This is a genomic window from Vibrio sp. J383, assembly GCF_023503985.1.
Classification (GTDB): domain Bacteria; phylum Pseudomonadota; class Gammaproteobacteria; order Enterobacterales; family Vibrionaceae; genus Vibrio; species Vibrio splendidus.
In genome coordinates this window covers 1,092,355-1,207,697 of sequence record NZ_CP097294.1, presented here as the reverse complement: position 1 = coordinate 1,207,697, position 115,343 = coordinate 1,092,355, and the positions used below count along the sequence as shown (strand labels likewise).

Sequence of the window (115,343 nt, the reverse complement as noted above, 5' to 3'; positions counted from 1 at the left end):
ATTCTGATAGTAAAGATTGAAGTTAATAAGTGTTCTATCAGATACCTGCCAATCTAGCGATGGAGCAATCACATAACGCTCTTCTTCAGCGTTATCAACTTGGCTGTCTTGTTTACGAGCGAGTGCAACTAAACGATATGAAAAGTCACTGTCACCTAACTGACCTGAAGTATCAATTGACGCTTCCATCAAGTTTCTTGAGCCTGTAGATACACCCACTTTTGTCGACCCGTCTTCTTGCGGTGCCTTCGCGATCATGTTGACCATACCACCCGGCGGCATCGATCCATACAACACAGACGTAGGGCCTTTAAACACTTCAACTTGCTGAATCGCAATAGGGTCGATCTGAGGTTGCAGGTTCCATCCAGTCAGGAACGGCAGAATCAAGCCATCGTAGTAACTCTGATTGTTACTAAACCCACGAATCGAGAACGTATCGTACATGGTTACTGATGCGCCCTTTTGCTCAGTCACAACACCCGGCGCGTATCTAAGCGCTTGGTTAAGAGACTTTACACCTCGTTGCTCTAACTGTTCTTCATCAATGACTGTAATACCTTGAGGTGTTTCTTCTGGCTCAAGTGCCGATTTAGTTGCTGTATTACGATAGGCTTTACCCATAATAGTGACAGTTTCTACATTCGAATCTGCCGCAGTAACGGTTTCTTCCGCCAATGCTTGCGCTGAGAACGCAGTCAGCAACGCTACTGCCAATGATGAATACTTAAAACGAGTGTGAGTGGTCATAATTCCCTCGGTACCAATGCTTAATATAAATAATAATAAATCTCATTTGCATTGTATGTATCTAGAGGTGGGATAATTAACAATTTGGTGCAAATTCAAAAAGAACTTGACCTATTTTTAGTAGAAAACGGTCAATTGCTGATTAAAAAGACAATTGACCCTATTGAGAGGAAGGCTTTGCTAGAAGAGAGTGAGCGGGAATATGACTACGATTTAATAATAGGAACCCAGTACTCCATTTCAGCGTCAGAGGCATGTGCTTGATAGGCAAACGGGTACACTTCAAGCTCATATCCATCGACACCACGATAACCTGAACTTGGCATCCAATTCAGCACAAACCAACTCAAGGTGTGTCGTAAATTCTCAATTGGACCACAGTGCTTCACTACAGCATAAGTTTGCTTAGGAACCGTCAGTACCTCTAACCTTTCAGAGATAATACTCGGTAATTGCGGGATTGAAATTCCTTCCTGAAGCTCTACCCCTGCCCAATAGTGAATATTCGTCCCGTCAAAGCAAGACTGAGTCAGGTCAACCACGCCAATGAACTGGAGCACGTTGTCGTCAGGGATCTCAACTTCACCCTCTAAACGTGACCATAGCTGAGGGACTTTCTGAGCGAAGTCTTGCGTGAGTGAAAACAAACCACTGATTTCTGATGTTATGCCTTTCACTAGGAAAGACTCTCTTTCATCAATGCGCACTTCCACAAAGCTTAACGCCCCTTTTTCAGAAGTACTCGCTGTTTCAGATACTTGTATCGGCTTTCTTAGCCCGACTCTTTTTCCTGCTTTTCTATACTGACTTGGGCTAGACCCAAACATCTGCTTAAACGAGCGGCTAAAGCTTATTTCTGAATTGAACCCGAGCCCAAGAGCAATATCTATCACGCGCTCTTTTCCATCAAGCAGGTGTTCTGCAGCTTGGCTTAACTTTAGCTCTCTCACATAGTTAGCCACAGTAAGCCCTGTTTCGGCTTGAAACACTCTTTGAAGCTGCCAACGAGACCAACAGCTTTGTGTCGCAATATCTTCTAACGATAGCGAGGAGCTAAGGTTCGAATGGATATAGGTCAAAACGCGACTGATACGACCAAATGCAGGTGTGTTCATATTTAAGCTTTCATATTCTCTATAGTTGGCAGCGACATATTCGATTCACCAATACTTTTATCATTTAAAACGGCTTTTATCACTCAAAAAAAGAAGCACTCATGTGTGTTCTATAAAATGACCAAAAGACAGAGGCACCGAGTAGATGCTCCATTTTGTATGGTTATCCTCGATTATGTCCGTTATGATAACGCTACTGATTCTCATTTAATGGTTTATGATGCTTTCCCAGCTGCACAATATTATCACTCGTCGGAGAGCCCCGTCTCTACATCAGAAAATCTTCGCTCACTCAAAACAAGTGACACCTTATTTAAGTGGAAGCTTTGGTATTCTGCATAGCAAGAGCATTGCAATAACGAATGATGATAGCCATAAAGAAATCAAACGAGTTTACGATGGCCTTGCGCAGAGCCACCCTGAAGCAGGCAAAGCCTATTGGTTAACCCGAACGTGGGATCTGGTTTGCTGGCAACCAATCTACGTGACCTTTATATCTATCTACGGCCTTCACTCACTGCCTGATATTAAGAACATCGGCCAGTTTAGGTACAAAGAATTTGTCACAGGCTACCGTTTCTTTAATGGTGATCATCAACACGGTTCACCAGAAGAACTGATTCCACAAGCAGGCGAAGCTATTCTTGCACTCACAGAGTTTTATCGTAGCCAGATTAGTGAGTGGACACGTATTCGTCCGGGGTTTACCAATCATCTACTTGCTGATCTATTACTAGGCAGCTTGATAAAACTACAGCAGCACGAACCGAGCCTAACCAACGATTATATCATTGAACAAGCTAAGCTTTGGTTAGAAGCATGCCAGTTACCTGAAAATCATTTAGACAGCCTTAAAATAGACGCTGATTCGGGGATGCTAAAACTGATCAGAATCAGCTGCTGCTTAGTTTATAAGTGCGACTCTAGAAAGTATTGCGACGATTGCCCAAGACACCCCGACAACAAAAAAGCAGCTCAATAACACCCACTATTTTTAAAAACCAATAAAGCTCGTTTGATTTCACTGAATCGTTTTATTGGTCTAGGCACAGGACTGACATGTTTCAGCTTTCAAACATCAAAATTGTTCGTGATGAACGAACCATTCTCTCAATCGAAAACCTCACGATTCCGACCAACGAACTGACCGTCGTTCTTGGCCATAACGGTTCAGGTAAATCTACACTCGTTAATTTACTCTCAGGGCAGATGTCACCGGAACATGGCAGCGTGGAACTAGACGGCGCTTCCCTCTCTTCATTCAAAAGCAAAGACTTAGCCAAGCAGATTGCTTATTTACCGCAAAAGCTCCCGGCCTCTGCTGGCTTAACAGTCGAAGAGCTGGTTCGTTTAGGACGCTTCCCATGGCGAGGCGCACTAGGTCGTTGGAATTCAGAAGACAAATCGATTATCCAACAAGCGATGGAAAGAACCGGTGTCACTGAATTCTCACAAGCTTTGGCGGATGATCTATCTGGAGGAGAACGTCAACGAGCATGGGTCTCTATGTTACTAGCTCAGCAGTCACCGGTATTGATCCTTGATGAACCGACCTCTGCATTGGATGTTCATCATCAGTTTCAGCTAATGGGCTTACTGTCTGAACTCAACAAAAAAGAAAGTGTTGGGGTGATAGTTATTTTGCACGATTTGAACCTAGCGCTTCGTTACGCGACGCACATTGTCGCCCTGAAAAAAGGTCAGATTGCGTTCGAAGGGAGCGCGGATAAGTTACTCGATGAAGAGGCTTTGTCAGCACTGTATGAGTCCCCTATCCGACTGATCGATCATCCAGTTCCAGCCAATACTGCAGCAAGTGAGAAGGTTGCAGTCGTCTGTGAATAGTTCGGGCATTTTAGTTTAAATCTAAGCACTAAGCTCTAAGCTCTAAGCTCTAAGCTCTAAGCTCTAAGCTCTAAGCTCTAAGCATAATAAAGGCCATTGAAATCATAAACTTCAATGGCCTTTTCGTTTTTCACTCACTAGCTAGCTAGCTAAATACTAAATAACCAAATAACCAAATAACCAAATAACTAAATAACTAAATAACTAAATAACTAGCTAAGCTGGGACTCTCTCGCTTCTTGGCTACTGAAACCACGTAAAATATTAAATAGGGTAATCAGGGTGAACAACATGATGACAAGCGATAGATGCCACGCTTCTCCTAGTCCTAACTGAACCAGCCCCATACTCACCATTGAAGACACCACCATCTGCCCTCCGCCAGACATCGCAGCAGCCGCGCCAGCGTTCTTCTTATAAGGCAACATCACCAAGGCCTGAGCACAAGGTAAAGCAATACCATTGCCAAGAATCATCAAGAACTGGCCAAGCATGAGATACAAAGGCTCAAGTGGACAAAAGAAAAGCCACAACGCTGCAGCAACATGTAATACAGGTGTGCATAACAGAGTTTTCTTGTTACCCAGCATAGGGCGAATACGGTTACATAAGCTTGTTCCGCCCAGCATACCTAATGCAGGAATCACCGCCCACATCGCGTATTCATCTGACGTCATGCCAATCTGATTTTGCATGATAAATGGCATCACTGATACGGTGGTGATCATCAAGCTAAAGTTAAGCCAGCCAATACTCGCAAAGCTCATAAAATAACGAGACGTAAGTAACTCTTTATATTGAGAAACCATTTTCTTCGGGGAAGGGATAGCCGAAACCTGAGTAACGGTTTCCTTAAACTTGAACGCCAATACCACCCAAGCCAGTGAGACATAGCCAAGTAGTGAGATAAACACCATACTCCAGCCAAAGTGGAAGTTAATAAACCCACCGATAACAGGCGCGATCAAAGGTGTTATAGAGGCAACCATCGCAATATAAGACATCGCCAAAGGCAAGTCTGCGCCGTTGAATCTATCGCGCGTCGAGGCACGAGCAAGTACAGCGCAACAGCCAGTTCCTAGGCCTTGCAGAAATCGCCCCATCACCATATTGGTAAACGAGTGGCTGAAGAAAATGATCATCAATAGTCCCAGCATGGCGATTAATAATCCGCTCAGCAGTACTTTCTTGCGCCCGAGAGCATCGGAAATAGGGCCATAAATAAACTGGGAAGGCCCAAAACCTAATAGGTACACGCTTACCAATAGCTGGGCTTGCTCTAGTGATACATCGAAGTCTTTGGCGATCCAAGGTAGTGATGGAAACACCAGTCCCATACTGAGTTGGCCGATACTGATGACCAAACACGCAAGTAAGATAGATTTAAAATCAAATCGACGACTCATCGTTTAATACGTCCGTTCGAAGAAAAAACGTGCGTATCTAACTCACAACATAAAAACTGAGAAAATAGCGAAAATGCTGCTGGCGAGTTGTTCATAATGCTCCGACGGGATCAAATAGAGAAAAGCACAGTAAACATACGTGAGCTTGTATAATCATACAATAGGCGTTCAACTAAATATGTGAATAGTCACTTTTCAGCAACCTCAGCTTTCCGCCTGCCCACGACAAGCGCTAGACTAACACTAGACGCTCATAATCAAGGGACTTCAATGAACACTCATCACCGTATTTTTTCATGTGCTTTGGCGCTGCTTGCTCTTGCTCCTATAACGTCAGCCTTTGCGTGGCAGGCAGAGAAGATCACCGACGGACTCGTGATCCCTTGGGGGTTGGCTTATATCAACGACAACTCCATGCTAGTAACAGAAAAATCAGGTGTCATTAAACACATTGATTTAAAGACCGGTGATCAAAACACATTGTTCAGGCTGCCAAATGTTTGGGCGAAAGGCCAAGGTGGATTATTGGATATCGCACTCTCCCCTTTTGAAAACGGAAGGTTCTACGTCACTTATAGTAAAGACGTCGATGGTGAAGGTGTAACGACACTGGCTTCTGCTAATTACAGTAATAATGAAATCACTAATTGGACAGACGTGTTTGTGTCGAAATCCAGAACGGACACAGGGCGTCACTTTGGTAGCCGTATCACCTTTGATGATAGCCACCTGTATTTTTCAATCGGCGATCGTGGTGACAGGGACAGCGGCCAAGACACCATGACTCATTCAGGCTCAATATTGCGATTAAATGCCGATGGAAGCACACCAAGCGATAACCCATTCACTGATAACAACAAAGTACTCAATGAGATTTGGAGCTATGGCCATCGTAATCCACAAGGGTTGTTCTATGATGCCCCGACTCAAAAACTTTGGTCGATTGAACACGGCCCGCGCGGTGGTGATGAAATCAACCTAATAAAAGCAGGCGCCAACTATGGATGGCCAGTCACATCACACGGAAAAGAGTATTGGGGCCCAATTAACGTTGGCGAGTCTAAAACCAAAGATGGTATTGAAGCGCCTAAAAAAGTCTACGTTCCTTCAATCGCTCCGGGGAGCTTGATTGTTTACCAAGGCGATAAATACCCAGAGTTAAAAGGAAAGTTGCTGGCTGGCGCACTTAAGCTTACTCACATTAATATTGTGACAGTCAATGAACAAGGTGAGGCAATCAAGGAAGAACGTATTTTAGAAGACTTAGGCGAAAGGATAAGAGACATCGAAAATTCACCAAGCGGCGACATTTTTTTCAGTACCGATAATGGCAACCTGTACCGCTTGAAAAAGTAGTCTAGTTCTCGTTCAAGTAAAGACATTTCCCTTACAACGACAGTTATAAATATAAGCCGTTAAAAGTGGGCTCAGCACCCAGTTAGCGGCTTCTAATTTGCAAAAATAAATGCGCTAAAACAGTGCATTCACTCCAAATTCGTCATCAATTTCGACCACTATTTTCACAAAAACGACAACAAATCACCATACAACTGTAACTCCATGATATTTAAGGAATGCAAAGTTTGACTACCCCCAAGTTTCTGCAACCTTTCACTATGGATTCGATTGACTATCCCCTGATTTGATTTAGACTTCATCTCGGCTAGAAAGAAAGTTCTTTGTATATAAACATTTCGTTGGATTACTAGTAACCCCGTTGTGTTGTACGCAATAGCAATAAACTTTTCCGCGCTATCAGTGCCACAATTGGCTCATAATAAAAATTTAATTTTAGGATATCATCATGTCTAACACAGTTACTGGTAAAGTAAAATGGTTCAACGAAACTAAAGGCTTCGGCTTCATCGAGCAAGAAAACGGCCCAGACGTATTCGCACATTTTTCTGCAATCACAGGCGACGGTTTCAAAACTCTTGCTGAAGGCCAACAAGTTGAGTTCACTGTATCTCAAGGTCAAAAAGGCCCTCAAGCTGACAGCATCAAAGTACTTTAATTTAGTATTTTAAAGCTTTCTAAAAATAGCCAGCCTCTGCTGGCTATTTTTTTACCCGCTATTCAGAGATTTAAGGTAATATTCCCCCTCACTATTTCTACCTAAGACACCCTATCAATGGCTCTTAAACCGACAATCTATAAGTTTCATTAAAATACGCCAATCCCTGTCCCACCTAGCATTAGCCACATACACCATTATTTTCAAACACTTAATGTAAATAACAACCTAGAAGAACTTTGATAAACTGCTATAATCTTTGAACCTTGGTACACCTTTTGTACCCCTCAAATCACCCTTTTGGTACACCTCAGAGGCACACGTTCATGGCATCTTATAGTATTGAAAAGCGAACTCTAGCGAGCGGTGAATCTCGCTACAAAGCCACCGTTACCGTGAAACATCGAAGCAAAATTGCTCAACGTTTTTCCAAAACTCATAAGAAGAAAACGCTCGCTACTGCCTGGGCAAAAAATGAAGTCCGAAAGATAGACGAAGGTGAAACTCAAGACCGTTCTGTACCCATTGGCCAGCTGCTAGACATGTTCATTGAAAACAAAAACCTCTGGGACAATACTGGCCGATCTAAACAAACCGTATTAAAAATGCTCCGCGATTGTGACATAGCAAAAATCTATTCCGATGAGCTAACCACTAAAGACTTGATTGAGCACTGCCAAGATAGATGCAGTACAGGAACCAAGCCTTCTACCGTCTATTCCGACATCTATTATTTACGTTCGGTATTCAAACGAGCTAAGCCTGTATTCAACGTTGCCGCGAACGTGAATACATTCTTAGAAGCAACACCTATCCTGTATGAAATGAAACTCATCGGTAAATCAGAGAAACGAACAAGACGCCCTACTACCGATGAAATAGACCTGTTAAAAGAAGCACTAGAAGAACGTGAGCAACGCAGAGAAAACAAAATCCCCTACTCAATGCTTCTAGACTTCAGCATCCTGAGCTGTATGAGAGTAAGCGAAGTTTGTGGTATTCGGTGGGAAGACTTAAACGAAGAACTTAGAACAGTGATCGTACGTGACCGAAAAGACCCACGTAAGAAAGAAGGCAACCACATGGTCGTTCCTCTACTCGGTGAAGCATTCGATATTGTAATGAAGCAAGAGCGTAAAGGAGAGTTGATATTTCCTTACAACCCACGCTCAGTTGGACGAGGTTTTGTTGAAGTGTGTCAAAAGGTTGGAATTGATAACCTGCGCTATCATGACCTACGCCGTGAAGGTGCAAGCCGTTTGTTCGAGAAAGGCTTTTCCATTGAGGAAGTAGCTCAAGTAACTGGTCATAGAAACCTAAACACCTTGTGGCAGGTATATACCCAGCTGTTTCCACATAAATTACATGAACGTAAAATATAAAAAGCACGCGATTCTTAACACGTGCCTTTTCCTAGAAGGAAATTATTTGATACTTATAAACCTTGTTCTAAAAGCTTCTACATCAATAATTTGCTGCATGCACTCATCACCACTTTTAGTGCCAGTACGCCAATGTAGAGTCGTTTCTTCTGTCATTTGAGCAAGTAAATCTTCAATATCATTTACAACTTTAGTGATCACTCGCTTCTGCCTTATAAACACACGGTTTGGTCTATTTAAGTGCATACGTTCAATCATGTATTGTGCTGGGTTTTTAGGATGCGGTTGATCCATTGCTTTGACATAAATGCGTCCGTCAGCGCTAACTTTGACGAATTTATGAAGATCTTCACGAAATCGGTCTACATAGCCTTTACCTGAAGAATAGTTATAGCCATTTATTGTATTCTCACATCCATGCCAATCTTTACTCTTAAGTACATTACATTTTTGACAAGACAAATGTAGATTATATGGATGTTGAACTAGTATTCCGTTGAACTTATTAATGAATACATCTTTTGGCCTAAAATGATCAAGAGAGAAACGCTCACCACCACATTCTTTTTCTGTTGCATCACAATATACACACCGATGTAAGCAATCTTCCGACACCTTATCGTAATTGCTTTGATAATTAGAGGCCGCGTAAAAGCGACCATGAGCGCTGTAATAATGATTAATAGGCTGACGCTTCAGACAAGGGAAAAACAGTTCTCTATTCACTCGAATTACCACCTTTAAAGGCTTGAATTTCTTCATAAAGAGCTTGCAAGTCTCTCGATTGACGATCTAATTTCGCCAAGCTCTCATCAGAGATGACCGCTTCATCAACTAAGGTCTTACTACGCACAACATTCAATTCATCATATTCAACTTTTTCTTCTTCAGTCAAAGGCTCTACTAACGACTTCCCAAACAACTCATCGAATCGCTTAGCTTGTTCTGTTTTTATAGTCTTGAGAGTCTTAATATGTCGAAAGAATCGTTTGGCATACTGGTCCTTACTCTCATCCCAACTATTCTTGTCGATAGCAAATTCAATATTTCCAAGAGGCTCTTCAACCCTAGTAAGATCACTAGTCAATATGTAGATTGGGATTGAAGGGTCATTTACTCTGATTCTCTCTATAAGCTCACTTCCCATAAACTCGGCAATACCTTCATGCACTAAATCCTCATCAATGAAATATGTAACTTTGTCTTCAATTAGAGATAGAGTGTGGAGCATACTTTCAAGATCAGGGCTTAGCTCCGGGCATTCAATACTATACTCAGAACCAAATACACGACTTAGGCGTCTTTGATATGTTCGACGAACAGCGGCGCTGTCATCGATAAATACGATAGTTCCTGACATTTAATTATCCTGCATAACTTCTATATAAAAACCAGCTCCACCTAAAGGAGAAAACTGTTCTGCATAAATCCTACCTGCCATGTTGTCTTCAATTTGCCCTTTAATAATAGCCAACCCCATACCAGTTCCCTTCACGTTACCTTTTCGATCCGTTTTTGAACTTTGCATTGCTAGAAAAATAGACTCTTCTTGCCCAGACTCCAATCCACAACCAGAATCAAGAAAACCAACCCTAAGCTTAGTACCTCCAACGCGTTCAAATATTACATTTATCTTTCTTTGTTCTCTTGGCGTTTTGGACACAGCCCAAATAGAGTTAGTTATTAGATTTATGGCAATACTTTCCCAATCAATACGGAATGAACGGACATTAAAATCGCTTTCATTGATTTTTTCAAATTTACATTCAACATCTAATCCCATATTCTCAAATGTAGCACTCATAAGCTCAAAGATATATTTGAAGATCTCAGGTACATTATTTTTTGTTCGAGTTCGTTTATCAGGTTGAACATTATTAATAGCTAACTCAGAAAAACTATTTACATATCTTGTTCCATCAATGACATCGTTAGTAATCTCGGTTAGGTCATCATAGTTCAGTGGTATACTCCCAGATCGACTATCCTCAAAGACATCCAATAGCTCTCTAGCATTCTCTAATGCTACTGCAGAATGAGTTTTTATTTCATGACCAAAGCAAACTGTTAACACACCAATTGAAGCTAGATTTGTTAACGTATTCTTCTGCTCTTCAAGCTTTTCTCTATCTTTTTCTAATTGTTTATAGTAGGCATCGACCGCTCGCTCATGCGCTATTTTCGCCTTTTCAAGCTCTTTCACTCGCTGATAAACAGTGTGTGCCGCTGGCAGTTTTTTCTTCTTTTTCTTGCGCTTCTGACTAAATGTGTTCTTTAACTCTTCAATAACTTCCGTAAGCTCATCATCTGACTGCTGGAACATTTTCTTAAGTTCTTCAGCTAAATCTAAATCCTCATGATTTTGGGCATCTTTATGAGCTAGTAATTCGAAAGCACTAATCACTTTTAACGCGAACATGCGTAACTGCATGTAAGCGTCATTCTCAACAATACCTTCTCGATTTGCTTGATCATTAAGTATCGCGTTTTTAGTTTTTGATATACTAACAGCACCTATGATTTGATTTGGACCAATACGCCAGCCACCTTGTTTGATACCACCAGGACTAGAGGCTTTTCTTAGGCCAATATCAAGCCAATCCCCTTTACCATTAGGCTCACCATATGGTCGAACCCTAAAGTCATCACGATATATTCGAATACCTTGATTCAACTTCATAAATTCAGACCAATTGGTTCGACTCATTTTTACTTTTGACCAGAACTCTCGTTTAGAAACCATATAATGGAATTCAAACTGTAGAGGCCCAAATAATGGTTTATCACCTTGGTTCGATACCCAGTGTTTCCATGAGACAGGAGCCTGTACAATCGTTTCACCACTGGTGTTATTCTTGAAAGTAAGTTTTACCTGACCAACATTATCAACAGACGCTTTAATTTCCCAACTAGCTGCAGATAGTATCTCTTGTGAGTCAATAACTTCTTTAGTCGGTTTCTTGCCCTTCCTGAATTGACTAAGCTCAATACTAAAGTCATTCAGTGACCTGTATGGTGATATAAGAAGCCTTAATTCTTCTTTCAAATCACTTAAGAAAGCCTGATCCCAATTATCTCTCAATCCAATTAGAACCATATAGGTCCCTTTATTTTCGGTTGAGGTAAATATATCTCCATATTTATCAACAATTGGTAAGTCAAGCTCAAAAACTTCATGCTCTATATCGAAGATTGAAGCATTGCTACCTTCATACTTACGCCAGTCAACAACTAACTGTGTTGCTTTATCAGAGCCTTCCTCTTTCGTATAAAGAACCACTTTTTGACATAATCGATCTAATCCCAACCGACCAAGTCCTTTTGCTCCAGTCATCACACGCTTTTTTATAGTTGATCGTTCCACACCAAGCTTTGAATCAGTTCCTATCTTTAACCAATGGTTATACAGAGTCTCAAGCCCCATCCCGTTACCATCATCTTTTAAAATCATTGTTGATAACGCAGGGTCTTGACGCAAATAAAACTGCAACTGAACATCTTCAGCATCCGCATCAAACGCATTTTTGATGAGCTCCGATACAGCCACTGTCGAGCTCGAAATGCTCTCTCGCCCCAATTGCATTGGGACACGAGCTGACATATCAAAAGGTTTCTTTGCCAACAATCTACGAGCCATTATTTTTCCTCCACAAATGGGATATCTTTTATAACACCGACAGTTAAGTGTCGTAATCGAATGCGTTCATTTAAAAAGTCATTAGTTTTTTGAGTTTGGAGTACCTGCATAAGTTTCTTACAAGTTTTCAATTTCCCATCCTTAGGTTTAACAACAATCATATGATTCTCTATTGCTACCGGTTCACGAAGATTTATTAATGTCGCTGATGCGCGATTTCTATCCGATGGGCTAGATGTTCTTTTGATTACTACAAATGGAGGGGTTAGGACTTTACCCGTAAAGCGCCTTATCTCAACGGCTTCACGAACAACCCCCCATTGAGGGCATATTTTAGGGTAAAAGTATGGATACTCAGGCCCATCTTCTGGGTCACGATAGGCAACTAATGGGCCTGTCCGAACGTCAAAATAATCAGAAATGCATACGGAGTTCTGCTCAGCGTTATGCCATTTAATGAGATTGACTGCTGTCTTAATTTTTCCTGAAAGCAAGAAGACATCCACGTCTGTTTTACGGTTAAAACGCCCCCAAACTTCTACTGTTGCGCTCATTGATTGAGAAGTAAATGACCTAAAATCATCATACCTACTACCCGAGCGGAGAACATCTGGCAAAATCGCACTAATACTGCAGTCTTCTGGTAAAAGTCTAAGGTAATGATCAAATACAATACCAGCGGCATTGACCTTTCCCTCTTTCCAATAGTTTTCTTTAGGCGATGGCCAAATAGTAAAAGGAGGATTCATCAGTACATGACTTATTTTTTCAAGCTCTAGCTTCTCTACACTCAAAGCATCTTTAACGAGAATATTTGGGAGTAGCTCAAATGCCTCATCTAAGTCACAGTCTTGCTCAACACCACGATTTAAAGCTTCGACGACAATTCTAAGTTTAGTTGCTTCAATAAAGTGGGCGTGAAGATCAAAGCCCCAAAGGACTTTTCCCCAGGCTAACAAAGTTGTTGATAGTGTAGATTCAACACCAAGGGTCCTTGATGCTTCGATTAATAGATTGCCAGCACCACATGTTGGATCCAAGACAACAGAACGAGAAGTGATAACTGGTAGTAAAGCTACAGCTTTTGTAGCCAATTTTTGACCTGTAAAAAAGCTACCCGCCTCACGCATTTCTTCAATCGTCAGTAACTCTCTCAATACCAAATCAATATTATCTAAATCCACTAAGCTGCGGAACTGTTCTTTATCAGGAGAGAGGAGTAACTTACGCATCGCTGCGTTATGTGAAGTAAGGGCGTTCATTATAGTAATCTGCAGGAAATTTTAGCTATTGTATCATTAAAACTTAATTCTAAGGAAAATACATATCAGCATAAGCCATTGTTTTAATTGAATTTATAAACAATTTTAATTATCACACTTCTGCAGGCTACATTACATACAAAAAAGCACCCTTTCGGATGCCTTCATTTTCTAAATCACCGCCTTCATGACGGTGGTAACAACTTTCCCGATTACCGCGAACTCGTTGAGTTTCTCCTCATTCACTATAAACGAATCATATTCTTCTTTGTTGTCTGAGATGACGTTATAGCCCTCGGCCATAATGTCGTACTTCAGGCGCTTTATGTAAACGTGCTTACCAATGCGAACAACATAGACACCATGCTTTACTGGATGATCGAGTTCTCGGGTATCTACTAATACTTCATCGCCGTCACTCAAAGTGTCTTCCATTGAGTCACCATGGCAAATGATGATACGAGCATCTTCTTCTGTTAGGCCGAAACGTCTTAACCATAAGCAAGGTAGGAATTCGGTTCTGAGTTGGTATTCGGTATCGTTTTGAGAACCAAACCCACAAGAGGCATAAACGTTGTATACGGGTACAGCGCACATATCGCCTATTTGAGAAGTGGCTTTCACAGACTTAACATTCGAAATTTCTGTGACATTGTCATCGGTATTGCGAGAAGCTCGACTAGCAACTTCCTGGCTAATTTGGCTGCTACCAATATCAACTTGCCCTACAGACATATCTATTGGCTTCGAAATTTCGCTAGGTGCTGATGCAGTTAATAGATATTCCGCTTCATCAAGATCCGTGACGTATTTCTCAATCAGCTGTTTTTTTACATCTGGGTGAAAATTGGAAATATGGTACTCCAAAGCCCGAGTACCTTCCTTAGAACCTCGACTTAACCAATTGTTTCTCCTGGCTTTTTGAGCTACGCCTGAAGAAGAGTTAGCCATTCCATCTAACCCCACGAGTTCAGTACTCAGAAACCATTCCTTCATAAAACCACCAAAAGCACACATAAAAACACTAGACACACGAACGACAAGGCCGTAGCATAAGAACACATAAACACACTATAAACACAGTTTAAGTTCGATATTGTAAGAGATTAACGAAGATAAACTGCAACTAACTAACAACTATATCACGTCAGTGGTGTAGTGGAAATGAGGCTAACTCTATGAATACTCAATATGCGTTGCATGCTGTATTTGGCTCACCAGTAGTAAAACTTTCTGAGATCTCTGAACAATATTTTGGAATGAAGTACGCAACAGCCAAAGGCAAGGTCAGTGCTAATGAATTCCCTATCCCAACCTTTCGACTTCACGAAGAAACAGAAACGAACAAAGGTACTAAAGCTCCGCTGTTTGTTTCTATCGATGATTTGGCTTTCTACATTGACCGTAAGAAAGCTGAAGCTAAGCGCGAGTGGGAATCTGTCTACGGCAAATTTGGTCACCACTAATAGCCGCACCTTTTAATCTAACCACTTTTCTAATGTTTCATAGTGAGTATCAGACATGGAAGTGAACCAGACAATGTGCGTCTTTTTAGCGGATGTACAAGAACAGTACAACGAAGCATGCAGCTTGTTTCGAGCACGACACCGTAACGAGCTAACAGACATAGCCAAAGCTTGTGGCCTTCGTTCAAACATGTTGCGTAACAAGCTGAATATCGAGCAGCCGCACGTACTTTCTTTACCTGAAATGATGGCAATTTCTAAAGCTACGGATGACTACGTAATTTTAGAAGTTGTACTTCGTCAGTTAGGGCTAGTGACCGCTCATATTCCTGAAGGTGAAAGAGAAACGTTTATCAAACGTGCTTTAGACAACTCAGTGATTGCTGGAGAGATCTCTCAGCTTGCGTTAGACACTGCAGGCCAAAGAGTCCTGCCTCGCTCAACTCGAAACTCAATTGTCAAAACGGCACAAGCTGGCATTAGCAACTTGGTGCTGCTCATTAACGACCTAGAAGACCGCACAAGTGGTGCACACCCTTTCTTATGTATGGGTGTGGACTTCCTAGCCAACGGTGCGCCTTTACCCGGTCTTACTTAATTACGGGGTGTAATTATGAAAGCTCTACTCAAAACCATCACTTCAGGTGAATACAAGATTTATATCTACGAAGCTGGATATGTAGAAGGTGTGAAAGCTGCTCAAGCTTATTTAGCAGGCCCTGACGGATGGGGAGCTTCTATGTACTTCCCTTTGTATAAGGTCGAAGACTTCGCTCAAAACCAAACTCAAATTGCCAAGTTCCTTGAGCTTGCCAAAGAGAAACTCGGGATGGAGAAAGAGCCATGCAATACGTGCCTCACCCACAACTAATTTTTTAGGAGCAATCACGTCATGAGTAATCTCGAAAACCACCTCTTTGAACAATCATTTGAACTCATTGCACAGCGCTTTAGTTCAAGTAGCACAGAACAACAGCATGAATTGCTATGCCAATTAGATGCAATTGCTAAGAAGCAAACACCCATTGAAACACATCGTTCTCAAGCTGACGTATTAGCCGATATTAAAAAGGCAATGGATGGCGGACGTGCTCGTTTGTTTTTCGGGCATTCATTTCCTAGTTGGTATCGCAACGGTTCGATCGAACAAGTTTCACAGCTTCACCACTGGACGAGCTTAGATATGGGTAACCGCCACCTGTTTCTTGAAATGCTTGGTCTACGTGACCTAGGCCACTTTGATGATGAAGCGTTATATCAATTCGAACAGTTTTGTTTGTCAGCTGTGGGGACGAAGTGATGTTGAGTTATATAGCGATAACTTTGAACAGCGGTGGCGGCGTGGTTCGTCACGCTGAAACCAATGAGGTAATGAACCTTCACTTAGGCGAGTTTGAAACGCCAAAACTTGCTATTGAGTCAGCATGCGAGGCGTTGAACTGTGAACACGTTATGAATGGCGTGATCATAAAAGGCAATCACACTGGTGGTCACATGATTATGGACACACAGGAGTTTAGCGAATTATGAGTGATGTGACTTTTAGACCGGCTAAATCGACGGCTGATTTACCTATCACTTCTCCAATACATAAGCCCTGCCCTGATATGGCAGGAATGGAGAACCCAGATCCAAAGAAACGAGAGCGAGCGCGCTTTTTAGTGTCGAATTTGCGCGAAAAACACGGCATTAAAAAGCGTGTTAAGGGCAACTCTCAGCCAATGAATTATGTGTGTAGTGAAAACGGATGCGCTGAACCTTGGGGCTCGGTAAGTAATGCGAATCCAGGGGATGTGAAGCAATAAGCGATGAAGATTGAAACTCTGTACCATGTGGCCGGAGCCGTCCGGCCTATTGATGAAGTTAAAATTGCTAATGCCAGCTATGAAGCTGGTTTTTTAGGTTCCAAAATTCCTCACTACACAGAATACGAGCAGCAATTGCTCGATTCTGGTGTGATTAAATCTCTTCCCGTTTACGACCGTGTTTTTAATCAAAAATCAAAGCACGTAACAGATGTTAAGTTGGCAACTGAACATTTCAAAAGGCTAAATTCAAACTCCAAACCCGACCGCGAAGCGGCGGCCGAAAGGCCGGAGACACTAGGCTTGTCCAAGGGCGCAAAAGTCCGACACGAGAAAAAGCGCTTAAAGTTGGCTCGAATCAACAAGCGTGTGAAGGTTATTGGGCTACCCATTGGCACCAAGACAGAGCTTGATAGCCGAATGGGCCATGAAAGCTTTGATGCGCTATACGCAAGCACAGAGCGAAATACCGCGCGAGTTTTGCCACTGAAACATGAGAAAAGGCCCCCTTTCGAGAGGAAGCTCTCCCCTATCTCTCTTCAACTGCAAAAACGAGACTGGTCTGGGCAAATGCGCGCTCAAATTGTTACCCAGACGCCCGCAGGAAATGCACCCGAGGCTAATTCGGGTACTCGTTATACGGAAAAGCTAACACCAAAGAGCGTTTCTAACATGTTCGAGAGTGGTGCGTATGTCGCCCAATGTCATGAAGGGTTTACTACATTTCTGACTTTGACTTTTACACCGGCACAACGTCACGCCATTTTTGGCGCAATGGATGAAGGCATTGATGCTGACGGCCCATTTACTCCAATAGAGTTTGAACGAGATACCGGTGATCTTATTCCTGGCAAAGATGGCCTGTATACACGGCTACCAAAGCAACCATTCAAAATCATTAAACCACTCGATACCAGTATTGGGCGCGAAACTTCCCGCTTTCTCGATGGTAGCAAAAAGATGTTTCATCGAGGTTGGTACACCGAAGATGGTGACTACGTTCCTGGGCAGTTCAAAGCGAAACTTTCACCCTTTGGTCCTGATAGAGAGAAAGCTGATTTTCATTATATGTGGGTAGCCGAAAGCCCAATGAATGAAGATGGCGAACCCAACCCACACGTTCACCTGTTGTTGAAGTGGACGGTCGATAAAAAGCATTTCAAAGACTGGGCCAAACGTTTGGAGTCGCTATGGGGTCATGGCATGGCTCACATCGAAAGAATTAGACAGCCGAAAGCAGCCAGCACTTATCTCATCAAAGCGGTGGGCTACGCGGCCAAAGGTAATAACGCTGACCAAGGTTTAATTAAGGGGAATCGTTACAGCATAGCGAGAGTCTCACGCGCACCAAATTGGGAAACACTCGCCTCGTTTGAAGCCGACAATATCACAGCGGTTATCCGTGAATTGGGTTACAAGCTTGAGCAGTGGAAAAAGCCTTTGCTGCGAACTATCTCACGTATCAATAAGCAAAAAGCTCAAACCGTGAAAGCATCGAGTATCGCCAAGCAACAAGGCAAGCCTGAAGACCACCTGAAAAAACTGCAGTCGCGAATTATTCGCTTAGAACATGCGGCCAAGAAAACCACGCTAGAAATGAAGTCACGCCAAATGCATGCTTCTAGTGGTAACCGGTTCTCGATAACTTTTGACGGCGATGAAGCCAAAGAACGGATGGATAACTTCTTGATGTGGGCAGCTGGAGCTAGAGGTTGGTCGATGACTTGTCGTGATATCGATTGTAGCGATTTAAAGCAAAAAGCAGATGAAACTTATCAAGCGCAATATCACCACTTCTTAGAACGGCGGGCTTATTGGCGATCGGTTCTTGGCGAACCTTACATACTCGAAGAACCCGATGAGGATGAAGTGAGTTATTGGCAAAGTGCCAAAGCGGATTATTTAGAAGGGAGATTACAATAATGCTAGTGACATGCCCAAAATGTGAAAGCAAAACTCGTATTGCGACCTCGCGTTCCATCAGTTCAGAAACGCGAGAGCTGTATTGCCAATGTTTAAACCTAAATTGCGGAAAAGTATTTGTAGCGCATACGTCGTTCTCGCACTTCATTGAACCAACGGGTCAGAAGCCAAGCTCAGAACTACAGCCCGAGCTGTGCAAGGGTGATGTGAACCAGATGGATATTTTTGAAGCGGAACAACCAAGCGCTTAAAGCAGAAGTCTAGACTACGGATATTTTGAATAAATGAACGTTATTCCTAAAAAGCGCCTTGATGCTTTGCTTGAAGTGATCTCAAAAAGAGATATGCCAGAGCAAACTCGCAAAGCCGTAAAACTGGTATTCGAGTCTGGCTATTCTTACGAGCTGGCTTCACTAAGAACTGGCGTATCAAGCAAGCGCGTGTCATTGGCCGTGCGTAAGCTGAACCAAATGGATGAGATTTTACTGAAGGCTTATAGGGTGTGATGATGAATAGAAACTCAATGGATTTATACTTTGCTCAAGAAGCACTGAACGATGCTATGCAAACAAGCGAGAACCAGATTTTCTTATCCGCCTCGACCTCTGATAGCGAAAGAATCCGCAACCACGTTATTGATTTGGGGAACTCACAAGAGCTGAGTTTATCTGGTAATCCGTTAGTGCTACCGAATGGCGCGATGTTGACATTTCTACTTACTGATAGCCAAGTATCGTGTGGACACTCTGGCAATGCATATGTAATTAATTGCTTTGATGAAACGAATTATTCTTATATAAATGAGTTGGTTTCTTCATGGACACTGCTGAAAAAGCACAAGGCAGTCTTTTTCTCTGTCGACTGAAACCTATTAATACTCACTTATAAAGTTAGGTTTAACGATGGAACGCATTCAGCTTTTGAGAAAAGAAGCACTATCACTTCGCTATGCTATGGAGTTGTGCAGTAAAGGTCCTTCCATATATCCAACCCCAAACTTCCCAATAATGAACTGTAAGTTTGCGTCACTATTACTAACCTACCACTACTTTCAACTATTGGATGATGTTGAAATTACCATGGTCACTGGCTTAGGTGAAAAGATGGTCTCCCATGTCTGGCTAGAGATTGACGGTCATGTGTTTGATGTGACAGGTGACCAGTACAACCTCATTGAAGACGATCAACTCTACGCTAAAATAATTGAAAAAAGGCCCTACTCAAGCGTTCATATTAAAGAGTGTTCACAAAGCTACCTTTATCAAATCTTTGACCGCACTGAAAGAATGCCTCTAGAACGAGGCTTTTCAGCGTTCAAGCCTCGTTTTGTTAATCAGATGGAAGAGTCCTACGAATACTTAAAGCAAAGTATGGCGAGTTCCAGATTTCAGCCAAACCATTTCGAACGGTTCTAACAAGAAGAATACTATCGCTAGCCATTCGTAAGCTGAATCAATACGACGAAAGTTAAATGATAAAAGTTAAGAGGAAGCATCAAGTTAATGTAGTAAATTTCTTTATAATCAGCATCAAAGCTAAAAATGAAACTAGACGCTACCGGCGTACGGCGTATACAGGTTTAATAAGGTTCGAAATACAAATATGGATAATAAGCAAAAGGCTTCTCAGCAAAAATACAAAAAAGATTTTGGAATAGAGCCTCTCGATATGGACAAACTAGAGACTGCATTCTATCAGGTAGCGGATACCAGAAAATTCGAAATTGAAATGTACTGGAAAAGAGCAACTTATTTTTGGGCCTTGATTGCTGTTACCTTTGCTGGGTATTTCTCAGTTTTGGCTTCTACTGCAATGCCCCACAATAAATTTCTTTCCATGATTCTTGCGAGTATAGGATTAATTTTCACTTTTGGGTGGCATAGAGTCAACCGTGGGAGTAAATACTGGCAGGAAAACTGGGAGAACCATATGGACCTTTTAGAAGATGCAGTCACTGGTCCACTGTATAAGACTTTGTTAGAAAGACCCTACAAAAAAATGCCTTTTATCGAAAAGCATTTCACAGGCCCAAAATCCACTTCTGTTTCTAAAATTAATCAATGGATTAGTATTTGTGTTTTGGGCGTATGGTCTTTATTGATTATATTTTCTACATACACATCCTATGCTAGCTATGATAATACATCTAAGTGGTGGGTAGCTTTTAGCCATATAGTTGTAGCTTTACTGACGCTTGTCGGTCTTAATTTGATTAGGGGAAAATCTGACACTCACAAGAATACACACACACCAAACAGAAGGGACCGAAAAGTTTACATTAACGAAACCCTTGAGCCAGATTCGGACTTAGAATCGTCAGACTCTCGTAAAAAGTTGTACTCATGGTATGAATACTTAAATGAAATCATCAGTGTTCTCTGCTTTACTGCTGCAATTACAGCTCTTCAATTTGGTAAACATTCAGCTGAAATCGCGTCTATATCGGTTATATTTATATTGATATTGGGGAACTCTTTAAGTAGCCAACGTCAAATCTATAATCATGATCAGTCGGTATCTAGCGAACAGGGAGGGAGAGCTCTGTTTTTTGTTGGTCTTTCAAAAACCCCCTCATTTTGGTTAGGTATGGGCTGCCTTATCGCAGTAGCTCTGGGGGCAAATTTAACGATGTTAGAAGGCTTTTCATTTAAAGCCTATATATTCGATTAGACAAAAATTGCCACATTCGTCTGCCTTGATCATAAGGTCTAATAAAACGCACAAAAACGATCTCAGACGATCTCTAAATCCCCCATCTAAAACAGCCCTCGATGTAGATACATCGGGGGCTGTGTTCCAATACAACTACCGAAATGAAATGCGGTTCTAAGATCGCATAATTGCAGTGTGGAATTTTGGTGTGGAGGGGTGGGTGAGTCCGAACAGGGCCTGAACGTCCTACTCCATCACTAATTTTATTCTCGCTGCCTAATTCTGATTTTCTTCTGTAGTTGGTGGCTTTTTGATGTGGGAACGACAGTACGAGCACGCTAGATGGAATGGGCTTAAGCTCAACATTCTCTCGACCGCCTTTGATGGTGGTAAACGTTTGCAAGTGAGCGAAATCCCCTACTCTGACCTACCACACATCAAAGTCATGGGAACAAAAGCCCGTACCTACACAATCGAAGCAGTGTTCGTTGGCTCCAGTTCTCTGGCCGATGCCAATGCCCTCATTGAAAACCTAGAAGCAACACCAGCAGGCGAGCTAGAACATCCTTGGTTGGGTGAGCTGCCGCTTGTCTTTAAAGATGTATCCCAAAGCATCAGTATCAAAAAAGGCTTAGTCACGCTGAGCCTGAAGTTTGCTCGCGCTGGCTCTTCCCCATCAATCACTGCACCGACTTCCGTTCGTACAAAAACGCAGGCCAACATAGTCGAGAGCTTGTCGAAACGTTCTTTCGTAGAAGAAGTAAACGGCTTAGATGTATCGGACATTCACAGGGTTCAAAGTGATGTCACCAGCGCATTGAACGTGTTGGTCGACATCACCAACCGCTTAAAGCTTGAAGATGAAAGCCTTCAAGACATTAACCACGCCATCAACAAAGCGTTCTCTGCAGTGAGTAGCCTCAGCACCAACCCAACTGAGTTCGCTGATCTGTTTTCTGCGTCAGTGGATGCGGTGGCCGATGGTGTTCAAGCCGAGCCAAGCTCAGGTAATGAAGCGGTAGACAACTCGCGCAGTGCTCAAGCTTTACTACTAGGTGAAGTGAAACCGGACACGCCAACTCAGCACCACAATGTGCAGATGGTGACAGGCGCAGTGAAGATGAACAAAGACATCACACACCTAGAGAAAGGCGACCGCTTTGATATTACGCAGTCGGCTAAGCAGCCTGAAACCATCAAGAATGATCTATCTACTTTGATTGTCGGTATCGATGAGCGCATCAAAGACACCACCCAAGTATCGACGCTTGAAAGCATTGAACTGTTCGATGCAGTCACGACATTAAAAAGCAATGTGAAGGTTCAGAAAGATAAGGTGGTCAGCGGTACCGCGCCCCATAGAACGGTGCAGTCACCACGCTTTCAATCTGCGCTGGCGATTGCGCACGATGAGTTCACTCAAGAAAAAATCATCACCCAAATGAATGCACTGCAGCACCCACTCTTCATTCGTGGTGACATTGCCGTGAGGGATGTGTCATGAACACGCTAACGATGCACATTGATGGCAAGCTGCGTACCTTCTATCAAGCGAATCTCAATTACTCGATTGAACAACTGGCCCACACGTTCAGTTGTTCAATTGAGCCTATGAGTATTGAAAGCCCGTTGTTGGTTGAGTTCTTCCTTAACGACAAGTCCATTCTGATTGGTCAGATTGATGGTGTGGGTTCAAACACCGGTTCAAGCGCTCACGCTGTTTCCATTTCTGGCCGCTCAAAGAGTGCCAATATGATTGATTCACGCATCACGATGGATGCGCTTTATAACTTGAACGTGGAAGAGTTACTTCGCCATGTCGCCAAGCCATTTGGCTTAAAAGTGAAAAGCCTAGTGAAGAGTATGCCGGTCATTCCTGAGTTTCAGATAAATGCGGAATCCCCTGTAGAGAACGTGGCGCAACTCATTCGAGAGCAAGGTTTTATGTTGGTTGAGCGCAGTGGTGTGTTGACAATTGAAAACACCGCGCATGCAACTATCAGCAACATCGGTCTAGAAACGGGCAATAACATCGACAGCCTGAACATCAAGCGCACCTTCAATCAGCAATTTCACACCATTGATGTGCAAGGCCAGTGGGATGACGCAAGCGCACAGGTCATCAATCCAAACGTCGATAGCTCACGCACTATGGTGATCACCTGTGACCAATTGCAAAACCGTGAAGCTTGCCTGTCTCGTGCTAAATATGAGCGCAACCTCGCCATTGCTCAAAGCCTGACAGCATCAAGCTCGATTGCCGACATATTCCCTGAGTTGGCCATTGATGGATTAAACCGAGTGATTCGAGTCGCTGACCAAGAGCAAAGCTTCAGTGAGATGTTGGTGATCAAGTCGCTTGGCCTATCAGTGTCTGAAAGCTCTACAGAAACATCGGTTGAGCTGTTTAGGCCGTTTAAGGAGCAAAGCTATGTCTAGTGCTCTGCAGCAACAACAGCGATTAATGGCCAGAATCAAAAACGTGATTGGCACCGGCATTGTCACAGGGGCAACCACAGGCCGATTACAAATCAAAACCGCGACAGGCCGAACCAATGACAAGATAAAACGCGTGCACAACTACGGGTTTATGAGCCGCCCATTATCAGGGGCGAAAACTTACAACTTGTTCATTGGTGGAACCACATCTCGCGGCATCACCGTGAACGTAGAAGACGAACGTCACCAAATAGAGTTGCAGCCTGGTGAAGTCGCGATACTTGATGACAAAGGCAATCTTGTTCACTTCACGCAGCAAGGCATCAAGATAAACGCCTGCGCAAAGTTAGAAGTGATATCCGCGCAAGAAACCACGGTGAACGCAACGGCTGTGAACGTTACTGCACCTAAGTCCACGTTTTCCGGTGACGTAGAAATAGGTGGCAATTTGAAAGTCACGAAGAACGCTAATGTCACCGGTTCTGTGGGTGGCGCGTCTGGTACGTTCGGCGGTGTCAAAGTTGAAAAACATGACCACGACTACACCGACGATGGGGCGACAAGAACCACCAAGGGGCCAAATAAAGGATGAGTCATTTCAACTTAATCGCCCTGACAGTACCGCTCAGCTCTAAAGAGGGATTAACCCACGCCGTTCTGCAGAGTGTTTATAACTACGCTGAATCCACTCAAAACGATCGCGCCCGTATGGCAAGCAATGAGCGTGGCGGCACTTGGAGCAATGAGTTGATAAACGTGGTCGGCTCTCGTGACTGGACGCTCAAGCGATCAAAGCTCACAGATGAAACGCTCAGTTTAGCTAAACGGTTTTGTGAAGAGTCGCTCGCATGGCTCATCAATGACGGCCACGCCAAAGCTGTTGAAGTTTCAGTATGGCGAGAGAAGCCAAACCAAATGGGTCGCAATGTGATGATCACCTTAGCCGATGGCTCTCAGTTTGATGTTCCACTTTCAAAGGTTAACCAATGAGTACACAACGAAGCCTAGACAGTTTAATTGCTCGCGCAGAAGCCAATCTGGTATCTGAAACGGGGCAAAATAACCCTGCGACCAAAGCGATAGCCGCGGCCATTGCTGGCGTCAGCTATGGGCAATACGGTTATCAAGATTTGCTCTTTAGGCAGCTACATCCAGAGACTTGCTCTGAAGAGTGGTTATACCTACACGCCAATCGCCATAAAACCCCTCGATTACTGCCAACATTCGCAACAGGTCAAGTACAGTTCACTGAGCTTGGTGGCACGGTGGTGATCAAAAAAGGTACCCGTTTAACGCATGCCAATCACGAGTACGAAACCACCAAAGAACAATACAGCAACGTCCCCGTTGACGTCATTGCGCTTGAATCTGGCGTAGATAGTAATCTCCCCGAAGGTGCAGTGCTTACTTTAAGCGAAGGACTAAGCGGTATTGACCCAAACCATGTGCTTTCACTTAGCATTGGCGGAGGCGCCAATATTGAAGAGCTAGAACACTGGCGAGTGCGTGTCATCGTTGCCTTTGAAAAGAACGAGCTGATTGGCAAAGCGATGGATTATGAAGTGTGGGCAGTATCGGCACACTCAGATGTGGATTTTGCTTGGGCGCTTGATAACACCCCACAACGAGGCATGGTGGAAGTGTATATCGGTGCGCGAGAAAACAATCCAACGTTAAGCACCGAAGTGGTCAAGTTGGTGCAAAACACGTTTGAACAAAATCGGCTTGCAGGTTGCCACCCATTTGCTCACCTACCAGAGCAAGCGCCAATCAATATCGAGATCCAAGGTATTGAAGACCAAGAAGTACGGGACGATGTGGTCACTGCACTCGAAAACTTGGTGAAAGAGAAAATGGGCAACATCGAGCCGACAACCCAAAAGCCGGAGTCCATCACCAACACAGAAATTGTCTTAACTATCTCTACCGTGACCAACAACTTTATTGTTCGCTCTCCGGTTGGAGAAGTCGCCATTGATAACAATCAGATACATGTATTAGGAGGCGTGACGTGGACACCTCCGACTTAATTATTGAATACAGCGTCGGTGATTTTGAAGGCGCCTATCGTGGGCTATTACCCAAAGGCGAATATTGGCAAGACACCGAGAACCTAGAGCTTGTCAGCACCATTAAGGGCATTGCCAAAGACTTCAAGCAAACCCATGACGATATTGAACTGTCACTATTAACCGAGTTTGAAGAGCAACAATTTGGTTGGAAGATTTCAGACTATCAAAGACTCTTGATGACGATGGGTTCAAATGGTGTGGTTTATGACGAAGTGGCAAATCCAAACCTCATCAAGATAGACCTTTATAGCTACAGCAATGATGTGGCCTTTCAAGCACTAGAAGAAAAACGACTGCCTCACACCGAGTTTCATTGGATTTATCCTCTCGATGCAGAAACAAAGTTTGAACAGGTCACAGCCTTAACCATTAAGCCAGAATTTAGCTCTCAGCTTGAACTAGATACTGAAGCACCATTCCTGTGCTGCACCGCCATTACATGGCAACTTGAAATAGGAGACACCGTATGAGCGCACTGCAAGCCATCCCGACTCAGCACGGGATAGACGTTTTAAACAGTGAGTTGAAAAATACTGTCACCAAGTACCGACTCATTGGTTCGCTAACCCATGACGCACCAAGTGAAACACTGTATTCATTCTATGAAAACACCATTGAGACCAGTTACTACGATGACAATGGCGTTTTAACCTTCATCTTGAATTTGCCTATTGAGCAGCACTTTGATGAGTACCTACACCAAATCCATGTACTTGATAGCAATGACCAATCAGTGATCGAGTGCTCGACACCAAAAGTGGCACTCGCCAAAGGTATCGGCGGCATGGTGACATTGAAAGCGTCGATATCTGGTGAAGCTGGTGAGGTCATATTTAAACACGAGGAGTTTGTGACTGAGACTGAGCTATTAGAGGTCCATCTTGCACAATATATGAGAACGGAAGATTTCGTTGGCCTCATTTTCCCAGACTCAACAGTAGTCCCTATGCGAACTAAAGCTTTCCTAGCTGACGGCTCATCATACCTAGTTGATGACTATCCCAAGCTAATGAGCATTGTCAAAGAGACGTCAATCATGGTGCCACAATCACTCATTGATGAAAAGGCAGAGCAATATGCGGCGTGTTATGGTCTTAGCGATGATGGCTTAACTTTCACAGTTCCAAATTACACATTACGTCCTCACTTAGCAGCGGCAGGTCTATTCAGTGCGCCAGGTACAACGCTTGAAGACCAGATCCAGAATATTCAAGGTGATTTTTGGAGTAGAGTAAGTAATGTCGGTCATCGTCAAACATTTTATCCAAGTGGGGTTTTTGGCGGATATTACGCAGGTGGTAATGGCGATAATGGTGCCGGGTATGAGGATGTAAGCGGTTCCCCTTATAATCAAGGAACCGGTGAAGATTCAAAAAATTCTAGAGTCCAATTTGATGTAGCTCGTGTAGCTCGAACTGGTCTCTACACAGAAGTAAACTCTTCCTTTCTTAATTTCTACATCATTCACGGAGAGTCGGCATGAGTGAGTCACTAATCTTATATATCACATCGCATAAAAATGGTGAGTTGCTAGGTACTTGCAAAGCCCATCGAGACATCAAACAACCTGATCGTTTTGTGATCCCGCCTTATCACACACCGAATGCTTATCCTAGTGACACACTGGCAGGCACCGAGTATTGGGCACTATTAGATAGTAACGATAAGCCTGTCCGTGATTATCTAAACGGTGCATGGGTGAAAACTGAACGACAGCAAAAAGTCAGTGCTTACAATAAGCAAACCACGCAACCAAAAGAGTTTGATGATACATCTTTGGTTACTGAAGAATACACTTTAGAAAAACCGTCAACACAATGGGATGAATGGATTAACGATGCTTGGGTAACGAACGAAAGTGATAAATATATTGCTGAGTATGACCAAGTCGATAACGTTCGCCGTAGTCAATACGTTCAAGTGTGCGATCCCTTGTTTGCTGAAGCCAACATCAAACGCCTACAAGGTTTTGATGATGACGCACGAGCAATAGAGGCTCAAGCCCTAGCTGCTCGTGACAAAATCCAAACAAAGCACCCGTGGCCGACGCCGCCTACCAACTAATCCCAACCATATTAAAACCCAGCCATTGCTCTGGGTTTTCTACATTTTCCATCTAGAATTCGCCCCAATATCCGCCACTTAACCACCACGGTAAACTAGGCCTAGTTCATTATATTAGGTCGCCAGCATGGAAACATTAGCCACAGCACTTATTAAGAAACATGAAGGTCTTCGGCTTAAGCCGTATCGATGCAGTGTGGGAAAACTCACTATTGGCTATGGTCGAAACCTCAGTGACAACGGCATTACCCTAGAAGAAGCCGAACAGCTACTTCAACACAATATTGACGAAGTGATCCAACAGGCTCAAACCTTACCTTTCTTCAGTGCACTGAATGACGTTCGCCAGGCTGTGATTGTCGACATGATCTTCAATATGGGCTTACCACGCTTTCAGAAATTCAAAAAGACCATTGCTCTCATTGAACAGCAAGCTTGGCAGGCGGCCGCAAATGAAATGTTAAACAGTCGCTGGGCAAGACAGGTGGGTAACCGCTCTCAAACGCTCAGTGACATGATGCGTTATGGAACTGAACCAAAATAAAAGTAAGGAATGGTTATGAATTTTATTACCGGAATTTTAGGAAAAACACTCTGGGAAGTGGTGAAAGGCTTGGTCTTACAGGTCGCATGGAAAGTAATTTTAGAGCGCTTCGCCTCTCGCCTTGTGATTTGGGGACTAGAGAAGATTAAAACCCTCACAACGAACGATGTAACCCAAGAAACGGTCTCTGACATTATTTATTCACTGAAAGGTAAAAAGCTCAAAGAGGTCGAACAATGGGAATGACGTTAGATCCGAACTGGTTCAACGTGCTGATAGCATTTTGTACTTTTGTCACCCTTATCCTCAGTTTACTAATCGGTTATCTATTTCGACTATCGAAAGAACTGGGTGAGCACAAGACTCACGTAGCGGAAACCTACGCCACCAAAGATGATGTAAAAGAGCTAGGTGATAGAATAGAGCGCAGTATGGTGAAAGAGTTCGACCGCCTACACACCTTACTCCAAGGTAAGGAAGCTGTATAAAAAAATACCGCCTTACAATGGGCGGTATTTTTGTTTGTACTTGCGCTCACTTTAATTCCTGCTTGTTATTCCTAGCAAACCTAGAAAATTGTACTGAGAATACGAATATACAACGAACGTTATAAATGTGTGTTAAAGATCAAGTATTAGACATTCATTTTATAAATACTTCTTTATTCAATGCGCCCAATCTTGATATGCTACTTGATGATTATTTTAATAAAAACATCAATAAAATGAGTACATTAGTATGAAAAAAACAATATTTATCCTTTCTATTACCACTTTATTTTCAGTAGCCGCTGTTGCTTCAAATTCTCTATTGGGTGAGCCTAGGGAACTTTTGCCGAATGAAGATATTAAGAGTTTTTCAATGGTAGATCTTAACGGTGACAATGTTGATGAACTGGTTTTTGTTACTGAAAGTGGTCAACTAAAATATGCTCCGCTAACCGGCCTTGGACAGGGTCTAGTTGATTCAAGTGCTTATCAGCGCTTTAGAAACAACCGTGACAGCTATCTCATGAATATCTCAGTTAAAGGGGATGGAGCCACAAATACGAAGCTCGGGGTATTAAGTAACGGCAGTATTGGCATAGCTATCAATGGAGGGTATAGATGTGAGGCTAGGATGTCTTTACAAAATAACAAAGTAGTCGCTAGAGACAATTCATTCTATGATTCATTCTATGAGCTCACATATATTTCTGATGACTACGTAGTAGGCAAAATGAAATGTTCAGGTCCCAATGGCATGGAGCAAAATGAGGTAGTGTCATTTACGGCGACACGTCAATAATATTAGTTAACAATAACCTAGACGAACTATGAGACTGTTGCGACCTAAAATACAGTGTTTATAGACTGACCAAGAAGTGTCAATACCTTAAATGTTGACACTTCGTGTTTACTTATACTTCATCAATTCTTTTGTATGACTCAGGAGCGATCACCTCCTGCCCCACAAAATCATTCAGCTCTTGCATCATATCAATCAGTGGCAGCAGTTCGTTCTTGTGGAACAGCCAATCGACCTTGTTCAAATCGAGTGACGTAATGCTCTCGCGTCGAATGCTCATTAACTCGATTGGTACACGGTGAACCGAAAGCACCTCGTTCATAGTCTGGTTCTTCACATCGCGGTAAGAGTCTTTGGCTTCCACCTGACCAATGGGCTTGAGCTCAGGTGCTTTGGTGTCTTTACCTTTGGCGTTCACAAACAAGTTTTTAAACGCCATACCTTCTTGAGCTTGCAGCTGCTTCTTGATCGCCTTCTCTTGCTTCTCAGTCATCGAAGGTTCGTTCATATACAGCAAGTAACCTGCATGGTTACCGTTACGGTAATACTGACGACGAAACAAGGTAGCATCATCGTTCAGCCAAATAGAGGTCAAAGAGCTAATGTGACTCGGCAAACCATACAGTTCTTGAGCAACGTCATAATCACCCAAATAGAACACTTGGTTATGTTTGTAGTCGATACGGCCATCATCATCGTAAGCTCTTGGCTTATACGTCCAACCTAAGTCTTCACGCCTACGCATATACAAAGCTGGTATGTGTTTGAGCTTGATAGGCTCCCCCAATCCTCCATAGCCTCGAATGACCTGTAAGTAAGCATTGCCAAAGGTTAAGTAGTCTTGAATAAAGCGCTTTGCATCTTGGCGTGAAAGCAATCCACTCAGCGCAATGGCATGCATTAACGTATTGCGCTTAAACTCAATCGCACTCGAATGCATCGGGTTCGTGCGCAGTGCTTTGGCTAAGGTATCGAGCGCAATCGGTGGTTCGTATAAACCATCAACCAACGCCACTTCTAAATAGCTGAGAATGTCGCTGTTCATCACGCTCACGGGGTTAGAAAATTCAATCTCTATCACTTGGCCTCTCCAATAATTAGGCTAGAAGAACTCGACACTGGTGTTGGTGTCATTGTTTATATCAATCGGCTCCCAACGCATCACATGCATCGAAGCCCAGGCTAAATCGGCATGAGAGCCAATTTTGCTGCGGTTAGAAACAAAGGTAATTTGGTTACTCACCTTAGTGGTTTGCTGGCGAATCATTAAGAACGAGTGAACGAGATCATCCCATTCCGCTTCAAACTGTAAGCGGCCACTGTTAATGATTTCTCTCGACTTATAGGCCATCAGTCGTTTCACTTCGGGTGAGTAATCCAGCTCGACCAGAGCTGGGTAAAACTTACGAACCAGCTCAGCGGTAGCCGAGCCTACACCACTGGTGTCCATGGCCATGTACACCACATTGTATTTCTCAGTAATGCCGCGAATGGTGTCAGCCTGTTGCTCATAGCTGGAGCCTTTCAGGCGAACCCGCTCGATGAATCGGAAAATTCCACCTTTGCGCTTTGGCTTTAACGCCACCACTAAGCCGGCATCATCCGAGCTTTCACCCGTACCACCACCTCTTGGGTCATAACCGACCAAAACTTCTGCGTTACCCACTGGCCTTGCTTTCTCGTGGTCGACATCTTTCCAGAGTGACGAATCCGCTTTACAGGCCAGTAGTGCTTTCAGTGAGAAGAATGAAGCGCTGTCGTCCAAAAACTTACAACGCAATAGATTGTCGAAAATCTCTTTAACCGGATATTTACGCTTGAGCTTATCCATGTTGAAGAAGGTCGCGCCTTTCTTAATCGCATCATCTACCGTGATCATTTGACGGAAGATAAAATCAACACCCAAAGCGCCGGCTTTTAGTGCCTTGTGGCTTATATCAATGCCGTGCTCTTTCTTGCCTTGCCATTTTGGGTAGGCTTCATGGGCCATGGTGGAAGGTGTTGAAATGTAAGTGGTACGGAACTGCGATTGCATCGACATACCGCCCGCGTAATTATCCAAATCCGCAAAACCGGGGATCCAGAACACCTCATCCCAATACATATGGCCGTTAAAACCTTGAGAGGTCGCTACGTTGGTGGACATAAAACCAAGGTTCGCACCGTTGCTGAGCTCGATGTCGTCCTTACCTTTTAGGTCAACGTCGCCAATCTCTAGCGCAAACTTACGAATGTAGTTTTTGAAAATATAAGACTGCTTTTTCGACGCAGAGATAAACACCTGGTTGTCGCCAGTCAGCACCGCATCTTCAAACGCTTCAAAAGCAAAATAGAACGTAAGACCAATCTGGCGCGACTTAAGATAAAAGCGCACTTCATTGATCTCATCGTTTTGCTTATGGCCGTGAATGTCCTTTTGGTATTCGAAGAAGGTTTTCTCTCGATACTCGTCCAACATCTCTTTGGTGATGTGGGATACATCGTTCTTCGTCTTATTTGGCTTGCGACCACGCTTATTCTCGCCATCACTTCGGCCAGCTGGTCGGTTGCGCCTTTGCTCTGCTTCATCACGTTTGAATTGCTGTTCGAGCAACATCTTGAGCTCTCGCTCTTGGCTCTCAAGCTTTTGGTCAACCCACATCAAATAAGCAATGCGCTGTCTCATCATTAATTCGACGGGCGCGTCATCCCTCAGCGTTTTCCAATCGAACTGAGTGATCCATTTTTGAACCGTGCGAGTGGCTACGCTAACCGATTCTGCAATTTCAGCAGGCTTACGTTGGCGTAAAAACAGTCCCAAAGCTTTCGTTTGGTCGGCGGTATAGAGCGGTTCGCTAGCAACATTATTTTCCATGTTTGCATAGTGCTATAGCACCGGTGATTACTCAGCTTGAACGATTTCTATATCAAGTGTTTAGAACTAGGACAAATACAAAAAGGCAGAGGCATTGGGTAAATTGGAATCATCGAATTTAGGAGAGTTTAGGCATGTTCCAATCAGAGCTAATTTGTATTTTACAGGCAGGAGCAACCATTGATGGTCGAGTCATTGAGCAAAAAATCATTGATGAGATTGCAGAAACTTACAGCCCAGACGTTTATACAGCTCGAATTAATGCAGACCATTACCCATGGAGCAACAAGTATGGCTCAGTCTTATCGGTCGAAAAGAAAGAAGACAAGCTATTCGCCGTACTGAAACCAAACTCAATGCTTTTGCGTATGGCTGAGCAAGGTCAGCTTTTACATACCTCATGTGAGTTCTATGAAAAGTTTGCAGATACAGGGAAAGCCTATCTGACCGGATTGGCCCTGACTGATGAGCCTGCATCGTTAGGTACGACCCAGATTCAATTGTCGGCTAACAGCAAAGATAAAGCGTGTGTGCCAACGAACTTTCAAATTACCTCAGAACAACTCTCGAAAGACACCGAGGAAGAAGCCTCGATGTTCCATACATTTAAACGCTGGCTTAAGGGCGAAGGTGAACTTGAGCAGCTCTCACAACAACAGGAAGAAGACGACATGAGTAAAGAACTTGAAGAGCTACTCAAGCAAAGCATTGAGCAAGGCAAAGAGAATCAGCAGCAACTAAGCCAGTTAAGTGAGCAAGTTGAAAAGCTCAACACCAATGGTCAGCCGCAAGAACCTGAAGTCGAAGAAGGCACTGAAGTGACTGAGCTAGAAGACAAAGTCGAGAAGCTTTCATCTCAGTTAGAAAGCCTAACAGGTCAAATCGAAAAGCTCAGCAAGCTAACCGATGAAGAGCAGCGTCAGTTAGCCGGCGAAGGTAATGACGAAGAGCGCTACTTATAGGTTTCGACACGTCTTCAACCCTTAACGAATTGAATTAGGTAAGAACATGCAAAAGCAGACCAAAATAAAACTCAGCGCTTACGTGAAAGCGGTAGCCGCTCAAAACGATGTGGATGATGCAACCGAGAAGTTTAACGTGAGCCCGAATGGTACTCAGCGCATTATCGCAGCTATCCGTGAAAGCAGTTGGTTCCTTAACAAAATCAACATCATCTCAGTGAAAAACCAAAAAGGTGAATCCATTGGTCTTGGTGTAACAGGCATGATTGCCAGTCGTACCGATACGTCAGGCTCGGGCAAACGTACACCGAAAGATCATTCAAGCATGGGGGCAATGCCTTACATGTGCGAGCAAACGAACTTTGATACCGCGCTTCGTTACGCAAAACTGGACGCGTGGGCGCACCATAAGAACTTCAACGCCTTGATAAGTAAAGCAACCCGAGAGCAGATTGACGCCAATAAAATCACCATTGGTTGGTATGGCGTAAGTGTCGCTAAAAATACCGATGCGAGTGCCAACCCGAACGGTGAAGATGTTAATAAAGGTTGGTTCCAAGCCATGCGCGACCATAACGCAGAGCGCTTAATTACCACAGGGCAAAAAGCGGATGGTGAAATTCGTATCGGTGAAGGTGGTGACTTCATCAACCTAGACCTGGCCGTGCTTGAAACGAAAAACCTACTGCATGACGCCTGTGAAAATGATTCAAACCTTGTGGCCATCATCGGCTCTGACTTGCTTGCTTATGACAAAGCCAAGTTCTACGAAGCGCACGGTAATACGCCAAGCGAAAAAGGCAAAATTCAAGAGCTGCAAGTCATCGGTACTTATGGCGGTCTGCCTGCAGTGAAAGTACCAGGCTTCCCTTCGACGGGCATCATGGTGACCAGTTACGACAACTTATCCATCTACATTCAAGAAGGTTCAGTTCGCCGCTCTGCAGGGAAGAAGAACGATGAAAAAGACCAAATTGAAAACTTCGAGTCGATGAACATGGCTTACGTGCTCGAAGAAGTTGGTAAAGCCGCAGCCATTGAATTCAAAAACGTGAAGCTTTGGATTAACGGTGCTTGGCATTAAGCCAACCGCTAGAAACTAACACCCCCTCAATGCAGGCTCTATTGCTGTTTCAGGTGCGCTTTGGCGCCAACTGTTATTCGCGATTGTCGGCCTGCATTCCCTAACACTGTAAGGATACATCATGGAATTTGTCGGTGATAAAAACGAGCGCTATGAATCTGAGTTGCCAGCCTCGGGCAAATATCCAGCCCTGAAGATTTCAGAGTTTCAGTCTCTGTTCCATTTCCAAAGCAATGAAACAGAGGCAGGCATTCTGCACCACGCTACGGTGTCACGCATCAAAGTGCATTCTGAACTTAAAGACACCTTAACCCCCTTTGCTAGTTTGACGGAGTTATCTCAAGAGCGCTTTGGTGATGATGACACGGCCGAAACACTTTATAAGCAGGCCGTATTCGCACTGACCGCCGCTCAACTAATCAGTGTGCAAATGAGTGGTGACACCACCGCCGAAGCGGCAGACCGACAAGAAGCGCTCACCAGTAAGAAAGAAGAGTGCGAAGTGCAGTACCGCCAAGCCATAGACATGTTGATTCACGCAGAAGAAACCTACTGCTTTGAGAGGGTGTAATGAAAGCGCTGCAAAGCTTAACAGACCTATTCAAAAGCCATGTAACCGATGCAGCCAAAATGGATGTGTGGGCGGAGGATGGCGCCTTATTTTGTGGTCAGGGTGTAGATGTCGATGGGTTTGAAATTGAATATACCGCCATCGTTTTCTTGCAAAGCGCCAAGTTAGAGCCGCAAGTGTTGTTTATGCATTTAGTCAGCTGGCTCAACAAGTACGACCCAGAGCGAGCGGAAAAAGGCTTGCCCATGCCGACGTTCGCGCTAGAGCCTCTCGATAAAGGTGCGTTTGATCTCAAGTTGAAAATTGATATTCGTGAAGAGTTCAACCTTCAAGAAAACGAACAAGGCAATTGGAAGCAAGGTGATACCCGTTATGAATGTATCAGTGGATTCGAAGCGCGAGCCGATGAAGACCAACTCGGTGAATTGGTCTACTTTGTCGGCCACTTAGATGATTTGCCATGAGTGAGTTAACCCTCGCGACGCCTGAGCAATTGACTCAGGTTGTGGAAAGTTTAGTGCTAACGGCCAGTGATAAGTTTGAGCTGAATAAACGCATGGCAAACCGCGCAAGGCAGTTCTTTCGTCAGCAAATTCGCGCTCAGCGAGATATAGACAACAACCCGTACCAAAGCCGAACACGGCGAAAAACAACCCAACTATGGGATGGCACTCAAGCGCAGAACACCGTGAACAATAAAAACATGCTGCTTGGTTTTGGCAAGGCGTTAAGAACTCACGTTACAGACGATAGCTTTGAGGTTGGCCTAAAAGGCGTCGCAGGTCGCATTGGCCAAGAGCACAACCAAGGCGCTCAAGTGTCATTTACGACTCGCGTTAATGGTCACTACAACAGTAAAACAGGTCAATGGACAGGTGGCGTAAAAACCAAACGCAATTACCAAATGCCCAAGCGAACCTTCATTGGTTGGACGCCTGCTCTAGAGCGAGAGTTACTCGCCATGGCAGCAGAACACTTTGCACTAGAGGATGCAGCGTAATGGATAAACAACAAGTAGAGAAAACGGTGCTACCCACTTTCAAGATTAAGCCAGCGAAAACAAGTTTAATCGTGAAAGACCCAACAACCCGAGAGCCACTGAAAGCGGCAGGTGAAGATAAACCTCGTAACGCTTACTGGCTACGTCGACTCGCTGAAAAAAGTATCGTGCTCATCGATAAAACAGCCAAGCCCACAGCCCAAAAGGAAACTAAATAATGAGTATTGGTTTTGCTGAAGTACCCAGCACCGCTCGCGTTCCCGGTGTCTACATTGAAATTGATAATAGCCTGGCAAACAGTGCAGAAGACCTGCAAGTTATCTTGGCGATCGGTAATGCGGTCAGTGATGCAACGGTCGCGCCAAACAAAGTCACGCTTTGTATGGATGAGACGATTGCGGCAGCTTCGTTTGGTGCCAATAGCGACATAGTGGAAATGATCACCTATTTCCGTAAGCAAGATAAAACCATGCCTATCTTTGCGGTCAGTGTTGAAGATAGTGATACCGCAAGCGCCTTAGCCGCGTTGGGTGACGTTCAATATCACCACATCATGTGCTCATTGAATGACAGTACCACCATTCGTGAGTTAGGGACTTTTCTTGAAGAGCGATATGGCGCCTTAGAGCAAGTACCAGGCATCGCGTATCTACCCAAGAAAGGCACACACGCAGAGCTCATCACCTTTGCACCAACAAGCAACTGCGCGTTAATCAACTTTCTGCCCATCAATAACTTGGGTGACTCTGCAGAAGCGCCACTGTCAGACGCGGCCGCGATTGGCGCATGGGTTGGGCAAATCGCCCCATCATTGGCCATCGACCCTTGCAGGCCACTGCAAACGCTCAAGTTAAACGGTGTTTATTCACTGGCAGCACAAGAATGGGACTGGGCTGAACGTAACCTCTTTTTGTATGAAGGGTTAAGTACCTACACGGTGAACTCAGCGAATGAAGTGTTAGTCGAGCGCGCCGTTACCGCTTACACCGAAAACGCAGCTGGCGTAACGGACAACAGTTACCTCGATGTCATGACACCGGCAACCGCCATGTATTTTCGTCAGAAACAGCGTTCATTGATCTTAAGTGTCTACCCTCGCCACAAGGTAGCGAAAGACGGAACCAAGTTCGCCAAAGGTCAGCCGATTGTGACGCCGACTATGTTCAAAGCCAAGCTGTTGACCTTGTATCGAGATTTGGAATACCAGGGCATCGTGCAAGATTTCGATGGCTACAAAAAGTCGCTCATTGTCGAGCTCGATGAAACCAACAAGCAACGCGTTAACTACCAAGATTCACCGCAGTTCGTGAACGGTTTGATTATCGTTGCAGGCAAAATTCAATTTAGGAAGTAAGTCATGGGAACAAAAATCACTAGCCGTGCAGTCCTCAACGCCGGCTCATTAGGGCGCCTACCCATCAAAGAAGGGGCGGAATATGGCCTCGGCAACATGAAGCGCGAAACCATAATGGGAGACGATGGCCCTTTGGGTTTCTCGGAACAGTTCTCGGATGCGCCTTTCATCAAATGCACCATCATTCACGCTCAAGACACCGATGAGAAAGCCATTGCTGATTTTGTGGGTGAAGACATCACTTTAGAAACGAACACGAACCGCGCTTACACCTTGAAAGGCGCATGGACAGTCGACCCGCTTACGGTTGCGATAAAAGATGGTCAGCTTGAAGTGCTCTTCAACGGTGACGAACTCATCCCGCAGTAAGGAGAAATACCATGTTATCCATACTGATGAAACGAGAGGCTCAGAAGGCAAAGCCAGAACCGGTTGAAGCCTTTGAAGCTATCGACAGTGTTGACGCTATGAACGAGTCAACAGTAAGTCAAGCCGTTCGCACCGCTTTTGCTGATAAGCCCTGGGAAGAAACGCAACTCGTGTTTAAGCAAGACCAAAGCTACTTGCGCACCTTGTCTGGTTCGAAAGAGAAAGATCCGTACAAGCAAGAGCTCATTAACAAGTACCGACCATTGGTTGAAAAGCTACTGGACACTCACAAAGGCGACTACGGCAACCTCGATGTGATGTGGTGCTTTTATATGTGGCACTTTGACCTTGGCCAGTTTGAAGAGATCCACGATGACTTTCGAGCGGCCATCGATGGCGGATTAGAAACACCGGCTAATTTCAAAGTGAATGGTCAAACGGGGTTTTGTGATTACGTCTTTAAGTACACACACAAAGCGCACACCGAAAAGAAAGCGTACAAGCGTGAATACCTGCTCAGAGCTGTGAGTGATTTACTGGCTGGCGAACTTGCTACTAACGCCCCACTCAAAGTGAAAATGTTCCGCCTAGTCGGTGACTGGCACTTTGAAGCAGGCGACAAAGAAAAGGCGCACAATCTGTTTGAGCTAGTGATGAAGCTAGATCCACAAAAAGGCGGTGTGAAGAAAAAACTAGAAGCATTACAAAAGGAGCTTGGCTATGACCAACCCCATTAAAGACGAGTCACAAGTCAAGGTCGCGGAGTTGGCCTCGCCTATTGAAAAAGACGGCAAAGCGTTGACGCATATTGATATCAGCAAGCCACACTCTGGGCATTTGCGCGGATTAAGCTTGATAGACGTGTGCGGAATGAAGTTTGAAGCAGGACAAACGCTATTGCCTCGAATCTCTTGCTTGAATGAGCGTGACATTATCAATATGCCTCCAGAGAACTGGGCGCCATTGCTCACGACGCTTGCCTCTTTTTTCGTCGCGACGGAATAGTGATAGAGCGAGTTGAAGACTATTACGCAGATATCGCCCTTGTGTTCCATTGGCCGCCAAGCGAAATAGACAAACTCAGCTACGACGATCTATTACTGTTTCGAGAGCTTGCCCGAGAGAGGCACGAACAAACATCACAAGAGAGCGAATAAGCTCTCTTTTTTGTATCAACAAAAGGCTATCCATAATGAAAATGAAACTGTCTGTTCTCATGGATATGAAAGACAAGACTTCAGCCGTTCTCAAAGGGATGAGTGGCGAGAGCGATTATTACGCCAAATCCATCAAGAAGGTACAGAAGACACAGGCTGATGACTCTGCCGCAATGGGGATGATTGACTCTTTAAAAACGTCACGAAAAGCGATGGACAAGAACGCCATTGCAGTTGCTGCGGTCAGCGAAAAACTTGAAGAGTTAAAAGTAAAAGCGGTAGGCGTTGAATCCCCAAGTGCGGCCCTAACGGAGAAAATTACAAAGCAGCAAGCTAAGCTGAGCAAACTGAACACTGAGCAAGAGGGGTATAAATCCCACTTAGAGAAACTCGATACCCAGTTAAAAAAGACAGGTGTGAATACGGGGAATCTCGATGATGAATACGACCGACTGAATCGAAGTTATAAGAAACACGGTAAGGAAATAGGCAGGCTCAGTAAGCGTTATACCGCCTTACAAAGAGTCATGAGCCCGATTCAAAAGCTGAGCCGTTCGATCAAATCTCCAAAGGTCGGCGCTGCAGCGGCAGGAAAAGGCGCCGCGCTTTTAAGTGGTTTGAGCTTTGCTGGGTTAGTAACACAAGTGAATGGCGCAGCAGGTGAAATGGACAACCTGGCAAAGACATCGGCGACCCTAACTCTACCCATTCAAGAACTCCAAGCTATGCAGTCCCAAGCTGAACATGCGGGGGTAAGCTCTGACGCACTGTCTAACTCCATGCTTCGCTTTACCAAGCGACTTGGAGTGCTGCAACAAACGGGTTCTGGTGCGTTAGGCTCTTACCTCAAGAAGAGTGAGAACGCGCTGTATAAAGACTTACAAGGAGCAAAAGACACTAAGCAGGCGTATGAGATGCTCCTTGAAGAGTTCTCTCAGCTTGAAACGCCACAAGAGCAAATGGCCTTTGCCGATGCAGCCTTTGGACAAGACGGTCGCAAAATGCTGATCATGTTACGTGAAGGCACTGAAGGATTAACGGCAGCAAGAAAAGAACTCAATGCATTGGGTGGCGGTGCGACGGCAGAAGATGCGGCGAAAGCGGAAGCCTACAACGATGCTCTGCAAAAAATTGAAGAAAGCGTTCGATCGATGAAGTTTGCAGCGCTTGCACCTATCATGGAAAAAGCGACCAAAGCATTCACCCAGTTTTCTGAGAAATTTAAGAACGCAGCCTGGCGAACCGACTTTATTGAAAAGCTTATCCAAACCGTGGACGGTCTTTATCAAGGCTTTGAACTGCTAGGTAAAGGGCTTATTTGGTTAGCGCAAAACTTCAAAGGGATTCTCGCGACGGTCGCCATTCTAAAAGTGGCGTTGATTGCTTTGAATGCGGCTGTTCTGGCAAACCCAATCGGGCTCATGGTGGCCGCCGTTGCCGCAGCTGTAATCGCGATTACCTATTTAATCGATAAGTTCATTGGTTTAGACAAGGTCATCAAGTGGATTGGTGATGGCATTGGTTGGTTGTGGGATAAATTCAAAGCCCTAATCAACAAGCTGCCAGACGCACTCATACCTGATGGATGGAAAATTCAAACCGATGAAGCTGGCCAAGAAGTCGATAACTTAGCCGCTAAACTCAATCGAATTGAAGATAAAAGCGCGACGCTTGGCATTACGACTAATGAAACCCAAAACCGAATGGAGCGAACCCAAACTGAGCAGGGATACCACGCTTATCAAACTGGAGGAGGTCAGCCTATTAAGCGAAACGCAGCGTATAGCCCACTGGGTAACCAAACCGTGAAAAGTAAATCTGAAGTGTCATTGACTATCAAATCAGATAAGCCAGTCGCTATTGATAAAGCGAAAACAGAAAAAGGCACAGATTTGAACTTAGATGTGGGGAATATAGCGACGAGTTTCTAACAAAAAACCCAACTTTAACCAGTTGGGTTTTCAACAAAAAAATAAGAATCATCATAAATACTGTGTCGTATTTTCGATAATACTCGGCTTCAGGGGCTAAACAAAATAACTTACTGGGTTGATATAAGTAACGAAACACCATATTTTTTTTCAATATCGTCCCAATCAACATCATTCTTTTTACACAGAGCCAAGATTTCTTTCATGGTTACTTCATCTAAAGAGTGACCAAAGAAAATTGAATATGTTTTAGGGTACACATTTTCAAAATAAAGTTTGTAATCAGAAAAAATCATACTGGTCCGTATTAACCCTATCTCATATATACCAAGCGATTCTGCTGTACTATAGAAGGATTTTACATCCTCAGTTAATAGCTTTGAGAAATCCTTTAATTCCGTAACTCCAAACAACTCTAACTCTTTAATGCCAATAGCATCGTGATCTGGGAAGAATTCCATACCTCTTTCAAGAGTTTCACTCATAGCACTCTTGATGAACTCGGCCATCGAGACTGAAGTGATAGATAAATCAAAATTACCTTGCTTAGCTGATTCTTTAGTTGATTCCGAAATAGTATCTATCTCTTTTGATATATTGTTAAATTCTCTGTCTGCCATCTCTAAGACACCAGCTAAGATTTTAAACCTTCGACTCACATCGTCAGGTAGTTTCCCTGAAAACTTATAGTTCCTATCGTGCTCAATTTCAGCCCAAGCATGTTGAAGTATCGTTCTTATCTGAATTTCAAAAAATTTACCTTCAAATTGTTTATACTCAGGAAGAGCAAGTCTATCTTCTTTAAGGCTAGCTATATAGTGAACTGATTTATAACCAACTTTATCGATCCCTAAAGCATCACTTTTGTTAGAACTATTATCCCAATCAATATCGAAAAGCTGCTCTATCAACCCTTGAATAACATCAATTTCATCTTCTACATATGTAATGATTCTAATGCCTGAAAAGTCTTGTATTTGATTGACAGGGTCTGTGTATTTGTTTTGTTTGCCTTTCTCTCTAACGCTGTCAATTGTTTTTGCTCTAGAACTAATCAAGTGATAACTGGAATCATTAGCCTCAAACACTTCAGATAGCAAAGACTCTACCTTTTTTGAGAGTCGTTTATATATTGGCTGGTTTTTTATATACCAATCAACTAATTCAGTTTCCATTTTTACCCCTAGAATGGTTCCAATAACCAGTGCCATTAACACTAAGAAAATCAACAAGATGAATTTCCTTAATGTTACTTCAAGTTCATATCAAAAACATCTATTAAGCACTATAAACTAAGATAAACAGCAATAAATTCAATTGACACCTTTCCCCTAACAACCTTACTCTACATATGCACTGGCAAAATCCAGTGTCGGGCGTAGGAACCCGTTTAGACATAAGGCGCATAGACGCCAGCTTTTTGCTGGTTTTTTTATGTGTGGCTTCGGCACACTTACACATAGTCGTTTCGTATAGAAACCGTACTATCTGAATTATGGTGGGCTGGGCAAGGCAGCTTCGGCTGGCCGTATCCTTGTGTCGCGGTATTCCTACCCTTGTTCAGTTCACCACCCGAAGCGTAGGAACTCCGTGTGGTGATTTAAAATCATGACACAAGGAGGCTATCATGCCGACATCTTCTCTTTCTTTCCAAAATACTCATTTCGAGATTATTGAACAAAGCAATCAACTTTGGCTAACTGCCACCGATATAGCTAAAGCTCTTGGCTACCGAAAGCGAGATGCTGTAACTCAGATTTTCGAACGAAATTCTGATGAGTTCACAGGTAGAATGACTGAGACACTCAGAATGAGTGCCTCAGGTAATTACCAAAAAACAGTACGTATATTCTCCCTTCGTGGTGCGCACTTAATCGCAATGTTCAGCCGAACCTCTGCTGCCAAAGAATTCCGTAAATGGGTATTGGACGTATTAGATCAAGAAATACAAAAACCACAAAATAATCAAAACCCCACCCTACTCAACAACGCCAAAAGAGCATGCGAACGCGTAAGTCAACGTGAGAACCAAAGCTACAATGAATTAGTAGCACTCAAAGAAACCTTTGCTCAGCTCGAACACTCTTCGCGTATTGCCCAAAACCAAATCAACGACCTATTAACCAGCCATCACTCTAAGCGCGACCATATCGCTCATATCTATTTAGCGCACCAGGTAATGGTTGTGTAACTTGCTTAAACAAAAGCCCTTATCCATTTGAATAAGGGCTTTGTATTAGTAAAGGCTCGTTCTTTGTTAAGTCACTCGGCTCCCCAAACAGATGTGCTTGCGAATTTTTCAATGCCCGTTCAAGAATGAAGCTAAATTAAACAGGGGAGCTAGAATGGTCGTTAACCCACCTGAATTAGAACCATTTTTCCATTTCGTCCGTGTGTCTATTGTCAGTGCCCTAGGAGGCGATGAAGGGGCATACTGTTCAAACGAAACACTAGAGCAATATATAAACGCAACCAATAGCAACATCACTCCGTTACTCTATGACTTCTTCGTAAAATTCGATTACTTGTACGCGCTGCAGCAAGCAAACACGCCATTAAGTACCGAAAAGTCAGAAGTACTACTTTCAGCACAAGATCTTATCTACGAAGTGCAGCTTACTATCATGTGATCCCTTTCCAATTATCTCTCCATGAGTGCTAAAAATAATTGGGTGTACCGAAAGCTTCATCTTGCTAGCTAACTGCTCTACTTCGTTTATACTAGGCACAACCTATCTATAGGCTGTGATTTCAAAAAACTCATTGGTACACCTATAGTACACCTCACTCCATTGGAAACCTTACATAGCATGGCTCTCAAACCCACAATCTACAAGTTTCGTATCTCTTTAACCGATATGAATCGCGACTATTACGACTCTTTTAATCTAACGGTTGCACAACACCCTTCTGAAACAGAACAGCGCATGATGGCGCGTATCATTGCTTTCTGTATCAATGCATCTCCTGAACTTGAGTTCACTAAAGGGTTGTCTAGCATTGAAGAACCTGATTTATGGCAGAAGTCGTTAGATGACCAAATCTTAGAGTGGATTGATGTGGGTGAACCCGATCCAGAACGCGTTAAGAAAGCGACTCGCTTATCTAAGTCTGTGAGCGTGTTCAGCTTCAACACTAAATCGAATGTTTGGTGGGAACAAAACAAAGGTAAGTTCGGTTACCTGAAAGCTCAAATCGTTCGTCTAGACAACGATGGTATTGAGCAACTAGCAGCGATGACACAACGTACGATGGACCTTTCAGTAATGCTGTCGGGTAACTCTGCGTTCGTAAATAGCGACACGCAATCTGCAGAAGTAACGTGGGAAGAGCTACAGAGTAATGACTGAGATCCAAACTCAGACTGAACCTCAGCGCCAAACTAAGCTCGAAGCGTGTTTGCAGCTCGCAGGCCTCGATTCAGTAAAAGCGCTCTCAACAGGCTACGAGAAAGAGCTATCGTCATTTATTGATGAAAACCATGCTCTTTTCAAACATGCTTGTGAGAATAAGCCTGATAACTCTGCACGCCAGACGTTGCTTGGCCTGTTAACCAAAGTACATATCGATGCAAGCTATCGCTTTGAAAGCAATAAAGAAGCGAATGAGGCGATGCAAAATGTATTCGATAATACAGTGGGTACTGAGCACAGCGACAAGTTTCAAAGCTCTAACGCTCAGCAGTTAAAGTTAATCACTCATTTGTGGTTGTTCATTCAAGGACGACTAGGAATGGATTACAGCCTTGCTAATGATCATGCTGCTGTAGCCGCTACGCTGCTGTCTCGCATATCGAGAAGCAGTGATGATGAGATTCGCGTAGAGTTTATGGCCAGTTTTTATGATGGCTTGAATATCTATCAAGCTGAGAACAAGCCGTCCGGTTTTGTTCACCACTTTAAGCGTTTGTTTAATCTTACTTAAGCATTCCACCAGCGACTGTACCCAAATTTGCGCTTTATAGATTCTGTAGAGCGCATCTAATTTCCGTTCCAACCAACCCACATCGAAAATGCAGATCCCCTATTACGCTCGTTCCTCACTTTAGGGAATGACGAAAGTAACTAAGTCACTCATTCTGCAAGATCATCAGCGTTTGCTTCTAATAGGCTGGCGTAGAATACACTCTGAACCCCCACACTCGTATTTTACCTCACTCGCCGTCGTCCTCGAGAAGGAGGAGCGACTGAGTCGGGGATCTCCCGCTAACCACACTAATAAACACCTAATCAAAACAGATTCCCTATTACGTTCGTTCCTCACTTTAGGGAATGACGAAGTTGACTAAGTCGCTCATTCTTCACTCTAGGGAGTGACGACATTCGCGGTCTTTGCAGTTTACTTCATTACAAGTACAAAAAAGCCCCGCAAAAAGCGAGGCTTAGAAAATTTATTTTCAACGAACATCAATTTACAGAGGCTAAATCGCGTTCATCAAATAACGAAACGTATTAACGCAGGCCGTGTAAGAACTCGTGGCGCGTTGCTGGGTTTGATCTGAAAATACCACCCAGAGCTGTTGTTGTCGTTTCACTAGTAGCATCCATTACACCACGAGATTTTACGCAGTAGTGAACCGCATCCATGGTTACAGCAACATCATCCGTTTCTAGTAGCGTTTGCAATGCTACAAGGATTTGCTGTGTCATGCGCTCTTGAACTTGTGGACGCTGAGCAAAGAAACGAACGATTCTGTTGATCTTCGAAAGACCAATGATCTTACCTTGAGGAATGTAAGCGACTGCGGTTTTACCATCAATGGTCACTAAGTGATGCTCACATGTGCTGGTGACGGTAATGTCTTTTACACGAACCATTTCACGAACACCCATCTTGTTTTCGATCACGGTGATTTTAGGGAAATTGGCGTAATCCAAACCAGAGAAAATCTCATCCACATACATTTTTGCAATACGTTGCGGTGTTTCTTCCAGACTGTCATCTGCAAGATCAAGTTCAAGGAGAGTGAGAATCTCACGCATATGGTGTTCGATTCGTTCCTTTTTCTCTTCTCGGCTAACCTGATTAGGACGCATTGGTGTCTCTAATCCGCGGCTTGCTAGCGCATCTTTAACCAACTTCGCTGATTCGCTAAGACCTGACATTGAACTTCCTCTTTTAATACCCCTTCTGGATGGCAAACAAGGATACTCGGAATTTTGAATAAATACACCCATATTTTAAGGGAGGTCATTATTTACGGGGGTTAAACTATGCTAAAGTGGCTGCAATTTCGTTGGCGAATAGTGTTAATTTGATCATTATTGAATCACTACTGCCAACCACCAAATCAAAATAATAACGACCAAAGGATTTCAATTATGGGCTGTTGCGACGCTCCCGGCTTAATGCCAATTGAAGAAGCACTAGATAAGCTACTATCACCAATCAAACCAATCCAAACGACTTTGTCTCTGCCTCTTGCTGAAGCATTAGGTTACGTCCTTGCTGAAGATATTCTATCCCCTATTTTCGTCCCTCCTTTTGATAACTCAGCAATGGACGGCTATGCATTGCGCTTAGCAGACTTAGAGAACGGTAAAGTTCTTCCATTAGCAGGCAAGTCTTTTGCGGGCCAACCGTTCGAAGGTGAATGGCCAGCAAACACCTGTATTCGCATTATGACAGGCGCAAAGATCCCGGAAGGTTGTGACGCCGTAATCATGCAAGAAAATACGGCCGAAACTGAGGCTGGTATTGAGATTCAACAAGACGACATCAAGCTGAACAATAACATTCGCCCTACTGGTGACGATATCAAGCAAGGCGATATCGTACTTAGCCGTGGTGAGCGTTTAACACCTCGTGACATTCCAATGATTGCTTCATTGGGTGTGAGCCACGTGACAGTGTTACATAAACCTAAAGTCGCTTTCTTCTCTACTGGCGATGAGCTAAAGCCATTAGGTCAACCGCTTGAAGACGGTCAGATCTACGACAGTAACCGTTACGGTATTAAACCATTAATCGAAGCATTTGGTTGTGAAGCTATCGACTTGGGTATCATCCCAGATTGTCCTGCAACGCTTAAAGAAACGTTCGAGAAAGCACAGCAAATAGCAGACGTGGTTGTGACTTCTGGTGGCGTGAGTGTTGGTGAGGCGGATTACACCAAAGATATTTTGGAAGAGATCGGCCAAATCGGATTCTGGAAACTGGCAATCAAACCGGGCAAACCGTTCGCATTCGGTGAATTAGATAACGCATGGTTCTGTGGCTTACCGGGTAACCCAGTGTCGGCAATGATGACCATGTACGTACTGGTTCAGCCTATGCTGGCTAAACTGGCTGGCCACACCGCATGGACAGCACCAGAATCGATCCCTGCTATTACCAAATCTGCATTCAAAAAAGGCCCAGGCCGTACTGATTACCAACGTGGCATCTACTCGATTGAAAACGGTCAGTTTGTAGTAGAAACAACAGGTAACCAAAGCTCTGGCGCTTTCCGCTCAATGAGCTTAGCAAACTGCTTTGTGGTACTAGAGCGCGAACGTGGCCGTGTTGAAGTCGGTGAAACGGTTCAGATTCAACTGTTTAACTCGACGCTTTACTAACGAGGCTTGATGATGGAAATACTGTCTGATGCTGAAATGCTTCGCTACAACCGTCAAATCATTCTTAAACAGTTTGACTTTGAAGGCCAAGAAGCGCTAAAGCAGAGCTCAATCTTAGTTCTGGGTGCCGGCGGCTTGGGTTGTGCCTCTGCGCAATACCTTGCGACGGCGGGTATTGGTAAACTGACACTGATCGACGATGATATTGTCGAGCTTTCAAATTTACAGCGACAAGTACTTCACACCGATGCTGATATTGGTAAGAAGAAGGTCGATTCTGCCTCTGAATCGTTACAGATACTGAACCCTCACCTGACGATTGAAACTGTTGACCACAGGCTTGATGACCAAGCACTTGGCAAGTTGATTGAAGCACATTCACTTGTTCTTGATGCCAGTGACAACGTGGAAACACGTAATCAACTTAACCGCTTATGTTACGCATCTAAAACGCCTCTAGTGTCTGGTGCTGCGATTCGCATGGAAGGTCAGATTAGCGTGTTCACTTATCAAGACGCAGATGCACCGTGCTACCAGTGCTTAAGTGCCCTATTTGGCAACGCTGCTCTAAGCTGTGTTGAAGCTGGGGTTATGGCGCCTGTTGTTGGTATGGTTGGCGCAGCTCAGGCTTTGGAAGCTATCAAGGTTATTGCTAAGTTTGGACAACCAAAGCAAGGCAAACTTTTAATTCTCGATGCCATGTCGCACAACTGGCGTGAAATGAATTTAATGAAGATGCCTAATTGTTCGGTGTGTGGGTAAACTAACTCATATCCCCCTCTTATAAAAAACCTAAGCCTTGACTAAAAGTCAGGGCTTTTTTAGAGCTCAACATCAGCTTCGCAAATCGATTTATCAATTTGAAAGACTCTATGAGAGATTAGTTTCATTTGAGTTCTCATTTTGAGAATACAATGAAAAAATCAGCACCACAAAATATAATCTTTAAAAATCAATACCTTAAATTTGGCACATAACTTGTAACTGTATCTGTACCTTCCATCACAAGGATGTAGATATGAGAATTACAACGTTAAGTTTGCTATTAAGTGCCCCTCTAGTCGCCAACGCAGCGCCATTCGATACCTGCCCTAGTCAGGCATACCTCTTTCAGTCGAAACCCGTTGAGGTTTGGGGTGTTAATCTAGTGACTGGCTCAACCTCTCTGTTAGAAGACGATACGGGTATGAATGCCAATATCAATGGTGTTGGTTTTGACTTTCAAGACAGATATATTTACGGCTATGACACCACCAACAAGCGCTTGGTGCGCCTAGGCCAAGACTTCCAAGCAGAAGTTATCAATACTAGTGGCTTACCAACCGATCACACTTTCTATGTTGGTGATGTCTATGAACACGTTTACTACTTATATCGTAAAGGCAAAGGTTTATTCACAGTTGATCTTTCGCCTTTAGACAACAATCCAAACGCAACGGTAATCGTCAATAAAATTGTGGGTAGCCCTGCGTCCGTTAATCTAACTGACTTTGCGTTTCACCCAAGTGATGGCTCCCTGTATGGTATCGACAATGCATCAGGTGGTTTATATCAATTCAACCCAACCACAGGTTCAGAAACCTACATTGGTGATACCGGAGAGCTCGGAACGTTTGGTGCGGGGTACTTTGACGTGAACGGTTACTACTACGTATCAAGAAACCAAGACGGAAAAATCTACCGCATCAACTTATCTCCTGACAACGCGACTAATATCGCTGCTGGGATTGTTCCTGCCGTTGAATTTGTATCAAATGGTCCTGCTTCTGGCCAAAACGATGGTGCTCGCTGTGCTAATGCCCCAGTTGTTGACGAAGATTCCAACATCGACTTCGGTGACGCGCCAGATAGCTACCTGACTCTTCTCGCAAGTAATGGTCCTCGACATGAACTGGATGGCATCACATGGTTAGGTACAACTCCTCCAGATGCGGATTTGGATGGTTATGTCACACCACAATCAGACGAAACCGTTGGAGTGGACGATGAATGGGCCAACGGTGGTATCGGTTTTGTAACCGCACTTGAAGCCGGGCTTGATTCAAAAGTAGTAATTGAAGCTTCAACAACCGGTTACCTTTCAGCTTGGATAGACTGGAACCAAGATGGCAGCTTCGATGGCGCCAACGAACAGGTGTTTACAGATTACGCGCTCGATGCTGGTGAAAACGATCTGTTCCTTAATGTTGATATCAACGCACTGACCGGTACTACGTGGGCTAGATTTAGGTTCAGCCAACAAACCAACCTAAGTTACTTTGGCGGTTCAACCTCTGGTGAGGTGGTCGATATTCAAGTCGATGTTCTTAACGATGGTGCCACCGCTCGTTACTTCCCGAGTGCTTCTGGCTACGCAACGCTCGCGTACGAAGATAACTGGCCATATAAAGCAGATTACGACATGAACGATGCTGTTCTTATGTATCGTATTACCGAGATCCTTAAAGATGGAAAAGTCGTTAAATCCACTATCGACGGACGTTTAGCTGCTGTCGGGGCATCGTACAGAAATGGCTTTGCTGTTCGACTTCCTAATTTAGACCCGAGCTTAGTAAGTAGTGGTAACTCTTACATGAAACACAACGGCGTATTCACTGACCTCGACTTAGAAGATGGACGTAGCGAAGCAATATTTGTAATCGCCAATGACCTGACAGAGAAAATTAGTACCGATTGTACCTTTTACCGGACCAGTAATGGGTGTAAAGAGGATGAGCAGTTCTCATTCCAAATAGGTATTACCTTAGCGGGGGACGGTATGAGTACAAACAGTTGGACAGACATGCCTTACGACCCGTTCATCTTTGCAACGCCTGGGTATTATCACGGTGAAAACCTACCTCTACATCCAGGGAGAAGTTGGGAAGTTCACTTGCCAGACCAGGCTCCAACTGAGGCATTTGATAGCGCTAATCTATTTGAAGCTGGATTAGGCGTCGATGACAGTAATCCATCAACAGGTAAATACTTCAAAACTGCAGAAAACCACCCTTGGGCTCTAATAGTGACTTCAGATGACGAATGGGAGTGGCCTCTAGAGTACGTCGATATTGTTACCGCGTACCCTGAGTTTAAACAATACGCAGAATCCGGTGGTGACACGAACCAGACGTGGTACCAATCACCTGTAGACAACCAACGCTACGAACCTTAAGGAGAGACGTTATGACTAATCACACTAAACAATATCGAGACAATCATGGCATTGATTCAAGTCGCAATCTCTCTGAGGAAAAACGTATGTCTGTACAAAGCATTTGGAACATGAAGAAGTCACTAGCCGTTATTTTAGCTGTCACTCCACTGGTATTAATAGGTTGTGGAGGCGGTGGTGGAGGTAGTAGTAGTGCATCAACTCCATCCATATCTGCACCCTCATCACCTGCAACACCGTCGACTCCAGTAACACCAACACCAACGCCGTCTCCCGCGACAAGTGCGGTAGCAGCGCAAAGCTATACGATGAGTGATTTAGTGGTACCTGACGGCTTTGACTATAGCTCTGTTGAACAGTTTGATCTCGACATCGACATCAGCAATATTTCGACAGATCGTTCTTTTGTAACCGTTTATAGCCGTTTTAGCACAAGAGATGACGCAACCTTGAAGCCAGATTACTCCAGCAAAGTGATTGCAGGCTCTTTAGTTAATGGTGTTTTCGCCTCGAACTTTGCAGCACCGGTAAACCATGAAGCACTCTTGATAGAGATTTGGTTTTACGATGGTCAACCTCCATTGCAACAAGTGGTTTCTAGCGGTGACTCCCAGATCGTTTGGTAGTCGACGGATACAATTTGTTAGTTAACTGATACAAAACGGATTATGTATCAATACATAGCGAGCAGTAATGCTCGCTTTTTGATCGCATTAGAATAAGGAACCAATCAAACTTTCTGATTGATTACATTCACTTTGCTGCCAATCTGACTTATCTTTTCAAGATAACCTTCAAAGACTTACTCTCATGAAACAGTTAAAAATAGGTCTATTTATCTTAATGTGTGGTTTGGGTGTCCTTCTGGCTCTCACCTATTTCCCGCTAACATCTGAGACAGAGCAACGCATTCAAGCCAAAGTGATTTCGAACACGCTCACTCAGTCCTTAGATGGACACAGACGCTACCTCACCGTTCAGACAAAAGATAATGACATATTTCGCATCTCTATTGCTCCAACCACAGACTGCCCTATTGATTCTGTGGTCACGCTTGATACATTAAACAATCAAATAACCGGACAAAGCAGTTATCAGTTCATCCACTGTCGGGCCGCACAGTAGCCGTCAATACAACAACTGTATTCGCTAAAACAGCAGTAATCGCCATAACACTGTATTTGCTATAACAACAAGAATCGCTAAAACAACAAGAATGGATATAACAATAATGAATCAGCCACTCATCTCACCAGAACAACTTCAACAACGTTTGCTAGAAGAAGAAAACATCATCATCCTCGACGCCAGTATCGAGTTTCAAATTCCAAGTGAATCAGAAAAAATCGAAGGACAAATGATTCCTGGCGCTATTCGTTTTGACTACGACAAAGATTTTTGTAACAAGCACACTCTGCTTCCTCACATGTTCCCGACCGAAAAACACTTCAACACACGTGCACAAGAAATTGGCATCAATCAAGACAGCACGATTGTGGTTTACGATAACGCCGGAACCTTCGCTTCGCCCCGTGCGTGGTGGATGTTTATGGCAATGGGACACAACAACGTATACATCTTAGATGGTGGTTTACCTGCGTGGATCGAAGCTGGTTACGCGACAGAGACTGACTATCGAACCGAAGTGAAAACGGGCAACTTTGAAGGCCATATTCAAGACAACTATTTTGTCAGTGCTCAGCAGATTGAAAGTTGCTCAACTGATAAGAGCGCAAACATTGTAGACGCGCGTTCTCAAGCTCGCTTCGATTCAGAAGTTCCTGAACCACGTGAAGGCTTACGTAGTGGCCACATCCCAAACTCAGTTTGCTTACCGTTCGCTCAAGTACTAAATGATGGCAAATTAAGAACTCAACAAGAGTTAATTGAGATATTTTCCACCATAGAGATCACCCCTTCTCAACCTATGTTCTTTAGCTGTGGCTCTGGAGTAACAGCCTGCATCATATTATTGGCCGCTAAACTCGCTGGCTATACAGGTGAAATGGGCGTTTACGATGGCTCATGGACTGAGTGGGGCGCTAACGAGAAGCTACCTATCGCCGTAACTGAAAAGTAATTCAACTTCACTTAGTGCTACTGTTAACCATACTGCTAGAACATACGACGTGCGCATAACAAGCTTATTCACAGTGAGAATAAAACCTCATGGAGTAAGCTTTTTACTCTGTAGCTAACGGCTACCTCCGCTTGAAGCCAGAGCTCGATTAGCGTTACTGCTATAAACGACGACCGTTTGCTAACTATAAACTGTGATTAACCATGGGTTATTCGTTATCAAAATTCTGAATACTAATATTTCGCTCAAGAATCTCTGCTCGTAGTCGTTACACTATTTAATCATTAATACTTTCATTATTGATATTTGTATCCTTCGTTGCATGAATCACGCTGACAATCCACTAGTTTGTCACTTGCTCTCTGTTTAAGTAGTAATTAACAAAAGGCATCTCATGGCTCTATTTAAGAAAAATGTCTGGTCGCTGTATGTTCTGATCGTACTGCTTACCCTGATACTTTTCGCTGTGTTGGGCGTAAGCAAGTGGCAAGCAAACAGAGATGACTTTACGGAGCAACAGCACATTCAGGTAGAACTTTTTTCTAGCTCTGTTAGCTCGCTGATGACCAGCCAAGAAGCACTACTTGAAGTTGTAGGGCACCAGTTAGCCCAACAATCTGATTTTACTCGCACGGCTTCTATCCAGATTCGACCAATATTAGATAAGCTACTTGATACTCACCCCGCGATAGCCGCATTTGGGTTACTTAATCCTGAAGGTGATTACCTTGCAATTAGCTCAAACCTACAGCTGTCCGATCAGCATAATTTGCTTAACGACTCATACACCAGAGATTCATTTCTCGAGGCCATATCTAGCGAAAAAATGGTGTTGGGACGTACCTATTTCCAGGACTCACTTAACAGCCTAGTAATTCCACTAAGAAAGTCGATTTCAATCGATGGCAAGCATGTCGATGCGGTCATGACTGCGGGTTTGCGTTTGGACAGTACGATCGTATTTGAAAGCAACGCACACGCAGGTAGCTACAACACGTTAACTTTGCTTAGAACAGACAACTATCGTCAGTTCTTTTCTAGCGACATCGAATCTCTTGACGCCTATTTGGAACCTGTTGCTAACGACCTGATGAAGCGCATTACCAAAAACTTTTTAGAACAAGTGAATGTCAGCGTCAAAGAAGCAAAAACAGGTAAAGACACGTACTCTTTCAGTATCAGTGACGACACATACCACTCGCTCGTTAGCGCTAAATACATTCCAGACTACAAGCTTTGGGTGGTCGGCCGTACAGACCTATCGCACGTCGATGGCATATTCGTAAAAGAGTTTGGCATTCTTTTTGTTGCCTTTATTTTTCTTCAATTTGGTTTCTACTTTTTAGTAAAATCGATTGCCAAGAACGAACAACGTACTCGAAGCCAACTCATCTACCAAGCGAATCATGACCCGTTAACCTCTCTACCCAACCGTTTATACATGCGTAGAAACATTAGTAAATGGATTGAAGATAAGTCAGAGCCGTTCTCACTATTGTTTATCGATATCGATAACTTCAAGTGCGTCAACGATACCCACGGACACGACTTCGGTGACAAGGTGCTCAAGCAAATCGCTTTACGTTTGATGAGATTCCGCTCTCGAGTCAGCCTATTGGTGCGCGAATCCAGTGATGAGTTTTTATTCTTAACGCCTTTATCGAATGAAGTTGAAATTAAGCGACTCGCCAAGCGAATTATTGAAGTGCTGTCTCAACCTTATGAAGTCGAAAGTGCGCAGTTCTTGTTAGGTTGCAGCATCGGCGTAGCGCGTTTTCCTGAACACGGAAAAGATCTTGATAGCCTGTTACGCTCTGCCGACATTTCCATGTACAAAGCGAAGCAGCAGCAAAACTCGTACAGTATTTTTACAACGGAGATGCAAGACGCCCACCTCTACAAAATGAAAGTAGAACAGAGGCTACGTATCGCGATCGAGAAACAAACTCTGTTCATGGTATTCCAGCCACTGGTCCGTGCTGATGAAAGTATTCACGGTGTTGAAGCACTCGTTCGCTGGATTGATGACGAGCTGGGTTTCGTTCCACCAGATGTCTTTATACCTGTGGCTGAAAACACTGGCTTAATGCAAAAGCTCGGTACTTTTATTATTGAGTCCAGCATTATGCAGATCGCCCATTTGCACCGAACGACGGAACAAAAGATCGGGCTTTCGATCAACATATCTGTTCGACAGTTTTCTCACCGATCTTTCTCTGAGCATTTATTCACAACGCTGGAGAAGTATCAGCTCTCTGCAAGTTGTCTAACATTAGAGATCACTGAAAGCCTGTTCATTGAAGACGTAGACATAGTAAAACCTATTTTCGAGGCCTTACACGAAAAGAATATTAAAATATCTTTAGATGACTTCGGTACGGGCTATTCATCACTAAGCATGTTGAAAGCACTCCCTATCGATGAACTAAAAATCGATAAGAGCTTTATTGAGAACATTGCTGTCGATCAGCAGTCACTCACCATGGTTCAAAATATCATCGCAATCGGTAAAAACTTCGGCATGGTGGTATTGGCAGAAGGCGTAGAATCAAACGAGCACTTCGCAATTCTAAAGGCATGTGGATGTGACTTAATGCAAGGCTACTACTTCTCTCGCCCTATTCCTTACGATGAACTATGCGAGTATCTAGCACCAACTCAGGTTGAGACAATAGAACTACCAGAACCAACGGCATAGATGTTGAGTTATCTATCTAGTCATCAAATAACGCGATGAATCAAAAAAGGGAGCCTAAACAGGCTCCCTTTTTTATACACCGCTCAACATCGTGGCCCAAAAAATAAAAACACAGACAATGAAAACAAAACCCATTACGACTTAACTGTTATCACAACTCGTCGATTGCAACCTGTTGCCTTGTTGTCCACAACCTTACAAATGGGTGCGCTTTCGCCATACGCATATTCAACGATGCGACTTCCTTGGTGAAGATCTTTCTTCAAGTAGCTCGCCACTTGTCCGGCACGGCGAGATGACAGGGCTTTGTTGTAGCTTTTACTGCCTACACTATCTGCGTGACCCTCTATATAAATCTTGGACTTATCACTCACTAAGCTAAGGTACTGACCTAATACTTGCTTGTGGCTTTCATCCAATTGATACACATTAGTTGGGTAATTAAGCACCAGGGATTGCGTCGCTTTATCATAGAAACACACATCATCTTGAGCTCCGATTTGAATCACTTCACTCTCTCTATTGATCACCTCATTTTGAGGTTTCTCATTTAGCTCTACCAGCTTCCCAGTCACTTGTGTCGTAACAGTATGAGAAGACACCAACATTTTCGAAGTGACGTATTCGCCAACATCACCCAAGCAGTTTGCATAGCCCAATGGAGACATTAGCATCGTAGATAAAATCACTAGGTATCTCATGTTAATCCTTTAGTTTTCCGGTTTCTTCATTAATCAAATTCAAAATGTACTTGTATACATCTTCGCCATCTTTAGCGTGATAGATGTTCTTCTTACCAAAGCAATCTCCAAAGCCATCGGTTTCTGCCACTTTATAATTAATACCAATGACGCCCATCGTGACTTTTGTTTTCTCAGATTCAGTTGGCGCATTACTTTGGAAACGATTTCGTTTCGCTGAAATGGTTGAGCGCAGCTTTTTACATAACCCCTGATCCACCAATTTTTGCAAATAACTATCATCACCATCTTGACCATCCGATAAAACAATAAACACTTGCTCAGGGTTTAGATTGGTTGCTTTGTTCGCCTCTTGAGCTGCAGCAATGATTCCATTCCAAGATGACGTTCCCCCTGCCGCTTGTAATTGAGTACTCATTAATTGAGACCGAAAATCGTCATAGTCTTCAGTCAATGGGATATCATAAAACTTGTAATACTTAGAAAACTTAACGTTCTGAGTATAGATTCGCTCAATCTCGTATCGACTCATCCCCCACTTTGGTTCGAGAATTTCGTTATACACAACGGGCTTGTCAAACATTCGCCTAACCGTTGTCGCAGGAGAGTTTCGAGCGTAATCATAAGCGTATTTCTTTCGCCATGAACCGTAATAACCATAGGCGTTAACTCGTACAATCTTGTCTGTTTTTTTAACATGAAGCGGGTTGTACCCGAGTAAAGCTACTCTGCTTTTTTCTTCCGTGTTGAACTCTTCAATGTCATCGACGACTCGTTTAATGGTCTCTTTCACGACATCGAGCTTCATTTTTCCGTTCTTCCATGGGTTACCCATAGAACCACTAAAGTCACCGATAAAGTAGACATCAACAGGCTGAGGGAGATACTTGCGCGTAACTGCTCGCCCGCTCACCGAAAACTCTGGCTTTAAGTTCATCTCTTCGTACGCGATCCAAGACGTATATTTGGCAGTCGCACTCACCACAAAGTCACTAAACGGAGCAAGTTCACCACTGGCTTGAACACAGCCATCTTTGTACTCACACTTACTTGTATACACCGCAACATCAACATCATCTGTGTTATCAACAACGTATCTATCGACTAAATAGCGTGCATACTTTACGTTCTTTTCTTCGTCCTCTTTAGGACTCGCGATGAGAGCCAAGCTAGCGACTTCTGCGGCTTCCAATAACCTCGTGTGTGCTAGCATTTGTTGAGACATCTGCATCGAAAAGGCCATGAAAATAACCATCATAGGCAATAGACCAACGAACAAAATACCGGCGACACCTCGGTTTTTCTTTATCGATTTCACCTTAAACCCTCGCAAATGAATAAGATGTACTTACAAGCCGAAAAACCTCTCCGTTGGCGATCCCAATCAAATTAGTTGGGATTTCATAACAAAGAGACACCTGATACATAGGTAATCTGCGGCCTCGTGATGTGATAGGGAGTATTTCTATCGCTTTTTCTTTGGTGATATCACTCATGTCCGGAAAGTCACATCCGTGTATGCTCCCTTTAGTCAGAGTCTTTTGAACCCTTCGGTAATTCACTTTCCCTCCAGATAAAGCCGTTTCTTCTAGTCTTATCTCGTCGATACGCATCCCAAATTTGGTTTTATCAAAGTTTGGAATCATTCGTTTCATCGAAGCAGAAGCAATCACAAACGCGTTGTGTTCTGTTTTTCGACAGTCACCCGCACAAATATCCATATTGGCATTAAACAATTGTTTTCGTTCAGCAAAGATGGTGGTCAATGAATAAGAAGCTCTGTCGAGTTGACCCTTTTTATTAATGGCTAGCATATGGTTCACGACAACAACAAAGATCCCTGACGCAAAGACCAAAACCATCGCCAACTCAACAGCAAATGCACCTTTTTGTTTAACTTGCACAACCTGCTCCCTGACCAATTTTGAATGAACATCTTTCGTATTCTTGAATAGTGATAATTTCACGCTTGATAGGCATATCTGGGAACCATATCGATACAATCGGATCATAGGTGTATTCCAAAGCGTAAACAGCCAATGCCATGTCTTCCGGTTCATCTTTCTTATCTGGGCATTTATCAGCGGAAGCGTAAGTATCCGTGCATTTCAAAAATCCCTCGTAGTCTCGAAAATAGTTAACATGAATAACTACACTCCCCTCTTTGACTACGTTGCTCCACAAAGATCCGCCCGCTTTGTCCAACTCGTCTTTGATCATTTGGCCGTAGTTAATAGAGTTACTACTGCTCGAGTCGCCCGCTTTTTTTGTTCGCATCACCGCTGTCGTTAATGCGTGATCAGTCATGCTCATTGAGAAGGTCAAAATACAGATTTCAACCCACCCAAAGACAATAGCCAGAAAGATCGGAATACCCATGGCAACTTCAACCGTCAACGACCCCTTTTGCTTTCGTTTAAACGATTTCATAGTCGGACATACCTTTTCTTGGTGTAATCAACAACGAATGCTCCCTTAATATCAATACTATTTAAGAACGCTTTCGCTTCATCTAAGTCATTAAAATCACCAATGCAATAGCGCTTCCACAATCCATGTGTATACGAATAAACAGAGCCATAATTTGTTTTTAAGTAATTCAAGAAATCCGAAGGAATCGCCGTATACGTCGCTAACACTTGTACTCGATAAATAGGTTTTGCACCGGGTTTAAGTTTTCTTGGGTCAAGCACCGAGCCATCGACACTGTGTCTAGAAGTTTGAAACTCCCCAGTCGTATCCAATTTACTGACTCGCGATGTCGGTGCGACAAAGCCACCGGAATTAACTTGAGAACCAATAAGCTGTTGTTCCATTTCTATCGTTGACTGTGTCACGGCCTTCTTCCCTTTGCTTTTAGATATTGACCTCATTAATGCAGATAGCTGCTTGTGAGCCTGCTCATCACTATTCGAATGTTTTAGAACTTCCAACGCGATATCCGGTCGCTGAGATTTAACCGAAGATAGAATCAAGTTAGAACTCACTCTCTGGTCGTTTGGATTTGACAGGTAAAGGTCATATAAAATGTCCGTCGCACCCAAATAGTCAGACTGCATTATTTTTACAACGGCGATATTGTTTCCGGCTTCTCTGTCTGAGGCTCCTTGCTTGCGACTTTCCTCAAAATGCTCAATAGCTTCGGTAAATCGCTTTTGTTGCGCTAATATTTTTCCGGTTAAAAGTTGATATTCATATTCTGCTCCACCTTCATCCCGATAATTTTTTAGCTCTTCTAATGCGTACTCAAAGTTTTTTTTCTGATAGTAAATTCGAGCATTGGTTAGAATGAATTCCGGATCATCAAGGTCACTTTCACTATAGGTGCTTCGATATAATTCAGCCGATTTGATATCTTTAAGATCTAGATACAAATTAACAAGCTTTACTTTATATACCGAGTCAGATTGGATATTCGCCTTATAAAACTCTATAAGCTTTTGTGAATCACCCGATCCAATAAGCAATTGTTCTTTGGTATCAAGTTGATTATTAACCGTTGTACAGCCAGAGATTAAAACCAACATGATTACGGTTAATATATACTTTCTTATCACATCAACATCCTCAAAATACCAGGGGCAGCAATTAGCACAACAATAGGAACCATGATAAAGGCGATAAGTGGGATTGACATTTTTGCCCCCATCTTTCCAATCCGTTCTTCTAAATCCATCATGTTTAGCTCTCGAATATCAGTAGCTAAGGTCGATAATACGGGACCGACAGAAGAACCAAATTGGAGGCTCTGTACCAAGGTCATTACGAAACTTTGTGACTCACTGGTTGGTACGAGTTCGTAAAATTCTTCCAATGCCTTTTCAAGACCCACCAGGCGCGAGCGTTCGACTGTCACTCTCACAACATGAGCAAGGTTACTGTCTACTGAGTGAAGTTCTTTCGCCAAGTACTCTAGGCTAGACTCAATAGTCATACCGGTATGGACACAAACATTCATAAGATCGAGTAAAAAAGGTAACCTTGAACTGATATGCTTTATATTGGCTTTGCCTCGAGCAGACACATAGGAATCCGGCGCGATGACAAACGCTAATAAGGCCCCCAATAAATACAGCAAAGAAAATATTACTTCGGTTTTACCGTTAAAGAAGTCAAGACCAATTAATACTAGGCAGATACTAAAAGGGATTATTTTCAATAAATAGTAAGCATCAGCAAGGAAGTCATTGTAAAAACCAGCTGCGACTAACTTCCGTTTAGTTTCATGCTTATTGAAACTAAGCCGAGACAAAATAGCCTTAAATAAATCCGTTCGTTTCTTTTCTTCACGTGTTGAACCAATTATTTTTCGAGTTTCTATATTTGCTCTCGTGTTATCCCAGAAACGCAAGCAATACGTTGCTAGAACCATAGAGATAATAAATATGACACTCCAAACAATGGCGGTTTCAAAGTCCATCAATTAACACCTCGCAAAATCAGCCAGATGCAAAAGAAACCTAATAATTCGCTCACTAGAACGTAATAAAAAATAGGTTGTCCCGCTTCCTCAAACATAACAAAGCTGTAGTTCTCAGGGCTTGTAAACTTCAAGATGATAAGAAAAATCACGGGCAAACAGGCGATAATTTTGGCAGAAGCTCGCGCTTCTGAAGTCAATGCATTTTTCTTTTTTTCAACAGCTCGAGAATCAAACATAAGTCGATTAATTTTATTGATCACATCTTTGAGTTGACCACCCCGAGCTAGGTTGATTCTTATCGTTGAAGCAAAAAAGAAATACTCTAAATAAGGAAAAGTATTGCTGCTACGCTCAAGAACATCATCAGGGTCTTCACCAATAAGTAATCGCTCAGCCATAAGCTTGAACTCTTTGCCCACATCATTATCAAGCTGCTTACCCACGTACTCGAACGCATGAATAATGCTTTGACCAGAAGAAATAGCGCCGCTCAAAATGTTCAAAGCGTCTGGGAAGTTAGTTTTGAAACGATCCATCTGTCTTTGCTTTAACTTTGTGTAAAAAACAAAGAACAAGATCGGTTCAGCAAGGAGTAAGCAAACGAAATAATCCTGACGCAAGAAAAACTCATTGACCGCATAGACTGCCGATGCTGTCACAGATACAAATAGAATTAATTTCAAAGACATATTAGGTTGAAAGACTTTGATGGTCTTCTTGTAACTTTTCCTCAACCGGGCTTTGTAGCTCTCTTCAAACTGTTGTGAATCAATAACAGAGCGAACACCTTTAACCCCTTCAAATTCAGCTTCCATCTCAATTAGGCTGCTCAATTTTTTGTTTTGACGAGAACGATGGATAAGGAAGTAAAGTAGCAAAGCGCTCCATGAAACAATCAGTATTAAGGTCATGTAAATATCTCCTTTACTGCTTGTTCTAAACCAAAAAATTTTGCGCGTTCATAAATCACAGAACGAGTCGATAAACCGGGTGTTCTGAACTCACCTTCCATCTTTCCATCTTTGAAATTTGAAGTAGCTTCATAACGAAAAATATCTTCCATCACCACGCTATCGCCTTCCATACCGATAATTTCAGAAATGTACATCACCTTACGGCTACCATCGTGGAGGCGCTTTACTTGAACGATAAGGTCCACCGCACTAACGATGGTTCTACGTATTGCTGATATCGGCAGACTCGCCGTAGCCATCATCACCATGCTCTCAGTACGAGCAATGGCATCACGAGGTGTATTAGCGTGCAATGTCGACATAGATCCGTCATGGCCAGTATTCATGGCTTGAAGCATCTCAAAGGCTTCACCACCACGACACTCACCCACAATGATTCTGTCAGGACGCATACGAAGGGCATTAATCACAAGGTCACGTGCGGTGATCTCTCCCGTCCCTTCAACGCTGGCTTGTCGAGTTTCAAGCCTTACGATGTGAGGCTTTTGAAGTTGTAGCTCAGCAGCATCTTCAATGGTAACAATGCGTTCAGTTTCACCAATGAACCCAGACAACGCATTCAACAATGTTGTTTTACCTGAACCCGTACCACCAGAGATCAATATGTTGCACTTGCAGTGACTGGCTATAGACAATAGCTTTGCCATTTCCACAGACATGGCACCAAACTCAGCTAGATTCTCAAGCCTAATTTTTTGTTCTTTGAACTTACGAATAGAGATAGATGTGCCATCTATTGCAAGCGGTGGAATTACAATATTGACACGACTGCCATCCATCAAACGAGCATCACAAAGAGGTTTCGATTCATCAATACGACGACCTACATTCGAAGCGATTCGTTTAGCGATGGTGTTCAGTTGCTTTTCATTAACAAACTGAATGGGTGACTGTTCAACTTTGCCATTGATTTCAATGAAGATATCAGAAGGTCCGTTGATCATGATGTCCGATATGTCATCGTTATCGACCAAAGCTTGCAGCGGCCCAAGACCTTTCAACTCATCGAGTAATGCTTTAACTAGATCAACGCGCTTAAGAGAACTGACTTGCAATTGCTTTTTGTCGATCAATATATTAACTGAATCTTTAAGCTGTTCTTCTAGTTCTTGATTACTGATTTCAACAAGCGTCGCGGCGTCCAAAGCATCGAAGATTTCATCTCGAAGCTGGATGTAAATTTCTTTTAATTGATTCATTTTCTAAACAAACTGAAACGTGATTTGGTTTTAATTTTCTTGCCTGTTAACGTGGCAACCATACTCAGAACGGCAGTCGAGGACTTAGATTTAAGCAGCTCATTGATACCCTGCTGCACCACTATTTTTTCAAGTGACGGCTCGTACATAAAATCAATGCTATCTTTGGCTTTAATCCTCTCTTTCGCACTCGCGAGCGTCACCATGAAGTCTTTCGCTGGTCTATTCAGGTTGAAAATAACCTGGTGTTCCGACTTACCTATCTTCTTCTTCAACGAGTTGTATGAACGTAATGAAGAGACCGAAGGTTCGCAAACAATAAAGATGCGATGATACTTATCAGATAACTCCTGGTCGTGCATCTCTTCGTAGCAAGACAGCGGCGCTGAATCGATGATAAAGTTATACTGATCAATCAGTTGACTCGAAAGGTTGTACAACGTAGAGGCGTGATCAGAAAGACAGGCAACATTCTTCTCTAGAACCAAATAATCAAGTTTCTCTTTAACGCCATGAACATAGGTTTTCGCTATCGCACTGTCGATATCGATCTGATTTAAATCGATACTATTGTGCTTAGCTTTCAAGCCTTTTACACCAATATAAATGTCGCTGTTTAGCGCTCCTGAATCATGATCCACCAAGAGTGTCTTTAGGTTTGCTTGCTCTGCTAAGGAGTGTGCTAAAACAGAACTTACGCAAGATACTCCAATGCCGCCTTTGGTTCCTAACACTAATATACGTTTAGCTACTCGCGTTTTTTTAACGGTGCTTTCACCTTCTTGCGTCGCTTTTAATGCCGCGAGTAACGCATCAAGCTCAGAGTCCCACAAGACATAAGTAGCCCCCAGAGAATGCACTTGGTTGCGCAGTTTTATAGAGTCGACATCGCAGAGAACAAGCAAAGATATGTTCACATCTAAGCGAATGGAAATCTCAGACACTTGCTCAATAACGTTGGATGCGCTGCGAAGATCAAGTACAACATGATTGAGCTTGATGTTTGACTGATTCCAAACACCATCTAAATCAATATCAGTCACTTCCAGTGGTTTAGGAAAGCCTTCAATCGCATACAGATCATTAATCGATTCAGTTAAGGCGCTATCGTCTGAAACAATGAGATCGGTAGCCTCAACTGTCGACTTCATTTTCGAAGACGAATTACGAAACAAGATATCCAAGTCCATAGCTATTTCGCCTTCTTAATTGGATTGACCAAGCTAATATTACGATTGTGTTCGACACTACAGCCAAATTGATAATCTTCCCTTTTAGAGAACACCATCACGCCACAGTCACTGCTTTTAATTCGGACATATCGACCTATGATTAGGATGTTTTTTTCTTGATCATGGTCGGCAAGCTCGACTTTGTATCTGTCTTTCGAGATGGACTCTGACTTAAATCGATCGCTTAACTTCGCGACAAACTCACTCGCATCAGGCTTATATCTAACTAAAAACGTCGCCTTTGGCTCTCTTACGTTGAGATCTCGAATAAAAGCCACAGAACGAGGCATCGAATCTTCATCAGTCGTCATGTCAAATTCAAAGCGTTCCTCTAATTGTTCAATAACACTAGAGTTACTGGTATCAAGATGAGTGCAAGCAGAAGTGAAAAAAGCTATTAAAGTAATAACGATCCATCTCATTAGTTGAACCCTCCTTGATTAATCGTGTCTTCCAACTCAGGTTCATCGAGATCTGAGAGGTCTATTCTTAGCAATCGTTCTAGATCACTGGTACGTCTAAAACTTGGCAACTTAACTTGTTCTTGCTCGACGGGATCAACGAGATTAACAGTCGCAACAATGATCAATTCCGTTTTAGAGCGGTTCGTTGAAGTGTGGCTAAATAGCGCCCCTAAGATTGGGATATCCCCCAGAATTGGTATCTTGGTTAACGATTCACGCTCTTCTGACGTAAGTAACCCTGCCAGTACAAAGCTTTGGCCGTCTTTTAAATGAACCGTCGTTTGAGCTCGTCGAGTTCGCAAAGAAGGCACAGAAATTAGACCTGTCGTAGTTTTGTTCGATTCATCAATAGAACTGACTTCAGGGATCAAGGTTAAACGGATATTTTCCGTATCAGTAACCTTGGCAACCATGGCCAACTTAACTCCATACTCTTTATATGAAATAGTTATCCCGTCTTCATCTCGAACAGCGATTGGTATCTCGCCCCCTGCTAGGAAGCTAGCCTGCTCACCCGAAATAACAGAAAGGTTGGGTTCGGCCAATACCCGCCCGATTTTGTCATCACCACTTGCGGAGATAACAGAAACAATATCTTGAGCCGTAAAATCAAGGAGCTTATTAACAAAAGTACCCGGCTCTCCACTGTCACTATAGGTAACGCCTAACTCGGTAAGAAAAGAGCTCGAAACTTCTGCGACCGTCAACTTAACGTTGATCTGTTCAGTCGTAAGCACTTTGAGATTATTAATGACTTGGTCATAGTAATATTGAGTGGTGAACTCCAGTTCGTCTAAAACCTCTCCACCAGCATCTTTCAATTCGTATGTCTTACGTCGGCGTTCTTTCTTCAGCATTTCACCAACCAGTCGATGAATCTTTTTCTTAATCTCTTCGCTACCGACAATACCGTCTAATACCACTTGGTCACCGACATTGGAAACCATAACGCTTTCATCAGGAAATCGAGCAATGAGCGTTTGCTTAAGAAGTCTTAAGCTTTGGTTGACAACCAATTCCGCATTGTAAATTTCATTTCCGCCACGATCATAAACAATCACTGAGGTAGTACCCTGGCCAACGCCGTAAACCACAACCTTGTTTTCATCGATAATTTTGTAGTCCGCTATTTCTTGATTCGCCACAAATACCGTTGATATCTGTCGCTTCAAATTAATGGTTTTCGCAGCACCTTGATCCAAGTTCATTAATTCTGATGCGAGTAATGGACAAGAAAGAATCCCGCATAGTAGCAAGGCTATATTTTTCTTCTTTAAAGTCATGTTATTCCTTACCACGTAGTTCTCTGACACCAAACTGAGTTTCTAAAAGGTCACTACTGCGGATAGATAAATAGCGATTCTCGATTTCAGATGGAATAATATTCACATCACCGATTTTTTGAGCCATTTCGAGTTTCAAAACACTCCGCATGTTTAATGCAATAACTAAACTGTATTTTTTGTCTTCGGCATCTTCTGAATCAGTATCTTCACTGCTCCCTTTTATTACCTGTAAAACTCGCGCTCCACTGATAATCACTCGACTAACGAGATCCCCGATATCTCCATAGCCATTCTCAACGAGATTTGACTTAGAGGATGTTGTGGAAACGAAGCTCACTTTATCACCAGGAGTCAGCGTTGCGGTTTGTACGACTCCGATACCAGTTACTTCATAAAAATAAGGTAATTCACCGTCATTTAATGACAGGTACATATAGTCTCGATCTCCAGGGTTAGAGATCATATCTTGTGTTAAGTAAGTACCTTCAGAGATGTCTTCTTTAAATAGAGCACCAGGTTCAACAATAAGGTCATCTTCTAACGTGTAGTAGTAACCATCTAAATCAGATATATGGACAAACTTCTTATCATAAAAATTAGGAGTTAACGGTTGAGAACGTTTTATCGCTTTCTGAGTGACTAAAATACTGACCTTAGGTTCTTCTTTCTTCTGAACTTCCTGTGGTTCTTCATCAGATGACATATAGTTCATATTGATATAAATCAATGTAGAAAAAATAGATAAAGCGACAAGAAGGAGAATGATAATTCTGTTCATATTAAGCCTAAAATAGGGGCAAAAGCCCCTTAATACATTATTCTTAGTGGCTAATTATTTGCCTGTAGTCGCTTTAGTCAGGTTGCCTGTCACTTTAGTTAATGCACCAGTGATAGCATTTTTAAGCGCATCTGTTTGAAATGCTGCTAATACTAGTGCGGACATTACGACGGCGATAATTGCATATTCAACAGCCGTAACACCGCGAATATCATCTTCGAACTTCATTTTTAGTTCAGCTAGTTTTGCTAAAGTTTTGTAATACATAATAATCCTATAAAAAGTATATTGACCATTGGTCTAATTGAAATTGCGAGTAAAATTTACCCGATACAAATATATACATCCAATTAATAGTTATTATGATCGCATAACATAAACTTATTACAGCCAACATAAGTATTTTTTATGGATCTATAATAATTCACAATATGGTTTATATTGATATAGATGACGATTACCGATACCCTATATTTATGAATATAGATTTATTATTTTATGTCACTTTAATCTTTGTAAACTTTTTAATATTAGTATGCGTGTGTTTTTTCGATGGAAAGCATAGAAAGATACCAAACAATCTCAGTAAGACTGCTTTAATATTTAGCATTTTTGTCGCGTTGCATAACGGTCACTTGATGTCATCTTTACCCATTGCAGTTCTCTGCTTCGTGGTGCTCTTGATATTTTGGTACCTAAGAGTGATAGGCGCTGGAGATGTGAAGTTACTTTGTGCCTTGATCATTGGAATACAACCCGAATTAGTTACATCAACATTGATTTTTATAGGGTTTCTTGGTGGTGTGGTCGTTTCCATTATGTACATAATAGGAAAAGTGGTAGGGTTTGATAGCTATAAAAAAGGTATCCCTTACGGGATACCTATTGCTTTAAGTTGTTTTATTTTTAGCACAGTATCAATATTGTCTAACTAATCACATAATATTATGATTCAATACAGGTGTCGAAATATCACTAATTTGAAATAGCTGTTGAATCTTATCTTTAATTCCTAATGCCTCTAATTCTTGTGAAATCTCATCACTACACCAAACATACATGTTCACTTTTTGACGTAAAGGTATTGTTTTACAATTATTATTACATATTGACCACTCAGGAAAAATAAGAATAGTACCATTTGTTTCCAATTCATTTTTTAAGAACTGACATGAGCTTGTTTTTACCCAACTTGATACATGTGAAGAATCAATATTATAGTCATTAAGCAATTCTTGAACATAAGATTTAGGTAGAGAACTACAATAAACAACTCTCTGTGGGTAACACTCGTGCGGGTCAAGTGAATTAGAATGTGCAATAACATAATTCACGGTTTTTAACTGATAAGATTTTCCATTATCTTGTGAAATTCTATCCATCGTGAATATTAAGTCGTAGCGAGACGAGTCCAGTAGAGAAGACTTAGTAAAACTGTTTATGGACAAGTCTATATTGTTCAACATTCTAAATTCATTGATTACTCGTTCCACCATATCGAAGCAAAAAGATTCAGAAATCGCTATATTGAATTGATCTCGTAACTCCACTTTTTCTAGATCTTCAAACAACCTTTCGTACATAGACATTGTTTGATCTGCGTAATCGAGTAATACTTTTCCGTGTTTGGTGAGTAAAAATCCTTCTTTTCTATCAAAAATACTGGCCCCAATCGTATTCTCGATCTTTTTAATATGTTGAGAAACCGCAGGCTGTGTCATAAATAGAGACTCAGCTGCAGCTGTAAAACTTTTGTGTTTAGCAACGTGTGAAAATGTTCTTAAATATTTGACGTCGATAGACCTGTTGACGTTTTTCATGGTGCAAACTACCCCGATGTTGCGTTATTTTATTAATTATTCTTATTAAAAATCAGCGTAAAAGTAACAATAGTGTCATTCAGATACAAAAAAACATTATTTATATAGTCATAAATAATGTTTATATCCATCTAAATAAACAAATAAATTTTCCGCACCAACAACTGATTCACAAATCCCTATGTGCTTTTACAAACAACATATTTCACTTGTCATTCGTGTTCCAGAGTCCTTACACAACACACTCTCCAGGTAAATGACAATCAACACAATTATAACCAAAACTTATGCACCCACCACCTTAATGGTACGTAAAAGCTTTGAAATTTATGTAAATAATCGACATTTATAAGGCTAAAGTTCAAAAGTCACACAAACTGAGCATTGTTCGTTTCTGTGATCAAGATTACGCACAAATGAAACTAAACACCTATAGATGTAGCTCTTGATGCAGAAACGCGACAGATAACTTCATTTTTTGAGTTAAAATTTAGAAACAGGTAAAAAAAGAGCTAATCAATATAGCTCTCTTTTGTCATTTTATTCTATCGATGTGCTCTCAACCGGAAGAGTAAAAACAGAATTAAAAGAATAGGTAATGAGGAGCTTCCCCCTGACGAATCGCTTTGAGTTATAGGAACTATGTAGCGTCAACTAACTTGACCGATCCAGCGTCAATTAGCCTGGCCGGTTGAAGTCCTGTTTAACTTAGGTTTCGTTGTGCTTCCTTTCTCCTATAACTTTCACCTTTGCATTGTAAGATCTTCGCATGATGGATCAGCCTATCTATTGCTGCTACTGTCATCACTGTATTGTCGAACAGTTCATCCCATTCTTCGAACGATTGATTTGATGTGATGATTAAGCTGTATCGTTCATAGCGATGCGCTATCAACTCGAACAATACACTGGTCTCCTCACTCGTTTTTTGTACATAACCTATGTCATCTAAGATAAGTACATTGTACTTATCTAGCTTCATCAAGGCTTCTGACAGTCTCAACTCCTCTTTGGCGAGTTGAAGTTGCTGTACCAGCAAGTTGGCACTCATGAACTTGACACGGTGGCCATGCTCTATCAGCTTAAAACCCAGTCCGGCAGCTAAATGCGTTTTACCTAACCCACTCGCCCCGAACAGTAAGATATTATCGCCTGTTTTTACCCATTCTCTATGGTTAGCCAAGTGCCATACTTGTGCTTTATTTATGCCACTCACCGCTGCGAAGTCGTAACCATCAAGATATTTACCTGCTGGAAGGTTAGATTCTTTTAAGTGCCTCTGTAGGCGCTTTTCCTCACGACTATCTAGCTCTAGGCGACATAACTCTGCAAGATAGCGCTCTGCTGACCAGCTTTGATCACGCGCTTTTTCTGCCATTGGCTCCCATTGAGAGACAAGACTACCAAGGCGTAAAGATTTGAGGAGAAGAGGAAGAACATGCTGCTCTGACATTATTTCACCCCTTCTAAGATTTGCTGATAGCTCGATAAGGTATGCTGCTCTACTTTTGGACTGTCCGTCCAGACTTCATCTTGTAAGAACCTATCTTCACAGTCGAACAGAGTGGGTAGACGACCCACTCTGATACCATCTAGCACGAACCGGCCAACCGCTTCCTCCCTTTCTGACTTATTGGCCACATTCAACAGCTTCACCATATAGAAGCTTGCCTCGTCCATTGTGAGCTGAGCATCGACGTACTGCCAGATTTGACGATAATCCTCACTTGGTAACATTTCGTCTCGCCACTGACAGCCTCTGAAGGCTCTTGGCTTTTTCATTAAAGAACCAATGATGTGCCTATAATCAATTTGATGACCTCGACGGCATGAGCGTGTATGAACTCTGTCTAGGGTTAGGGTATGTTCGTCATGACAATAGACTTCGAGCGTTTTATCGAAGAGGTGGACACGAACCGTCCCCCCAATAAGGCGGGACGGAACTGAATAAGTGACCCTCTTGAGTTGGACTGTACTTGTTGTCGACACCTTCAGTACATGAACGGTGTAATTGACGCAGTCGTATTTAGGGAGCGGTTGTAATTGTCGCTGCTCGTCAACTAGCAGTGGTTTTGAGCGACGATTACGTCGCTCAACGAGTTGGTTAACGAACAACTCGTACTCATTTATTGTCTCGAAGTCATTGGAGCCTCGGATCGCCAACGCTTGGCGAATTTGGTTCTTCAGGTGGTTATTCGAGCTTTCTATGGCACCATTTTCATGAGCTATACCGGTATTATTTCTCGTTGGTTGGAAGCCATAATGTGTCGCGAGTTGTTGGAAGCTCTCCGTAAATTCACGTTCAGATGTGTTATTTTTATAAGCAGCGCTTAAGCTGTCTGTTCTCACCTCAAGAGGGACCCCTTCTGAGCGCTCAAAAGCCCCTTTTAGCCCTGTAGCAACGGCTGTAAAGCTTTCCCCACCGTAAACCACTTGTGCATGACTCCAACCACTGGCGGGCAAACGATAATTAAACAGTCTATGTTCCAGTTTTTCACCTTGGATCGTCACGATGAAGTCGGCCCATGTAAAGTCCATGATCCCTTGTTTGCCAAACTCCTTTTCCTGACGGAAGATGACTTCTTTATCTTCTCCGTGTAACAGGCGCCACTGACGGACTCGACGTTCTAATGTGCGTCGGTGGTTGGGTGAAAAACTATCGCTATGCTCTTCACAAAGATAGTCAAAAATACCGACAGGGGTAATTGACGCTGAGCGTTCAAGGAGTGGAAGAACCACTGAGTTCCAGACCGGTTCAAGGGGGTCGGTTCTTGTTCGATAACCTCGAGTCTTAATTGGGCCTAATTGTCGCTGTCCTGATTCAATTCGACGAGCGGAACGCTCAGAGAAGCCGGCTTTAGCCGCGGAGGTGGTTTGTGTTTTATCTTTTCGATTAGCCATGTATAGCCTTATTTGTTGATCTGTAATTCGTTTCCCTGGCACAAAGCTTTCCGGTAGAGAGTTTGTCCAGAATGTAGCAGATCAACCGGCCTATCTAATTGTCGCTGAACCGGTCAGGGTAATTGTCGCTCAATAAGGAACCGAGGATTCATTTGAAACATTCGGTAGAACTTCTATATCAAACGAACCAACCCATTCAACACCATCGGCCGATAAAGCCTTATATTTAATAGTGTCAATTAGAGCCAACTTACGTTGATTCGGTGCGTTATAAACGATCTTACTATCGACAATTTTTGCAATACCATTACGTGGAGATTCCAATATATATAATGTGTGAACATCTCCGTTAATATTAGGAACCAAATCGATTTCATCTCCATATTTTACTTGCAGAGATTTAGTACCCAAGAGTGATGCTTGCTTTCTTCGCACATCAACCACTACAGACTGCTTTGTATACCCTCCTGACGAGTCCTGTACCAGAATAGAAAATTTGTATTGCTCACCTTCCAAAGCATCTCTAGGTATCGTCACTTTAAGGGCTTTAGATTGTGCGCCACCTAACAACAATCTTGGTCCTTGTACTTGAGACCACGTAATTTGGTGCTCCGAAGAATCAACATCGATAATATTAGTTACCGTGAATATTACGGTTTCACCAGGCTCAGACTTTGCGTCTAACCGATCTAGAGTGAACTTCGGGGCGTCATTCACTGGATTTATATCAACTTCGACATCAGCAAAGTCCGTCTTATTTCCTAGTCGATCTACCAAACGGTATGTAAAACTATCACGACCAAACTGGTCTGACAGCGGAAAGTAAGTTCCATCTTTTATCACCCCTTTAGTCGGCTTCTGCCCTAGTTCTACAACATAATTATTAGGCTTCGGTAGATTGATATCATTCGCCAACAGATTGAGCATAAAAGGGATGTCTTCATCGGTCGATATCCTATCGTCAACAACAATAGGTTTGTCTTGTGTCGGCAGTTCAAAAAGTACTGCAAAAGGGAAATTCTGACCAAACCCACGACTCAAACCTCGAGTTTTGTAATCAGAAATGGTTCCCGAAAACTGTCTTTTTCTTTGTCCGTCTCCTAAATACGCATCTAAAAACTGAGTTGAGTATTCAGGAGTACCATTTTCAATCTCTAGAACAATTAACTTAGAGCCTAAACCAAGCTTAATCTTCTCGTCAAAAATGATTTGTCCGCCACCTTGCTGAGCAACGCCTCGGTGTAACAATCGAGCGGCGTTCTCGTCAACAGCTGCATTGCCGAATCTTGATTGATATGGGTATTCCACCAAACGATAGAACATCGGCATCGCTATGCTGGTTGCTTTCGCGTAAAAATGAATCCCTGCTATGTCTTGTTGGCCGTTAACCACATCAATAGAAAAGCCTAAAACATTACTATCCACGTTGTAACGTGGGTAAGTTCTTCCGAATGAGGTTACCCAAGACGATTTATTGTTTGAATTAGGCACCAATAAAGAGAAACTCGCTTTGGTATCATCGCTGACAATATTGGTTATCGATATATCCGTCTTTCTTCCTGCAGTAATCGCCGTTAAGGAAGGTTCAGAGTCATCTGAAAGATTAGTAACCGATTCTCTACCCGGGAAGACATCACCATCATCCCCAGACGAAAATCCGCTCTCAAGCAATCCCTGCCCATCAGCTTGAAATACCTGCACTTGCATTGGGCCGGAGCTGTTGAATTGGTTATCAATATTCACTGCCGTTATTAACAAACCCTCTCCACGAAGCGCTTGGTCGTAGTTATTTTTACGTCTATTTTCAATGTAAGCACGAGGCCCAAACTGCTTGAGGTAAGGATCGAGGTGAATAACACTTTCTCCCTTGATTGTGTCTATGTCGACACTACCGTTATTAGAGAGTACTTTTGGCTTTAAAAAACCTGACGCCTCTTTGCTCCACGCCAACATGTTAACCGGCGTTTCTCCAGCATACTGGTCACTGGGTTTACTGCCCCAACTACCACCTCCCATTAGCCCCCAATGTCCAATCGAACCATCATGCTTATAAGAATATAGATCCGGCAGCCCCAACATCAGGTGTCCAAGTTCATGAGCAATAACACCCATGGTTGATTGGTGGTCATCTTGATAATCTGCGAATAGGCAGTACGCGCTAATACGCTTGCCATCTATCTCAACAGTTCGGTGAGCAAACTTGTGCGGCCAAATAGTGGGCGTTTTACGTGTACCACTAGATTTGTCATTACCAGCAAACACAAACATCACGGACAGTTCTTGTGGGGAGATACTATCGTCATTGTTGTAGTCATATTGAGAAAGATTAAAGTCAACATCTAACGCTTCATACGCCTTGGTGAACACATTATTAAGTTTGCTTTGACAATTACTTTCAGACTTAGAGTGACAATTTGGATGATCTATATCCAACGTGACATTAATAACGCCATCATTTTTTGTTCCTTCATTTTCTTTGGCCGGAACAACTTTATAATTCCCATAACTATTTTTAAGGAAATAATCTTGAACACTTTGTTGGTTTTCACCAAATATCGTCGACTGAAAGTCATTGTCTATCTGTTCGTTTGAAAAGCTAACTTGTACTACTAGCAAAGCTTGCTCTGTGATTCTTTTTTTCGAAGGACTTTTTAAAAGTGAGCGTTGATTTTCTATTGGGGTAAATCTTTTAAGGTTTGCAGCAGGTGAGTCAAAAGATTCATTGATGTGTATTGGATCAATTTTCAGATTTTTTATGTTTGATTCTATTGGCACTTCAGCTTCACTCGAAGCCAGCACTCCAGTAGAAACAACTCGACCTGTACCATCATCATTTGTTTCATATTTGGCAAAATACCATTGATTATCAGTATTCTGAACGTATATGTGACCATCATTGTCTTGATACCAAAACATATGCTGTGAGCCCATTAATCGCAGTTCTTTTGTACTGCCGTCAATAAAGGTCATGGTGTGCCAGGTCGGCGCAGGTAAAGTCGTCGCTTGTACAGAGTAAACAGCGATGAGCGCTGTAATAAATGTACAAATTAATGTTGTCCTCATAAGGGTAATCTCGTTAGTCGAATTTCTCAGAAAGAGATAATTCATTTATTAAATGAAACGAGACCTTAACAATGAGGAATTATATTAACCAATTAACTTTCTAACTAAACCTATAAGTAATTTTTATAACCTTAATAATATAAACTTTACTTATAGGCACATAAATTTATTATAAAAATAAAAGATAGGTAACTCTATCTTTTATTCGTGTAACTTTTAATTAATCCGCCCACCTATTTAAATAATAGATCTTTCTAAAAAAACTATTGAGATGCTTGTTTCATCTGCTCATCTAAGTTAAGTACCGTTAAAGCATTACTTACACTAGTCGCAATCACATCAACTACGCCAGTTCTTAACGCACCTAATAAAGCTAATGGCTTACTGTTCTCGGCAGCGATGGCGATTACATCAGCGATAGGACGGAACTCTTCCAAGGCCAAACCAATCACACGGTCACTCATGACTGTATTTGCAGCTTTACCGTGAACGTCGAAAAAGTCATAGCCAGCAAAGTCACCGACGACACCTTGTAGTAAACGAGATTGAACGACCTCTCCCGCCGTAAACCAACCTAGGTCGACCATATAGCTGTTTTCACTCATATCACCGATACCCACTAATGCGACATCCGCTTTACGAGCTAGATCGAGTGTTTGCTTAACAGTACTGTTTTCCATGAACGCGGATTTTTGTGCTTTGTTTTCAGCATAAGCAGGCGCGTACAAGGTTTCAGAAGATCCGCCGTACTTTTTCGCTAGTTGTCTGCATATATGGTCGGCGTTAAACATACCGCCTCTTGGGTGAATGCCGCCGATACCACATACGAATTTACAATCACGTGGGGTAATTACGCCAGTATGGTGAGCAACAGACGATACGTTTCGACCTTGTCCTACTGTCACCACCATGCCGTTTTTCAGTGTACTGGTAAGATAGTTAGACACCAAACCAGCTACCTGTAACCGCTGCTTCTCTTCATTCGGTTGGTCTAATGCTACCAGCGCACGCTTAACACCAAACCGTTCGATGAGACGTTGTTCAATTTTGGCACTGAAGACAGGGTGATATTTCACGGTAATCTCTACAATCCCTTCGTCTCGGGCTTGTTTGAGCATTCGACCAACCTTTGCACGAGAGATAGAGAACTTTTTAGAGATCTCTTCTTGTGTAGCGCCATCTTGATAGTAAGCAACGGCTACTTCAGTGAGGAGATCAGTGTTTTCTTCGGAAACATCTTGGATATTCTTACTCATATACCACTCAACCAATATTTAACAATTATTTTACCTGCTGTACTTCCTAATATAGGAGAGCTCAGTAAGTGATACACAAGCTTACACCCTGAACATATGTAACAACAAGGAACATTTGCTCAGCATCATAACCATAGTTTTGTTGTTGATTAATTCACCTCACTTTGTTCGTTAAACGTTTGCTTGCATACCCCATGATTACTAGAGCGAAATATATTTGACTGAAGTCACCATACAGCACTATTTACCGTTGACTTTGGGGCTAGATCGGATAAATATGGCTACATCATTTACTCATCGAGCGAACAAATGTTCTGTGCAAATGTTCGTTCGGAGAAAAATTTAAATTAATGTAAGTTAGGCTCACTGGTACAACCATGAGGAACTTCATTAGTTCGCTTGCAAATGCCCACACCTCTCCCATTAAAGGGGTGTTCTGCGATACATAGGATGATCAAAATGAGCAATAAATTAGAGCAACTTCGTAAACTAACAACTGTTGTAGCTGACACTGGCGATATCGAAGCTATCAGCAAGTACACTCCGGAAGATGCAACAACTAACCCATCTCTAATTCTTAAAGCCGCTCAAATTGCTGAGTACGCACCTCTAATCGATGCTTCTATCGAATACGCTAAAGCGCAAAGCGCTGATAAAGCACAACAAGTTCAAGACACTTGTGACATGCTTAACGTGAACATCGGTAAAGAAATCCTTAACGTTGTACCTGGCCGTATCTCTACTGAAGTAGATGCTCGTCTTTCTTACGACATGGAAGGCAGCGTTGCTAAAGCTCGTCAACTTATCAAAATGTACAACGACGCTGGCATCACTAACGACCGCATCCTTATCAAACTGGCTTCTACTTGGGAAGGCATCCGTGCGGCTGAAATCCTAGAGAAAGAAGGCATCAACTGTAACCTAACGCTTCTATTCTCTTTCGCTCAAGCACGTGCTTGTGCTGAAGCGGGCGTATTCCTTATCTCTCCTTTCGTTGGTCGCATCATGGACTGGTACAAAGCGAAAGAAGGTCGCGATTTCGAAGCTTCAGAAGATCCAGGCGTAATCTCTGTTTCAGACATCTACAACTACTACAAAGAGCACGGTTACAAGACTGTTGTTATGGGCGCAAGCTTCCGTAACATCGGTGAGATCCTTGAACTTGCTGGCTGTGACCGTCTAACTATCGCTCCTCAACTTCTAGCTGACCTAGAAGCAGCTGAAGGCGAAGTAGTAGAGAAGCTAATCGACTCTAACGGTACTAAAGAGCGTCCTGCTGCAATGACTCACGCTGAGTTCCTATGGGATCACAACCAAGACCCAATGGCTGTAGAGAAGCTAGCTGAAGGCATCCGCAACTTCGCCGTAGACCAAGGCAAACTAGAAGACATGATCGCAGCTAAGCTGTAATCACTACCGAATAAATAAGAGGAACGAATTTCGTTCCTCTTTTACATCTATCCACGAATTTTTAATTTCGAATCAATTTTGGAAGCAATTATGAACCGCAAACATCTAGCTAACGCGATCCGTGCTCTAAGCATGGACGGCGTACAACAAGCAAACTCTGGTCACCCTGGCGCACCTATGGGCATGGCTGACATCGCTGAAGTACTTTGGCGCTCTCACCTAAACCACAACCCGTCAAACCCAGAGTGGGCTGACCGCGACCGTTTTATCCTGTCTAACGGCCACGGCTCTATGCTGATTTACTCTCTGCTTCATCTAGCAGGTTACGAGCTTTCAATTGAAGACCTTAAGAACTTCCGTCAACTGCACTCTAAGACTCCAGGTCACCCAGAGTACGGCTACGCACCAGGTATCGAAACAACGACTGGTCCTCTAGGTCAAGGCATCACCAACGCTGTTGGTATGGCGATGGCTGAAAAAGCTCTTGCGGCACAGTTCAACAAAGAAGGCCACGACATCGTAGACCACTACACTTATGCATTCATGGGTGATGGCTGTCTGATGGAAGGTATTTCTCACGAAGCATGTTCTCTAGCGGGTACGCTAGGTCTTGGTAAGTTGGTTGCTTTCTGGGATGACAACGGCATCTCTATCGATGGCGAAGTGGAAGGTTGGTTCTCTGACGATACTCCTAAGCGTTTTGAAGCTTACGGCTGGCACGTAATCCCAGCAGTTGATGGTCACGATGCTGACGCTATCAACGCGGCTATCGAAGCAGCTAAAGCGGATCCTCGTCCGACTCTAATCTGTACTAAAACTGTAATCGGCTTTGGTTCTCCAAACAAAGCAGGTACGCACGACTGTCACGGTGCACCATTAGGCGCTGATGAAATCGCAGCAACTCGTAAGCAACTAGGTTGGGAGCACGGTCCTTTTGAAATTCCGTCGGAAGTTTACTCAGAGTGGGATGCGAAAGAAGCAGGCGCAGCTAAGGAAGCAGCGTGGAACGAGAAACTTGCAGCTTATGAAGCAGCATACCCTGAGCTGGCAGCTGAATTCAAACGCCGCGTAAACGGTGATCTTCCTGCTGAATGGGAAGAGAAAGCATCGGCAATCATCGCTGATCTTCAAGCTAACCCAGCAAACATCGCATCACGTAAAGCATCTCAAAATGCACTAGAAGCGTTCGGTGCTATGCTACCTGAATTCATGGGCGGCTCTGCTGACCTTGCGCCTTCTAACCTGACTATGTGGTCTGGTTCTAAGTCTCTTGAAGCAAATGACTTCTCTGGTAACTACATCCACTACGGTGTACGTGAATTCGGTATGACGGCTATCATGAACGGTATCGCTCTGCACGGTGGTTTCGTACCATACGGCGCAACGTTCCTAATGTTCATGGAATACGCTCGTAACGCTATGCGTATGGCTGCTCTGATGAAAACTCAGAACATCCAAGTTTACACACATGACTCTATCGGTCTTGGCGAAGATGGTCCAACTCACCAACCAGTTGAGCAGATCGCTTCTCTACGTCTGACTCCAAACATGAGCACATGGCGTCCATGTGACCAAGTTGAGTCTGCAGTTGCTTGGAAACTGGCAATCGAGCGTAAAGATGGTCCTTCTGCACTTATCTTCTCTCGTCAAAACCTTGCACAACAAGATCGTGACGCTGAGCAAGTAGCAAACATCGCTAAGGGTGGTTACATCCTGAAAGATTGCGCTGGCAAGCCAGAGCTAATCATCATTGCAACGGGTTCTGAAGTTGAGCTAGCGGTTAGCGCTGCTGCTGAACTAACAGCTGAAGGTAAAGCGGTACGTGTAGTATCTATGCCTGCAACTGATGCATTCGACAAGCAAGACGCTGAATACCGTGAGTCTGTACTTCCGTCAGACGTTACAGCACGTATCGCTGTAGAAGCTGGCATCGCTGACTTCTGGTACAAGTACGTTGGCTTCGGTGGCAAAATCATCGGCATGACAACGTTCGGCGAATCTGCACCAGCAGGCGAGCTATTCAAGATGTTCGGTTTCACTACTGAAAACGTAGTAAACACAGCGAAAGAGATTCTTGCTTAGTCTGTTAATCCGTTAGCTGATTTCTAAGCACATAATAGAAAGCCCTACTCTTTTGAGTAGGGCTTTTTTGTATCTGTTGCCTGTTAATCTGTTATCTGTTCTTTTGGCTCACAAAAAAGCCCTGCTAGCTTCGCAAGGCTCTTTCTTGTTTCTTAATTTCTCATTCGGGTTTGAATTTGGCAGCTACTTCTCTTCGAAGCGCTTCGCCAAGTGATAGAACTCATTCACTTGCTCTTTTAGCTCAGTGGAGTGGTCTTTCACGGAATGCGTTGCCACTAAATTTTGCTCTGCAGTAGACGCGATAGACTGCATATGTAGGTTTACATCACTCGATAGCTGACGCTGTTTATGCGCGGAGCTTTCAACCGACTGCATCAAATCGTTCATCGATTGCATTAATGTTTCGACTTCAGACAAGCGATCTGCACTCACTTTCGCAACATCGCCACACGCATCCGTTTGCTCTCGGTTCACCAGAATATCCTTTTGCCAGCCTTCAATCGTCGCTAGCATGGTGTCGATACTCTCTTTGATCTGAACCGTCGCCTTTGACGTACGACCCGATAGCGCACGTACTTCGTCTGCAACAACGGCAAAGCCTCGTCCTTGCTCGCCCGCTCTAGCCGCTTCAATTGCTGCGTTTAGTGCCAACAAGTTGGTTTGTTCGGCGATTCCACCAATCTCTTCCATTATCTTGCTTACGCTCTGCGCTTGATCGCTCAATTGGTAAGTTGTTTGAGTCGCCTTTTCAGCCTGTGAAGCTAAGCTTTCTAAATTTCGATGGGTTTGATTAATGCTCTCTTTAGCACCAGCACAGGTTTGCAAAGTTACATCAACAATCTGGTGCGCTTCTTCTGTACGAGAAGAGACCTCGTTCGCGGTGACTTCAACCTCTTCAGTCGCCTCTCGTACTTGAAGAATGTCTTTTGTTTGTTGATCTAAAGCTTCAGATACTTCAAATGACGTAGCATTCAGGTTGTCCGCCAAATCCTGTAGTGGCTTGGCTGAGTCTGTCATGCGACCTAGTACCGTGCGGATTCGTGCAGACAATAGTTTTAAGTGAAAATCGGCAACAGAGAACTGACTATTACCTGAATAGACAAGGCGACTGACACTATCGAATTTAGATTGCAGCTTTTTTAACTGCAATGGAGTATCAATGAGCTCTTGTCGGAAAAGCAATGCTAATGCGGAAACAGGAAGTAGGCTCAACAACCATTGCGATACTTGCCCTACTTCGATCAGGTTTGAAACCAAAGGGGCTGCTAAAGAACCTAGTAACACTGCGTAACGTACACTGTCACTGATCTGTAACGACCATTGACGACCCGATCTCTCTGCCTTCAATAAGCTTTGGTAAGCCTTATCCGCGACTTGTACCCATTCGTTTTTAGGCTTAACACGAACCGATTGGTAGCCACTCACCTTCCCGCCATCATAAATAGGGGTAACGTAAGCATCAACCCAGTAGTAACCACCAGATTGGGTTTTATTTTTTACGATACCGCGCCACGCTTTACCCTGCTTTAGGTTAACCCACATATCGGCAAAAGCCGCTTTCGGCATATCGTTATGCCTCACGATATTGTGGTGTTGCCCTAGCAACTCTTGTTGGCTGTATTCTGCGATACGACAAAAAGCATCATTACTGTAAGTAATCACACCTTTAAGGTCGGTAGTCGAGACAAGTTGTTCGTTTTCGCTTAGAAGCGTTTCACGAGATTGAGAAGATGAACTGACAGTCATTTATATTAACTTTTGTTAATTATTGTTTTAGGCGAGGAATATATACAATTATTAAAGTTATGACAAAATGTGAACGTCACATTTTATGTAAATGCCTGCTATTTATACAAAAATACGCCTGACACCTCACAAAGCTCAAAGCTTCACGCCCTTTCTTTTCTCTTCTCTTCTCAAATTCACGGTCATGACTCATCTAAGTTCACTGCAGTGGTAAATTTCACGGTTCTCATTGAAACAGAGGTATGGAACTTGCGAATGTTTAAATCTTTGCGCAGTACTCGTTCAACAAAATCTTCGTAGGCTTGAATGTCTTTGACCGTCACAATCAGCATAAAGTCAAAGCTGCCCGATATCTGATAGCACTGCGTGACCTCTGACGCCTTAGAAATAGAATGGCGAAAGATTTGATAAATATCCCCTCGGTCTCGTTCCATTTCTACGGACACAACCAAAGTCATCTTACTGCCTGTAAGTTCTGGGTTGATGATAGACACATCATTCACAATCACGCCTTCCTCTCTCAATCGTTTCACTCGCTTTAAACAAGCCGGAGGCGATAACCCAACCATCTCAGCCAATGTTAGGTTTGGGATTCGGTTGTTCTTCTGCAGTTCAACGAGAATATTTCTATCTATACGATCAATTTCCATAATTTCTCAAAACTCTATTTTTGTGACTAATAATTTCAAATATTACGACAAATAAAAAATTCGAGTCGAATATTGATGTAGATTTTGAAATAACCATCACAATAATCAAGGTAAGATCTTCTCATTCCAAACAATCGAACCATGGTCGTAACTATGAAATCAATCTATCAATTTTTTAAAGAACTCCTCAGAGAGATTTTCGATGTCACCTCGACTCTTTTCCGAATCATGATTCCAATCATCATCGTGATAAAGGTCGTTGAAGAACTTGGCGGCGTCGTGATTCTTAGCGAATGGCTAAGCCCAATAATGGAAAGCGTCGGATTACCGAAAGAAATGGGCTTGGTATGGGCAACCACCATACTCACTAACATCTATGCGGGGCTGATTATTCTTATTAATTCCGATGCTCCCTTAACGGTTGCTCAAGCCTCGGTTTTAGGCAGCATGATGCTACTAGCGCATTCATTACCGATTGAGGGTGCAATAGCTAAAAAGGCGGGTGTGAGTTGGCTGGCTACGCTATCAGTGAGAGTCGGTGGTAGCTTGGTGCTGGCATGGTTACTCAATCTCAGTTATCAAGACGGGGATTTGCTCAACTACCCAGCAACCGTGCTTTGGCAGCCTGAAGTATCTGGAGACACGAGCTATCTTGGATGGGCTATTGAGCAGCTAAAGAGTTTTGCTGTTATCTTCATCGTCATTTCAGCACTATTACTGCTACTCAAGATTTTAAAGATTCTAGGCGTTGAAAAGCTCATGGCAATATTGTTAAGACCCTTCTTGAGACTGCTAGGAATTAGCAAGGACGCAACCAACTTAACGATCATCGGAATCACGCTTGGTCTTTCGTTTGGCGGCGGCTTATTGATCAATGAAGCTAAAAAGGGACATATCTCGGCGAGAGATGTATTCACTGCAATCATGCTGCTCAATCTACTCCACAGTTTGATTGAAGATACACTTTTGATCATGTTAATTGGGGCTGACTTTTACACCATATTTTGGGGAAGGTTAGTATTCTCAGTGCTGGTTATCGCCTTAATATCAAACGTCATTAAGCGCATGAATCCACGTACTTGTGAACGTTATTTTTATCGTGATGTCTCTCAGTCATAAGTAAATCGCCAACGAGAATAAAAGGAAAAGAGCTCAAATACGGGCTCTTTTTTACAGCTTGGTGCTCCTATCACCTCCGCTATTGTTAAATTTCACGCCCTTGAAACACTGAAAATCATTCTCAACACCCCAATTATTGATATTTCGAGTGAAAATAATTTCAGCATGAGTATTTACTAATAACTCAATTATTACATGCATTTTTTAAACATAGATAATAAAACACATATATTACTATTATCACTCCATACCTTGTATAACGCGCTCTCAAGATAATAACCACTTCCCAACTAATGTTGTTAAAAATCCAAACTATCAACTATTCATTCAACGAAACCCACTAAATAGCTGATAATAAAATAAATAACACCCCTTATTTGATATTAACTTTAAATGTTGAAATCGGAACGAACAATGATTTGTAATAATTATCCATTTGATTGGTGAATTTTATAAATATATTTTGTTACATAATCAAAACTGATGGCTCTTATGAATATGTTCCTTATAGCAGCGCCTGTTACAACTGAGACTCTTACAACTAAGACTCTTACAAAAATACCCAGAAAAACAATGGCTTTAATAGTTCTCATTTTTTCCTCACTGTCACAGGCTTCCACTATTGAGAACGACGAACTATTGCTGAAGTCATTGATTGAACGAGGCGTTATCTGTCCAGGCTTAACCTATGAGGGCAATCAAGAAGCTTTGCGTATCTATCTAAACGCTAAAAAAGTAAAGAGCACTCAGTTTGATTCAAAAAATAGAAAAGAGACAACCAATACAAAAGAAATAGAAAGTATAAAAGAGATAGAAAGTACGAAAAATACAGCAAACACACGTCAGTTAAATAAGACACCACAAGAGTGTATTAGGCCAGACTCGGACAACTGATTCAAATAAGGCAGTTGATACTGATATCGACATGGAAATATAAAAAGGAAATATAATGAAAATGATGAGAAAAACATTGTTGGCTTCAGCAATGCTTACTCTATTTAGCGTCAGTAGTTATGCAAAAACACCTATTGATTTAGGCGTTGTTAATGAAGACAAACTTATTGAAATGCTAGTTAGACAAGGCTTAGTCGACCAAGATGCAACCGATGTGGCAAAACACGACGCACTTGACCGTTACTTAAAAAATAAGATCAATTCAGGTTTTAAAGGCGACGCTCAATTCGGTAAAAAAGCACTTGAACAACGAGCGAAAATACTCAAAGCCATCGAAAAAGGATCCGGTGTTAAAAAAGCGAGTGTCTTTGCTTTAGAAGTCGGCACCAAGCGTACCGATAAAGTACTCGCTCTGTTAGTCGATTTCCCTGATTTGAACTGGGATAATAACAAGCTGACCGAAGAGCACACGCAAATGCTCTACGAGAGCTACAACCCTGAACATTATCAAGAGTTGTTGTTTTCAAATTCTGGCTACACAGGGCCAAATGGCGAAAACCTAATCTCGATGCGTCAGTATTACCAAAGCGAATCAGGTGATAGTTACAGCGTTGCAGGTCAAGCTGCGGGTTGGTATCGCGCCTCTAAACCTGCGTCATTCTATGGTGGTAACTCCCCGACGACCGACAACGACTTAAACGCACAGGAACTGGTTCGTGAAGCACTTAATCAATTGGCTCAAGATCCGAGTATCAACCTAGCCGATTACGATATCGAAGATCGTTACGATTACGACGGTGACGGAAACTTCCGTGAACCAGATGGTGTGATTGATCACCTAATGGTATTCCACGCATCTGTTGGCGAAGAAGCCGGTGGTGGTGTATTGGGCCCTGACGCTATCTGGTCACACAGATTCAACCTTGGTCGCACACATGTGCTTGAAGGTACCTCTAGCTCGCTTCCCGACCGCTTTGGTGGCCAATACGCGGCATTTGATTACACCATTCAACCGATTGATGCAGCAGCGGGTGTCTGTGCTCACGAGTATGGCCATGATTTAGGCTTACCAGACGAGTACGACACGCAATACACAGGTAAGGGTGAACCAGTATCTTACTGGTCAATCATGTCTTCAGGCAGCTGGGCTGGCAAAATTGGTGGCACACAACCAACGGCATTCAGCTCTTGGGCAAAGCACTTCCTACAAAAATCGATTGGTGGTCGCTGGGTTAACGATGATCAAATCTCGATTGATGACCTAGAAGACAACCCACAAGTTTATACGCTGTTCCAAACAACGGATAACAGCCGTCCGAACATGATTAAGGTCGATCTTCCTGAAAAGCAAATTGAAAGTCTGAGACCCTTTGAGGGAGAGTATTCATTCCACTCTCAAAAAGGCGATGATCTGAAAAATAGCATGACTCGCAAGTTGGTGATTCCAGCGGGTGATTCTGCATTGCTTTCGTTCAAAACGTGGTATGAAATTGAGAAAGACTACGACTTCGCTCGCGTGCTAATCAACGGACAAGCAATAGCTGGCAACATCACCTCAATGGATGACCCATACAATACTGGCCTCGTTCCTGCTATTGGCGGCGAATCTAGCGGGTGGATTGACGCTGAGTTTGACGTATCACAATGGGTAGGCCAAGAAGTAGAGCTTTCGTTTGAGTACATCACCGATGGTGGCTTGGCGATGGAAGGCTTCTATCTGGATAACCTCAGTGTGGTCGTGGATGGTGAAGTAACCTCAATAGACGATGGAGAAAGCAACTCCACCTTCGCCCTAAATGGCTACAAGCTAAGTAATGGATTCCACCAAGCGCAACACTACTACCTACTGCAATGGCGTAGCCACATGGACGTTGATGAAGGCCTAGCCAACATCAAACGCATGGGCCAACTCATCTCATTCGATCCAGGTTTGATCATTTGGTACGTAGACGAGTCGCTGACTGATAACTGGGTAGGCAAACACCCAGGTGAAGGTTGGTTAGGCGTGGTCGATGCAGACCAGAATGCCATGACTTGGGAAAAATCCGGTGAAGTCGCTCAAACTCGTTATCAAGTTCGTGATGCTGCGTTTTCACTCAAAGATCATACCCCAATGCGTCTTGTGAACAGCGACGATGATGTACTTGAAGATACCAGTTTGGTTGGCAATGCTAGCTTCTCTGACGACCAAGATTACACCTCTCCACAAGCGCCTGATTCAGGACGTATCCTAACGGAGTTTGGCTTAGCCGTTGATATTGTGAATCAGAGTGACAACAACGAATACGGCGTGGTTCGCTTATCGAAAGTAAGCCAACACAACATCGCCCCTACTGCGAACTTCGAGCTCAATGTCACTGGCCTGAACATTTCTGCACGTAACTTCAGTTCTGATCAAGACGGTGAGATCGCCAGTTATCTATGGGACTTTGGCAACGGCACAACAAGTAACGAAGTGGCACCAACTTGGTCTTACGAGCAAGCCGGTGAATACACGGTGAACTTGACTGTTGTTGACGACAAAGGCGCTACCGATTCATTTAGATCCGTAGTGAGTGTTGAATCTCCAAACGCCCTTCCAGAAGCGAGTGCAAAGTACATTCACTTGGGTCGCTGGGTAACCATGTGGTCTACGAGTTCAGACAGCGATGGTCGTATTGTTGATACCGAGTGGACACTTCCAAACGGAAAGGTGAAACGAGGTCGCACATTCACTTCAATCTTCCCTTCATACGGAAAGCACGAGGTGACACTGAAGATAATCGATGACCAAGGCGGGATTACAACTAAGACAATTTTGGTCGACCTGTAGCTCATCTTGGGTCTTAGGTCTTAGGTCTTAGGTCTTAGGTCTTAGGTCTTAAACGATAGACCATCAAAATAAGTACGCGGCTCTATCACGCGTACTTACAAGCAAGCTTAAGCACTGTTGTCTTCGAGCATGAGCCAAGACAGCAGTTTTAAGGAAACGTTATTATTTAAGCCGTAAGCAAAAGCCCTACCGATTTGGTAGGGCTTTTTATTGGTCGCAGTTTGAGATACTAAGGTTTTAATCACAGTAACGAATTTACTGAACCACCATTCGATGAGCCATTACACAGGCTGCTTTTGAATACGCGATTTACGGGCACTAAATGCGAACAGCAAGATAACAGCTAACACGAATGGTAATACGTAGATATTGAGGTTCTGCCACCCTGCTGTCGATTCTAGCCAGCCAGAGAGCATCGCTGTAATAGTCACACAGCCAAAGACAATAAATTCATTAAACGCTTGTGCCTTAGCTTTATTCTGCGATTGGTAGGACTGACTAAACAAACCTGTTGCCGCGATAAACATGAAGTTCCAACCCACACCAAGCACAACCAAGGCCGCTCTGAAGTGCCAAATAGATTCGCCATGAATGTTAATCGCGATACAGACGACGAACAGAATCCCGCCTGCCAAGATCATCATTCTTGAGCCAAACCTCTCGATAAGTGATCCGGTAAAAAATGCAGGTACAAACATCCCCAGAACATGCCACTCAATCACGCCAGCAGCTTTAGTAAAGTCAAAACCACAGCCAATCATTGCCAATGGCGTTGCAGTCATCAAAATGTTCATTACGGCGTAAGCAACCATGGCTGCAAAGACCGCACCAATAAAGTTCGGTGCTTTAACGATCACACGTAAAGGATCGGCTTTGGGAGCCTGACTATTAAAAGAGACTTTAGGAAACTGAATGGTTTGTAAGATGAGTAACGCAAGAATGTTCAAACCAATCAAAGAAGCAAAAGCACCAATGTACAAGCCATCTGCTGACCATTGTTGAGACATGATCGCTAAGTTAGGCCCGAGTACCGCCGCCAACACTCCACCAGCCATTGATATTGAAATCGCACGGTGGCGTGCATTTTCGTCACACACTTCGATAGCAGCAAAACGATAAAGCGTGCCAAAACCTATGCCTATCCCAAGTAAGAACGTGGCGAAACAAAACAGATAGAAATTTTGCTGAGACAGTGCGTAGGTTGCAAGACTAGCCCCAGTAATGCCAACCACATTACCAATGCTAAATCCTCGCTTTCTCCCTAACTTGCCTGAAATTAGAGACGCAGGAATAGTGGCTGCCATTAAACCCAAAAACTGCAGCGCAACCGGCAAGGTAATCATGCTCACACTGGGCGCAATCTGCTTGCCGATCAAGCCAATCACAGAGATCAGTAATATGTTACCCGTCATCAACAAGGCCTGACACAGTGAGAGCAGCCAAACATTTCTATTCATCTTCGTTCCTAAATATGAGCACAGTTGGTCAATAGACCAAATAATCAACAAAGTCGCAACACTTTGTTACTCATAGCAACTCTACAAAGCGGCCAATAGACCAATATCAATAGTTACCACCATATGACTTTGATTAGCGTTACTTAAGACGCTAGAGTTGAAATTATCATTACTTAAGATAATAATAATTTTCTGTTATTTATAGGCTTTGTTACTTAGAGACTTTATTACTTATAAGTCTTGTTATTTATAGGCTTTAGCATTTGAAGGTGAGTATGATCAATCCACTTTGGCTCAATACATTTAAGACTCTGGTTGAAGTTGGACATTTCACCCAAACCGCAGAAAAGTTGTACATGACACAACCAGGAGTGAGCCAGCACATCAAGAAGCTTGAACAAGCTTGCAATTGTGACCTGCTTTCTCGGGAAAATAAAAGCTTCGAGCTGACCGAACAGGGTCGGATTATGTATCGCTATGCGCTCAAGCTAGAAAAAGACCAAGAAGATTTATTCGAATCTCTGAGTTTTGACAATCCTTATGCTGGGCAATGTCATCTATCCTGTTCGGGTTCACTCTCTTTACGTCTGTATCCCAAGCTTCTTGAACTGCAGCAGCAACATCAAGACCTCAGCATCAACCTAGAAGCGGCTCCAAACAAAAAGATATTGAACGACCTAATCCGAGGCACCACCGATATCGGCATTGTTAGGCACTCCCCAAACGACAGTTACTATCAGAGCCAAGTCATTGGTAAAGAAGCACTCTGCCTCATCGTTCACAGCAGTCTGGCTCACTTAGAGATAACTCCACAAGTACTGCACGACATTGGCCTGATTGCGCATCCAGATTCTGCTCACTACCTGTCTTTGTATTTCGAACTGTGTGGAGACAAGGATCTCGCGAACATCAACGTTAATGAAATACCAAGATCTGGCTACATCAATCAGCTTCACCAGATCTTGCTGCCAGTATCGAAAGGGTTAGGCTTTACCGTCTTACCGGCAGGTGCAGTTGAGCACTTCCCAGAAAGAGACAAGTTGCACGTTGTGCCACCCAAAGTAGAGGTTGAGGAAATACTGTATCTGGTTCAAAAACGAAACAGAAAACTGCCGCACCGATACGATACAGTTATCGATCTGATCAAACAAAACGTGAGTGGTTAGAAGCGTTGATTAGTTGATTAGTTGATTAAATTTAAAGCCTTTAACCCAAAAGGTTAAAGGCTTTAATACTGAAGTACTTGTTATTCAGACAGTAATAGCAATAAGAAAGCAACTGTTATATGCCGACGAAGCAAAGCGGCTTATTCCAAGGTGTTGAGAACCTCACACGCTCGCTCGAAGTCATAATTATCTAACGCGCTTTGTACATCGTTAAGCGCAACAGAGTTTGGATACTCTGTAAGTAACTCGGCCACGTATTGCGTTGCATCGTTATCATAAGCTTCCAGCAGCGAGAGCAGCTTAACCCTTTGATCTTCTTTGACCACGGTTCCCATCGCACTCGTTTCACTCATGTATTCTACTTGTGGCTTCACAATCTGGCTTTCCGTTGCTGCAATAAGCTCAACTAACCTCGCCTCACCTTCTATGAGGGCTTGCTCATCACACAAACGATTGCGAGCTTTATATTCTAACTCCCCCATCAAATAAGCAAACCGGAGGCCGCCAATCGACGCTGCCATGCTTTTCAAAGTATGCAGGTTTCTTTCAAGCGTAATCCAATCGTCTTGTGCCAAATTATCAAACGCATCAACCATCATGTTTGGGGCACTGCTATGGAACTTCCCAATCAGTTTGTTTTGAAGTTCCGCATCATGATGAGTGAGCTGTTCAAATCGTTGCTGAGAAAACACACTGATCACATTAATGCTGTTAGGTTGACTTGTTAGGTCTTCGAGTTGTTCTGTCTGCCCATCTAACGACGCTACCTTCCCTTCTATCATAACCTCTGGCACGATGTACTTGATAAGCAAAGAGGTCGCTTTATCAATGATTATTGGTTTATCTAAAAAATCCGTTACCCCTGCGTCTCTTGCTCTCTGTTTCGCATCAGCAAACACATTGGCCGACATCGCAATAATTGGTACATCTTTATTAAACTCACGAATCAAACGTGTAGCTTCGAAACCATCCATGATCGGCATTTGCAGATCCATAAAGATCATCTCGTATTCATTGCTTTGAGCTAACTCCAGTGCCTCTTTTCCATTCTCTGCCAAGTCGGCGTTCAGATTAGAGCGGGTGAAGAATGCCAAAGCTAAGTCTTGATTTAACTCATTATCTTCGACGAGCAATACCCTTTGACCTTTGAACTCTATCTGGTAATCCAGTTGCAGCTCTTGGGCTTTAAACTCTGCCAATTCTTCAACACTTGATCTTGGCAATGTTAGAACAAAAGAGAACTCACTGCCTTGGCCTAAAACACTCTCAACGCTAATTTGGCCACCCATCGCATGAACCAATTTCTGGCTAATGTTGAGTCCTAATCCTGTGCCACCGAACCTACGTGTAGTTGTGCTATCTGCTTGGCTAAATGCTTCAAACAGCTTGTGTCGATTCTCATCAGAAACTCCTATGCCAGTATCGGCCACCATCACCTTCATAGTCAGGCTGTCGTCGTCTGATTCAACAAGAGCTACGGTTAACGAGACACTGCCTGTTTCCGTAAACTTAATCGCGTTACCAACAAGGTTGAGTATCACTTGGAACAGTCTAAGTGGGTCACCACGCAGAGGAGTGTCTAACTCAGGGTCAATCGACATCGACAAGTTGAGTTGCTTTTCAGCCGCTTTGGACTCCATAAGGTCAATCACATCTTGGAAGGTTGCTAACGAATTGAATGGGATACTATCGATAAACAACTGCCCTGCTTCAATTTTAGAAAAATCGAGAATGTCGTTAATGATGCTTAATAGTGAATGCCCAGAGCGATGCACTTTTTCGACGTAGTTTTTCGCAACCGGATTCGCTATTTCTCCGATAGCGAGATAAGACAGGCCAATAATCGCATTCATTGGCGTTCTAATTTCGTGGCTCATGTTAGCCAAGAATTCAGACTTCGCTTGGCTTGCGAGATCGGCTCTCTGTTTCTCTTCTTCAAGTTGCTCGTTAAGACGCTTCATTTCAGAAATATCGAACGCCCAAAACAGCGTGGCTATCTCACCATCTAGCTCAAACAAATAGTAACTGACTAGAGCGACAAACCGTGTTCCATCAGACCTTCTCAGCACTAACTCTTTGTTGACGACTTTTCCATTGAGTTTAAGCTCTCTATGTAATTCATCACGAGCAGATAAAGAATCATGAATGGCAGCCACGTCAATTGAAGAAAGTTCCTTGTCTTCCACCCCAAACAGGCGTTTTGCAGTGTCATTGGCATAACGAACCTGCTCCTCAAACACCACTGCTGCGGCAATCGGGGAGCTATTGAGCATGTTGTAGAGCTGATCCTGAGCCTTCTTAAGTGCTTCTGTCGCATCATTGGCAATACTTATCTGCTTGGCGAGTTTTCGATTCCAGAAAACGATAAGTAGAACGATCACCAAAGCAAAGCCTGAAATGGTATAAACCAATTCATAATCGACTCTTTCTATCGCTTTTGGCGCTGCCCACTTCGCCGATATCTTTTGGTGTTCTTCAGCAGAAATACTCTCAATCGCCTTATTCACAATGGAATAAAGCAAAGGTTCAGACTTGATGACATGTAAGGTGGGTGAAAGGAAAAAATCGAGTCGTCCAATAATTCCGATCTCACGGTGACCAAATGAGTCAATGAGGTAGTTGAGAACGTCGACAGTATCAATCATGCCATCTAAGGTTTTATCATCCAATCGGTTGAGCCCATCAGCCGTGGACTCTACCTCCACCCATTCAACGTTCGGATATTTTTCGATAATCGCGTCGGTGTTTGCCGCGTTATTCAAGATACCGATTTTCCAACCCTCAGCTTCCTCAAGTACCAAACTGCTTACGTCTCGTCTCGATGCAATAGCCAAACGGCTTGAAAACAGGCTTTTGACTGCTTTGACGTTATCTCCTAACGAACTATTTTCTTGAGCTGCAGAGACCAGTTCCACTTCATGATGATCAACCAAGCTTCGGGTCTCAGACCAATTCTCCACGTCAACATGATGAATACTTAGCCCTGTTTTTTGTTCAATCAGCGTTAGGTAATCGTCAATCATCCCGATGTATTCACCTGTATTGGATACCGCCTCATAAGGTAACGAGTTCGGATCGATACCTATCCGTACATCCGGATTACCTTTGATCCACTTCCTCTCTTTTTGACTTAGGTTTAAGATCTCTCCAATCAAATTATTGGTTTGGTAAACATCGGCGATATAGCGTTTCGCCGCATCACCGAAAGAACTGAACTGTTCGACGGCTGGAAAATAAATATGGTTCCGCTCTAACGACTTAACATCAAAGTAGAAAGTCATCGAACCAGAGTTCGTGCTTCCTCCTTTGGTTCGATAATTCGCAACCTTGGTGACCGACGAAAAGTGAGAGGTGTTTTTCTTGTCTCCATATTCATCAACTAGGTTGCCGATGTACCAAGATTTGATCGGGCGATTATTGTTATCCGCTTGCGCGGTGATCACCTGAAACGAGCTATCAGTATCGAAAATTTCAAAAACTTCCGTCAACTCATCAAAGCGGTCATTTACGATAAAATACGCGGATATTTGCGCGATAATATTCGCTTTTTTAAGAACTTGGCTTAAATCATTCTGAACTTGCATCTCGATAATTTGACTTAAGCCATCATCGGTCTGTTTAAGCTTTTTAATCGCGGCATTAAAGCTGTCTCTGATTTCTTCACTCTTAAAGTCAACATAGGTCGGATACACGACTTTATAATCGTCGTGTAACGTTAGCTCTGCCATTTCGATAAAACGAGTATTGGTGATAAACCACTTCAGCACTCTTCGTTCAACCATTAACAGGTCAACATTTTGAGCCCTAAGCTGTGAGAATGCCGATTCAAGACTTTCATAGTCTTCTATCCGATCGATGGCTAACTGCCCCTTCAGTACTTCAACAGAATTTTTAATTGGGGAAGTCTCGTCGAACAGTAATGCCCCTAGTGACAAACCTTTCTGTGACTGGAGTTTGAGCTTGCGTCGAGTCAGTGAAACAGGAACAAAGTCAACATTGATAACACTATCACTTAAAAAGTGTGCATTGGGATCATCAAACTGAACACCAGAAACAAAAGCAATGGAGTTGTTGTTATCGATGGCCTTTCTAGCGGCACTGGGAGGAAGAGTGACAACGTCACCTAACTTATATCCCATATCATTAAAAGCACGCTGAATAATGTCGTGTTCTAGCCCGACCGCGGTGCTGTCTGGATACATATACGGAGGGTTACCAAAACCAAACACACCCTTCAACGGCACTCGATAGGGAGAACTATCTAACCACTTCGATAGAATCTGGTTCTTGTTCTCAACATCGAAGGTTTCAATTTGTCTGTTGATCAGCGTCAGCAGTTCTGGTTCATCGATGCGAATCACCATTGATGCTTCTAACCTTTTCCAATGCTCCAAAACATAATTGACTGCGAGATCATGCACGCCAATTTTTTTCGCAAGATCCATAGTGGTGATAGGCTCACCGACTATACCTTCAACATCGCCTGTCCCTAACGCACGTAATGCATCAATAACGTTATCGAAATCCACTCGCTCAATAGCGCTCAATTGGACGCCAGCTCGCTCCAAGTCGATATTTTCATTAACCATCGCGATACGGCGCTTTTGAGTTTGGTCGATGTTGGTATCTATTTTGTTGTCTATGGGAACAATCACTGCGACCTGATAAGGAAGGTAAGGATCACTCGCAAGAAAACGGCCACCTTCACTGGGGTCAAATTGTTGAAAAGGGAACACATCACCTCGCCCTTCTAACAAAGCGTCTTTAGCCTTAATACGTGAGTCCACGCTGATAAATCGAGTATGAACACCAAATCGATTTTCAAGATCTAATGTCCAGTCTTTAATGATCCCAGAAACCTTTCCGTCATCATCGATAAATGAGTAAGGGTAATGATCAGAAAGCGCGATGAAGGTTATGGTCGGTGGGTTTTCTAACCACTGATTTAACTCCGCATCGGTCACTTCAGCTGCGTTCACACTGCGAATGATCAGTGCCCACAGCAATAAGCCAATGACAAGAGATACAACAAAGCGATTTAGTGACAACATTAAGCCATCACTCATCTTTAAACTGCTCTTTAATCTCTAGAATATGAGGTAAGTTTTCGAACAAGAGTTCTACAATTTTAGGGTCAAAGTGTTTACCTTTCTGTTCTTCAAACAAGCTCAGTGCCTCATCGACACTCCACGCTTTTTTGTACGGTCTCTCTGCTGTGAGAGCATCAAACACATCAGCAACCGCGGCAATACGCCCTACCAAAGGAATTTCTTCTCGCGCGATCTGGTTTGGGTAACCACTGCCATCCCATTTTTCATGATGATACTGCGCTACCTGAATCGCCATACGCATCAGTTTGGAGTCACTCTGCCTGCCGAGGATTTCAACACCATATTCGACATGCTTCTGCATGATGGTCCACTCGTCGGCGTCCAATTTACCCGGCTTGAGTAACACGCTATCGGGAATACCAATCTTGCCAATATCATGCATCGGAGCCGCGTCACGCAGAGTTTCAGCGTCTTCGTCTGTCATGCCTAATGCCTTGGCTAAAATTTCGCAATAATGGCTCATACGCATCACGTGCATACCCGTTTCATTATCTTTGAATTCAGCCGCCCTACCCAATATGTTCAGCGTCTCTAGCTTACCTAGATTGATCTCTTGGGTTTTCTCTTTTACCTGACTAAACAACGCGCGTTGTTGGTCATAAAGTGCGATATGCGTTTTCACACGCTGGAGTGCGATTGCAGGGGTTATCGGCTTGGTTAGGTAATCGACAGCCCCCAAGGAGAGCCCTTTTACTTCAGCTTCAGGTCCAATTTTGGCAGTCACGAAGATAATGGGAATATGCGCGGTATTGGGCTGTTCTTTGAGCTGTCTGCAAACTTCATAACCATCAATATCAGGCATCATGATATCGAGGAGGATGAGATCTGGCTGAGGTACCATCTTGGCTATCTTGATGCCAATGGTACCGTTAATTGCGACTTTGACTTGATAGGTATCTTTAAGTATTGCGGTCAACACATCCAAATTGCTTGGGGTGTCATCCACGACTAACACTATGGGTTTACGACTCATTGATACCTCGTATAAAAATCAAACAGTTATAACCATAGTGTAGAACGATTTTTAGAGGTTAATCAGAAAAAATAGCAATTGTTTTTTGAAAGTGAAGAGTAGATCTTCGAGTGACATCAAACCAACGCTTATCGAAGTATGACCAGTCAATATTACGTCGATTAAGTCATTATAATACAAAGGAAATTATACAGATTACTTTTGAAGCCAGACCTTTTATTAACAAAATACAAACTGGCAAAAACAAAAAGAGCTCCTCACTCGGGAGCTCTTTTCACTTAAGTCATTAGAGAATCAAATAGCCTAGCGAACCAGCAACCTAACGACCAGAATAATACATACAGATTCGAACGCCATCGAACTCACGAATCTCAAATGGGATCTCGTAGATCGATTCCATCACTGATTTTTCAACCACTTCCGAAACCTTACCCGACTTAACCACTTGGCCCTTCTTCATCGCCACAATGTTATCTGAGTAACAAGAAGCAAAGTTGATGTCGTGAATCACGATCACCACCGCTTTATTAAACTCATGCGCTAAGCGACGCAGCGTCTGCATGATTTCAACCGAGTGTTTAATATCTAGGTTATTCAGAGGCTCATCTAAGAACACGTAATCTGTATCTTGCGCCACAACCATCGCGATAAACGCCATTTGACGCTGACCGCCACTCAATTCATCAAGGTATTTGTTTTGAATGTCGGTAATGCCAAGGTGCTCTAGCGCTGTATCGACGATCTTATGATCTTCGTCTTTCAAGCGACCCTGTGAATGCGGAAAACGACCAAAACAGACCAACTCACGAATCGTAAATCGCATATTGATGTTGTTTGATTGTCTTAACACGGCAAGGTGCTTGGCTAGCTCTTTGGTATCCCATTCAGCCAGTAACTTATCGCCAATGACTACTTCACCTGCGTCACTGTCTGTTAAGCGACTCGCCATAGAAAGCAGCGTACTTTTACCCGCACCATTTGGGCCAATGATAGAAGTCACTTCGCCTTTCGGGAACATAGCACTGGCATCATCAACCACGAGTGACTTGCCATACTTCTTACTTAAACCTGTTAATTTAATCACAACTTACTACCTTTACTGAATTCTGGTGCGTAACAACAAGAACATAAAATACAAACCGCCGACCAAGTTAATGATCACACTCACAGTGGTTTCAAACGCCATCACTTTTTCGATAAACCATTGGCCAGAAACCAATAAAACGATCGCTAACAAGCTGCTTGCGATGATAAGCACACGATGCTGATAAGATCGGAATATCTGGCGAGCTAAGCTCACGGTGATCAAGCCAAAGAACAGCACAGGGCCAACCAGAGCCGTAGACACCGCGACCATCACAGACACAATCACTAAGGTAATCTGAGTCAATCGCTTGGTGTTCACACCCAGGCTTGTCGCGTTATCAACACCAAGCCAAAGTACATCAAGCTTAGGCGCCAGCAACCACAGGCCAAGCAAGCTCAAACCCAGTGGAATAAGACTGAGGTAAACCAGTTCGCCTTTTACGTTATTGAAGCTTGCGAACATAACATTCTGCAGCACCGCAAATTCATTGGGATCAATCAACATCGCAAGGAAGTTCGCTAAGCTCGAGAATACGCTGCCACACACGATGCCTATTAAAAGCAGTGTGAAAACGTTATTTCGCTTGCTCTTAAAGTAGAAATGGAACAGAGCAAACGAGAACAAGATCATCACAGTTACAGACATCGAAAAGTTTGCGATTGAATCAATCACCCAGAAGCTAGCACTGCCAAACACAAACAGAAGTACCGTTTGAACCAGCATATACAAGCTATCAAAGCCCAAGATGGATGGGGTTAGAATTCGATTATTAGTAATGGTTTGGAACACCAATGACGATGCAGAAATCGCCACCGCTGCCAACACAATTGACAGTAGTTTAGGTAGCCGCAGAGACAAGAAGAACTCATAGTTATCCCACGTAAGTCCCTGCCCCACAAATACTGCCGCCATACACAAAGACGCGATGGCCAGAATCGCAATTTTTACTGAATCACGCATTCGACTTGTCTCTCATGATTAGGTAGATAAAAATCAAGCCACCAAAGATGCTGATTACCATCGAGATTGGTATCTCATAAGGGAAGATGACGATTCGAGCTAACAAGTCACAAACCAATACCAAGATCACGCCCCAATAGGCTGTCCAAGGCAGAATCTTCTTCATGTTATCGCCCATCATCAACGACACGATATTCGGCACGATAAGGCCAAGAAATGGGATAACACCGACGATCATCACTACAGAAGAGGCACAGATAGCGACCAATGCAACACCAATGAAGACGATCTTCTGGTAATTCAAGCCGATGTTTTTCGCAAAGCTCTCGCCAATACTCGCCGCACTGAACTGACTCGCGAAGTAGTAAGCCAACACACAAGCAGGCACTGCGAGGTAAAGAATTTCATAGCTGCCTTGCAACACACTCGCAAAGTTCGCCATTGTCCATGCCGACAAGGTTTGTACTAAGTCGTACTTATAAGCAATAAAGGTTGTTAGAGACGAAACAACGTTGCCATACATAATGCCAATCAAAGGCACCAACACCGCATTCTTGAACTTCAGGTGTTGTAGAAAACGGACCAATAGCATGGTGCCAAACACTGCAAACGCGAAGATAAAGCCTAAGTAGCTCCATTGCGCTGCATTGCCCAGAACCAGAATACCGACTATGTACCCAAGCATGGCGCAGTCAATGGTGCCCATAGTCGAAGGCGCGGCAAACTTGTTCTGCACGATCTGTTGCATGATCAAGCCAGCGACACTCAAGCCCGCACCGGCAAGCACAATCGCGAACAGTCGAGGGATTCGACTAACAACATAAATAGAGTTGGCGTGTTGGTTGCCATTGAAGAAGTCGCTAAAGCTGATCTCAGCGACTCCAATCATCAATGACGCAACGCATAACACAACAAGAAATACAGCAGCTGCAATGGGTTTCAACATAGAAATAATACTAAAGGTAGGTCTCGGGTAGCCCGTATAAAAAAGTGAAAAAGGGCTTATAAGAACGCTCTTATAAGCCCGAATATCTGATGATTAGTAACTATTGAATCGTACGCTCAATATCACCTAACATTCGGTGAATCGCTGTCACGCCACCACCCGCCAAATACCAAGCACTTGAATCAAGGTAAACGATGTTGCCTTGCTGCGCTGCAGGTGTCGCCGCAACTAATGGGTTATCAAACAGCTGTTGTGCGCGACCTTCTGATTTGCCAATCGCTTTTTCGCGGTCAAGAACGTAAAGCACTTCAGGTTTTGCGTCAGCAATGTATTCGAACGAGATTAGGTTGCCGTGAGTCCCCTTAATTGGAGCCACTGTCGCACTCTTTGACTCCTCGAAACCAAAATCATCAAAAATGATCGAGAAGCGGCTGCCCTTATTGAACATCGCAATGTTGTTGCCGTTGTTCATCAGCATCATTGCTGACGTTTCGTCAGACGCGACTTTGTCGTTTACCGCAGTGATCGACGCTTGAGTCTCTTTGATGATCGCTTCTACTTCAGCTTGCTTACCAAAGATGTCACCTAGCGCGCGCCAGTTTTGCTGAGCATCAGCCCAATATTTATCACCTTCAATAGAGAACATGACCGTTGGAGCGATTTGTGCCAGCTTGTCGTAAACCTTAAGCATGCGGTTTTCCGCGATAATGATGTCAGGCTTCAACATGTAGATAGCTTCAAAATCAGGTTCACTCAATGATCCTGTATTTGCAGTCGTTTCTTTGTACGAAGCTAGGTAATCGGGCAGCAAGCTATGAGGCGCACCAACTGGCTGTACACCAATTTGATCAAGCACATCCAAGCTACCAAAGCCAAGTACCACAACGCGCTGTGGTACTTCAGTAAACTGCGCCGTGCCCTTTACGTGTTCAATGGTCACGGTTTTCGCTTGAGCGGTCATCAGTAAAGATGATGCAAGAACGATGGCAAGCCCGCTTAACAACTGGCGAACTGAATTGATTGTTTTCTTCATGTTTCTTCCTTTGCCATTGATACTAACCACCACTCATGACAATGAAAGTCACATTACTCATAGGCGAGTATGGGGCGTACACAACGGCTAAATAACGATAATTTAAAGTCTGTCATTGCTTTGATAACAAACTCGTAACGCAAGTGAGAACTATTATCAATTATATTTGCATTAAACTGGCGACACAACAACTTTATTATTCAGAAATGTAAAAGTGAGTATTCATATTTTGCGTAGTCAGGAGAGATACTAGGGATCAGAAATAACAAAAAGACGCGAAGAGGAAAATGATCATCAATCTGAAGAATAAACTGATGGGGAAAAGTGCTCGAAAACCCTGAAATCACAACGCTAAACTCCAGAATCACAACGCTCAACCTCAGAGTTACGAATTGAAATTTACAATGTAAAGATTATATATAACAGAGGCTTAATCATCACTAAATTAGCTGAACAAATAAAACCACTAATGACAAAGAACACAAAGCGGTGCAAAGCCAAACATCGGTCAGGTATCATGGTGAATTATCGGTCCTTCGCTCATTTAACTCTCAACAAGCGACGGCAAATCATTCAAAAATATTTTTAAATTTAATTAAAAATAGAGTTGCAATTCAAAAAACTAGGCGTATAGTGCGCCACTTGGCTCTAATCTATAGAGCTGTTAATGCTAAAGTAAGTCCAAGTTCCTCAAAGACAGTTCTCGATTTCCTCGTTACACCATCTCTGCGTCAGCTTTCACCTAGATAGTCATTCAATAGCTTTTAAATTCGACCCTCACTACCGATCTATCGTCATTCGCTCTTTTGTTAGCGAAGTCAAAATAGATCGATCACTTAAATATAAATGTAATAAACACAAGGCACAGTTATGTCACGCAGAACAACACGACAAACCCATTGGTACCAACTATCACGCGACAAATCAGTCAATAAACTAAAAGGTAATAAATGCTCAAGATTAAAATAGACTTACACAAAGAAGAAATTTCATGGGTCACAGAGATTCGACAGCTCAATAGCGATATACTCCACCGCCACATATTGCCCAAGCTACAACATCACAGTTATCTCATCGATTTTGAATTTAATGAACGAGAAAGCATCGGAACTATTGTTTCAGGCAACGGAAACACCCTAGGACATTTCACACTCCTATAGCATTTCCCAAAGGCTACAAAAAGAAACACCGTTTAGTCCCAAAGATGTAAAAGATGTCACCCTCAATTCGCTCTAGCAGAACAAAATAGAGTAGAAGTAAAACAGATCAGAAACCTAGCCCTTTTTGCATTTCACACGCGGCTAACGCTAGCTAGGTTATCGTACTTCTATTGAAACCAACTTATATCAAACTCTGAATCACCAATGAGTCATTATCAGTGCATTCATGGACTAATAAGTTAACGGCATCGACCTTAACTTCTGATCAAGAGTATATAAGTGTTCTGCAGCTTGCATGTGTTGAGGGTAATCACTGAATTTCTCACGATTCTCCTCATTCATCTTACATGTCTCATCCACCAGCATTAATTTCCAATACAGCTTTGTTGTATGCAGCATAGCCAGTAAAGGTTTGAATACCTCTTTTTCATAAGCTTGAATCAATTCTTCAATCAACTCATCACGTTCATCTTCACTTGCGATTGAACCATTGGTTGCCGACAACACTTTTTGATACTTCAGGTTTTGTTGCAGCTTATCCATAACCGTTTGGTTTTCTTCCGCTAGCTCAACAAGTTTCGACTTAATGATATTTACCCAATTGGCTTGGCTCAGTACCGCGTCATCAACACTGGTAAAGTCTTCTCGTATCTGTCGCTCCACGTCTTTTTGAGCTTTCTTTAAAACGGCTCGCACCTTTTGAAATGGCAGCTGATATTCCTTACTTAGATCGATAATCAGCTTATGAAAACCACCATTTGGAAGGTGTAAGTTTTCCTTAAACGTCGCCATTGCAGCTTCTTGCTGATCGGTAAGGTGAGTCATTCTGTTTCCTATTCTTTATCACTTATGGTGCTGAGCCTGCGATCATACCACTATATAACCTCGTTTTTTCGGTAACTTGATAGGTTACATCTAGGTACGTACTTAATTTCTCTCAACACGTTATATTTTGGTTGTTTTTCACACTACTTGGCATTAAATGGTAAGTTTCTATCGATGAATATTCGTACATTAGTCGCACAGGGTATATCGCCAGACAGGAGTCATTACTTACATATGAAAGACAACCGCGAGAAATGAGAAACCATATGACCTATTCAGAATACAAAGAATCCGATCTGCATAAGTGCGTTAGCGTTGGTGCAGAAGCAACGGTATCAATCGCCAAGTTTACCGTTAAAGCCACTACCCTTTTATTTCGATTTTTCCGCTGGTTTGTCGTATCGGCCTATTCATATGTGATGAAGTAATTCTGTATTGGAGTCGTTGTTTTCATTACGACTTATCCAAATACTCAAAAGCGCGCCCTATTAGGTCGCGCTTTTTTTATGCTCCGATTTTTGTAGCCAGCTTTTCTATGTCCGTTTTTCTAGATCTAGCTTGTGATGCTTAAAGTACATAACCAATTTTCTATCGTCAGTGGCGTTAAATGGTAAAACTCTGAATCGAATAAAAACCATACTACACCTGTTCCAACAAAACAGACTTCTAACTTATACAGGTACTAAAATGAAAAAGATTGCACTTAAAATTGTAGGACTAACGGTTTTGGCTTCTGCGCTAACTGGTTGTATCGGCAGCAACGCCGTAACAGGGAAAGTGATGAAATTTAACGTTGAAGTTGTCGATAACCGCTATGCTCGTGCAGGTGTAAACTTCTTATTAGCGCCTGTGTACGGTATTACAACCGCAGCCGACTATGTCGTATTCAACTCACTTGAATTTTGGACAGGTAAAAACCCAATCAGTGGCTCGCCACACGTATTTGATACAAAAACAGATACACACTTCGAAGTGAACGACGACCTAGGCCCAAGCCTGAAAGAAGCCCCTGTAGGGCCAATTTCAAACAATCGCACCATTGAAACGGGTGAGATGATTAAGATTGACGAAAACACGGTTCAAATGGACATCGTCTATACCTCTGGTGAAACGGCAACTCTGACAGGTATCAAAGAGGGTCAAAACGTTAGCTATTACATGGATGGTCAGCTTGTGTCACAAACGACCATCGCTGAATTAGAGAAGATACAAGGCACTGAAGCTTAAGGTTTGTAGCTCACACTAAGGCATAAGATTCGTAGCCCATAGGGAGTTCAACCTCAAAGCTAGGTTTGACTTTAAAAAGCGTAAAACAGAACAAGCCCGGCAATTGCCGGGCTTGTTTGTATATGATCTATTATTTGTATCCGCTCTATTGGGATTGAGACTGTGTAAGCCGAATACTCACCAAACTTGCCACCATTATGGCCAAGTAAAAACTGCCGATAATGGATTCCATAAACACGAAGAACTGAGCAATAGGTAATGCCGGTGATATGTCACCATAACCAACCGTAGTCAACGTGATAAAGCTAAAGTACATCGCATTAAACAAATTGGTTAGCCAGATTTGCTCTTCTAACCCATTAAAGGCGTTGGGAAATATTTCTAAAATCAACAAGTAGATGGTCGACCAAGCGAACCCCAACAACAAGTAAATACAGATCGAGCCGATAATGTGATTGGGCGTCACCGTTTTGGCTTTCATCACCTGTTTCAACGCCGAGTAAATGTGTGAAAACAAGAACACAGCCAACGCTGATAGCGTCACTATCGACAGGTTATAGCCTTCCAAAAACGAAAACACACCAGACACTAGCGCCGTAATCAATAACAGCCCATACCAAGAGCGATACAAGGCTCGCTCTTTATGGATACCAACAATTGAACTCGCTAGCGTAATGATGATGAGAAATAGTATTGTTTTCTGGCCTTGCGGATAAAACTGCTGCATCACCGCGCAACCAAAAAACAACACCAACAGTGCATAGAATAAGAAGTAGAAGTTGTCGTCTTTAGAGACTGGCTTCATCTATTTTTCCTCTGCCTCTGCTGGTTTTTTCTCAGTTTCTTGTTGGTTTTTCTCTTCAAGCCCAAGCCACGCCATCATCAGCTCATAGCTTAAACTCAGTATCACAGCACCAACAAACAGACCGACGATTCCTGACATCGCCATTCCGCCCAACGCACCAAGCAAAATCACCAACATTGGAATGTGAGACCCTCGGCTCAGTAGTACTGGCTTCAAGATAGCGTCACTGCCGCTCACCAAAATACACCACACTAAGAACAAGCTCGCCGCCAGTGTCGATTCAACACTGAACATGTAAATAATGGCAGGTAACAAAGCAAGAATCGGCGGCAACTGAATAATAGCGACCAGTAACACCGCTAGCGCCCACAATGCCGCGGCTGGAACACCCGCGATAACCAAACCAATTGCCGACATGATAGATTGAATCACAGCAACACCAATCACACCTTGCACAACGCTGCGCACAGTCGATTTAGATAACTGCACGAGCTCTACGCCTTTGCCATCCGTTAAACGAACCACTAAGTGAGTCACACCGGTTTGACATTTATCGGCGTTACTCATGAACGCACCTGCAATGATGGTTGAGATAATAAATTGGACAAAACCACCGCCCAATGAGCCTAAGATCGATGCCATTTTAGAAGCAAATACCTTAAGTTCGTCTGCATACGTGATAAACACGCCCTCTATATTCGAAGAAGCATGGACCAAGGCGGCATAAACTCTTTCGCCAACTAATGGGATATCTTGCAAGGACTCTTTGGGTTTCGGCAGAGACAAGGTTCCGTCCTGTAGCCCTGTCATTAGGTCCGAAGCACTGGTGTAAATACCGGAAGAGAGCGCAACTAAAGGAATGAGCAGTAACAGTACTCCGATAAAGCTCAGTAATGCGCTGGCTTTTCCTTTCGACATTCCCGTCTTATTTGAAATGGCGACAGCAACTGGATAGAGCGCAGTCGCAATGATCGCCCCCCAAATAACCAATAGAATAAATGGGCGCAAAATCGAGAAACACCAATACACGAGCATGGCAATTGCTGCGATCTTGATGGCAGCGTCTATCGCCTGTTTTGAAAAATCATCGGTTAACTTCATGAGACGTCCTTGTAAGACATAATTAAGGCTGATTTTGTAAGAACTTCCAATTCCGAGTTTCTAGGAATAAAGAAGCCAAAATCATATATATACCAATTAACACTAATTGGAATATGCGTATAAGAGTGTTGCTATCGATGTCGCCTGAGCTCATCAAGGTGCTACCGACAAGTACTAACAACGTACTAAATGCAGTGGCGAAAATCGGCGCTTTTTCGGGAACCGTGTAGATCTTCTTGGCGATCACAATAGCGACCAAGCCTATGAATAAAGAGTAGAAGATAATATTAGGAACAATCGAAAGGATTGAAAAAGCCGCTATCGCGAGCAATCCCCCGATACCGTTACTTATCACTAGAAAAGCACTCAACTTTATCGACTTCTCTGACGTAATCATCAACGATAACAGCGCAATGAACATCATTGTCAATAAAGCTTCAGATATTTGAAAGATAAAGAAAAAACATACCACTGGATAGGAGATAATCATCGCCCTAAAGGCTGCATACCAACGCTGTTTCTTTTCGAGTGGCGCAGCAGCGAAGCCTGAGAACTCCGATTTAGGCTCAGGGAAAAATACATGCACTAACGCAAAGATCATCACTGAAACCACCCCAGAAGTTGCTAAGCCAGATGCCAGCATTACCGAAACGCCAGGGTTATCAATCGCCATGAATGGCAACATCAAGACCGCAATCAACAATATGGTGGCGAAAAGGTTCCATTTAGGGTCGACAAACAAGTAGTAACCCCACAGCATCATTAACCCCACCAAAATCAGCAATGGAATTGGGTAATGGGTAATTCCTCGCGACAGCAATAAACCTAACCCCATCGTCACCACAACGGCCAAGAGCAATTCGTAGACCGTTTCCTTATGGAGGTTTGATTTATCAATTAAGAACTTAGCAGTGAACACTGGCGCCACAAACGCAAGTGGCCAGTTTATCCACGCCGCCAAGAAAACAGCCAACGTGACCCCGACAGTAAATCGCAGGATACGTTGCTGTGTTTGTTGGTCAGGAATCGGCTTATCGGACATAAGACAATACGCTAATCAGACGAATCCATACTTTGCCTATCGCGTTGAACACAAAGTTATCGCCGCTATAAACAATCACATCCGCTTGGCCACCCACTCGGAGCATGCCTGTCACTTCTTCATTATCAAATTCAATGGTGATAGGAAGCATCTGTGTTTGGCGCAACCAACCCGTTTGTTGGCTAGCTTGCGCAAGCTTACCTGCTTGATCATTTTGCCCCCAATCAACACCCCAATCGATGCTACTTACGCGCCCTTTTACCACTTTGCCCGGTGCGAAATCCAATGCCACTTCAACTTCATCACCGACCGTTACATTACCTAGGCTGTTCTCTCGATAATAAGCTTCAATCCAAATATCTTCGGTTGAAACAAAGGTCATGATTGCTTGCCCTGCCGATGCATAAAACCCTTCAGACAGGCTAAAGTTAGAAACACCACCTTGTGTCGGCGCGGTAATCACGGTGCGCTCTAGGTTCAATTGAGCTTGTTCAAGTGCCAGCAACGCCGCTTTCACTTGACTGTTTTCTTGTCCCTCTTTACCCATTTGTTGCTTCGCACCTTCAAGATCAGCCTCTGCATTCACAACAGCTGCTCGAGAAGTCGCTAATGCTGCTCGCGCTTTATCTGCATCTGATTTAGAAACCACACCTTTGTCGGCCATCTCTAAAACACGCTTGGCTTGCAGTTTGGTGTTTTGTCTTTCAACAATCGCTGAAGTGAGTTTCGCTTGAGCTGAAGCAATGCTCGCGGTTTGAGCTCCGACATTTTGGCCTGCAATCTCTAAATTTTGCTCGGCTTGTTGTACTGCAATTTTGTAATCAGACTCATCTAAAATGGCTAACTTGTCGCCTTGATTAACCAGTTGGTTAGGTTGAACCAGTATATCGAGAACTTTTCCCGACACCTCTGGCTTGATTGGAACGATATAACCTTTTACACGAGCATTATCAGTAATAGGGATGATTCGGTCTGAAATGACACTGAAGATCAACATGAATGCAACAAACAACAATAGGTAGTTTGTGACCTTTCTTACTCTGTCTTTTCCATTTTCTTGCTGGCCAACTTCTTCATTGGCTTCTTGCTTATTCCCTTTGACTTCTGACATGGGACTCCCTTCTAGATAACTAACATCAACAAAATTAATACTTTAAAAATAAACCCAGCGATGGAAAACTCAAGTAAATAGGGTTAGATTTAGTAAACAAAACGTTGCAAATGATATGCACGTCTAATAATGCAACAATATATACAGGATTGTATTCTCATGACCTCTAGTCACTACCAAGTCCCGGTAATTCAAACGAACTACGCCAAGATTCTGGTTCAGGTATTTTCTGACTATGGTCTTGATTTACATCTGTTGCTTAAAGATTCCGGTTTACCACCCGACCTTATCGAATCAGAAAGTGATTTTGTGCCATCGGAATCCATTAAGCGTTTGATTTATCTTACATCGGCACAACTCGGCGTATCTCGGTTCACCGATATTCTTGGACTCGCATTTCGACGTCGAATCATCCCAAATGTCTTGCATCAATTTACCGAATTCGAAACCATTGGTGATGCACTAAAACAGATCAATTCAATCTTTGCCTATGATTCACCAGGCAGCAAAGTCGAGTTTATTCAAGAACACGGTCAGAGCTGGTTTTGCCGTACTGCCCCCGAAGACAATTCCCCTATGTTTCAATGGGGAGAAGCTTTTGCGATTACATATATCATTGAATTAATAACCATTTTATCCCAATCGCCATGGTTACCTAATAAAGTGCGTCTGCAAGGACATGACATCGATGTCGTCAAAACACTGGTGCCAAGTAGCTGCCAACTGTTTGTTGATCAATCGTCGACAGCTGTACTTATTCCTGAAGAAATATTACAACTCCCAATTCGCCTAACCTCTAAAGAACTCAGTGCTAAACCGACACTGATTGAGTGGCATACCAGCTTTACCGATAGCGTTTACGAGCTTCTAAAGCCGTACATGAAAGAACAAGATCTCTCTCTTGAAGAAGCCGCTGAGCTACTCAACTTTTCGGTGCGAACGTTCCAACGCAAACTCAAGAACGAAAACACCACTTATCGAAAAATCAAAGAGAACCTGATGTTTTCAGTAGTTTGCGAACTGATGGAAGAGGGTCACACGCTGACCTACATTTCTAGCCAGCTCGGTTACACCAACATCTCGCATTTTTCTCGTGCATTTAAGCGTGTGTCTGGTCTTACGCCGAAGATTTACCAACGCTCAATCTCGGCTTAGATACCACTCTCACCGATTAGCTAAGTGTGACCAACTCTTAGCCAAGGGCAATAGGTGTCGCGCAGCCTGGGCTAGAGCTACACACTCTATTTCGTCCGTTACCTTTAGCGCGGTAAAGTGCCTTATCTGCACTGCGATAGGTCGCTTCGGCTTGTGCCTGTATTTCAGACACACCACTGCTCACAGTCAGGTTCAATGTTGTTCCTTTGGCAATCACTTCTTTCAATCGATACATCGCCTCAAACGCTTCTGCCAAGTTAGTTTCTGGCATTAAGATAGCGAACTCCTCGCCGCCGACTCGCGCGACGATGTCGGTGTCTCGACTGTTATTTCTCAACAGTTCAGCGACCTCTTTCAACGCTGAATCACCTTGGTCATGACCATGATTATCATTAATGGCCTTGAAATGATCTAAATCGATCAACGCCAAACAAGAGTGCGTGTAACCATAACGCTCCGCTAAGTTTGAATAATGATTAAGATCTTTATCAAAACGGCGGCGGTTCCAGCACCCTGTGAGAGAATCTGTGTCCACCAACATTCTTAATCGACGTTCTAATACTTTGCGTCGACTAATATCGGTAAAGGTCACCACATATTTATTATTGTGCGACAGTATTTCAGCTAACTTTTCGACAACCACATTCACAGTAAAATGTTCACCAAGTCGACTGACTCCACTCAACTCACCCTTCCATCTCTGGTTTTCCTTGAGTGAGCGAGTAATGGTCGATATTAAACTGCTGTTATTCATAAAACAGAGATCAGAAATCGGGCGAGACTCGACTTGATTAAAGGCATAACCTGAAACTCTAGAGAATTGTTGATTAACTTGTATTACCCTCAATTGACTATCGAGGATGATAAAACCAGCGACGCCATCAATGATCGCTTCAGACAAGCTATTCTTGCTTTGAGCCATTTCATGTCGATATAGGCGTGCAGTAATGAGGGTGCTGAGCAAAAACAACGCGCACACAGAAAAAGCCATGACTGCCGAAGAAGCCATACTCAATAACCACAAGCTAACTGCCATATTAAGGGCAAGTGTAGACACCACGTATAGCGGCATTTTTCTGTCAAAACTTAACTTATTCATAGTCTGCTCTAGTGATGGGCGAATGACTATGATGGCTAAGTTTCCACTAAGATATTTACCATTTTACGACACATACAAATTCAAATTATATGAGTACAATTAAGATCAACAACTTATGCTAATTATTGAGTAAGAATAGCAAGCTACCGCCACTGAGTGAGCTGCCATAATTGAAGTTAATTCCAATCCCGAAGTTGTCAAAAAAGTAAGAATCGTAAGGCACATCAAATACTAATCCGGCCCCGAATTCATAGTAATAGTGCGTATCTAAAGGAGCCGTCAAATCACCCGCGACATCGATTCTTGTTAAGTTATAGTGGATTTGAGGGTTATTAAGCGACCAAGCATCGAGCGCTACATTTTGCCTAAACTCTAGTTCATTAATGAATCGCATCCCTTCTGGGTTACCGATATCGCCATCGTTCGCTTCGCCCCAGCCTGTTCCATAAAAGTAACGAACTCTTGAAGACACATTCCAGCTGCCCCACTCCTTTGGTTGCAAGTATTGAAGTTTGACTGAAGGTTCTGCAACAAGCGCCCATGCTGATGTATTCAACGCGTAACCGTCTAGCTGAGATTGAAATGCTTGAGAGTAGCTGTTGTTGTATTCGTATTTATTGCGGTAATAGAGCAAGTGAGTGCCTAAGCCATAGGCGATAGACCAATGTTGGTTTAAATGGTTTTGCCCTCCGAAAAAGCCATACAGGCCCAATACCGAGTCTTCATTTGGGTTAACACGACGGTCAGGAGTCACATCTGATGAGATCTCAATATCCTGTTCAGAAAGCGCATAAGACCCTCGTACGGACCAAATAAGGTCAAAGTCAGGGTCATCCGTTTTAATCACGGAAGAGTAAGGGATGGAGCCCACACTCACTTGGCTTCGAGTATCGATGGTTTTATCTGAGCCAAAACCACTGTCGTTTAAATTGATAAACGAATTAGGATCAAAATCCACAAAGCCAATTGAAATGGCATCGCTGTCAGTCAGCGCAATTGACACAGAAAATATCTTCTCTAAGCGGTTCTGAATCAATTCATTGGATGCATAGGCCGTGGAAGAACTGAGGCCCATTAAGAGCAGAATAATAGAACGGGGATAGTGCGATAGGGGTGAAAGCATTAAGTTGACTCCATTCAAACTTATGCTTCAAGTGTAATTGGTAACTTAACTAATTCAATCAGAGAGTTAACGGTGTGGTTGATACTGCTCTCAGTTCCAACTGCAAGAGCGTTGCTAAATCGATGGCTCTCCAAAGTTCTTCTACGTCTTGGATTCTAAAATGAATAATCATATGCGCCTCTGTCTAAATTGGAGTCTTATCTTGGATCATTCTTAAAACCCTTACTTACCATAATGCGCCAAACTGACTTTAAGACTTGTTTCGCATATAAAACAATAAGCGTTTGAAAATTATAGGATTAACTCCTAAGTTTTTTATAACCCTTTACTCAGGAAGAAGTAGATGAGCAATATAGAAAAAGTATATGGATTTAATACGCCCCAACGACTCTTTGTCGGATACACGCTTGCGGTACTCGTCGATTTAACCGTTCTTAATTTTTTTGATGAATACTGGGACTTCGTCAATATCGAGTCTTTCACCATCTCATTTGCAGCTGCGATTCTGCTACAACTCCTGCTCAAACTGTCTATTGGCTTAGAACATAAGCTCGCAGATTACTTCAAGTCTAAACCCGGCACTGCGCCTAAGATTTATCGTGGTTTATCCAGTTACGTCATCTTAGTAGGTTCTAAGTTTGTAATGCTGGAAGCCATCAATATCTTGTTTGGCGACAAGGTAGACTTTACAGGCCCATGGAATGGTGTGGTGGCGTTCTTCGCTGTGGTATTCACTATTTTGGTCGCAGAGATTATCGTTTCAAAGATCTACTTCGCACTCGATGACACGCCCAAAGCCGAAAAAGCATAGCCGCTTTTGATACAGACCTAAGACAAAAAAAGTGAGCCAAACAGGCTCACTTTTTACATCTATTCTTTACGTTTCAGCGATTAACAAACAGAGAAGTTAGATAAAGACTCTCGCTCTAACACCAAACACCCAAGCGCTACTTTCATTGGAGAACGCAGGATCTTTAATGTATTGAATATCAGGTGTCACTTGGATGAAATCGTTGAGTTGCATGTTGTAGTAAATTTCAGCCGTCCATTGCTCTGTATTACCACTTATTGCTTTCGCATCAGCTGCAAAAGAATCACCATTCACTTCTGCCCAATTAAGTGCCACGCCTAAATTGTTGGTTGGTTTTCCTAATCCAAAGTAACCCATACCAACAGAAATCGATTTATCGTAAAGGGCAACGTCCCCTTCAGAGAAACCACCACGTACAAACGGCATAACTTGATCATTCATGAACTGACTCCATGAGAAGTTAACGCCCGAGCCACCTTCCGCAGCAAGGCTATTACTGTGGCGAGTATCGTCACCAAAGTCCCAGAACGTCACATGGAAGTTATCGGTATAAATCAGTTCTTGTGAAGCCGTCCAACCTAATTCAAGTGTTGTAAAGTAAGACGCATCACTACCAAAAGCGCTATCAAAGCCATCAAAAATATCATCTGACTGACCATTTGCATCAGCGATACCACCGACCACATAAAAGTTTTCGCCTAGCATATGACCGGCAGAAAGGGCCAATACACCGTCATCCGGTAAGCCCATCGCACCTGAGCCTGTCGAGAATGCCAAGTTAGTAAAGCCAGACCACGGGCTTGCTAGAGCGTAAACATCCGCATAGTTCGTTACATCCTGCCAACCGACGACAATGGTGCCTTTGCCATCATTGATTTTTTGCTTCCAGTTTAAGTCCGTAACACGAAACCCTTGGTCACTGTATGCAGGGCCAATTGCACCAACATAGCCGAGTGGGCCGAATGAATAGTCTTTTGGCGCAGTATCACCATAGGCATGCCTATGTTCCACCTTCCAAACTAAGCTACCTGAGTTCTGTGTGTCCTTTCCTAATAGATGCCATGAACCGTATAATCGTGCCACACCCGACGATGCATCAACGCTATCGCCGCCAACCCCACCCCCAGAGGTCAGCCCCAAAGCAAAGTAATCTGCACCAAATGTAAAACCATCTTCAGCTAATGACTCCCTCCAAGATTTCTTTTGTGCTTTCTGCTCTGCAATTGTATTTTCAACAGAATCTGGGCCTTCAAAGTTAGCGCCGTAAACAACGCCGCTCATTGTGCTCGCTGCCATCACAATTGCCATACTTACTTTAGAGAATCTTGAGTTCATCATGTCACCAGTGCTTTTTAAGTTAGTTTTATTTTATTCATTACTCACATTGAAAATTGTCATTTGATGACAACCATTAATTTTCTTTTTCATAATAGTCTTCGATCATCGAAGCTTTCATTTCATAACCCATGGTGAGGTTACTTTTGCCATCGACTAGGAAGACCTCTTCAGTCACTTTGTTGGAGCTAAAGTCACCTTCTACCCACACTGGATACTGAACGTTCTGTACCTGAAAGCCTTCAGGGAAAGACACGCGCACAATCTGGTTTGCAGGTGGTGGCGGCATGTGGATACACGCACCCGCCACAGGCACTAACAGAAACTCTGTTGCTGTCATTCCCTCAGAGAACTCCAGTGGAACGATGAAACCGGGAACTCGTACTTTCTTGCCATCAAACTCTGTCGTGATAGCTTCGGCGTTTGCTTTCATGGTTTGCATGTATTCGTCACGCAGTGCGATCATTTCGTCTGCGTCCACGCCCTGCTCTTTTAGCGTTTGTTTGAATAATAGAACCTGTTGTTGAGCTTGCTCTTCCTCTGATGCACTCATTGCTATCACACCTTGTAATAGACGCATTTGTTGATCGGTGAGATCCGGCATTTCTACTTTCATTTCGTGAGACTCTGAGTTCAGATCTTGCCACTCAAGATTCATCGCAGTTTCAGAAAAAGTAGGAAAAGCAACGGTCGTCAGTGATACCAATGACAGGATAAGAGAAAGCATTTTTTGCATAAGGAACACCTTGAAGAGAGGTGACCTACCCAGATAGGTCACCCATTAAAGCTTAATTTCTAACTGAGTTGTCGAACTGAACTACAGCGTGTTTTTGTAGACTCTGCCGTCTTTCATGATGACTTTAATGGTGTCGATTTCGGGGCTGCGCGGCTCTGCATCAAACCATTTTTCGTTTGCCCCAATTACTGACAAGTCTTCAAGTGGGTTGCCTTCAACAATAATGATATCGGCGTATGCGCCCGCTTCAATCACGCCTAACTTACCCTCTGGGTATGGGTCCATCACGCCAGATAACTTAACGATCTCACCGTTTACCGATGTCATGCCTTTCAAAGTGAAGAAGTTGCCTAACTCTTTACCCGCAAGGAAGATCGTGTGGTCGGTTTGTTTGATACAAGAAACCACGTCACCGACACAGTCTGTGTGGAAACCCCATTTAGGTTGGTACTTGTTGACGTTCGATATGTAGTCTTTGAATGCTTTGGTTGCCGACTCCGCTTTACGCTTAGAGGCAGGGTTCGAGTTGATCGCTTCGATCTGCGTCAGGTAAGGTGAAAACGCGGTCATGTTAGTTGTGATGTAAGCGTCTTTATCTTCCATCTTGTCAGCGATATCGCCATCGAACATGAAACCGTGTTCGATTGTTTTAACACCCGCATCCAAGTTACGCATGATCGCTTTTTTACTGTAGGCGTGCGACATCACGTAAGAGCCATACGCATCAGCAATTTCCACGGCAGCTTCAATTTCTTCCGCAGACATCGCATTCAGCTGCCAAGGGTCAAATGTTGAAGCCACACCACCCGAAGACATGATCTTAATTTGCGTATTGCCTTGCTTGAAGTTTTGACGAGCAGCGGCTTTGATTTCTGTAATACCATCGGCATTAAAGCTCACGCTATTTCGAGCCATACTGGTTGATGAACCAAAGAAGTGTTGGTTAGCCGTGGTTAGGTTACTGAAATCGGCATGCGAACCCGTCGGGCCAATAAATGCGCCTGATGTGTAGAGTCGAGGGCCCGGCAACATGCCAGAATCGATTGTTTTACGTAAGCCAGTATTCAAGCCACCAGCATCACGCCACGTGGTGAAACCTGATTGAAACGCAGCGTTCGCGTTCACTGTTGCTCGAGCAGCCAGTTCTTCAATCGTACGGTTGTTTTCGTGGTCACTTAGATTACCGCCATTCAGCAACAAGTGACCATGGCCTTCGATTAAACCCGGCATTAGCGTTTTGCCTTCGCCGTCGATCACTACAGCGTCACCAGCCTCTATCGGGCTCGCAGAGATTTGTTTGATAAGATTGTCTTCGACTAATACATGATGGTCTTCGTACAATTTGTTTTCAGTACCATTGAACACATCGACGTTAGTAAATAGCGTTGATGCGGCATTTGCAGAAAGAGCAAATGAACACGAAAGAGCAACAACAGAGAGTTTTAAGCCTGCATTTTTCATTTATACACCTTGATTCCGTTTATGAGTGGAGCCCACTTCCCATAACGATTCCGTAACTACTAATGAGTGTCATGAGGTTTCAAAGGTGTTTTTGTCAGCCGCGAAACTCGCTAAAAAAAACAACTCATCCACATTCAATAACTTAGTAGTGATATTGCCAGTATTCAAGGTCGATAAATGGCCATTTGGTGACAATAAATAATTCTGCGTGCAGGCTCGTGTTTTTACTTACTGGTTTTAGCTGTGCTCTTTTCGGTACTGTCTTGGCGTCATGTTCATCTGTCGTTTGAACGCTCGGGTAAAGTGGGAAGAATCGGAATAGCCCATTTTCGCACCTACTTGCGTGATCGATAGATCTGACTGCTTAAGCAATTCTAAAACCTGCTCAAGAACCATCTCTTCAATCAAGGTTTTGTAGACCACCCCTTCACTTTCCAATCGACGCTGGATCGTTCTGACATGAATATTCAGAATCTCAGAAGCTAAGCTAATTGGGAGTTTCCCCATCGTGAGATAAGGTTTAATAACAAGCTTAAAAGCGCTCAGGAATGTGCTAGGTAAAGGCTTAATGAGATCTGGTACTTGAGCAATTTTGGGTAAAACAATCGGTGCAAGCATGATATCTTCAGGGATCTCAAAGGCAGTGACCGGCCTATGCGTATAAAACTGAGCACTGCCCATTTGTGGTAGAGATTGAAAGCATTCGAGATCGCCATTCTGAATGCCAACCTCAGACGGCTTCCAACGCCCTTGCGTTAATACTAAAAGTAGCTCGTTGATGAAAATGACAGAGAACAGCTCAGCGAACTTAAACCAAGGCGCGTTAGTAAACGGCTTCTCGCGAACCAACCACCACTTGCCTCCTGATTGCTTGGTATAGACATTCGCACCATTGGATACGAGCTTCAGCTGCTCACAAAATTGGTCTAGCGCACTTTTCAATGAATCCTGCTGACTTAGCTTAGCCACAAACCTTGGTACATAGGTTTGCTTGCAAAAACTCCACATAAACAGCGAAAACTCTTCTCTCGACGCAGATTCCCCCATAATCTTGACCACGTTCTTAACCGTTGTCTCAGGGAGATAATCGTAATGGTCATTACTGGTGAGAATATCATTAGGGATTTGGGCACTGCGTAGTAAGGTGTAGATTTCACCATCAATATGTTTGAACAGTTCCGCGAACAGCTCGACTTCCTTCTTATCTACAACTGTCATTATCTGAGAGGTATTTGGCATCCTTTCCTCTTAATCTGTTCTTTCAAGAACTCTAATTATCACCTTATTTAAGATAGCAGAACAAACGCCGCGTTACCTAGAGTTACTAACCGAATACCTCCGTCAAAATAACGAATAAACAAACGGTTAGTAACCA

The 115,343-nt window shown here is 43.2% G+C and carries 115 protein-coding genes (1 of these 115 running past the window's edge); 64 read left to right on the top strand and 51 right to left on the bottom strand.

The annotated features are described in order from the left end of the window. Positions 1 to 750: the 5' end (the start) of a TonB-dependent siderophore receptor gene (locus tag M4S28_RS21895; protein ID WP_249632852.1), read on the bottom strand. The gene continues 1,398 nt to the left of window position 1, outside the view; 750 of the gene's 2,148 nt are visible here — the first part of the coding sequence; it begins with the start codon at positions 748 to 750; its stop codon lies off the left edge, out of view. 206 nt (positions 751 to 956) lie between these two features. Beyond that, the gene (locus M4S28_RS21890) at positions 957 to 1,865 is read right to left on the bottom strand and encodes an AraC family transcriptional regulator (protein ID WP_249632851.1); all 909 of its coding nucleotides are present in this window, start codon (positions 1,863 to 1,865) and stop codon (positions 957 to 959) included. A 220-nt stretch (positions 1,866 to 2,085) separates the two neighbouring features. On the opposite strand from M4S28_RS21890, the gene M4S28_RS21885 reads away from it, so the two are divergent. Continuing rightward, positions 2,086 to 2,847, top strand: a complete 762-nt coding sequence (locus M4S28_RS21885) for a siderophore ferric iron reductase (protein ID WP_249633757.1) — start codon at positions 2,086 to 2,088, stop codon at positions 2,845 to 2,847. Between the two features lie 77 nt (positions 2,848 to 2,924). After that, positions 2,925 to 3,710 carry an ABC transporter ATP-binding protein gene (locus M4S28_RS21880; protein WP_249632850.1) on the top strand — a complete coding sequence of 262 codons (786 nt, stop codon included), beginning with the start codon at positions 2,925 to 2,927 and terminating at the stop codon, positions 3,708 to 3,710. A gap of 212 nt (positions 3,711 to 3,922) precedes the next feature. Here the strand turns inward: M4S28_RS21880 and M4S28_RS21875 are convergent, their stop codons facing one another. Continuing rightward, a complete protein-coding gene (locus M4S28_RS21875) occupies positions 3,923 to 5,116 on the bottom strand; it encodes a multidrug effflux MFS transporter (RefSeq protein WP_004731540.1) in 1,194 nt (397 codons plus the stop codon). Between the two features lie 270 nt (positions 5,117 to 5,386). Between M4S28_RS21875 and M4S28_RS21870 the strand changes: the two genes are divergently transcribed. From M4S28_RS21870 to M4S28_RS21860, 3 genes are all read left to right on the top strand, one after another. Further along, complete coding sequence (locus M4S28_RS21870; protein ID WP_249632849.1) at positions 5,387 to 6,472, top strand: PQQ-dependent sugar dehydrogenase; 1,086 nt, start codon at positions 5,387 to 5,389, stop codon at positions 6,470 to 6,472. Positions 6,473 to 6,920: 448 nt separating this feature from the next. Then, positions 6,921 to 7,130, top strand: coding sequence for a cold-shock protein (locus M4S28_RS21865; RefSeq protein WP_004731543.1), 210 nt, complete (start codon positions 6,921 to 6,923; stop codon positions 7,128 to 7,130). 326 nt (positions 7,131 to 7,456) lie between these two features. After that, a complete protein-coding gene (locus M4S28_RS21860) occupies positions 7,457 to 8,512 on the top strand; it encodes a tyrosine-type recombinase/integrase (protein WP_249632848.1) in 1,056 nt (351 codons plus the stop codon). Positions 8,513 to 8,554: 42 nt separating this feature from the next. Here the strand turns inward: M4S28_RS21860 and M4S28_RS21855 are convergent, their stop codons facing one another. From M4S28_RS21855 to M4S28_RS21835, 5 genes are all read right to left on the bottom strand, one after another. Further along, positions 8,555 to 9,238, bottom strand: coding sequence for an HNH endonuclease family protein (locus tag M4S28_RS21855; protein WP_249632847.1), 684 nt, complete (start codon positions 9,236 to 9,238; stop codon positions 8,555 to 8,557). Beyond that, a complete protein-coding gene (locus M4S28_RS21850; protein WP_249632846.1) occupies positions 9,231 to 9,872 on the bottom strand; it encodes a hypothetical protein in 642 nt (213 codons plus the stop codon). The genes M4S28_RS21855 and M4S28_RS21850 overlap by 8 nt, the downstream gene beginning before the upstream one ends. Then, positions 9,873 to 12,149: an ATP-binding protein gene (locus tag M4S28_RS21845; protein WP_249632845.1), complete on the bottom strand. Its 2,277-nt coding sequence runs from the start codon at positions 12,147 to 12,149 to the stop codon at positions 9,873 to 9,875. Next, positions 12,149 to 13,411 carry an N-6 DNA methylase gene (locus M4S28_RS21840; protein WP_249632844.1) on the bottom strand — a complete coding sequence of 421 codons (1,263 nt, stop codon included), beginning with the start codon at positions 13,409 to 13,411 and terminating at the stop codon, positions 12,149 to 12,151. Before M4S28_RS21840 ends, M4S28_RS21845 begins: the two co-directional genes overlap by 1 nt. 171 nt (positions 13,412 to 13,582) lie before the next feature. Further along, the gene (locus M4S28_RS21835) at positions 13,583 to 14,407 is read right to left on the bottom strand and encodes a helix-turn-helix domain-containing protein (RefSeq protein WP_249632843.1); all 825 of its coding nucleotides are present in this window, start codon (positions 14,405 to 14,407) and stop codon (positions 13,583 to 13,585) included. Between the two features lie 182 nt (positions 14,408 to 14,589). Here M4S28_RS21835 and M4S28_RS21830 point away from each other — a divergent pair, with 182 nt between their 5' ends. From M4S28_RS21830 to M4S28_RS21715, 24 genes are all read left to right on the top strand, one after another. Further along, positions 14,590 to 14,877, top strand: coding sequence for a pyocin activator PrtN family protein (locus M4S28_RS21830; protein ID WP_102499827.1), 288 nt, complete (start codon positions 14,590 to 14,592; stop codon positions 14,875 to 14,877). 55 nt (positions 14,878 to 14,932) lie between these two features. After that, positions 14,933 to 15,475 carry a phage regulatory CII family protein gene (locus M4S28_RS21825; RefSeq protein WP_249632842.1) on the top strand — a complete coding sequence of 181 codons (543 nt, stop codon included), beginning with the start codon at positions 14,933 to 14,935 and terminating at the stop codon, positions 15,473 to 15,475. 15 nt (positions 15,476 to 15,490) lie between these two features. Next, positions 15,491 to 15,748 carry a hypothetical protein gene (locus M4S28_RS21820; RefSeq protein ID WP_249632841.1) on the top strand — a complete coding sequence of 86 codons (258 nt, stop codon included), beginning with the start codon at positions 15,491 to 15,493 and terminating at the stop codon, positions 15,746 to 15,748. 21 nt (positions 15,749 to 15,769) lie between these two features. Next, on the top strand, positions 15,770 to 16,177 hold the full coding sequence (locus M4S28_RS21815; RefSeq protein ID WP_249632840.1) for a hypothetical protein: 408 nt from the start codon (positions 15,770 to 15,772) through the stop codon (positions 16,175 to 16,177). After that, entirely contained in the window at positions 16,177 to 16,407 is a 231-nt protein-coding gene (locus tag M4S28_RS21810; RefSeq protein WP_016785358.1) for a hypothetical protein, read from the top strand. The genes M4S28_RS21815 and M4S28_RS21810 overlap by 1 nt, the downstream gene beginning before the upstream one ends. Continuing rightward, the gene (locus M4S28_RS21805; protein WP_249632839.1) at positions 16,404 to 16,682 is read left to right on the top strand and encodes a hypothetical protein; all 279 of its coding nucleotides are present in this window, start codon (positions 16,404 to 16,406) and stop codon (positions 16,680 to 16,682) included. Before M4S28_RS21810 ends, M4S28_RS21805 begins: the two co-directional genes overlap by 4 nt. A 3-nt stretch (positions 16,683 to 16,685) precedes the next feature. Further along, on the top strand, positions 16,686 to 18,605 hold the full coding sequence (locus M4S28_RS21800) for a rolling circle replication-associated protein (RefSeq protein ID WP_249632838.1): 1,920 nt from the start codon (positions 16,686 to 16,688) through the stop codon (positions 18,603 to 18,605). Further along, a complete protein-coding gene (locus M4S28_RS21795) occupies positions 18,605 to 18,856 on the top strand; it encodes an Ogr/Delta-like zinc finger protein (protein ID WP_249632837.1) in 252 nt (83 codons plus the stop codon). Before M4S28_RS21800 ends, M4S28_RS21795 begins: the two co-directional genes overlap by 1 nt. Before the next feature lie 33 nt (positions 18,857 to 18,889). Next, on the top strand, positions 18,890 to 19,111 hold the full coding sequence (locus tag M4S28_RS21790; RefSeq protein WP_249632836.1) for a hypothetical protein: 222 nt from the start codon (positions 18,890 to 18,892) through the stop codon (positions 19,109 to 19,111). Between the two features lie 17 nt (positions 19,112 to 19,128). Then, a complete protein-coding gene (locus tag M4S28_RS21785; protein ID WP_249632835.1) occupies positions 19,129 to 19,470 on the top strand; it encodes a terminase large subunit domain-containing protein in 342 nt (113 codons plus the stop codon). A gap of 37 nt (positions 19,471 to 19,507) precedes the next feature. Then, positions 19,508 to 20,020, top strand: coding sequence for a hypothetical protein (locus M4S28_RS21780; RefSeq protein WP_249632834.1), 513 nt, complete (start codon positions 19,508 to 19,510; stop codon positions 20,018 to 20,020). Between the two features lie 187 nt (positions 20,021 to 20,207). After that, on the top strand, positions 20,208 to 21,275 hold the full coding sequence (locus M4S28_RS21775) for a RipA family octameric membrane protein (protein WP_102536229.1): 1,068 nt from the start codon (positions 20,208 to 20,210) through the stop codon (positions 21,273 to 21,275). A 295-nt stretch (positions 21,276 to 21,570) separates the two neighbouring features. After that, complete coding sequence (locus M4S28_RS21770) at positions 21,571 to 22,761, top strand: DNA circularization N-terminal domain-containing protein (RefSeq protein WP_249633756.1); 1,191 nt, start codon at positions 21,571 to 21,573, stop codon at positions 22,759 to 22,761. Then, positions 22,758 to 23,696 (top strand): phage tail protein, encoded by a 939-nt coding sequence (locus tag M4S28_RS21765; protein WP_249632833.1) that lies wholly within the window; start codon positions 22,758 to 22,760, stop codon positions 23,694 to 23,696. Before M4S28_RS21770 ends, M4S28_RS21765 begins: the two co-directional genes overlap by 4 nt. Next, entirely contained in the window at positions 23,689 to 24,288 is a 600-nt protein-coding gene (locus M4S28_RS21760) for a phage baseplate assembly protein V (protein ID WP_249632832.1), read from the top strand. Before M4S28_RS21765 ends, M4S28_RS21760 begins: the two co-directional genes overlap by 8 nt. Beyond that, positions 24,285 to 24,686: a phage GP46 family protein gene (locus M4S28_RS21755; RefSeq protein WP_249632831.1), complete on the top strand. Its 402-nt coding sequence runs from the start codon at positions 24,285 to 24,287 to the stop codon at positions 24,684 to 24,686. Before M4S28_RS21760 ends, M4S28_RS21755 begins: the two co-directional genes overlap by 4 nt. After that, the gene (locus M4S28_RS21750; protein WP_249632830.1) at positions 24,683 to 25,726 is read left to right on the top strand and encodes a baseplate J/gp47 family protein; all 1,044 of its coding nucleotides are present in this window, start codon (positions 24,683 to 24,685) and stop codon (positions 25,724 to 25,726) included. The genes M4S28_RS21755 and M4S28_RS21750 overlap by 4 nt, the downstream gene beginning before the upstream one ends. After that, positions 25,708 to 26,238 (top strand): hypothetical protein, encoded by a 531-nt coding sequence (locus M4S28_RS21745; protein WP_249632829.1) that lies wholly within the window; start codon positions 25,708 to 25,710, stop codon positions 26,236 to 26,238. The genes M4S28_RS21750 and M4S28_RS21745 overlap by 19 nt, the downstream gene beginning before the upstream one ends. Beyond that, positions 26,235 to 27,251, top strand: coding sequence for a hypothetical protein (locus M4S28_RS21740; protein ID WP_249632828.1), 1,017 nt, complete (start codon positions 26,235 to 26,237; stop codon positions 27,249 to 27,251). Before M4S28_RS21745 ends, M4S28_RS21740 begins: the two co-directional genes overlap by 4 nt. Then, positions 27,248 to 27,832 (top strand): hypothetical protein, encoded by a 585-nt coding sequence (locus tag M4S28_RS21735; RefSeq protein ID WP_249632827.1) that lies wholly within the window; start codon positions 27,248 to 27,250, stop codon positions 27,830 to 27,832. The genes M4S28_RS21740 and M4S28_RS21735 overlap by 4 nt, the downstream gene beginning before the upstream one ends. Before the next feature lie 127 nt (positions 27,833 to 27,959). Then, a complete protein-coding gene (locus M4S28_RS21730; RefSeq protein ID WP_249632826.1) occupies positions 27,960 to 28,376 on the top strand; it encodes a glycoside hydrolase family protein in 417 nt (138 codons plus the stop codon). Between the two features lie 15 nt (positions 28,377 to 28,391). Next, positions 28,392 to 28,622 (top strand): hypothetical protein, encoded by a 231-nt coding sequence (locus M4S28_RS21725; RefSeq protein ID WP_249632825.1) that lies wholly within the window; start codon positions 28,392 to 28,394, stop codon positions 28,620 to 28,622. Beyond that, positions 28,613 to 28,864 (top strand): hypothetical protein, encoded by a 252-nt coding sequence (locus M4S28_RS21720; RefSeq protein WP_249632824.1) that lies wholly within the window; start codon positions 28,613 to 28,615, stop codon positions 28,862 to 28,864. Before M4S28_RS21725 ends, M4S28_RS21720 begins: the two co-directional genes overlap by 10 nt. Before the next feature lie 250 nt (positions 28,865 to 29,114). Then, complete coding sequence (locus M4S28_RS21715) at positions 29,115 to 29,663, top strand: hypothetical protein (RefSeq protein ID WP_249632823.1); 549 nt, start codon at positions 29,115 to 29,117, stop codon at positions 29,661 to 29,663. 112 nt (positions 29,664 to 29,775) lie between these two features. Here the strand turns inward: M4S28_RS21715 and M4S28_RS21710 are convergent, their stop codons facing one another. Both M4S28_RS21710 and M4S28_RS21705 read right to left on the bottom strand, forming a co-directional pair. Continuing rightward, positions 29,776 to 30,744 carry a phage portal protein gene (locus M4S28_RS21710; protein WP_249632822.1) on the bottom strand — a complete coding sequence of 323 codons (969 nt, stop codon included), beginning with the start codon at positions 30,742 to 30,744 and terminating at the stop codon, positions 29,776 to 29,778. 21 nt (positions 30,745 to 30,765) lie between these two features. Then, positions 30,766 to 32,517 carry a terminase large subunit domain-containing protein gene (locus tag M4S28_RS21705; RefSeq protein ID WP_249632821.1) on the bottom strand — a complete coding sequence of 584 codons (1,752 nt, stop codon included), beginning with the start codon at positions 32,515 to 32,517 and terminating at the stop codon, positions 30,766 to 30,768. A 134-nt stretch (positions 32,518 to 32,651) separates the two neighbouring features. Between M4S28_RS21705 and M4S28_RS21700 the strand changes: the two genes are divergently transcribed. From M4S28_RS21700 to M4S28_RS21650, 12 genes are all read left to right on the top strand, one after another. After that, positions 32,652 to 33,479, top strand: a complete 828-nt coding sequence (locus tag M4S28_RS21700) for a GPO family capsid scaffolding protein (protein WP_249632820.1) — start codon at positions 32,652 to 32,654, stop codon at positions 33,477 to 33,479. Positions 33,480 to 33,525: 46 nt separating this feature from the next. Then, positions 33,526 to 34,563 (top strand): phage major capsid protein, P2 family, encoded by a 1,038-nt coding sequence (locus M4S28_RS21695; protein ID WP_249632819.1) that lies wholly within the window; start codon positions 33,526 to 33,528, stop codon positions 34,561 to 34,563. Between the two features lie 121 nt (positions 34,564 to 34,684). Next, on the top strand, positions 34,685 to 35,134 hold the full coding sequence (locus M4S28_RS21690; RefSeq protein WP_249632818.1) for a head completion/stabilization protein: 450 nt from the start codon (positions 34,685 to 34,687) through the stop codon (positions 35,132 to 35,134). Then, complete coding sequence (locus tag M4S28_RS21685) at positions 35,134 to 35,598, top strand: phage tail protein (RefSeq protein ID WP_249632817.1); 465 nt, start codon at positions 35,134 to 35,136, stop codon at positions 35,596 to 35,598. Before M4S28_RS21690 ends, M4S28_RS21685 begins: the two co-directional genes overlap by 1 nt. Beyond that, complete coding sequence (locus M4S28_RS21680) at positions 35,595 to 36,134, top strand: phage virion morphogenesis family protein (protein ID WP_249632816.1); 540 nt, start codon at positions 35,595 to 35,597, stop codon at positions 36,132 to 36,134. Before M4S28_RS21685 ends, M4S28_RS21680 begins: the two co-directional genes overlap by 4 nt. Then, on the top strand, positions 36,134 to 36,352 hold the full coding sequence (locus M4S28_RS21675) for a DUF2635 domain-containing protein (RefSeq protein ID WP_249632815.1): 219 nt from the start codon (positions 36,134 to 36,136) through the stop codon (positions 36,350 to 36,352). The genes M4S28_RS21680 and M4S28_RS21675 overlap by 1 nt, the downstream gene beginning before the upstream one ends. After that, positions 36,352 to 37,488: a phage tail sheath subtilisin-like domain-containing protein gene (locus tag M4S28_RS21670; RefSeq protein ID WP_102312161.1), complete on the top strand. Its 1,137-nt coding sequence runs from the start codon at positions 36,352 to 36,354 to the stop codon at positions 37,486 to 37,488. Before M4S28_RS21675 ends, M4S28_RS21670 begins: the two co-directional genes overlap by 1 nt. A gap of 3 nt (positions 37,489 to 37,491) precedes the next feature. Further along, positions 37,492 to 37,857 (top strand): phage tail tube protein, encoded by a 366-nt coding sequence (locus tag M4S28_RS21665; protein ID WP_061016063.1) that lies wholly within the window; start codon positions 37,492 to 37,494, stop codon positions 37,855 to 37,857. Positions 37,858 to 37,868: 11 nt separating this feature from the next. Next, positions 37,869 to 38,594, top strand: coding sequence for a phage terminase small subunit (gpM, locus tag M4S28_RS21660; protein WP_249632814.1), 726 nt, complete (start codon positions 37,869 to 37,871; stop codon positions 38,592 to 38,594). Then, positions 38,578 to 38,862, top strand: coding sequence for a phage tail assembly protein (locus M4S28_RS21655; protein ID WP_004737238.1), 285 nt, complete (start codon positions 38,578 to 38,580; stop codon positions 38,860 to 38,862). Before gpM ends, M4S28_RS21655 begins: the two co-directional genes overlap by 17 nt. Further along, on the top strand, positions 38,862 to 39,014 hold the full coding sequence (locus M4S28_RS26560) for a GpE family phage tail protein (RefSeq protein ID WP_339385630.1): 153 nt from the start codon (positions 38,862 to 38,864) through the stop codon (positions 39,012 to 39,014). Before M4S28_RS21655 ends, M4S28_RS26560 begins: the two co-directional genes overlap by 1 nt. Positions 39,015 to 39,049: 35 nt before the next feature. Further along, positions 39,050 to 40,945 (top strand): phage tail tape measure protein, encoded by a 1,896-nt coding sequence (locus tag M4S28_RS21650; protein WP_249632813.1) that lies wholly within the window; start codon positions 39,050 to 39,052, stop codon positions 40,943 to 40,945. A 110-nt stretch (positions 40,946 to 41,055) separates the two neighbouring features. Here the strand turns inward: M4S28_RS21650 and M4S28_RS21645 are convergent, their stop codons facing one another. Next, entirely contained in the window at positions 41,056 to 42,120 is a 1,065-nt protein-coding gene (locus M4S28_RS21645) for a GTP pyrophosphokinase (RefSeq protein WP_249632812.1), read from the bottom strand. A 452-nt stretch (positions 42,121 to 42,572) separates the two neighbouring features. On the opposite strand from M4S28_RS21645, the gene M4S28_RS21640 reads away from it, so the two are divergent. The 4 genes from M4S28_RS21640 (at position 42,573) to M4S28_RS21625 (ending at position 44,869) form a co-directional block, all read left to right on the top strand. Continuing rightward, on the top strand, positions 42,573 to 43,136 hold the full coding sequence (locus tag M4S28_RS21640) for a BRO-N domain-containing protein (RefSeq protein ID WP_249632811.1): 564 nt from the start codon (positions 42,573 to 42,575) through the stop codon (positions 43,134 to 43,136). A 154-nt stretch (positions 43,137 to 43,290) separates the two neighbouring features. After that, positions 43,291 to 43,575 carry a hypothetical protein gene (locus tag M4S28_RS21635; RefSeq protein ID WP_249632810.1) on the top strand — a complete coding sequence of 95 codons (285 nt, stop codon included), beginning with the start codon at positions 43,291 to 43,293 and terminating at the stop codon, positions 43,573 to 43,575. A 180-nt stretch (positions 43,576 to 43,755) separates the two neighbouring features. Next, positions 43,756 to 44,295 carry a YaeQ family protein gene (locus M4S28_RS21630; RefSeq protein ID WP_004731545.1) on the top strand — a complete coding sequence of 180 codons (540 nt, stop codon included), beginning with the start codon at positions 43,756 to 43,758 and terminating at the stop codon, positions 44,293 to 44,295. Further along, positions 44,288 to 44,869, top strand: a complete 582-nt coding sequence (locus M4S28_RS21625) for a hypothetical protein (RefSeq protein ID WP_102503524.1) — start codon at positions 44,288 to 44,290, stop codon at positions 44,867 to 44,869. Before M4S28_RS21630 ends, M4S28_RS21625 begins: the two co-directional genes overlap by 8 nt. 527 nt (positions 44,870 to 45,396) lie before the next feature. Here M4S28_RS21625 and folE read toward each other — a convergent pair. Then, positions 45,397 to 46,050 carry a GTP cyclohydrolase I FolE gene (gene folE, locus M4S28_RS21620; protein ID WP_004731548.1) on the bottom strand — a complete coding sequence of 218 codons (654 nt, stop codon included), beginning with the start codon at positions 46,048 to 46,050 and terminating at the stop codon, positions 45,397 to 45,399. A 216-nt stretch (positions 46,051 to 46,266) separates the two neighbouring features. Between folE and moeA the strand changes: the two genes are divergently transcribed. From moeA to M4S28_RS21585, 7 genes are all read left to right on the top strand, one after another. Further along, positions 46,267 to 47,502, top strand: coding sequence for a molybdopterin molybdotransferase MoeA (gene moeA, locus M4S28_RS21615; RefSeq protein WP_004731550.1), 1,236 nt, complete (start codon positions 46,267 to 46,269; stop codon positions 47,500 to 47,502). A 12-nt stretch (positions 47,503 to 47,514) separates the two neighbouring features. Continuing rightward, entirely contained in the window at positions 47,515 to 48,264 is a 750-nt protein-coding gene (moeB, locus tag M4S28_RS21610) for a molybdopterin-synthase adenylyltransferase MoeB (RefSeq protein ID WP_249633755.1), read from the top strand. A gap of 256 nt (positions 48,265 to 48,520) precedes the next feature. Next, positions 48,521 to 50,656: an LruC domain-containing protein gene (locus M4S28_RS21605; RefSeq protein WP_249632809.1), complete on the top strand. Its 2,136-nt coding sequence runs from the start codon at positions 48,521 to 48,523 to the stop codon at positions 50,654 to 50,656. Positions 50,657 to 50,667: 11 nt separating this feature from the next. Then, positions 50,668 to 51,282, top strand: coding sequence for a hypothetical protein (locus M4S28_RS21600; RefSeq protein WP_249632808.1), 615 nt, complete (start codon positions 50,668 to 50,670; stop codon positions 51,280 to 51,282). Between the two features lie 184 nt (positions 51,283 to 51,466). Continuing rightward, entirely contained in the window at positions 51,467 to 51,781 is a 315-nt protein-coding gene (locus tag M4S28_RS21595; RefSeq protein ID WP_249632807.1) for a hypothetical protein, read from the top strand. A 106-nt stretch (positions 51,782 to 51,887) separates the two neighbouring features. Next, the gene (locus tag M4S28_RS21590) at positions 51,888 to 52,736 is read left to right on the top strand and encodes a sulfurtransferase (RefSeq protein ID WP_249632806.1); all 849 of its coding nucleotides are present in this window, start codon (positions 51,888 to 51,890) and stop codon (positions 52,734 to 52,736) included. A 394-nt stretch (positions 52,737 to 53,130) separates the two neighbouring features. Next, on the top strand, positions 53,131 to 55,434 hold the full coding sequence (locus M4S28_RS21585; RefSeq protein ID WP_249632805.1) for a putative bifunctional diguanylate cyclase/phosphodiesterase: 2,304 nt from the start codon (positions 53,131 to 53,133) through the stop codon (positions 55,432 to 55,434). Positions 55,435 to 55,568: 134 nt separating this feature from the next. Here the strand turns inward: M4S28_RS21585 and M4S28_RS21580 are convergent, their stop codons facing one another. Genes M4S28_RS21580 through M4S28_RS21520 form a run of 13 tightly spaced genes read right to left on the bottom strand, consistent with a single transcriptional unit; the run spans position 55,569 to position 66,758 of the window. Beyond that, entirely contained in the window at positions 55,569 to 56,135 is a 567-nt protein-coding gene (locus M4S28_RS21580) for an OmpA family protein (RefSeq protein ID WP_017077523.1), read from the bottom strand. 1 nt (position 56,136) lies between these two features. Continuing rightward, on the bottom strand, positions 56,137 to 57,453 hold the full coding sequence (locus M4S28_RS21575; RefSeq protein ID WP_249632804.1) for a TadE/TadG family type IV pilus assembly protein: 1,317 nt from the start codon (positions 57,451 to 57,453) through the stop codon (positions 56,137 to 56,139). A gap of 1 nt (position 57,454) precedes the next feature. Beyond that, on the bottom strand, positions 57,455 to 58,039 hold the full coding sequence (gene tadF, locus M4S28_RS21570; RefSeq protein WP_029222437.1) for a tight adherence pilus pseudopilin TadF: 585 nt from the start codon (positions 58,037 to 58,039) through the stop codon (positions 57,455 to 57,457). Continuing rightward, on the bottom strand, positions 58,029 to 58,565 hold the full coding sequence (locus M4S28_RS21565) for a TadE/TadG family type IV pilus assembly protein (protein ID WP_017077520.1): 537 nt from the start codon (positions 58,563 to 58,565) through the stop codon (positions 58,029 to 58,031). Before M4S28_RS21565 ends, tadF begins: the two co-directional genes overlap by 11 nt. Beyond that, the gene (locus M4S28_RS21560) at positions 58,562 to 59,692 is read right to left on the bottom strand and encodes a tetratricopeptide repeat protein (protein WP_017077519.1); all 1,131 of its coding nucleotides are present in this window, start codon (positions 59,690 to 59,692) and stop codon (positions 58,562 to 58,564) included. Before M4S28_RS21560 ends, M4S28_RS21565 begins: the two co-directional genes overlap by 4 nt. Continuing rightward, the gene (locus M4S28_RS21555) at positions 59,689 to 60,555 is read right to left on the bottom strand and encodes a type II secretion system F family protein (RefSeq protein WP_017077518.1); all 867 of its coding nucleotides are present in this window, start codon (positions 60,553 to 60,555) and stop codon (positions 59,689 to 59,691) included. Before M4S28_RS21555 ends, M4S28_RS21560 begins: the two co-directional genes overlap by 4 nt. Then, positions 60,555 to 61,469: a type II secretion system F family protein gene (locus M4S28_RS21550; protein ID WP_249632803.1), complete on the bottom strand. Its 915-nt coding sequence runs from the start codon at positions 61,467 to 61,469 to the stop codon at positions 60,555 to 60,557. Before M4S28_RS21550 ends, M4S28_RS21555 begins: the two co-directional genes overlap by 1 nt. Continuing rightward, positions 61,466 to 62,731: a TadA family conjugal transfer-associated ATPase gene (locus tag M4S28_RS21545; protein ID WP_009845561.1), complete on the bottom strand. Its 1,266-nt coding sequence runs from the start codon at positions 62,729 to 62,731 to the stop codon at positions 61,466 to 61,468. The genes M4S28_RS21550 and M4S28_RS21545 overlap by 4 nt, the downstream gene beginning before the upstream one ends. Next, entirely contained in the window at positions 62,728 to 63,921 is a 1,194-nt protein-coding gene (locus tag M4S28_RS21540) for a CpaE/TadZ family protein (RefSeq protein ID WP_017077515.1), read from the bottom strand. Before M4S28_RS21540 ends, M4S28_RS21545 begins: the two co-directional genes overlap by 4 nt. A gap of 2 nt (positions 63,922 to 63,923) precedes the next feature. Beyond that, positions 63,924 to 64,385, bottom strand: coding sequence for a hypothetical protein (locus M4S28_RS21535; RefSeq protein ID WP_017077514.1), 462 nt, complete (start codon positions 64,383 to 64,385; stop codon positions 63,924 to 63,926). After that, complete coding sequence (locus M4S28_RS21530) at positions 64,385 to 65,710, bottom strand: type II and III secretion system protein family protein (RefSeq protein WP_065104640.1); 1,326 nt, start codon at positions 65,708 to 65,710, stop codon at positions 64,385 to 64,387. The genes M4S28_RS21535 and M4S28_RS21530 overlap by 1 nt, the downstream gene beginning before the upstream one ends. Before the next feature lies 1 nt (position 65,711). Continuing rightward, positions 65,712 to 66,491 (bottom strand): CpaB family protein, encoded by a 780-nt coding sequence (locus M4S28_RS21525; protein ID WP_017077512.1) that lies wholly within the window; start codon positions 66,489 to 66,491, stop codon positions 65,712 to 65,714. A gap of 54 nt (positions 66,492 to 66,545) precedes the next feature. Then, the gene (locus M4S28_RS21520) at positions 66,546 to 66,758 is read right to left on the bottom strand and encodes a Flp family type IVb pilin (protein WP_017077511.1); all 213 of its coding nucleotides are present in this window, start codon (positions 66,756 to 66,758) and stop codon (positions 66,546 to 66,548) included. 164 nt (positions 66,759 to 66,922) lie between these two features. Between M4S28_RS21520 and M4S28_RS21515 the strand changes: the two genes are divergently transcribed. After that, the gene (locus tag M4S28_RS21515; protein WP_102571385.1) at positions 66,923 to 67,426 is read left to right on the top strand and encodes a prepilin peptidase; all 504 of its coding nucleotides are present in this window, start codon (positions 66,923 to 66,925) and stop codon (positions 67,424 to 67,426) included. Here M4S28_RS21515 and M4S28_RS21510 read toward each other — a convergent pair whose 3' ends face one another. The 6 genes from M4S28_RS21510 to M4S28_RS21490 form a co-directional block, all read right to left on the bottom strand. Beyond that, a complete protein-coding gene (locus tag M4S28_RS21510; protein WP_249632802.1) occupies positions 67,427 to 68,311 on the bottom strand; it encodes a LysR family transcriptional regulator in 885 nt (294 codons plus the stop codon). It abuts the gene before it with no gap. Positions 68,312 to 68,856: 545 nt separating this feature from the next. Continuing rightward, positions 68,857 to 68,904, bottom strand: coding sequence for a hypothetical protein (locus tag M4S28_RS26640; protein ID WP_503032800.1), 48 nt, complete (start codon positions 68,902 to 68,904; stop codon positions 68,857 to 68,859). Between the two features lie 110 nt (positions 68,905 to 69,014). Next, positions 69,015 to 69,764 (bottom strand): IS21-like element helper ATPase IstB, encoded by a 750-nt coding sequence (gene istB, locus M4S28_RS21505; protein WP_249631602.1) that lies wholly within the window; start codon positions 69,762 to 69,764, stop codon positions 69,015 to 69,017. After that, positions 69,764 to 71,254: an IS21 family transposase gene (istA, locus tag M4S28_RS21500; protein ID WP_249631603.1), complete on the bottom strand. Its 1,491-nt coding sequence runs from the start codon at positions 71,252 to 71,254 to the stop codon at positions 69,764 to 69,766. The genes istB and istA overlap by 1 nt, the downstream gene beginning before the upstream one ends. Positions 71,255 to 71,341: 87 nt before the next feature. Then, positions 71,342 to 74,275 carry a M6 family metalloprotease domain-containing protein gene (locus tag M4S28_RS21495; RefSeq protein WP_249632801.1) on the bottom strand — a complete coding sequence of 978 codons (2,934 nt, stop codon included), beginning with the start codon at positions 74,273 to 74,275 and terminating at the stop codon, positions 71,342 to 71,344. A 263-nt stretch (positions 74,276 to 74,538) separates the two neighbouring features. After that, complete coding sequence (locus tag M4S28_RS21490; RefSeq protein ID WP_017077507.1) at positions 74,539 to 75,531, bottom strand: sugar-binding transcriptional regulator; 993 nt, start codon at positions 75,529 to 75,531, stop codon at positions 74,539 to 74,541. A 459-nt stretch (positions 75,532 to 75,990) separates the two neighbouring features. Between M4S28_RS21490 and tal the strand changes: the two genes are divergently transcribed. After that, on the top strand, positions 75,991 to 76,941 hold the full coding sequence (gene tal / locus M4S28_RS21485) for a transaldolase (protein ID WP_029224345.1): 951 nt from the start codon (positions 75,991 to 75,993) through the stop codon (positions 76,939 to 76,941). 90 nt (positions 76,942 to 77,031) lie between these two features. Then, positions 77,032 to 79,023 carry a transketolase gene (gene tkt / locus M4S28_RS21480; RefSeq protein ID WP_004731573.1) on the top strand — a complete coding sequence of 664 codons (1,992 nt, stop codon included), beginning with the start codon at positions 77,032 to 77,034 and terminating at the stop codon, positions 79,021 to 79,023. 183 nt (positions 79,024 to 79,206) lie between these two features. Here tkt and M4S28_RS21475 read toward each other — a convergent pair whose 3' ends face one another. Then, positions 79,207 to 80,769: a methyl-accepting chemotaxis protein gene (locus M4S28_RS21475; RefSeq protein ID WP_249632800.1), complete on the bottom strand. Its 1,563-nt coding sequence runs from the start codon at positions 80,767 to 80,769 to the stop codon at positions 79,207 to 79,209. A 182-nt stretch (positions 80,770 to 80,951) separates the two neighbouring features. Further along, positions 80,952 to 81,419, bottom strand: a complete 468-nt coding sequence (locus M4S28_RS21470; protein ID WP_114635092.1) for an Lrp/AsnC family transcriptional regulator — start codon at positions 81,417 to 81,419, stop codon at positions 80,952 to 80,954. Between the two features lie 153 nt (positions 81,420 to 81,572). Here M4S28_RS21470 and M4S28_RS21465 point away from each other — a divergent pair, with 153 nt between their 5' ends. From M4S28_RS21465 to M4S28_RS21455, 3 genes are all read left to right on the top strand, one after another. Then, positions 81,573 to 82,538: a hypothetical protein gene (locus tag M4S28_RS21465; protein ID WP_061022313.1), complete on the top strand. Its 966-nt coding sequence runs from the start codon at positions 81,573 to 81,575 to the stop codon at positions 82,536 to 82,538. Positions 82,539 to 83,096: 558 nt separating this feature from the next. Next, entirely contained in the window at positions 83,097 to 83,432 is a 336-nt protein-coding gene (locus tag M4S28_RS21460) for a hypothetical protein (RefSeq protein WP_249633754.1), read from the top strand. Positions 83,433 to 83,487: 55 nt separating this feature from the next. Further along, on the top strand, positions 83,488 to 86,244 hold the full coding sequence (locus M4S28_RS21455) for an immune inhibitor A domain-containing protein (protein WP_249632799.1): 2,757 nt from the start codon (positions 83,488 to 83,490) through the stop codon (positions 86,242 to 86,244). Positions 86,245 to 86,525: 281 nt separating this feature from the next. Here M4S28_RS21455 and M4S28_RS21450 read toward each other — a convergent pair whose 3' ends face one another. After that, complete coding sequence (locus tag M4S28_RS21450; protein WP_249632798.1) at positions 86,526 to 87,701, bottom strand: MFS transporter; 1,176 nt, start codon at positions 87,699 to 87,701, stop codon at positions 86,526 to 86,528. Positions 87,702 to 87,976: 275 nt separating this feature from the next. On the opposite strand from M4S28_RS21450, the gene M4S28_RS21445 reads away from it, so the two are divergent. Then, the gene (locus M4S28_RS21445; RefSeq protein ID WP_249632797.1) at positions 87,977 to 88,867 is read left to right on the top strand and encodes a LysR family transcriptional regulator; all 891 of its coding nucleotides are present in this window, start codon (positions 87,977 to 87,979) and stop codon (positions 88,865 to 88,867) included. A 140-nt stretch (positions 88,868 to 89,007) separates the two neighbouring features. Here M4S28_RS21445 and M4S28_RS21440 read toward each other — a convergent pair whose 3' ends face one another. The 6 genes from M4S28_RS21440 to M4S28_RS21415 all read right to left on the bottom strand — a co-directional run bounded on the left by M4S28_RS21440 (position 89,008) and on the right by M4S28_RS21415 (position 98,977). Beyond that, entirely contained in the window at positions 89,008 to 93,933 is a 4,926-nt protein-coding gene (locus tag M4S28_RS21440) for an ATP-binding protein (RefSeq protein ID WP_249632796.1), read from the bottom strand. Then, the gene (locus M4S28_RS21435; RefSeq protein ID WP_249632795.1) at positions 93,926 to 94,951 is read right to left on the bottom strand and encodes a response regulator; all 1,026 of its coding nucleotides are present in this window, start codon (positions 94,949 to 94,951) and stop codon (positions 93,926 to 93,928) included. Before M4S28_RS21435 ends, M4S28_RS21440 begins: the two co-directional genes overlap by 8 nt. Positions 94,952 to 95,270: 319 nt before the next feature. Next, positions 95,271 to 96,035, bottom strand: coding sequence for an iron ABC transporter ATP-binding protein (locus M4S28_RS21430; protein ID WP_102444260.1), 765 nt, complete (start codon positions 96,033 to 96,035; stop codon positions 95,271 to 95,273). Between the two features lie 12 nt (positions 96,036 to 96,047). Next, positions 96,048 to 96,998, bottom strand: coding sequence for an iron chelate uptake ABC transporter family permease subunit (locus M4S28_RS21425; RefSeq protein ID WP_017077496.1), 951 nt, complete (start codon positions 96,996 to 96,998; stop codon positions 96,048 to 96,050). Then, positions 96,991 to 97,944: an ABC transporter permease gene (locus M4S28_RS21420; RefSeq protein ID WP_249632794.1), complete on the bottom strand. Its 954-nt coding sequence runs from the start codon at positions 97,942 to 97,944 to the stop codon at positions 96,991 to 96,993. Before M4S28_RS21420 ends, M4S28_RS21425 begins: the two co-directional genes overlap by 8 nt. A 100-nt stretch (positions 97,945 to 98,044) precedes the next feature. Continuing rightward, positions 98,045 to 98,977, bottom strand: coding sequence for a siderophore ABC transporter substrate-binding protein (locus M4S28_RS21415; RefSeq protein WP_004731599.1), 933 nt, complete (start codon positions 98,975 to 98,977; stop codon positions 98,045 to 98,047). A 950-nt stretch (positions 98,978 to 99,927) separates the two neighbouring features. On the opposite strand from M4S28_RS21415, the gene M4S28_RS21410 reads away from it, so the two are divergent. Next, positions 99,928 to 100,137: a hypothetical protein gene (locus M4S28_RS21410; RefSeq protein WP_004731601.1), complete on the top strand. Its 210-nt coding sequence runs from the start codon at positions 99,928 to 99,930 to the stop codon at positions 100,135 to 100,137. Between the two features lie 231 nt (positions 100,138 to 100,368). Here the strand turns inward: M4S28_RS21410 and M4S28_RS21405 are convergent, their stop codons facing one another. After that, positions 100,369 to 100,962, bottom strand: coding sequence for a hypothetical protein (locus M4S28_RS21405; RefSeq protein ID WP_108099566.1), 594 nt, complete (start codon positions 100,960 to 100,962; stop codon positions 100,369 to 100,371). Positions 100,963 to 101,228: 266 nt separating this feature from the next. Between M4S28_RS21405 and M4S28_RS21400 the strand changes: the two genes are divergently transcribed. Continuing rightward, positions 101,229 to 101,390: a hypothetical protein gene (locus M4S28_RS21400; protein ID WP_249632793.1), complete on the top strand. Its 162-nt coding sequence runs from the start codon at positions 101,229 to 101,231 to the stop codon at positions 101,388 to 101,390. Positions 101,391 to 101,649: 259 nt separating this feature from the next. Continuing rightward, complete coding sequence (locus M4S28_RS21395; RefSeq protein ID WP_249632792.1) at positions 101,650 to 102,189, top strand: DUF3332 domain-containing protein; 540 nt, start codon at positions 101,650 to 101,652, stop codon at positions 102,187 to 102,189. Positions 102,190 to 102,334: 145 nt separating this feature from the next. On the opposite strand, the gene M4S28_RS21390 is transcribed toward M4S28_RS21395, so the two are convergent. The 4 genes from M4S28_RS21390 to M4S28_RS21375 are packed head-to-tail and all read right to left on the bottom strand — an operon-like array spanning position 102,335 to position 106,248. Next, the gene (locus tag M4S28_RS21390) at positions 102,335 to 102,994 is read right to left on the bottom strand and encodes a potassium channel family protein (protein ID WP_004731606.1); all 660 of its coding nucleotides are present in this window, start codon (positions 102,992 to 102,994) and stop codon (positions 102,335 to 102,337) included. Continuing rightward, a complete protein-coding gene (locus M4S28_RS21385) occupies positions 102,995 to 104,095 on the bottom strand; it encodes an AI-2E family transporter (RefSeq protein WP_004731609.1) in 1,101 nt (366 codons plus the stop codon). It abuts the gene before it with no gap. 22 nt (positions 104,096 to 104,117) lie between these two features. Continuing rightward, complete coding sequence (locus tag M4S28_RS21380) at positions 104,118 to 105,137, bottom strand: DUF2955 domain-containing protein (protein WP_017081999.1); 1,020 nt, start codon at positions 105,135 to 105,137, stop codon at positions 104,118 to 104,120. After that, complete coding sequence (locus M4S28_RS21375) at positions 105,127 to 106,248, bottom strand: HlyD family secretion protein (protein WP_249632791.1); 1,122 nt, start codon at positions 106,246 to 106,248, stop codon at positions 105,127 to 105,129. Before M4S28_RS21375 ends, M4S28_RS21380 begins: the two co-directional genes overlap by 11 nt. A gap of 159 nt (positions 106,249 to 106,407) precedes the next feature. On the opposite strand from M4S28_RS21375, the gene M4S28_RS21370 reads away from it, so the two are divergent. Continuing rightward, a complete protein-coding gene (locus tag M4S28_RS21370; RefSeq protein ID WP_249632790.1) occupies positions 106,408 to 107,403 on the top strand; it encodes an AraC family transcriptional regulator in 996 nt (331 codons plus the stop codon). Between the two features lie 37 nt (positions 107,404 to 107,440). Here M4S28_RS21370 and M4S28_RS21365 read toward each other — a convergent pair whose 3' ends face one another. Both M4S28_RS21365 and M4S28_RS21360 read right to left on the bottom strand, forming a co-directional pair. Continuing rightward, positions 107,441 to 108,502 (bottom strand): sensor domain-containing diguanylate cyclase, encoded by a 1,062-nt coding sequence (locus M4S28_RS21365; RefSeq protein WP_102447541.1) that lies wholly within the window; start codon positions 108,500 to 108,502, stop codon positions 107,441 to 107,443. A gap of 118 nt (positions 108,503 to 108,620) precedes the next feature. Continuing rightward, positions 108,621 to 109,625: a Solitary outer membrane autotransporter beta-barrel domain gene (locus M4S28_RS21360; protein WP_102562523.1), complete on the bottom strand. Its 1,005-nt coding sequence runs from the start codon at positions 109,623 to 109,625 to the stop codon at positions 108,621 to 108,623. Between the two features lie 343 nt (positions 109,626 to 109,968). Here M4S28_RS21360 and M4S28_RS21355 point away from each other — a divergent pair, with 343 nt between their 5' ends. Beyond that, a complete protein-coding gene (locus tag M4S28_RS21355) occupies positions 109,969 to 110,436 on the top strand; it encodes a hypothetical protein (protein ID WP_004731619.1) in 468 nt (155 codons plus the stop codon). 96 nt (positions 110,437 to 110,532) lie between these two features. Here the strand turns inward: M4S28_RS21355 and M4S28_RS21350 are convergent, their stop codons facing one another. The 4 genes from M4S28_RS21350 to M4S28_RS21335 all read right to left on the bottom strand — a co-directional run bounded on the left by M4S28_RS21350 (position 110,533) and on the right by M4S28_RS21335 (position 115,186). Then, positions 110,533 to 111,732, bottom strand: coding sequence for a carbohydrate porin (locus tag M4S28_RS21350; RefSeq protein WP_249633753.1), 1,200 nt, complete (start codon positions 111,730 to 111,732; stop codon positions 110,533 to 110,535). Positions 111,733 to 111,847: 115 nt separating this feature from the next. Next, positions 111,848 to 112,507: a DUF3299 domain-containing protein gene (locus M4S28_RS21345; RefSeq protein WP_249632789.1), complete on the bottom strand. Its 660-nt coding sequence runs from the start codon at positions 112,505 to 112,507 to the stop codon at positions 111,848 to 111,850. Between the two features lie 81 nt (positions 112,508 to 112,588). Next, positions 112,589 to 113,968, bottom strand: coding sequence for a metal-dependent hydrolase family protein (locus M4S28_RS21340; protein ID WP_249632788.1), 1,380 nt, complete (start codon positions 113,966 to 113,968; stop codon positions 112,589 to 112,591). Positions 113,969 to 114,205: 237 nt separating this feature from the next. Then, positions 114,206 to 115,186, bottom strand: coding sequence for a helix-turn-helix domain-containing protein (locus M4S28_RS21335; RefSeq protein WP_339385637.1), 981 nt, complete (start codon positions 115,184 to 115,186; stop codon positions 114,206 to 114,208). Between the last annotated feature and the right edge of the window lie 157 nt (positions 115,187 to 115,343).

Coding starts and splice junctions, on each gene's coding strand:
- M4S28_RS21890 (WP_249632851.1), bottom strand. CDS start 1,865: ATGAACACACCTGCATTTGGTCGTATCAGTCGCGTTTTGACCTATATC.
- M4S28_RS21885 (WP_249633757.1), top strand. CDS start 2,086: ATGCTTTCCCAGCTGCACAATATTATCACTCGTCGGAGAGCCCCGTCT.
- M4S28_RS21880 (WP_249632850.1), top strand. CDS start 2,925: ATGTTTCAGCTTTCAAACATCAAAATTGTTCGTGATGAACGAACCATT.
- M4S28_RS21875 (WP_004731540.1), bottom strand. CDS start 5,116: ATGAGTCGTCGATTTGATTTTAAATCTATCTTACTTGCGTGTTTGGTC.
- M4S28_RS21870 (WP_249632849.1), top strand. CDS start 5,387: ATGAACACTCATCACCGTATTTTTTCATGTGCTTTGGCGCTGCTTGCT.
- M4S28_RS21865 (WP_004731543.1), top strand. CDS start 6,921: ATGTCTAACACAGTTACTGGTAAAGTAAAATGGTTCAACGAAACTAAA.
- M4S28_RS21860 (WP_249632848.1), top strand. CDS start 7,457: ATGGCATCTTATAGTATTGAAAAGCGAACTCTAGCGAGCGGTGAATCT.
- M4S28_RS21850 (WP_249632846.1), bottom strand. CDS start 9,872: ATGTCAGGAACTATCGTATTTATCGATGACAGCGCCGCTGTTCGTCGA.
- M4S28_RS21845 (WP_249632845.1), bottom strand. CDS start 12,149: ATGGCTCGTAGATTGTTGGCAAAGAAACCTTTTGATATGTCAGCTCGT.
- M4S28_RS21840 (WP_249632844.1), bottom strand. CDS start 13,411: ATGAACGCCCTTACTTCACATAACGCAGCGATGCGTAAGTTACTCCTC.
- M4S28_RS21835 (WP_249632843.1), bottom strand. CDS start 14,407: ATGAAGGAATGGTTTCTGAGTACTGAACTCGTGGGGTTAGATGGAATG.
- M4S28_RS21830 (WP_102499827.1), top strand. CDS start 14,590: ATGAATACTCAATATGCGTTGCATGCTGTATTTGGCTCACCAGTAGTA.
- M4S28_RS21825 (WP_249632842.1), top strand. CDS start 14,933: ATGGAAGTGAACCAGACAATGTGCGTCTTTTTAGCGGATGTACAAGAA.
- M4S28_RS21820 (WP_249632841.1), top strand. CDS start 15,491: ATGAAAGCTCTACTCAAAACCATCACTTCAGGTGAATACAAGATTTAT.
- M4S28_RS21815 (WP_249632840.1), top strand. CDS start 15,770: ATGAGTAATCTCGAAAACCACCTCTTTGAACAATCATTTGAACTCATT.
- M4S28_RS21810 (WP_016785358.1), top strand. CDS start 16,177: ATGTTGAGTTATATAGCGATAACTTTGAACAGCGGTGGCGGCGTGGTT.
- M4S28_RS21805 (WP_249632839.1), top strand. CDS start 16,404: ATGAGTGATGTGACTTTTAGACCGGCTAAATCGACGGCTGATTTACCT.
- M4S28_RS21800 (WP_249632838.1), top strand. CDS start 16,686: ATGAAGATTGAAACTCTGTACCATGTGGCCGGAGCCGTCCGGCCTATT.
- M4S28_RS21795 (WP_249632837.1), top strand. CDS start 18,605: ATGCTAGTGACATGCCCAAAATGTGAAAGCAAAACTCGTATTGCGACC.
- M4S28_RS21790 (WP_249632836.1), top strand. CDS start 18,890: ATGAACGTTATTCCTAAAAAGCGCCTTGATGCTTTGCTTGAAGTGATC.
- M4S28_RS21785 (WP_249632835.1), top strand. CDS start 19,129: ATGGATTTATACTTTGCTCAAGAAGCACTGAACGATGCTATGCAAACA.
- M4S28_RS21780 (WP_249632834.1), top strand. CDS start 19,508: ATGGAACGCATTCAGCTTTTGAGAAAAGAAGCACTATCACTTCGCTAT.
- M4S28_RS21775 (WP_102536229.1), top strand. CDS start 20,208: ATGGATAATAAGCAAAAGGCTTCTCAGCAAAAATACAAAAAAGATTTT.
- M4S28_RS21770 (WP_249633756.1), top strand. CDS start 21,571: ATGTGGGAACGACAGTACGAGCACGCTAGATGGAATGGGCTTAAGCTC.
- M4S28_RS21765 (WP_249632833.1), top strand. CDS start 22,758: ATGAACACGCTAACGATGCACATTGATGGCAAGCTGCGTACCTTCTAT.
- M4S28_RS21760 (WP_249632832.1), top strand. CDS start 23,689: ATGTCTAGTGCTCTGCAGCAACAACAGCGATTAATGGCCAGAATCAAA.
- M4S28_RS21755 (WP_249632831.1), top strand. CDS start 24,285: ATGAGTCATTTCAACTTAATCGCCCTGACAGTACCGCTCAGCTCTAAA.
- M4S28_RS21750 (WP_249632830.1), top strand. CDS start 24,683: ATGAGTACACAACGAAGCCTAGACAGTTTAATTGCTCGCGCAGAAGCC.
- M4S28_RS21740 (WP_249632828.1), top strand. CDS start 26,235: ATGAGCGCACTGCAAGCCATCCCGACTCAGCACGGGATAGACGTTTTA.
- M4S28_RS21735 (WP_249632827.1), top strand. CDS start 27,248: ATGAGTGAGTCACTAATCTTATATATCACATCGCATAAAAATGGTGAG.
- M4S28_RS21730 (WP_249632826.1), top strand. CDS start 27,960: ATGGAAACATTAGCCACAGCACTTATTAAGAAACATGAAGGTCTTCGG.
- M4S28_RS21725 (WP_249632825.1), top strand. CDS start 28,392: ATGAATTTTATTACCGGAATTTTAGGAAAAACACTCTGGGAAGTGGTG.
- M4S28_RS21720 (WP_249632824.1), top strand. CDS start 28,613: ATGGGAATGACGTTAGATCCGAACTGGTTCAACGTGCTGATAGCATTT.
- M4S28_RS21715 (WP_249632823.1), top strand. CDS start 29,115: ATGAAAAAAACAATATTTATCCTTTCTATTACCACTTTATTTTCAGTA.
- M4S28_RS21705 (WP_249632821.1), bottom strand. CDS start 32,517: ATGGAAAATAATGTTGCTAGCGAACCGCTCTATACCGCCGACCAAACG.
- M4S28_RS21700 (WP_249632820.1), top strand. CDS start 32,652: ATGTTCCAATCAGAGCTAATTTGTATTTTACAGGCAGGAGCAACCATT.
- M4S28_RS21695 (WP_249632819.1), top strand. CDS start 33,526: ATGCAAAAGCAGACCAAAATAAAACTCAGCGCTTACGTGAAAGCGGTA.
- M4S28_RS21690 (WP_249632818.1), top strand. CDS start 34,685: ATGGAATTTGTCGGTGATAAAAACGAGCGCTATGAATCTGAGTTGCCA.
- M4S28_RS21685 (WP_249632817.1), top strand. CDS start 35,134: ATGAAAGCGCTGCAAAGCTTAACAGACCTATTCAAAAGCCATGTAACC.
- M4S28_RS21680 (WP_249632816.1), top strand. CDS start 35,595: ATGAGTGAGTTAACCCTCGCGACGCCTGAGCAATTGACTCAGGTTGTG.
- M4S28_RS21675 (WP_249632815.1), top strand. CDS start 36,134: ATGGATAAACAACAAGTAGAGAAAACGGTGCTACCCACTTTCAAGATT.
- M4S28_RS21670 (WP_102312161.1), top strand. CDS start 36,352: ATGAGTATTGGTTTTGCTGAAGTACCCAGCACCGCTCGCGTTCCCGGT.
- M4S28_RS21665 (WP_061016063.1), top strand. CDS start 37,492: ATGGGAACAAAAATCACTAGCCGTGCAGTCCTCAACGCCGGCTCATTA.
- gpM (WP_249632814.1), top strand. CDS start 37,869: ATGTTATCCATACTGATGAAACGAGAGGCTCAGAAGGCAAAGCCAGAA.
- M4S28_RS21655 (WP_004737238.1), top strand. CDS start 38,578: ATGACCAACCCCATTAAAGACGAGTCACAAGTCAAGGTCGCGGAGTTG.
- M4S28_RS21650 (WP_249632813.1), top strand. CDS start 39,050: ATGAAAATGAAACTGTCTGTTCTCATGGATATGAAAGACAAGACTTCA.
- M4S28_RS21645 (WP_249632812.1), bottom strand. CDS start 42,120: ATGGAAACTGAATTAGTTGATTGGTATATAAAAAACCAGCCAATATAT.
- M4S28_RS21640 (WP_249632811.1), top strand. CDS start 42,573: ATGCCGACATCTTCTCTTTCTTTCCAAAATACTCATTTCGAGATTATT.
- M4S28_RS21635 (WP_249632810.1), top strand. CDS start 43,291: ATGGTCGTTAACCCACCTGAATTAGAACCATTTTTCCATTTCGTCCGT.
- M4S28_RS21630 (WP_004731545.1), top strand. CDS start 43,756: ATGGCTCTCAAACCCACAATCTACAAGTTTCGTATCTCTTTAACCGAT.
- M4S28_RS21625 (WP_102503524.1), top strand. CDS start 44,288: ATGACTGAGATCCAAACTCAGACTGAACCTCAGCGCCAAACTAAGCTC.
- folE (WP_004731548.1), bottom strand. CDS start 46,050: ATGTCAGGTCTTAGCGAATCAGCGAAGTTGGTTAAAGATGCGCTAGCA.
- moeA (WP_004731550.1), top strand. CDS start 46,267: ATGGGCTGTTGCGACGCTCCCGGCTTAATGCCAATTGAAGAAGCACTA.
- moeB (WP_249633755.1), top strand. CDS start 47,515: ATGGAAATACTGTCTGATGCTGAAATGCTTCGCTACAACCGTCAAATC.
- M4S28_RS21605 (WP_249632809.1), top strand. CDS start 48,521: ATGAGAATTACAACGTTAAGTTTGCTATTAAGTGCCCCTCTAGTCGCC.
- M4S28_RS21600 (WP_249632808.1), top strand. CDS start 50,668: ATGACTAATCACACTAAACAATATCGAGACAATCATGGCATTGATTCA.
- M4S28_RS21595 (WP_249632807.1), top strand. CDS start 51,467: ATGAAACAGTTAAAAATAGGTCTATTTATCTTAATGTGTGGTTTGGGT.
- M4S28_RS21590 (WP_249632806.1), top strand. CDS start 51,888: ATGAATCAGCCACTCATCTCACCAGAACAACTTCAACAACGTTTGCTA.
- M4S28_RS21585 (WP_249632805.1), top strand. CDS start 53,131: ATGGCTCTATTTAAGAAAAATGTCTGGTCGCTGTATGTTCTGATCGTA.
- M4S28_RS21580 (WP_017077523.1), bottom strand. CDS start 56,135: ATGAGATACCTAGTGATTTTATCTACGATGCTAATGTCTCCATTGGGC.
- M4S28_RS21565 (WP_017077520.1), bottom strand. CDS start 58,565: ATGAAATCGTTTAAACGAAAGCAAAAGGGGTCGTTGACGGTTGAAGTT.
- M4S28_RS21555 (WP_017077518.1), bottom strand. CDS start 60,555: ATGGACTTTGAAACCGCCATTGTTTGGAGTGTCATATTTATTATCTCT.
- M4S28_RS21550 (WP_249632803.1), bottom strand. CDS start 61,469: ATGACCTTAATACTGATTGTTTCATGGAGCGCTTTGCTACTTTACTTC.
- M4S28_RS21545 (WP_009845561.1), bottom strand. CDS start 62,731: ATGAATCAATTAAAAGAAATTTACATCCAGCTTCGAGATGAAATCTTC.
- M4S28_RS21540 (WP_017077515.1), bottom strand. CDS start 63,921: ATGGACTTGGATATCTTGTTTCGTAATTCGTCTTCGAAAATGAAGTCG.
- M4S28_RS21535 (WP_017077514.1), bottom strand. CDS start 64,385: ATGAGATGGATCGTTATTACTTTAATAGCTTTTTTCACTTCTGCTTGC.
- M4S28_RS21530 (WP_065104640.1), bottom strand. CDS start 65,710: ATGACTTTAAAGAAGAAAAATATAGCCTTGCTACTATGCGGGATTCTT.
- M4S28_RS21525 (WP_017077512.1), bottom strand. CDS start 66,491: ATGAACAGAATTATCATTCTCCTTCTTGTCGCTTTATCTATTTTTTCT.
- M4S28_RS21520 (WP_017077511.1), bottom strand. CDS start 66,758: ATGTATTACAAAACTTTAGCAAAACTAGCTGAACTAAAAATGAAGTTC.
- M4S28_RS21515 (WP_102571385.1), top strand. CDS start 66,923: ATGGTTTATATTGATATAGATGACGATTACCGATACCCTATATTTATG.
- M4S28_RS21510 (WP_249632802.1), bottom strand. CDS start 68,311: ATGAAAAACGTCAACAGGTCTATCGACGTCAAATATTTAAGAACATTT.
- istB (WP_249631602.1), bottom strand. CDS start 69,764: ATGTCAGAGCAGCATGTTCTTCCTCTTCTCCTCAAATCTTTACGCCTT.
- M4S28_RS21495 (WP_249632801.1), bottom strand. CDS start 74,275: ATGAGGACAACATTAATTTGTACATTTATTACAGCGCTCATCGCTGTT.
- M4S28_RS21490 (WP_017077507.1), bottom strand. CDS start 75,531: ATGAGTAAGAATATCCAAGATGTTTCCGAAGAAAACACTGATCTCCTC.
- tal (WP_029224345.1), top strand. CDS start 75,991: ATGAGCAATAAATTAGAGCAACTTCGTAAACTAACAACTGTTGTAGCT.
- tkt (WP_004731573.1), top strand. CDS start 77,032: ATGAACCGCAAACATCTAGCTAACGCGATCCGTGCTCTAAGCATGGAC.
- M4S28_RS21475 (WP_249632800.1), bottom strand. CDS start 80,769: ATGACTGTCAGTTCATCTTCTCAATCTCGTGAAACGCTTCTAAGCGAA.
- M4S28_RS21470 (WP_114635092.1), bottom strand. CDS start 81,419: ATGGAAATTGATCGTATAGATAGAAATATTCTCGTTGAACTGCAGAAG.
- M4S28_RS21465 (WP_061022313.1), top strand. CDS start 81,573: ATGAAATCAATCTATCAATTTTTTAAAGAACTCCTCAGAGAGATTTTC.
- M4S28_RS21455 (WP_249632799.1), top strand. CDS start 83,488: ATGAAAATGATGAGAAAAACATTGTTGGCTTCAGCAATGCTTACTCTA.
- M4S28_RS21450 (WP_249632798.1), bottom strand. CDS start 87,701: ATGAATAGAAATGTTTGGCTGCTCTCACTGTGTCAGGCCTTGTTGATG.
- M4S28_RS21445 (WP_249632797.1), top strand. CDS start 87,977: ATGATCAATCCACTTTGGCTCAATACATTTAAGACTCTGGTTGAAGTT.
- M4S28_RS21440 (WP_249632796.1), bottom strand. CDS start 93,933: ATGAGTGATGGCTTAATGTTGTCACTAAATCGCTTTGTTGTATCTCTT.
- M4S28_RS21435 (WP_249632795.1), bottom strand. CDS start 94,951: ATGAGTCGTAAACCCATAGTGTTAGTCGTGGATGACACCCCAAGCAAT.
- M4S28_RS21425 (WP_017077496.1), bottom strand. CDS start 96,998: ATGCGTGATTCAGTAAAAATTGCGATTCTGGCCATCGCGTCTTTGTGT.
- M4S28_RS21420 (WP_249632794.1), bottom strand. CDS start 97,944: ATGTTGAAACCCATTGCAGCTGCTGTATTTCTTGTTGTGTTATGCGTT.
- M4S28_RS21415 (WP_004731599.1), bottom strand. CDS start 98,977: ATGAAGAAAACAATCAATTCAGTTCGCCAGTTGTTAAGCGGGCTTGCC.
- M4S28_RS21410 (WP_004731601.1), top strand. CDS start 99,928: ATGCTCAAGATTAAAATAGACTTACACAAAGAAGAAATTTCATGGGTC.
- M4S28_RS21405 (WP_108099566.1), bottom strand. CDS start 100,962: ATGACTCACCTTACCGATCAGCAAGAAGCTGCAATGGCGACGTTTAAG.
- M4S28_RS21400 (WP_249632793.1), top strand. CDS start 101,229: ATGACCTATTCAGAATACAAAGAATCCGATCTGCATAAGTGCGTTAGC.
- M4S28_RS21395 (WP_249632792.1), top strand. CDS start 101,650: ATGAAAAAGATTGCACTTAAAATTGTAGGACTAACGGTTTTGGCTTCT.
- M4S28_RS21390 (WP_004731606.1), bottom strand. CDS start 102,994: ATGAAGCCAGTCTCTAAAGACGACAACTTCTACTTCTTATTCTATGCA.
- M4S28_RS21385 (WP_004731609.1), bottom strand. CDS start 104,095: ATGAAGTTAACCGATGATTTTTCAAAACAGGCGATAGACGCTGCCATC.
- M4S28_RS21380 (WP_017081999.1), bottom strand. CDS start 105,137: ATGTCCGATAAGCCGATTCCTGACCAACAAACACAGCAACGTATCCTG.
- M4S28_RS21375 (WP_249632791.1), bottom strand. CDS start 106,248: ATGTCAGAAGTCAAAGGGAATAAGCAAGAAGCCAATGAAGAAGTTGGC.
- M4S28_RS21370 (WP_249632790.1), top strand. CDS start 106,408: ATGACCTCTAGTCACTACCAAGTCCCGGTAATTCAAACGAACTACGCC.
- M4S28_RS21365 (WP_102447541.1), bottom strand. CDS start 108,502: ATGAATAAGTTAAGTTTTGACAGAAAAATGCCGCTATACGTGGTGTCT.
- M4S28_RS21360 (WP_102562523.1), bottom strand. CDS start 109,625: ATGCTTTCACCCCTATCGCACTATCCCCGTTCTATTATTCTGCTCTTA.
- M4S28_RS21355 (WP_004731619.1), top strand. CDS start 109,969: ATGAGCAATATAGAAAAAGTATATGGATTTAATACGCCCCAACGACTC.
- M4S28_RS21350 (WP_249633753.1), bottom strand. CDS start 111,732: ATGGCAGCGAGCACAATGAGCGGCGTTGTTTACGGCGCTAACTTTGAA.
- M4S28_RS21345 (WP_249632789.1), bottom strand. CDS start 112,507: ATGCAAAAAATGCTTTCTCTTATCCTGTCATTGGTATCACTGACGACC.
- M4S28_RS21340 (WP_249632788.1), bottom strand. CDS start 113,968: ATGAAAAATGCAGGCTTAAAACTCTCTGTTGTTGCTCTTTCGTGTTCA.
- M4S28_RS21335 (WP_339385637.1), bottom strand. CDS start 115,186: ATGACAGTTGTAGATAAGAAGGAAGTCGAGCTGTTCGCGGAACTGTTC.